The sequence below is a fragment of the Cyanobacterium sp. HL-69 genome (genome assembly GCA_002813895.1).
Classification (GTDB): domain Bacteria; phylum Cyanobacteriota; class Cyanobacteriia; order Cyanobacteriales; family Cyanobacteriaceae; genus Cyanobacterium.
Genome location: CP024912.1, coordinates 1557129 through 1672471 on the forward strand (window position 1 = coordinate 1557129; position 115343 = coordinate 1672471).

Annotated in this window: 96 protein-coding genes, 1 tRNA gene, 1 pseudogene and 1 riboswitch (1 of these 99 only partly in view); of the genes and pseudogenes, 47 read left to right on the plus strand and 51 right to left on the minus strand. The window is 38.0% G+C overall.

Annotation, left to right across the window (positions count from 1 at the left end; all coding sequences use genetic code 11):
- Positions 1–104: 104 nt before the first annotated feature.
- From fabF to AA637_RS07205, 4 genes are all read right to left on the minus strand, one after another.
- On the minus strand, positions 105–1355 hold the full coding sequence (fabF, locus tag AA637_RS07190; RefSeq protein WP_446684484.1) for a beta-ketoacyl-ACP synthase II: 1251 nt from the start codon (positions 1353–1355) through the stop codon (positions 105–107).
- 162 nt (positions 1356–1517) lie between these two features.
- On the minus strand, positions 1518–1766 hold the full coding sequence (gene acpP, locus AA637_RS07195) for an acyl carrier protein (RefSeq protein ID WP_446684485.1): 249 nt from the start codon (positions 1764–1766) through the stop codon (positions 1518–1520).
- A 215-nt stretch (positions 1767–1981) separates the two neighbouring features.
- Positions 1982–2119 (minus strand): photosystem II reaction center protein K, encoded by a 138-nt coding sequence (locus AA637_RS07200; protein WP_069790021.1) that lies wholly within the window; start codon positions 2117–2119, stop codon positions 1982–1984.
- Between the two features lie 82 nt (positions 2120–2201).
- On the minus strand, positions 2202–2723 hold the full coding sequence (locus tag AA637_RS07205; protein WP_446684486.1) for an alpha/beta hydrolase: 522 nt from the start codon (positions 2721–2723) through the stop codon (positions 2202–2204).
- 341 nt (positions 2724–3064) lie between these two features.
- Here AA637_RS07205 and AA637_RS07210 point away from each other — a divergent pair, with 341 nt between their 5' ends.
- The gene (locus AA637_RS07210) at positions 3065–4609 is read left to right on the plus strand and encodes a site-2 protease family protein (RefSeq protein ID WP_446684487.1); all 1545 of its coding nucleotides are present in this window, start codon (positions 3065–3067) and stop codon (positions 4607–4609) included.
- A gap of 205 nt (positions 4610–4814) precedes the next feature.
- Here the strand turns inward: AA637_RS07210 and AA637_RS07215 are convergent, their stop codons facing one another.
- From AA637_RS07215 to rpsF, 6 genes and pseudogenes are all read right to left on the minus strand, one after another.
- Entirely contained in the window at positions 4815–6086 is a 1272-nt protein-coding gene (locus AA637_RS07215; protein WP_446684488.1) for an S-layer homology domain-containing protein, read from the minus strand.
- 146 nt (positions 6087–6232) lie between these two features.
- Complete coding sequence (gene mrdA, locus AA637_RS07220; RefSeq protein ID WP_446684489.1) at positions 6233–8065, minus strand: penicillin-binding protein 2; 1833 nt, start codon at positions 8063–8065, stop codon at positions 6233–6235.
- 281 nt (positions 8066–8346) lie between these two features.
- Positions 8347–9636 (minus strand): bifunctional folylpolyglutamate synthase/dihydrofolate synthase, encoded by a 1290-nt coding sequence (locus AA637_RS07225; RefSeq protein WP_446684490.1) that lies wholly within the window; start codon positions 9634–9636, stop codon positions 8347–8349.
- An 80-nt stretch (positions 9637–9716) separates the two neighbouring features.
- Positions 9717–9790 (minus strand) — tRNA-Pro (locus AA637_RS07230).
- Positions 9791–9838: 48 nt separating this feature from the next.
- Positions 9839–10195 (minus strand): DUF1818 family protein, encoded by a 357-nt coding sequence (locus AA637_RS07235; protein ID WP_446684491.1) that lies wholly within the window; start codon positions 10193–10195, stop codon positions 9839–9841.
- A gap of 170 nt (positions 10196–10365) precedes the next feature.
- A pseudogene (rpsF, locus tag AA637_RS07240) lies at positions 10366–10719 on the minus strand (30S ribosomal protein S6); the annotation flags it as partial.
- Between the two features lie 221 nt (positions 10720–10940).
- On the opposite strand from rpsF, the gene AA637_RS07245 reads away from it, so the two are divergent.
- The 3 genes from AA637_RS07245 to AA637_RS07255 all read left to right on the plus strand — a co-directional run bounded on the left by AA637_RS07245 (position 10941) and on the right by AA637_RS07255 (position 12580).
- Entirely contained in the window at positions 10941–11606 is a 666-nt protein-coding gene (locus tag AA637_RS07245) for an ISAs1 family transposase (RefSeq protein WP_446684492.1), read from the plus strand.
- Positions 11590–11760 carry a hypothetical protein gene (locus tag AA637_RS07250; RefSeq protein WP_446684493.1) on the plus strand — a complete coding sequence of 57 codons (171 nt, stop codon included), beginning with the start codon at positions 11590–11592 and terminating at the stop codon, positions 11758–11760. The genes AA637_RS07245 and AA637_RS07250 overlap by 17 nt, the downstream gene beginning before the upstream one ends.
- Positions 11761–11822: 62 nt before the next feature.
- Positions 11823–12580, plus strand: a protein-coding gene (locus AA637_RS07255; protein ID WP_446684547.1) for an IS5 family transposase whose coding sequence is annotated in 2 segments (ribosomal slippage) — positions 11823–12162 and positions 12162–12580 — 759 coding nt in all. Because the reading frame shifts where the segments join, the coding sequence is not laid out codon by codon here.
- Between the two features lie 667 nt (positions 12581–13247).
- Here the strand turns inward: AA637_RS07255 and AA637_RS07260 are convergent.
- From AA637_RS07260 to AA637_RS07270, 3 genes are all read right to left on the minus strand, one after another.
- Positions 13248–14384, minus strand: a complete 1137-nt coding sequence (locus AA637_RS07260) for a radical SAM protein (RefSeq protein WP_446684494.1) — start codon at positions 14382–14384, stop codon at positions 13248–13250.
- A gap of 96 nt (positions 14385–14480) precedes the next feature.
- Positions 14481–15185: a hypothetical protein gene (locus tag AA637_RS07265; protein WP_446684495.1), complete on the minus strand. Its 705-nt coding sequence runs from the start codon at positions 15183–15185 to the stop codon at positions 14481–14483.
- Positions 15186–15347: 162 nt separating this feature from the next.
- Positions 15348–16334, minus strand: a complete 987-nt coding sequence (locus tag AA637_RS07270) for a glycosyltransferase family 2 protein (protein ID WP_446684496.1) — start codon at positions 16332–16334, stop codon at positions 15348–15350.
- A gap of 94 nt (positions 16335–16428) precedes the next feature.
- Between AA637_RS07270 and AA637_RS07275 the strand changes: the two genes are divergently transcribed.
- Positions 16429–17625, plus strand: coding sequence for a glycosyltransferase family 4 protein (locus tag AA637_RS07275; protein WP_446684497.1), 1197 nt, complete (start codon positions 16429–16431; stop codon positions 17623–17625).
- Positions 17626–17790: 165 nt separating this feature from the next.
- Positions 17791–21033 (plus strand): DNA topoisomerase (ATP-hydrolyzing) subunit B, encoded by a 3243-nt coding sequence (gene gyrB / locus AA637_RS07280; RefSeq protein WP_446684498.1) that lies wholly within the window; start codon positions 17791–17793, stop codon positions 21031–21033.
- A gap of 138 nt (positions 21034–21171) precedes the next feature.
- Here gyrB and AA637_RS07285 read toward each other — a convergent pair whose 3' ends face one another.
- Together AA637_RS07285 and moeB are read right to left on the minus strand one after the other, a co-directional pair.
- Positions 21172–21354 (minus strand): hypothetical protein, encoded by a 183-nt coding sequence (locus tag AA637_RS07285; protein ID WP_446682190.1) that lies wholly within the window; start codon positions 21352–21354, stop codon positions 21172–21174.
- A gap of 148 nt (positions 21355–21502) precedes the next feature.
- Positions 21503–22681 carry a molybdopterin-synthase adenylyltransferase MoeB gene (gene moeB / locus AA637_RS07290; RefSeq protein ID WP_446682191.1) on the minus strand — a complete coding sequence of 393 codons (1179 nt, stop codon included), beginning with the start codon at positions 22679–22681 and terminating at the stop codon, positions 21503–21505.
- Between the two features lie 166 nt (positions 22682–22847).
- On the opposite strand from moeB, the gene AA637_RS07295 reads away from it, so the two are divergent.
- From AA637_RS07295 to AA637_RS07305, 3 genes are read left to right on the plus strand one after another with little or no spacing between them, the layout of a single operon-like run.
- On the plus strand, positions 22848–24005 hold the full coding sequence (locus AA637_RS07295; RefSeq protein WP_446682192.1) for a chromate transporter: 1158 nt from the start codon (positions 22848–22850) through the stop codon (positions 24003–24005).
- Positions 24006–24064: 59 nt separating this feature from the next.
- Positions 24065–24952, plus strand: coding sequence for an ABC transporter permease (locus tag AA637_RS07300; protein WP_446682193.1), 888 nt, complete (start codon positions 24065–24067; stop codon positions 24950–24952).
- 34 nt (positions 24953–24986) lie between these two features.
- Positions 24987–25322 carry a hypothetical protein gene (locus tag AA637_RS07305; protein ID WP_446682194.1) on the plus strand — a complete coding sequence of 112 codons (336 nt, stop codon included), beginning with the start codon at positions 24987–24989 and terminating at the stop codon, positions 25320–25322.
- Positions 25323–25448: 126 nt separating this feature from the next.
- Here AA637_RS07305 and AA637_RS07310 read toward each other — a convergent pair whose 3' ends face one another.
- Complete coding sequence (locus tag AA637_RS07310; protein ID WP_069790004.1) at positions 25449–26534, minus strand: PIN/TRAM domain-containing protein; 1086 nt, start codon at positions 26532–26534, stop codon at positions 25449–25451.
- Between the two features lie 172 nt (positions 26535–26706).
- Between AA637_RS07310 and AA637_RS07315 the strand changes: the two genes are divergently transcribed.
- Both AA637_RS07315 and AA637_RS07320 read left to right on the plus strand, forming a co-directional pair.
- Complete coding sequence (locus AA637_RS07315) at positions 26707–27444, plus strand: DnaJ domain-containing protein (protein ID WP_446682195.1); 738 nt, start codon at positions 26707–26709, stop codon at positions 27442–27444.
- 105 nt (positions 27445–27549) lie between these two features.
- On the plus strand, positions 27550–28311 hold the full coding sequence (locus AA637_RS07320) for a DUF3153 domain-containing protein (RefSeq protein WP_446682196.1): 762 nt from the start codon (positions 27550–27552) through the stop codon (positions 28309–28311).
- On the opposite strand, the gene AA637_RS07325 is transcribed toward AA637_RS07320, so the two are convergent.
- Positions 28304–29686: an AMP-binding protein gene (locus AA637_RS07325; protein WP_446682197.1), complete on the minus strand. Its 1383-nt coding sequence runs from the start codon at positions 29684–29686 to the stop codon at positions 28304–28306. The two genes, AA637_RS07320 and AA637_RS07325, sit on opposite strands and share 8 nt — an antisense overlap.
- 365 nt (positions 29687–30051) lie before the next feature.
- Positions 30052–30618 carry a peptide deformylase gene (gene def / locus AA637_RS07330; RefSeq protein WP_069790001.1) on the minus strand — a complete coding sequence of 189 codons (567 nt, stop codon included), beginning with the start codon at positions 30616–30618 and terminating at the stop codon, positions 30052–30054.
- 57 nt (positions 30619–30675) lie between these two features.
- Between def and AA637_RS07335 the strand changes: the two genes are divergently transcribed.
- Entirely contained in the window at positions 30676–30801 is a 126-nt protein-coding gene (locus tag AA637_RS07335; RefSeq protein ID WP_446682198.1) for a hypothetical protein, read from the plus strand.
- Between the two features lie 13 nt (positions 30802–30814).
- Here the strand turns inward: AA637_RS07335 and AA637_RS07340 are convergent, their stop codons facing one another.
- Complete coding sequence (locus AA637_RS07340) at positions 30815–31681, minus strand: Tab2 family RNA-binding protein (RefSeq protein WP_446682199.1); 867 nt, start codon at positions 31679–31681, stop codon at positions 30815–30817.
- A 399-nt stretch (positions 31682–32080) separates the two neighbouring features.
- Here AA637_RS07340 and AA637_RS07345 point away from each other — a divergent pair, with 399 nt between their 5' ends.
- From AA637_RS07345 to AA637_RS07355, 3 genes are all read left to right on the plus strand, one after another.
- Complete coding sequence (locus tag AA637_RS07345; protein ID WP_446682200.1) at positions 32081–35125, plus strand: peptidase domain-containing ABC transporter; 3045 nt, start codon at positions 32081–32083, stop codon at positions 35123–35125.
- Between the two features lie 70 nt (positions 35126–35195).
- Positions 35196–35693 carry a biotin/lipoyl-binding protein gene (locus AA637_RS07350; protein WP_446682201.1) on the plus strand — a complete coding sequence of 166 codons (498 nt, stop codon included), beginning with the start codon at positions 35196–35198 and terminating at the stop codon, positions 35691–35693.
- 1 nt (position 35694) lies between these two features.
- Positions 35695–36915 (plus strand): HlyD family efflux transporter periplasmic adaptor subunit, encoded by a 1221-nt coding sequence (locus tag AA637_RS07355; RefSeq protein ID WP_446682202.1) that lies wholly within the window; start codon positions 35695–35697, stop codon positions 36913–36915.
- Between the two features lie 34 nt (positions 36916–36949).
- Here AA637_RS07355 and AA637_RS07360 read toward each other — a convergent pair whose 3' ends face one another.
- Positions 36950–39874 (minus strand): UPF0182 family protein, encoded by a 2925-nt coding sequence (locus AA637_RS07360; protein ID WP_446682203.1) that lies wholly within the window; start codon positions 39872–39874, stop codon positions 36950–36952.
- A gap of 216 nt (positions 39875–40090) precedes the next feature.
- Positions 40091–42589 carry a glycogen/starch/alpha-glucan phosphorylase gene (locus AA637_RS07365; RefSeq protein WP_069789996.1) on the minus strand — a complete coding sequence of 833 codons (2499 nt, stop codon included), beginning with the start codon at positions 42587–42589 and terminating at the stop codon, positions 40091–40093.
- Between the two features lie 155 nt (positions 42590–42744).
- On the opposite strand from AA637_RS07365, the gene AA637_RS07370 reads away from it, so the two are divergent.
- Entirely contained in the window at positions 42745–43434 is a 690-nt protein-coding gene (locus tag AA637_RS07370; RefSeq protein WP_446682204.1) for a hypothetical protein, read from the plus strand.
- Positions 43435–43468: 34 nt separating this feature from the next.
- Here AA637_RS07370 and AA637_RS07375 read toward each other — a convergent pair whose 3' ends face one another.
- From AA637_RS07375 to sufR, 3 genes are read right to left on the minus strand one after another with little or no spacing between them, the layout of a single operon-like run.
- Positions 43469–44833 (minus strand): NAD-dependent succinate-semialdehyde dehydrogenase, encoded by a 1365-nt coding sequence (locus AA637_RS07375; RefSeq protein WP_446684548.1) that lies wholly within the window; start codon positions 44831–44833, stop codon positions 43469–43471.
- 60 nt (positions 44834–44893) lie between these two features.
- Positions 44894–45142 carry a hypothetical protein gene (locus AA637_RS07380; RefSeq protein WP_446682205.1) on the minus strand — a complete coding sequence of 83 codons (249 nt, stop codon included), beginning with the start codon at positions 45140–45142 and terminating at the stop codon, positions 44894–44896.
- Between the two features lie 58 nt (positions 45143–45200).
- Positions 45201–45842 carry an iron-sulfur cluster biosynthesis transcriptional regulator SufR gene (sufR, locus tag AA637_RS07385; protein WP_446682206.1) on the minus strand — a complete coding sequence of 214 codons (642 nt, stop codon included), beginning with the start codon at positions 45840–45842 and terminating at the stop codon, positions 45201–45203.
- A gap of 116 nt (positions 45843–45958) precedes the next feature.
- On the opposite strand from sufR, the gene AA637_RS07390 reads away from it, so the two are divergent.
- The 3 genes from AA637_RS07390 (at position 45959) to lepB (ending at position 49305) form a co-directional block, all read left to right on the plus strand.
- The gene (locus tag AA637_RS07390; protein ID WP_446682207.1) at positions 45959–46870 is read left to right on the plus strand and encodes a glycosyltransferase family 2 protein; all 912 of its coding nucleotides are present in this window, start codon (positions 45959–45961) and stop codon (positions 46868–46870) included.
- Between the two features lie 160 nt (positions 46871–47030).
- Positions 47031–48491, plus strand: a complete 1461-nt coding sequence (locus tag AA637_RS07395; RefSeq protein WP_446682208.1) for a hypothetical protein — start codon at positions 47031–47033, stop codon at positions 48489–48491.
- Between the two features lie 202 nt (positions 48492–48693).
- Positions 48694–49305, plus strand: a complete 612-nt coding sequence (gene lepB / locus AA637_RS07400; protein ID WP_446682209.1) for a signal peptidase I — start codon at positions 48694–48696, stop codon at positions 49303–49305.
- 264 nt (positions 49306–49569) lie between these two features.
- Here the strand turns inward: lepB and AA637_RS07405 are convergent, their stop codons facing one another.
- Positions 49570–50712: a hypothetical protein gene (locus tag AA637_RS07405; protein WP_446682210.1), complete on the minus strand. Its 1143-nt coding sequence runs from the start codon at positions 50710–50712 to the stop codon at positions 49570–49572.
- Positions 50713–51010: 298 nt separating this feature from the next.
- On the opposite strand from AA637_RS07405, the gene AA637_RS07410 reads away from it, so the two are divergent.
- Positions 51011–51877 carry a tetratricopeptide repeat protein gene (locus AA637_RS07410; protein WP_446682211.1) on the plus strand — a complete coding sequence of 289 codons (867 nt, stop codon included), beginning with the start codon at positions 51011–51013 and terminating at the stop codon, positions 51875–51877.
- 61 nt (positions 51878–51938) lie between these two features.
- Here the strand turns inward: AA637_RS07410 and nrtS are convergent, their stop codons facing one another.
- Positions 51939–52220 carry a nitrate/nitrite transporter NrtS gene (gene nrtS, locus AA637_RS07415; RefSeq protein WP_446682212.1) on the minus strand — a complete coding sequence of 94 codons (282 nt, stop codon included), beginning with the start codon at positions 52218–52220 and terminating at the stop codon, positions 51939–51941.
- Between the two features lie 29 nt (positions 52221–52249).
- Here nrtS and thrB point away from each other — a divergent pair, with 29 nt between their 5' ends.
- The 3 genes from thrB to AA637_RS07430 all read left to right on the plus strand — a co-directional run bounded on the left by thrB (position 52250) and on the right by AA637_RS07430 (position 54608).
- Positions 52250–53167 (plus strand): homoserine kinase, encoded by a 918-nt coding sequence (gene thrB / locus AA637_RS07420; RefSeq protein WP_446682213.1) that lies wholly within the window; start codon positions 52250–52252, stop codon positions 53165–53167.
- A gap of 80 nt (positions 53168–53247) precedes the next feature.
- Complete coding sequence (locus tag AA637_RS07425; protein WP_446684549.1) at positions 53248–53733, plus strand: acyl-CoA thioesterase; 486 nt, start codon at positions 53248–53250, stop codon at positions 53731–53733.
- Between the two features lie 122 nt (positions 53734–53855).
- Positions 53856–54608 (plus strand): phycobilisome rod-core linker polypeptide, encoded by a 753-nt coding sequence (locus tag AA637_RS07430; RefSeq protein ID WP_069789983.1) that lies wholly within the window; start codon positions 53856–53858, stop codon positions 54606–54608.
- Positions 54609–54668: 60 nt separating this feature from the next.
- Here AA637_RS07430 and AA637_RS07435 read toward each other — a convergent pair whose 3' ends face one another.
- Together AA637_RS07435 and AA637_RS07440 are read right to left on the minus strand one after the other, a co-directional pair.
- Positions 54669–55793, minus strand: a complete 1125-nt coding sequence (locus tag AA637_RS07435; protein WP_446682214.1) for a THUMP domain-containing class I SAM-dependent RNA methyltransferase — start codon at positions 55791–55793, stop codon at positions 54669–54671.
- Positions 55794–55940: 147 nt separating this feature from the next.
- The gene (locus AA637_RS07440; protein ID WP_446682215.1) at positions 55941–57125 is read right to left on the minus strand and encodes an NAD(P)H-quinone oxidoreductase subunit H; all 1185 of its coding nucleotides are present in this window, start codon (positions 57123–57125) and stop codon (positions 55941–55943) included.
- 251 nt (positions 57126–57376) lie between these two features.
- Here AA637_RS07440 and AA637_RS07445 point away from each other — a divergent pair, with 251 nt between their 5' ends.
- Positions 57377–57526: a hypothetical protein gene (locus AA637_RS07445; RefSeq protein ID WP_201150042.1), complete on the plus strand. Its 150-nt coding sequence runs from the start codon at positions 57377–57379 to the stop codon at positions 57524–57526.
- 138 nt (positions 57527–57664) lie between these two features.
- Entirely contained in the window at positions 57665–58387 is a 723-nt protein-coding gene (locus AA637_RS07450; protein WP_446682216.1) for a pyridoxine 5'-phosphate synthase, read from the plus strand.
- A gap of 183 nt (positions 58388–58570) precedes the next feature.
- Here AA637_RS07450 and AA637_RS07455 read toward each other — a convergent pair whose 3' ends face one another.
- The gene (locus AA637_RS07455) at positions 58571–61684 is read right to left on the minus strand and encodes an alpha-mannosidase (RefSeq protein ID WP_446682217.1); all 3114 of its coding nucleotides are present in this window, start codon (positions 61682–61684) and stop codon (positions 58571–58573) included.
- Positions 61685–62072: 388 nt separating this feature from the next.
- Between AA637_RS07455 and AA637_RS07460 the strand changes: the two genes are divergently transcribed.
- Positions 62073–62609: a universal stress protein gene (locus AA637_RS07460; protein WP_446682218.1), complete on the plus strand. Its 537-nt coding sequence runs from the start codon at positions 62073–62075 to the stop codon at positions 62607–62609.
- Positions 62610–62760: 151 nt separating this feature from the next.
- A complete protein-coding gene (locus AA637_RS07465) occupies positions 62761–64011 on the plus strand; it encodes an acetylornithine/succinylornithine family transaminase (RefSeq protein ID WP_446682219.1) in 1251 nt (416 codons plus the stop codon).
- 97 nt (positions 64012–64108) lie between these two features.
- On the opposite strand, the gene AA637_RS07470 is transcribed toward AA637_RS07465, so the two are convergent.
- Positions 64109–66382, minus strand: a complete 2274-nt coding sequence (locus AA637_RS07470; protein ID WP_446682220.1) for a DUF3769 domain-containing protein — start codon at positions 66380–66382, stop codon at positions 64109–64111.
- Between the two features lie 298 nt (positions 66383–66680).
- Here AA637_RS07470 and hemE point away from each other — a divergent pair, with 298 nt between their 5' ends.
- Positions 66681–67718 (plus strand): uroporphyrinogen decarboxylase, encoded by a 1038-nt coding sequence (gene hemE, locus AA637_RS07475; RefSeq protein WP_446682221.1) that lies wholly within the window; start codon positions 66681–66683, stop codon positions 67716–67718.
- A 223-nt stretch (positions 67719–67941) separates the two neighbouring features.
- Here hemE and AA637_RS07480 read toward each other — a convergent pair whose 3' ends face one another.
- Positions 67942–69105: a GuaB3 family IMP dehydrogenase-related protein gene (locus tag AA637_RS07480; protein ID WP_446682222.1), complete on the minus strand. Its 1164-nt coding sequence runs from the start codon at positions 69103–69105 to the stop codon at positions 67942–67944.
- Positions 69106–69346: 241 nt separating this feature from the next.
- Between AA637_RS07480 and petM the strand changes: the two genes are divergently transcribed.
- The 8 genes from petM to AA637_RS07520 all read left to right on the plus strand — a co-directional run bounded on the left by petM (position 69347) and on the right by AA637_RS07520 (position 76062).
- Positions 69347–69457, plus strand: a complete 111-nt coding sequence (gene petM, locus AA637_RS07485; protein WP_069789973.1) for a cytochrome b6-f complex subunit PetM — start codon at positions 69347–69349, stop codon at positions 69455–69457.
- 56 nt (positions 69458–69513) lie between these two features.
- Positions 69514–70431: a thylakoid membrane protein ThyD gene (thyD, locus tag AA637_RS07490; protein ID WP_446682223.1), complete on the plus strand. Its 918-nt coding sequence runs from the start codon at positions 69514–69516 to the stop codon at positions 70429–70431.
- A gap of 224 nt (positions 70432–70655) precedes the next feature.
- Entirely contained in the window at positions 70656–72668 is a 2013-nt protein-coding gene (tkt, locus tag AA637_RS07495; RefSeq protein WP_446682224.1) for a transketolase, read from the plus strand.
- Positions 72669–72772: 104 nt separating this feature from the next.
- Entirely contained in the window at positions 72773–73891 is a 1119-nt protein-coding gene (locus tag AA637_RS07500; protein ID WP_446682225.1) for a glycosyltransferase, read from the plus strand.
- A 324-nt stretch (positions 73892–74215) separates the two neighbouring features.
- Positions 74216–74440, plus strand: a complete 225-nt coding sequence (locus AA637_RS07505; RefSeq protein WP_446682226.1) for a CP12 domain-containing protein — start codon at positions 74216–74218, stop codon at positions 74438–74440.
- Positions 74441–74520: 80 nt separating this feature from the next.
- Positions 74521–75114 carry a DUF3177 family protein gene (locus tag AA637_RS07510; protein ID WP_446682227.1) on the plus strand — a complete coding sequence of 198 codons (594 nt, stop codon included), beginning with the start codon at positions 74521–74523 and terminating at the stop codon, positions 75112–75114.
- 12 nt (positions 75115–75126) lie between these two features.
- The gene (locus AA637_RS07515; protein WP_069789968.1) at positions 75127–75414 is read left to right on the plus strand and encodes a DUF7734 family protein; all 288 of its coding nucleotides are present in this window, start codon (positions 75127–75129) and stop codon (positions 75412–75414) included.
- A gap of 9 nt (positions 75415–75423) precedes the next feature.
- Positions 75424–76062, plus strand: a complete 639-nt coding sequence (locus tag AA637_RS07520) for a HEAT repeat domain-containing protein (RefSeq protein ID WP_446682228.1) — start codon at positions 75424–75426, stop codon at positions 76060–76062.
- Positions 76063–76129: 67 nt separating this feature from the next.
- Here AA637_RS07520 and AA637_RS07525 read toward each other — a convergent pair whose 3' ends face one another.
- Positions 76130–80359 (minus strand): choice-of-anchor I family protein, encoded by a 4230-nt coding sequence (locus AA637_RS07525; RefSeq protein ID WP_446682229.1) that lies wholly within the window; start codon positions 80357–80359, stop codon positions 76130–76132.
- A gap of 424 nt (positions 80360–80783) precedes the next feature.
- On the opposite strand from AA637_RS07525, the gene hisG reads away from it, so the two are divergent.
- The 5 genes from hisG (at position 80784) to AA637_RS07550 (ending at position 88231) form a co-directional block, all read left to right on the plus strand.
- Positions 80784–81416, plus strand: a complete 633-nt coding sequence (hisG, locus tag AA637_RS07530; RefSeq protein ID WP_446682230.1) for an ATP phosphoribosyltransferase — start codon at positions 80784–80786, stop codon at positions 81414–81416.
- Positions 81417–81596: 180 nt separating this feature from the next.
- Positions 81597–83177, plus strand: a complete 1581-nt coding sequence (locus AA637_RS07535) for a glycoside hydrolase family 3 N-terminal domain-containing protein (RefSeq protein ID WP_446682231.1) — start codon at positions 81597–81599, stop codon at positions 83175–83177.
- 149 nt (positions 83178–83326) lie between these two features.
- On the plus strand, positions 83327–83560 hold the full coding sequence (locus AA637_RS07540; RefSeq protein WP_069789964.1) for a DUF4327 family protein: 234 nt from the start codon (positions 83327–83329) through the stop codon (positions 83558–83560).
- A gap of 669 nt (positions 83561–84229) precedes the next feature.
- Entirely contained in the window at positions 84230–87478 is a 3249-nt protein-coding gene (carB, locus tag AA637_RS07545) for a carbamoyl-phosphate synthase large subunit (RefSeq protein ID WP_446682232.1), read from the plus strand.
- Positions 87479–87685: 207 nt separating this feature from the next.
- The gene (locus AA637_RS07550; protein ID WP_446682233.1) at positions 87686–88231 is read left to right on the plus strand and encodes a DUF411 domain-containing protein; all 546 of its coding nucleotides are present in this window, start codon (positions 87686–87688) and stop codon (positions 88229–88231) included.
- Positions 88232–88622: 391 nt separating this feature from the next.
- Here the strand turns inward: AA637_RS07550 and AA637_RS07555 are convergent, their stop codons facing one another.
- The 4 genes from AA637_RS07555 to AA637_RS07570 form a co-directional block, all read right to left on the minus strand.
- Complete coding sequence (locus AA637_RS07555) at positions 88623–89912, minus strand: cytosine deaminase (protein WP_446682234.1); 1290 nt, start codon at positions 89910–89912, stop codon at positions 88623–88625.
- A gap of 346 nt (positions 89913–90258) precedes the next feature.
- Positions 90259–91311 carry an anthranilate phosphoribosyltransferase family protein gene (locus AA637_RS07560; RefSeq protein WP_446682235.1) on the minus strand — a complete coding sequence of 351 codons (1053 nt, stop codon included), beginning with the start codon at positions 91309–91311 and terminating at the stop codon, positions 90259–90261.
- Between the two features lie 58 nt (positions 91312–91369).
- Positions 91370–92521, minus strand: coding sequence for a HEAT repeat domain-containing protein (locus AA637_RS07565; RefSeq protein WP_446682236.1), 1152 nt, complete (start codon positions 92519–92521; stop codon positions 91370–91372).
- A 216-nt stretch (positions 92522–92737) separates the two neighbouring features.
- Positions 92738–92944, minus strand: coding sequence for a glycogen debranching protein (locus AA637_RS07570; protein WP_446682237.1), 207 nt, complete (start codon positions 92942–92944; stop codon positions 92738–92740).
- Between the two features lie 139 nt (positions 92945–93083).
- Between AA637_RS07570 and AA637_RS07575 the strand changes: the two genes are divergently transcribed.
- Complete coding sequence (locus AA637_RS07575; RefSeq protein WP_446684550.1) at positions 93084–94490, plus strand: amidase; 1407 nt, start codon at positions 93084–93086, stop codon at positions 94488–94490.
- Between the two features lie 46 nt (positions 94491–94536).
- Here AA637_RS07575 and AA637_RS07580 read toward each other — a convergent pair whose 3' ends face one another.
- The 4 genes from AA637_RS07580 to AA637_RS07595 form a co-directional block, all read right to left on the minus strand.
- On the minus strand, positions 94537–96294 hold the full coding sequence (locus AA637_RS07580; RefSeq protein WP_446682238.1) for a two-component system response regulator: 1758 nt from the start codon (positions 96292–96294) through the stop codon (positions 94537–94539).
- Positions 96295–96889: 595 nt separating this feature from the next.
- Positions 96890–97486 carry a hypothetical protein gene (locus AA637_RS07585; protein WP_446682239.1) on the minus strand — a complete coding sequence of 199 codons (597 nt, stop codon included), beginning with the start codon at positions 97484–97486 and terminating at the stop codon, positions 96890–96892.
- A 43-nt stretch (positions 97487–97529) separates the two neighbouring features.
- Positions 97530–98405 carry a (2Fe-2S) ferredoxin domain-containing protein gene (locus tag AA637_RS07590; protein WP_446682240.1) on the minus strand — a complete coding sequence of 292 codons (876 nt, stop codon included), beginning with the start codon at positions 98403–98405 and terminating at the stop codon, positions 97530–97532.
- Between the two features lie 9 nt (positions 98406–98414).
- Positions 98415–100502, minus strand: coding sequence for a TonB-dependent receptor plug domain-containing protein (locus AA637_RS07595; RefSeq protein WP_446682241.1), 2088 nt, complete (start codon positions 100500–100502; stop codon positions 98415–98417).
- Positions 100503–100526: 24 nt separating this feature from the next.
- Positions 100527–100673: riboswitch (cobalamin riboswitch) on the minus strand.
- Positions 100674–100816: 143 nt separating this feature from the next.
- On the opposite strand from AA637_RS07595, the gene AA637_RS07600 reads away from it, so the two are divergent.
- The 3 genes from AA637_RS07600 (at position 100817) to AA637_RS07610 (ending at position 105837) form a co-directional block, all read left to right on the plus strand.
- Positions 100817–101464, plus strand: a complete 648-nt coding sequence (locus tag AA637_RS07600; protein ID WP_446682242.1) for a MotA/TolQ/ExbB proton channel family protein — start codon at positions 100817–100819, stop codon at positions 101462–101464.
- Positions 101451–101849 carry an ExbD/TolR family protein gene (locus AA637_RS07605; protein ID WP_446682243.1) on the plus strand — a complete coding sequence of 133 codons (399 nt, stop codon included), beginning with the start codon at positions 101451–101453 and terminating at the stop codon, positions 101847–101849. The genes AA637_RS07600 and AA637_RS07605 overlap by 14 nt, the downstream gene beginning before the upstream one ends.
- A 148-nt stretch (positions 101850–101997) precedes the next feature.
- Complete coding sequence (locus tag AA637_RS07610) at positions 101998–105837, plus strand: type ISP restriction/modification enzyme (RefSeq protein WP_446682244.1); 3840 nt, start codon at positions 101998–102000, stop codon at positions 105835–105837.
- Positions 105838–106067: 230 nt separating this feature from the next.
- On the opposite strand, the gene AA637_RS07615 is transcribed toward AA637_RS07610, so the two are convergent.
- The 3 genes from AA637_RS07615 to AA637_RS07625 all read right to left on the minus strand — a co-directional run bounded on the left by AA637_RS07615 (position 106068) and on the right by AA637_RS07625 (position 108380).
- Positions 106068–106403: a ribulose bisphosphate carboxylase small subunit gene (locus AA637_RS07615; RefSeq protein ID WP_446682245.1), complete on the minus strand. Its 336-nt coding sequence runs from the start codon at positions 106401–106403 to the stop codon at positions 106068–106070.
- A 2-nt stretch (positions 106404–106405) separates the two neighbouring features.
- On the minus strand, positions 106406–106810 hold the full coding sequence (locus AA637_RS07620; protein ID WP_446682246.1) for a chaperonin family protein RbcX: 405 nt from the start codon (positions 106808–106810) through the stop codon (positions 106406–106408).
- A gap of 163 nt (positions 106811–106973) precedes the next feature.
- The gene (locus tag AA637_RS07625; protein ID WP_446682247.1) at positions 106974–108380 is read right to left on the minus strand and encodes a form I ribulose bisphosphate carboxylase large subunit; all 1407 of its coding nucleotides are present in this window, start codon (positions 108378–108380) and stop codon (positions 106974–106976) included.
- A gap of 507 nt (positions 108381–108887) precedes the next feature.
- Here AA637_RS07625 and AA637_RS07630 point away from each other — a divergent pair.
- Complete coding sequence (locus tag AA637_RS07630) at positions 108888–109763, plus strand: MBL fold metallo-hydrolase (RefSeq protein WP_446682248.1); 876 nt, start codon at positions 108888–108890, stop codon at positions 109761–109763.
- On the opposite strand, the gene AA637_RS07635 is transcribed toward AA637_RS07630, so the two are convergent.
- Complete coding sequence (locus AA637_RS07635; RefSeq protein ID WP_446682249.1) at positions 109725–111041, minus strand: mechanosensitive ion channel family protein; 1317 nt, start codon at positions 111039–111041, stop codon at positions 109725–109727. The two genes, AA637_RS07630 and AA637_RS07635, sit on opposite strands and share 39 nt — an antisense overlap.
- A gap of 27 nt (positions 111042–111068) precedes the next feature.
- Here AA637_RS07635 and AA637_RS07640 point away from each other — a divergent pair, with 27 nt between their 5' ends.
- Complete coding sequence (locus AA637_RS07640; RefSeq protein ID WP_446682250.1) at positions 111069–111374, plus strand: hypothetical protein; 306 nt, start codon at positions 111069–111071, stop codon at positions 111372–111374.
- 178 nt (positions 111375–111552) lie between these two features.
- On the opposite strand, the gene AA637_RS07645 is transcribed toward AA637_RS07640, so the two are convergent.
- From AA637_RS07645 to AA637_RS07675, 7 genes are all read right to left on the minus strand, one after another.
- On the minus strand, positions 111553–111981 hold the full coding sequence (locus AA637_RS07645; protein ID WP_446682251.1) for a YggT family protein: 429 nt from the start codon (positions 111979–111981) through the stop codon (positions 111553–111555).
- Positions 111982–112013: 32 nt separating this feature from the next.
- Positions 112014–112166: a lmo0937 family membrane protein gene (locus AA637_RS07650; protein ID WP_141712655.1), complete on the minus strand. Its 153-nt coding sequence runs from the start codon at positions 112164–112166 to the stop codon at positions 112014–112016.
- Positions 112167–112265: 99 nt separating this feature from the next.
- Positions 112266–112745 carry a CsbD family protein gene (locus AA637_RS07655; protein ID WP_446682252.1) on the minus strand — a complete coding sequence of 160 codons (480 nt, stop codon included), beginning with the start codon at positions 112743–112745 and terminating at the stop codon, positions 112266–112268.
- A gap of 304 nt (positions 112746–113049) precedes the next feature.
- Positions 113050–113424, minus strand: a complete 375-nt coding sequence (locus tag AA637_RS07660) for a hypothetical protein (protein WP_446682253.1) — start codon at positions 113422–113424, stop codon at positions 113050–113052.
- Between the two features lie 171 nt (positions 113425–113595).
- Complete coding sequence (locus AA637_RS07665) at positions 113596–113778, minus strand: CsbD family protein (protein ID WP_446682254.1); 183 nt, start codon at positions 113776–113778, stop codon at positions 113596–113598.
- Between the two features lie 318 nt (positions 113779–114096).
- Positions 114097–114993 (minus strand): ABC transporter substrate-binding protein, encoded by an 897-nt coding sequence (locus AA637_RS07670; RefSeq protein WP_446682255.1) that lies wholly within the window; start codon positions 114991–114993, stop codon positions 114097–114099.
- A gap of 122 nt (positions 114994–115115) precedes the next feature.
- A protein-coding gene (locus tag AA637_RS07675) for a TonB-dependent hemoglobin/transferrin/lactoferrin family receptor (protein ID WP_446682256.1) crosses the window boundary here: on the minus strand, positions 115116–115343 show its final stretch. Its footprint extends 2403 nt past the window's final position; 228 of the gene's 2631 nt are visible here — the last part of the coding sequence; its start codon lies beyond the right edge, outside the window — the gene reads right to left on this strand; the stop codon is at positions 115116–115118.

Below are 115343 nucleotides of genomic sequence, written 5' to 3' on the forward strand. Positions count from 1 at the left end.
CTGATAAGTTGCTATGGAAAGGAGAATTAATTATGGACTCTTTTACTATCTATCCTTAATTCATTTTATAGCTTCTAGTTTATTCAGAAAACTCCAATTTGCGTTTATTTGTGCTTACGAAAGGCGAGGGTGACGTTATGACCACCAAAGCCAAAAGAGTTGGATAAAGCTACTTCTACGGGCATTTTACGGCTGGTGTGAGGGGTATAATCTAGGTCACACTCAGGATCTGGGTTGGTAAGGTTGATGGTGGGGGGTACTTGGTTATGGGCGATCGCCATTACTGTTGCCACAGCCTCGATACCACCAGAGCCACCCAAAAGATGCCCTGTCATGGACTTAGTAGAACTAATTACCACGTTACGGGCATTATCTCCAAGGGCATTTTTAATGGCCTTAGTTTCCGTCACATCATTGGCGGGGGTACTGGTACCATGGGCATTAATATAACTAATTTCATCGGGAGAAATTCCGCCATCTTTGAGAGCCAATTCAATAGCTCTTGTGGCTCCTAACCCTTCAGGAACAGGGGCCGTCATGTGGTAAGCATCACAGGTCATGCCATAACCCACTATTTCAGCGTAGATGTTGGCTCCCCTTGCCAGGGCGTGTTCCCGTTCTTCAAGAATCAAAATACCGCAACCTTCCCCCATGACAAAACCACTCCTATCTTTGTCAAAAGGACGACTGGCAGTTTGTGGATCATCATTGCGGGTGGACATAGCTTTTGCCGAGGCAAAACCAGCCATGGCCAAAGGAGTTACGGCTGCTTCTGTGCCGCCACAAATCATTGCCTTGGCATAACCACCACGGACGAGACGAAAAGCATCACCGATGGCATTAGAACCAGCAGCACAGGCCGTTACAGGGCAAGAATTCGGCCCTTTGGCTCCCACTTGGATAGCGGTTAAACCTGCGGCCATATTGGCAATCATGGTGGGAACTAGGAAGGGGGAAACTCGGCCAGGTCCTTTGCTGAGTAGTATTTCCTGTTGATCTTCCATTACCTTTAAACCCCCTACCCCAGTGCCGATGACAATACCTATATCATGGGCATTACTATCGTCAATTACTAATCCAGCATTTTCGAGGGCCATTTTACTGGTAGCTACGGCAAACTGAGAAAATCTTGCCATGCGTTTAGCTTCTTTTTTATCCATGAAACTGAGGGGATCAAATTCTTTCACTTCCCCCGCAATTTTACAGGCATGATCCGTGGTATCAAAGAGGGTAACTAAACCGATACCGTTTCGTGCTTGAATTAACCCCTGCCAATATTCTTCTAGGTTATTGCCAATGGGAGTAATAGCCCCTAATCCGGTGACGACAACTCTTTTTAGTTGTTGATTACTCATAATTTTTTACATATAAAACAAAATTATCCGCTGAGGTGAGCAGAGCTAAAAAAAATAAAATTTTCTTTACAAAGCGCGGAAGTTAAGCTCACAGAAAAAATGTTGTAATTCTGCAACTTAACCTTAACGCTCCTATCTATGGTCGTTGATGGCTAAATGCGATTAAGCAGTTGCTTTGGTTTTGGCTTGGATATGCTCTACGGCAGCACCAACGGTTAAGATTTTCTCGGCTTCTTCGTCGGAAATTTCGATTTCGAATGCTTCTTCTAGGGCCATGACTAATTCTACTACGTCTAAGGAGTCAGCATCTAAGTCGTTGGCGAAGTTGGCTTCGGCGGTTACATCAACAGCATCTACATCTAATTGTTCTACTACGATTTCTTTTACTTTTTCAAATATTTCTGAGTTCATATTTAATATCTATTTTATTATTTTAGTCCGTCTGTTATTTTTTCTTGATAATTTCAAGGTAAAATACAACTGTGACGGGTTAACCGTTTTTTAGTTTACAATTTTTTGGTCAGCAATTCATCATTATCCCTAAAATAAATGATTTATTTTGCTATTTTGTGATTAAAAACATGATGGGGCTTGAAGACTCAAGCCCCTTGTTTTGTTCACGAATTTTATCTGAAACCTACTGCTGCTTGCCATACGAAGGCTAACAATAGAAAGAATAAAGGAATTACAGGTAAAACATCTACTAAGGGCTTAAACATGGCGTAAGCCTCTGGTAGTTGAGCTATTAACATAGTTGCTTCCATTTATAAATTTTCCTTACTAAACAGATTTTTGTATTTAATATTTTATATTATCATCAACGGTAATTTTATCAATGACCTAAACTTAAAAGAACTTAATGGGATTGATTATTTTTGCCATGGTTTGATAGGTTTCTAGGATGCGATCGCCATGAACGTGTACTTCTTCGGTGGGGTAGTTTTCGATTACTTCTATTAAGCTAATGCGATTATCGTTGAGGGCGGAGGTAACAAGGGCCCCTCGCAAAGATTCTCTGTTGGCTCGATTGGATGGGGTGGTTATCACTTCGCCAAGGGGGTTTAAAAGCACTAATCCGATGGGGTTGTTTAGGGTACGAGAGAGGGTGACTGGGTTGACAGGCACTTCTCTACTCAATGCCGAGCGCATTTTTTGGGAGTCTTGCCCTGTAATTCTAAAATAGGCTTGGAGAGATAAAGACTTTTGCCCTGTGCGACTAAATTCTGATAATTCACTCACACGGATGGGCATTCTATAGTTATGATAACGAATTACCACTCGCTCTGCGGCGATCACCCTTGGGATGGGAATAAAGAAGAAGAAGAAGATAAACCCCATGAGCAATGGTCTAAATTTACTAGAAAACATATTTTTTTATCCCTCTGACTAAATTGTTGTTATTAAGACTACAAACCATCTAAAACTTAGACGAAAAATAGCCCCAAAAAGATGCCCCATGAATTACCTAGTAATTTGTGATAAAATCTTAGGAGCTATGACACTGTCCAATAATGGTTATATAAATTAAAACTCAGAGCTTAATTGTTAGCATAGCTTGTCTTTAATACCCCAAAATAAGGATAAAGCCCATGGTCTGATAGTTTAAAGACAGGTTGCCTTGGGAGGTTAAGGGGACTTGTTACCCTAGGAATTTTCAGCAAAAATACAACAGGACTCCATTGCTCACACTTCAAGATAATTTATCCATAATGTTAGATTTACCGGAAAACTTTACTATTTTAGCTATAGGTGCAATCGCCCTTGTTATCCTAATATGGGGGTACAATAGAGGCAAACAATTTGGAGAAATAGGCATCCTCGCCTGGTTACAATCCGTGTCTTTGATGACTCCTTGGCTACTATTTTTTGCTTTCCTCGCCACAGGTATATACATCAACTTTATCGGTATTACATTCCTCCTCGTACTATCCACAGGCCTTTATATCTATCTTGGCAGACAAATCAGAAAAAAAGCCCTAGAGCAAAATATTACCTCCTTTAACTTAAACAAAATCAGTAATACCGTCTTAAAAGCAGAACAAGAAAACTCCGAAAAATCTAACGACGAAAACAAACCCCTAATACCCAAGACAGACTCATCCTTCAGAAATCAAGTTCCAGAGCCGAATTTTACCCCCATCGATGAAGAAGACATAAAAATAATCAAAGGAATATTTAGTATTGAAACCTTTTTTAGCACCGAAACTATTCCCTACCAAGAAGGAGCTATTTTTAAAGGAAATTTACGAACTGAACCCGACATCGCCCACCAAAAACTGAGCGAAAAACTAAAAGAAAAACTAGGGGAAAAGTATCGTTTATTCTTGGTAGAAACCCCAGAAGGTAAACCAGTGGTAATTATTTTACCCAGCACAAATGATCCTAAACCCCTCACCCTAGTACAAAAAAATCTAGCATTGGTGTTACTGGTAGCCACCGCCTTCACCTCCATCGAAGCCATAAGTGTTTTACTAGGTTTTGACTTAATCAATGATTGGAGTCGTTATCCCGAATCCTTACCCCTTACCCTTGGATTGTGGTTAATTATTTTTGTCCATGAAATGGGACATCGGATTATGGCAGAGAAACATGATGTAAAAGTGAGTTTGCCTTTTCTCTTGCCTAATATTCAGATAGGAACTTTTGGGGCAATTACTCGCTTTGAGAGCCTAATTCCCAATCGTACTGTCCTATTTGATGTTGCCTTTGCCGGCCCTGCTTTGGGAGGTACTTTATCCCTTGTGATGATCTTTTTTGGCTTGATCATGTCTGGGGCTAATAATACCCTTGAAATTCCTACCCTCTTTTTTCAGGGTTCAATTTTAGTGGGTGGTTTAGCCAAACTGATTCTTGGCTCTAGTCTTTCTAATTCAACCATTGGTATTCATCCTTTGATGATTTTGGGTTGGTTGGGCTTAGTGATTACTGCCCTCAATTGTTTACCTGCTGGACAATTAGATGGCGGTAGAATTATTCAAGCTATCTATGGTCGCAAAATTGCTAGACGAGCGACTATTTTAACCCTTATTGTTTTAGGTATTGTGAGTTTATTTAACACTGTCAACTCCTTACCTTTTTATTGGGCGCTCGTTATTTTGTTCTTACAAAGAGATTTAGAACGCCCAAACTTGAACGAATTAACTGAACCTGATGACAGTCGGGCTGGTTGGGGTTTGTTGCTCATTTTTATGGCTTTAATTACCCTTATCCCCATTACTCCTAGTTTAGCCATTCGTTTTGGTATTGGTATTTAATACTAAATCCCGTTTCAATAATATACTAATTAGGGCGGGGAACAGATAGTAATTGTTTATTGTCAATTGTTACACGGTGAATAATAGTAAACTCTACTAATCGGATTTGGTATAATTTAAGAGGTGACAAAAAATGGACAAAGAGCATAAAACCCATTGTCCATAGTTTCCTTATTTATGATTTAAAGCCTAATACTTCCCGCACTTAGTTCATGACAAAGTCACTGTTAAAGGTGATATTGAGGTTAGTTTCAGGGCGGATTACTAATAAATCAACTCGGTTTCTGCCCAAAAATTGGGGAATAAGAGTCGCTAAAACCCCCGCTCCTGTGCCGATTAATAGTTCTCCAGTGGTTATGGTGCGATCGCCCGTCACCCCAGAAATAGCCGCAGCCGCAGCAGTACCAAGGGCTGCATTTTTCACCAAATTACCCACATCAGTACCACGAGAAACACTTTCAGTTTCAGTAATGATCTGAGAAGAAGCATCAATATTATATGTAACCGCATTACCATCAAACATTCTGCCATTAGCTAACTGTAAAGTTTGGGCAAAAAATTGAGTACCATTACCGCTAGGACGCAATTCCCCCGTAACCACACTATTACGAGGAATAATCACCTGACCACCACTATTAACAATATCTTCTCGGACAGCTAAAGTAAGAGGTACAGTTTCATTTTGAGTCAAGAGAATTTTTTCTGCTTCATAGGTGACGGGAATTTGGGTACCTGCCGTAATGCGGTTAGTCATGGCCGCAGGTAACTGATTGACAATGTAAGGAGAGCTTAAATTGGCTACTTGCCCTTGGGATGATAAGGCTTGATAAATAAAAGCGGCTACCTCTGCTCGGGTAGCATTGCGGGTAGGGTTCAGTTGTCTGGTATTAGGATAATTTACCACGATGCGATTTTCTGTGGCGGCGGCAATGGGCGATTGGGCAAAGCCAGAAATGGCATTAGAATCATTGAAAAAACTAACTACAGTGGCAGCACTATTCCGTGGAGTATAGTTTAAACCATTGGCCAAAGATACTAATACTTGCTCACGGGGGATATTTTGTTCAGGACGAAACACATTACTAGGATAACCCGATAAAAAGCCCATTTGATAGGCATTATTAATGGCTCCCGTAGCCCAATAGTTACTTGGCACATCACTAAAATTAATACCTCCACGAATGGTATCCTTTGGCAAAGCACTTTGTACCATCGCCGCAAATTGAGCCCTAGTTACAGGAGCTTCGGGGCGAAAAGTTCCATCAGGAAATCCCGCAATGACTCCTCTTTGTACCAATGCACCGATAAACTCAGAAGCCCAATGATTAGGGGATAAATCATTAAACTGAGTCGTGGTTTGGGCCATCACAGGGGCTGGACTTACCAAAGCCGTGGTAACGGGTAATAAAGAAGCGGAACCAAGGGTAAGGCTTAAAAATAAAGCCGTAGTGGTTTTATAAGAATTTAACTTAGACATAATATAAAAAACAGATATTAAAGATTGCTTATCTATTTATTATGGACTAAATTATTAGGGATGAGTTCCCGTAGTTGTTCTGTAATTATTTATAATCACATCCTAGGCACTCTAGGAATAAGACTTACACCCTGATTCCGATTTCTCTAATTAGTTTCATTAGCAAAATAAGCAGATAAAACCCTTTGTACAATGGGGGCCGCCACGGCACCACCACCACCCCCAGAATGTTCCACAAAAGCCACCACCACAATAGAAGGGTTGTCGTCATAGGGAGCATAAGCCCCAAACCACGCATGGGATTTTCCAGGAGGGGCTTCGGCGGTACCGCTTTTTCCCGCCACTGCAATGCCAGGAACAGCAGAACCTCCCCCAGTACCACTGGTAACTACTGCTCGAAGTCCTTGTTTGATGGTACTGATGGTTTCAGGTTTCATTCCTAAAGATTCTCTTTTGGCAAGGTAGGTTTCTGAGTCATTTTCTAAATGGGGGACAATGCGATAACCACCATTAGCTGGTATGGCAAACATCCCCGCCACTTGTAATGGGGTAGCGAGGGTAAAACCTTGCCCAATGGACATATTAAGGGTATCTCCTGCTGTCCAGTCCATGTTAAAGCGACTTTGTTTCCATTCATTATCAGCGATTAAACCAGGGGTTTCTTCTACTAATTCAATACCTGTTTTACTGCCAAAACCAAATTTTCTTGACCACTCGATCAAATTCTCTCCTCCTACCCCATAGCCGATTTGCCCGTAGAAAGTATTACTACTCCAAGCCATGGAACGAATGTAGTTCATGGGGCCAAAACCAGCCCGATTCCATTCCCCTAGGGCCATTCCTGCTCTGCGCAAAAAGGCATAGGTAGGTAATACGGTATTAGGGGGATATTTTCCTGTTTCCATACCCGCGGCCGCGGTAACTACTTTGAAGGTGGAGGCGGGGGGAAAACCGACTATGGAGCGGTTAATGAAAGGGTTTCCTTGTCCTTGTACTTCTTGCCAAATTTCGGGGGTGATGTTATCAGAAAAGATATTGGGATCAAACCCTGGATAACTTACCATGGCTAAAACGCCACCATCACGGGGATCTAGGGCTACTACGGCACCTTTGCGATCGCCAAGGGCTTCCTCTGCAACTTTTTGTAATTCTAAATCGAGGGTGAGTTGTATATCTTGCCCGGCAACGGCTTCTTGTACCCCCACTCGGCGCACAATTTTTCCAGCGCCATCGGTTTCAAGGACAATTCCCCCCCATTGCCCTCTCAATTTGGATTCCAAACCCCTCTCAATACCCATTTTGCCGATGACATCCCCAAGGCGATAACCTTCGTTGCGTCGTTGTTCTAATTCTTCGGCGTTAATTTCTCTGGTATAACCCAAGACGTGGGAAGCAACTCTATTGTTAGGATAATTACGAATTGTCTCGATGCTTAATTCTACTTCCCCCAATATCTCTCTATTTTCTTCGATGGCGGTTATTTGTTGGGGGGTGAGATTACTACCGACTTTTACGAGGGTAGGACTATCGAGGTTTTCTCCTTTTAATTTTTCTTGTAATTCTTCGGGGTTGGTATTTAAAATTTTTGCCAGTTCAATTTTTACTTCTTCCCAGTTGGGTTGTATTTGTATTCTGGGTAATAAATAGGCAGAGTGGGATAAACGAGTGGATGCTAATACCCTCCCTTTGCGATCGAATAAATTACCCCTAACGGGGGCTTGAGGGATAATTCTGGTACGATTAGAGGCAGCTTTTTCCGCAAACTCCTGTCCTTTGATAATCTGAAAATAAGTTAATCGAGATGCAATACCGCCAAAGAGGAACAAAGTAATCAAAATCATGATCATGATGGGTTGATCTTTTTGTCCTACGGTTAGCCACTTTTTCTTTTTCTGTTGAGAAATATTGGAAAGGGTGGTGTAGGGAGTGGTACTAGGGGAATTTTTCTTCCTTTTAGGAATGGGAGGTACTATTTGCATTTTAGGCGGAGCAGTAATTTTTTTCAATGGAAAAAGGGGTTAATGAAGAATTTATTATAGGGTAATAAACTTTTCATTTCTACTAAAGTTTTCGAGGGCAGAAGGTGAATTATTTTTTTGCACGACAATCTTTTTTGCAAGTTTTTTTGAATAATACATTAGAGTTACAAAAATGTGTCCCCATTTCTTGGGCAGGATTATATCTTTGTTTTTAATCTAATTTTCCATTACAAATCGAGGTTAACATATTTTATATTTTCTGGTTTTTGACATTGAAGGTATTATTTCTCTTGGGTTTTACCCAAAAAGTGACCAAGTAAATACAGTGAGCCACAAAGGACGATGGTATTTTCTTCAGGATTAGCCACGATAAGGGCTTGGTCTAGTCCTTTAAATAAGTCTGATTCTATTTTGATTTTATCTAAGTCAGGACAGGTTTGTTGGGCTATATGGGCTAATTCTGTGGGTTCTGCACTACTATGATCGGGTACCGGTACTATGATCAGTTGATCCCCTGATTTTAATAATGTTTTTAGGATTCCTTGATGATCTTTTGTGGATAACATTCCCATTACCCAAGTGGTTTTTTTGTGGAGGGTATCAATATATTTTCTAAGAATTTTGGCTGAGTCAACGTTGTGAGCGCCATCGATGAGCATAGGCTGATTTTGCCATGTAGTCCATTCTAGTCTGCCTTGCCAACGGGTTTTTTTCATCCCTTGGATAATAACTTGGGGATCAATATGCCATCCTTGTTTGATAAGGGTTTGGATCGTGGCGATCGCAATGGCGGAGTTATGAAGTTGTATGTCTCCGTTTAAACTCAAGGGATATTCTATGCCCTGATAGGTAGCCCATGATTCTTGATTTTTGGTTATTCTTTGGGCTGGTTCGATTGATGTGTGGGGGCATTGGAGAGTTTCAATTTTTTCCATCACCACTTCATGGGCTTCGGGGGGAAGTTTACCCACAATGACGGGGCATCCCTGTTTTATTACCCCTGCTTTTTCTGTGGCGATTTTACCGAGGGTATCTCCTAATCTTTGCCAATGTTCCCTACTAATAGATGTAATTATACTGGCTAAGGGGCGATCGCCCACATTAGTAGCATCTAATCTACCACCCAAACCCACCTCCATCACGGCCACATCTACCTGACATTGGGCAAAATAAAGCCAAGCCGCAGCAGTAATCACCTCAAATTGGGTGGGGTATTCCTCGGAGGGAGTATCGGCAGGGCGAAGGGCGATCGTTTTTTTGATATGAGATAGAATTTCAATCAAACTATCATCGGTAATATGTTGATTATTAATACAAATTCGTTCATTCCAACAGATGAGGTGAGGAGAAATGAAACGACCAGTTTTGTAACCAGCTTCCGTCAAAATAGACGATAAATAAGCACATACCGAACCCTTACCGTTCGTACCCGCCACATGGATGAAAGGTACTCTTTCATGGGGATTGCCCAACTCAGCCAAAAGTTTCCTAATTCTCACTAAGCCCAAATTAATGCCAAACCGTTGGAAAGGCTCTAGTAAACCATTAATTTCCCCCTGTCTGTTAGTCATCAATGATATACCCCCATAAAAAAAGAGAGTCCAAAAACTTCCCTAGAAGAATCTGAACTATTTTAGTTTGTTTTTGACTATCGGAGCGGCGGGATTTGAACCCACGACCCCCACTACCCCAAAGTGGTGCGCTACCAAGCTGCGCTACGCCCCGTTTCTCAACAGTATATGATTATAGCGAATAAAACTTATGGTTGTCAAGTCAAAATGATTTCAAAGATTGAGCCGCCTTGATTAACTCTGGAATCGCATGGCTTTGCCAACTACCCTCCGCCCCACGATGTTGATGGAGAATAATTCGTAAACGATAATTATTCACATAACCGTCCGCCCCTAGCCATAACAAAGGGCTTTCCACCTCACAAGAAATAGTTTCCTCCTCCATCAGATGTTCTGCCATACTGTCCATGGTGTCCCTGATTTGGGCAAGAAGACGACAAAAATCTTCCATTTCAGGGGCTGATAATTCCAATGCCCAGTCATCAGCACCAATTAAACCTTTATATATGTCAGGTTTTTCTTGCCAACCGATACGCCAACCTTTTCCTTTTTTTAACACAACTATTATTAATGTTAATTTGAAAAAAACAAGGTGGGCATTGCCCACCCTACGGTTAATTAGGCCTCCACGGGAGTGGCTTCTTCTGGCTCTTCGGTGGTGGTGTTTTCTTCTTTTTCTTCTTCGGTAGCGACTACTTCTTCCGAAGATTCTTCGGTAGCAACTACGGGAGCAGGAGTTTCAACGGTTTCTTCTACTTCAGGAAGTTCGTTTTCCTCAAATTCAATTTCTTTGTCTAGTTTCATGGTTAAGTAACGAATTACTTCTTCACTTAGACGCATATTTCTTTCGAGGGGGGCTACTTGAGATCCATCCCCGGTGAAGTAACTTAAGATATAAAATCCTTCTTGAAATCTTTGAACTTCGTAAGCGAGACGACGTTTGCCCCATACTTCCATGGACACTTTTTGTGCACCTAAGTCTTTGAGAAGATCACGATATTTGTGCATCTGCTGGTTTACTTGCTGTTGGGTTAAGTCAGGACGCAAGATAAACATTAATTCATAGGTGTTGGGTGTAGTCATTTTAAAATTTTTCTCCTTATGGACTATAGTGGCTTCCTTCTTGAGTTTAAGAAGCAAGGTTGTTTTTTTGTTGCCAAACATTTAATTATAACAGTTTTGGAATTAAACCGAAATAAATAATAACTAGATATCAGGGCAAACGCATACTAAAAATTTATGAGAAAGTGATATGGTAAACATCATAGAGGAAATTAATAGCCGTGATTTCTGAGAAATCATACTTGTGGAAACATTTTGAAAATATTGAAGACCCACGAACCAGTTACTTAATTGAACATAAATTAGTTGATATCATAGCATTAACAATTTTAGCCGTTATTTGTGGTGCCGACTCTTGGGTGGAAATTGAAGAATATGGTAAAAGTAAAGTATCTTGGCTAGAAACATTTCTCGAACTGCCCAATGGTATTCCTTCTCATGATACTATTGATCGTTTATTTGCTCGTCTATGTCCAAAGCAATTACAATCAGCTTTCCTAGATTGGATTAATCATATTGCTCAGATAACACAAGGAGAAATAATAGCTATTGATGGTAAAACATTACGGCACTCTTATGATTCAAGTCAAAATAAAAGTGCCATTCATATGGTAAGTGCGTGGGCTAGTAATAATAACTTGGTTTTGGGACAGTTAAAAGTAGAAGATAAATCCAATGAAATTACAGCAATTCCGAAATTATTGGCAGTTTTAGAACTTAATGGTTGTATTGTGACCATTGATGCAATGGGGTGTCAAAAGGACATAGCTAAAAGGATTATCGAGAAAGGGGGAGAGTATATTCTTAGCCTCAAAGGTAATCAAGGTAATTTATTTGAGGATGTAAAACAATTATCTGATTGGGCATGGAAAAATAATTATCAAGAAATCATTGGCGGAAAAATATGAAACCATAGAAAAGAATCATGGTCGAATTGAAAAACGTCGTTACTGGTTGATGAATTCGGTGGCAGATTTCATCGATAGTGAAAAATGGGTGGGGTTAAAAACTATCGGAATAGTGGAATCAGAAAGAAAAATTTTAGGGCGTGTCATCAAATAAAAGAGAATAACAGATAAAATAAGGATGATAGTAATTGTGACAAAAGTGAGGATATGGTAGAGATGCGCAGGTATGGTTTGAGAGACGATCAATGGGAAAAAATTAAAGATTTATTACCGGGTCGATTTGGTACAGTGGGAGTCACCGCCAAAGATAATCGACTTTTTGTCAAAGCGGTATTGTACAGGTATCAAGCTGGTATTCCTTGGCGAGATTTACCTAGTCGATTTGGTGATTTTAGAGTGGTTCATACTCGTTTTAGTCGTTGGAATAAAAAAGGTGTCTGGGAAAAAGTTTTTCAAATTTTGGCAGGAGATAGTGACGATGAATATGCCATGATTGATTCAACCATAGTAAGAGCACACCAGCATAGTGCTGGTGCAAAAGGGGGGATAAAAACGAGGAAGCAATAGGTCGAAGTAAAGGAGGTTTAAGTACAAAAATTCATACTACGGTTGACGCATTAGGTAATCCTACAGGTTTTTTCCTCACCGGAGGACAAAAATGTGATTTGGACGGTGCAGATGTTTTACTAAAAGAAATAAAGGCAGATATTTTGTTAGGGGACAAAGGTTATGATGCGGATGAAAGAGTTCTGGAAAAGCTAAAGAAGCAGGATAAAATAGCGGTTATTACACCAAAAAGAAATAGAAAAGAACAACGAGAATATGATAAGTATTTATATCAAGCAAGACATTTGATTGAGAACTTTTTTGCCCGATTAAAACAATATAGAGCCATAGCCACTAGGTATGATAAACGAAAAATAAATTTTCTTGGTGCTATTTATCTAGCCGCAGTCGTTATATGGCTTAATTGATGACACGCCCTAGATATTTTTAGGGCAAACGTATACTAAAAATTTATGAGAAAGTGATGTGGTAAATATCATTGAGGTAATTAATTGCCCTGAGTTATCAGAAATCATACTTGTAAAATATTTTGAAAATATTGAAGATTTCTGAATCAGCTACTTAATTGAAAATAAATTCTTTGACATCTTCTACACTTAAACTGCTCTTAATTTTCACTGCCAGAACATAATTTTCATTGGTCACTAAAGCATTAATTTCTAAAGTTTTATAATCTAACTTTTTCTTGACTCTTTTGAATAGTTGGTGAATAGGAATACCACGACTAGCAAGGATAGTTTCACAAGTAGGGGCAATCTACCCACAAAACGACCATACTCTTCCCCTAAACCTCATATTTCTTGACTTAATAGTTTAAGTTGTTTATCGGTTTTTTGTGATTATTTTTTTAATAGTTGTTCAGTTTATTTTGAGCTTCTACCAATTTCCCTCACAAGTTCTAAACATCATCAGCACTGGTTGCAGTCATGATTTTATTTTTGACTTAATGATTACTCTTTCTATTTCAATCAATGTTTAAGAGCAATCAAGTAAAACCGACTAATTGCGATCGCCCATAATTCTTCCATGGAGCGCAATGCTATGATAACGAGCGCCCCTGAAGATAATAAAAAATTAACTAGGAATCATTTGATTTTCCAAATCTGAAGAAGAATCAAAATTATTCAACAAAAGTTTGCCAGAATCAGACTGCTCAATTTGATTAATCATAAATTGAATCATCGGTTTAGCAATAGTACATTCTAACTTGCCATTTTCATCATAAACTCGCTCACTAGAAATGGCCTCTGCAATGGGTAACTGATTACAATAACCATAAAAAGAACAACTATGACAGTTTTCCGAACGACTTTGACGAACAGAAATCGTATGCTCATATTCAGCACTTTGTCTAATTTCGGTCAATGATTGACGAAAAATGTTGCCCATCAAACCATCAGCAGAATAGGCATCCCCATGGCTATAGACATCCCCATTGGTATTAACGATATATGCCCATTCTTCCGTTTGAGGATTATAAATAGTTTTTTGCCCCCCCGCTAAATAACGAACTGCTGCTTTAAAATAGTCCCATATAGGTAAAACTTTAATATTAGTAGGTTGAGCAAATTGAGCCTTTGCCACCTCTTGAAGCGCCTTTAAAGTTTGTTCATGACTCACCAAAATGGGTTCAACCCGTGGAGGAGGATTGGTGTGACTAAAAATGGGCAACATTCTATAGCTTATGTGCAAATCATTATAAAACTCATAGGTGGGTAACACATGATTGATATTAGCTCCATGAAGTACCATAATTGCTGCAAAAGGAATATTTCTGTCTATCAGTCTTTGCATATTATCCAAGACTCGATCTTGAGAATCTTTTCCCTTAATATCTATTCTTTGATTGCCAAATACATCAAAGGACATACCCAAACTAATTTCCAACTCCTCTAGTAAATCTAAAGTTGCATCGGAAATCTGTACCAAATTACTTTGCACTCCATTGGTATATTCCAAACCTGCTGAGTCTAAATATTTTTTTTGTATTTCCCGAAAAGCTCGTAAATAACTATGGGGTAACAATAACGCCTCTCCTCCATGTAAAATAAAATTAACTACTCTATTTTCCACAGGTTGTGATTTTAAATAAATTGCTAAATTACGGAAGAAAAAATCTAGTCCCTCTAAAGGCATTCTTTCTTTATTGTCTAATTCTTCGTATTCATAGCAATAATTACAGCGTAAATTGCAAAGTTTACTTAACTTCATTACAAAGTGCATTTTTATTCTCCTAATTCATAAAATGTATTGGAAATAGGAGAAACTCTGATGTTTTCTCCTACTATTTTGTCTTTGCTCTGTTAATTATCTTCCGAAATTATTAGGAGTAGTGGTATTACGAGGCATGGTATTGATTCTTCCAGGTCGAACGGGCGGTTCTACGGGGGTACTAGGATCTACGGGGGTTATAATGCGAGGAGATACTCGATTATTATCAAGTTGAATTCGGTCAAAGCTATCTCTTACTCTGGGGATGCTGGTACCATTTTCAAGACGACGCATTTGATCATCTCCACTGGCATCTCTTTCCCAATTTCCTCCTTCTCTCCAACCAGATTCAGACCAAGGGCCAGCATCAGGGCCTTGCGTCCAAGTACCTCCCTCTGTCCAACTCTGACTAACAAGATCGCAGTTACCAATACATTCTTTGGCTACCTGTCCATTTGTGATAAGTCCTTCTTGAACTGTTAAAATTTCTCCGCTAACAAATCGGTAAAATCCATCTTGTAAGGGTTTACGAATTCCACCATTTTCGATTTGATAGGCTCGGTTTCCTTCTAGTTGGATTAGATTTTCTTTGATTTCTTTGATTTGTAAACTACTAGGGGCGATCGCACCGTTTCTCTCAATCAATTGGCCATTTTGTGCCGATGCTGATTTAACTAAATTTTGGTCTAGTACCTGAAATAGTTGACCAGCCAAGCCACTTTGATGGGCAACGGATAAACCGGCTACAGCCACCAAGGCAAGAACTATATTTTGAGAATTGTTATTTGGGATTTTATCCATAATATATAAAATTTATAAAAAACTGGAAATATCATAACATAAATTAAAATTCTGTTTTTTAAGATAGTTAGTTTATTGTATTATGTAATACTCATTCCGTTAAGTTAAGTTACGATGCAGAATATAATATAAATTATTATATATTTAGTATATTCAAAATAATTAACTATTTGATCTTACTTGTTCAGCATAATCTTTTGGCTTAAGTCTTCTAATCAACTTAAAAAGATCTTGTCTAATAACCAGAGGAAAATATGATAAGACTAACCCTAAATAAACTCTAAGTGAATTATTTTTTTTCGAGATTAACTCTTTAATATATTTTCTTCCTTTGGTAGTTTGTCCTTGTTCAATTAATCTTAAAGCTAAAAATATTGTGGTAGTATTAATTCTGGTTTTACGATAATCTTCTACTATCTTATCATTAAAATTAAATCTGTTTAAATAGTTTAAATAATCTTCTAAATAAACTATAGAACGATCCAAGGTATTTTGTTCCTCATGGAATCTATACTCCATTAGTATTAATGGTAAATAATAACCATTTTTATTATTTAGAGCTAGTCTTACAAAAAGATCATTGTCTTCACAATTTTGAATATTTGGTAATAAAAAATCAACTTCATCTAATATTTTTTTACGAAATAACGTTGCTCCAATTTGAAAAACTTGTTTAATAAACACTTTTTCTAGTAAATCTTTAACTATCCCTTCTTCTAAGTTATTTCGTCCCCATTTTTCAGAGTTTATTTTAGTGATGCTTTCATTTCTTATACTCTTACTATCTATAATCCAATGATCTGTACCTACAAAATCTATTTGATGATTTGTATTTAAAATATTTACTGTTTTTTCTAAAAATTCTGGAGTTAAACCATCATCGTCATCAAGTTTTAAAAAGTATTCTCCCGTAGCTTTTTCAAATCCGGATCTCATATTGTTACTTTTACCTATATTTTTTTTATGTTGAATATAGATAATGCGATTATCCTTAAAATTATCAACTATTTCTGCTGTATTATCTGTTGAGCCATCATCACATATAATTAGTTCAAAATCTGAGTAAGTTTGATTTAAAACACTGTTAACAGAATATTGTAAATAGTCAGATCTATTATAGGTTGGGATACAAACACTAACTCTGGGCATAATTACATTAGGATGATGATTTTATGACTATAATAACCAAAATCTTTTTTTTATTCTTAATTATTAATATAAGGGCGATCGCCCTTAACTTTACATGAAAATTTTAATAATTTCCAACACCTTTCCCTATCCGCCCAGTCGGGGGGGAACCCAAGTCAGAACATTTAATCTAATTAAATATCTTAAGGCAAATCATCGCCTAACCATGGTTACTCAAATCGATGAAGAAGTACAACCATCAGAAATCGAAGCATTAAAAACCTATGTAGATAACCTAATAACCTTTCCTCGCCAACAAAATAACCATCAAGGGGGATTTATCCAACGTTTTGCCAACTTCCTCATCACAGGCACTCCCCCCAGCGTAGTAGCTAATTATAACCACTCGATGCAAGAATGGATTAATAAAGCGGTTGAAAATAAAGAATTTGATGCCATTACCTGCGAACATAGTGTCAATGAAATCTACGTCAACCCCCAATGGCAACAACAACTTAAAACCGTAGTAAATATCCATAGTTCAGTATATCGCACCTGTAAAAATCAACTGGAAACAGGTACCGCAGAAAAACCTAAGCGCGATCGCATTTATCTCCCCTTACTATACCGTTACGAAAAAAAATATTGCCAAAAATTTACCAATCTAGTCGTTACCACCGCCGAAGATGCCCAATCCATCAAGGAAATATCGGGAAAATCAGCCATTACCGTCATTCCCAATGGTGTTGACTTAGATATATTCCCCTTTCGCCCCCAGCCCGTAAATAACCACACGTTAATTATCACAGGGGGAATGGATTACTTTGTTAATATTGATGCTACTTGTTTTTTTACCCGCCAAGTTTTTCCCCTAATTCAAAACCAATATCCAGACGCAACCTTGATGATAGTAGGCTCAAAACCCTCCTTAGAAGTCCAAAGCCTAGCCAAAAAGAAAGGAGTAATCGTAACTGGTAGAGTACCATCCATGGCAGAATATTTACACAAAGCCTCAGTATGTGTTATTCCCATGCGTACAGGATTTGGCATCAAAAATAAAACCCTTGAAGCCATGGCAACAGGTATTCCCATCGTCGCCAGTGATAGGGGATTAGAAGGCTTAACCGTAGATAACCCCCTTTGTGCCTTACGGGCAAATAAAATAGAAGACTATGTAAAACAAATCTGTAAATTGTTCGATAATCGTGATTTAGGTCAAGAAATAGCTTATAATGCTCATAAAATGATTGAAAATGATTATAGTTGGGAAAAATTCGCTATGGATTATGAAAAAATCATTACCAGCCAATAATATTCATCTCAAAGCTCATCAAATCAATTCTACACCCCACCCCAAAAAATCGTTTACAACCCCTTTTAAATCTTGATAGACTATTATGTGTTATAATTTTGGATAAAAATATCATTTAATAAAAAACAAGGCAATCTATAGCCTTAATAAGGGGAACATAATAATATGGCTATCGAAAAACAAACCTCCAACTATGGAGCAGAGCAAATCCAAGTACTGGAGGGGTTAGAACCTGTTAGAAAGCGGCCGGGGATGTATATCGGTACAACAGGGCCAAGGGGTTTGCATCACTTGGTATATGAAGTTGTAGATAACTCCATTGATGAAGCCTTAGCAGGACATTGTAGCCATATTGAAGTAGATATTAATGAAGATGGCTCAGTCAGCGTTATTGATGATGGGCGGGGTATTCCCACCGATGTCCACCCTAGCACCAATCGATCTGCCCTCGAAACCGTAATGACGGTGCTTCACGCAGGGGGAAAATTTGGCGGCGGTGGTTATAAAGTCTCTGGGGGTTTGCACGGGGTAGGTATTTCCGTGGTAAATGCCCTTTCTGAATGGGTAGAGGTGAAGGTATGGCGTAATGGTAGTCTCCACCAACAACGTTATGAAAGAGGGATTCCCATTACCGAATTAGTTGCCCAACCTGATGCGGAGCATTCTACTGGTACATCCATCAGTTTTATGCCCGATGCTCTCATTTTTAGCGAAACCACAGAGTTTAATTACGCCATCCTTTCCAATCGTTTAAGGGAATTGGCTTACCTCAATGCGGGAGTTAAAATTACCTTTGGCGATCGCCGTTTAGAATCTTTAAAAGAAGAAACCTACTGTTATGAAGGGGGTATCAAAGAATACGTCACCTACATGACAAGGGAAAAAGATGTTCTCCATCAAGACATTATCTATGTAGAAGGAGAAAAAAATGGCGTACAAGTAGAAGTAGCCTTCCAGTGGTGTATAGATGCCTATAGCGATACAATCTTAGGCTTTGCCAACAACATCCGCACCGTGGATGGTGGTACTCACCTAGAAGGACTAAAAACCGTACTAACTAGAACTTTAAACAACGTTGCCCGTAAACGTAATAAAATTAAAGAGAATGAACCCAACCTTGCAGGGGAGAACGTCCGAGAAGGTTTAACCGCAGTAATTTCCGTAAAAGTACCCGATCCCGAATTTGAAGGACAAACGAAAACGAAACTCGGTAACTCCGAAGTGCGCGGTATCGTTGATTCCCTCGTAGGGGAAGTATTAAACGAATACTTAGAATTTAATCCCCATGTAGCCGACAGCATCATTGAAAAAGCAGTTCAAGCCTTTAAAGCTGCCGAAGCGGCCCGTCGTGCCAGAGAATTAGTACGCCGTAAATCCGTTTTAGAATCTTCCCCCTTACCCGGAAAACTCGCCGATTGTAGTACAAGAGATCCCTCTGAATCTGAAATTTTCCTCGTGGAAGGCGACAGTGCGGGTGGATGTTTTTCAGGAGATACAGAAATAGCCCTTGTTGATGGTCGAAATATTAGCTTTAAACAATTAGTACAAGAGCAGAAAGAGGGTAAAAAACATTTTTGCTATACCATTCGTAAGGATGGAACCATCGGCGTTGAGAGCATTATCCACCCTCGCATCACAAAAAGAAATACCCAAGTTATCAAAGTAACCCTAGATAATGGTGAGCAGATCGTTTGTACTCCAGATCATCGCTTTATGTTGCGTGATGGTAGCTACAAACAAGCTCAAAATTTAACTCCAGAAGATTCTTTAATGCCTTTGTACCGCAAAATATCTTCAACTCAAGATAAAGCCATCACCATAGATGGTTATGAAATGGTGTGGAATCCTCGTTCTGATTCTTGGTTATTTACCCATTTAGTAGCTGATTGGCATAACCGTTGGCAGGGTGTTTACAAAAAAGAAGATGGGCAACATTGTCATCACATAGATTTCAATAAAAGAAACAATAATCCTACTAACTTAGTTCGTTTAAGTGCTGATGAACATTTAGCGTTACATCGATCGCACTTAGAATATACCTTACACCGTTCCGATGTAAAAGAAAAATGTCGTCAACTCAGACAAAAAGACGAATTCCGTCAGATGATGAGTGCAAGGATGAAACAGGAGGATACTCGTGAAATATTATCCACTAACGCTAAAGCCCTGTGGGAAGATACCGAGTATAAAATTTACATGGCGGAAAAATGGTTAGATTTTTATAACAGTAACCCTGAATACCGTCAGCAAAACGCTCAACAATTATACGAAGCCCAACAAAAATATTGGAGCGACGAAAATAATCGTCAAATTCAAAGTGAGAAAGTAAAAGACTTTTTCAAAAATAATCCTTCTGCCCGTCAAGAATTGTCTGATTTGGCAAAAAAACAGTGGGAAGATCAGGATTTATTAGATTGGAGAAGAGAAGAGACTAAAAAACAGTGGACTCCTGAGTTTAGAGAAAAGCGTCGTCAAGCCTTAGCAAAAACTTACTATAACAAAACCATCTGTGCCCTCAAGCAAATTGAAATAGATTGCGGTTATGTGGATATTGAAGCCTACAATCAATATCGTTTACAAACAAAGGATAAAACCTTATTAAAGTTAGAAACCTTTGGAGAACGTTATTTTCACGGCAATCAAGAGCAAGTTTTGGAAGCCGTTGCTAATTATAATCATCGAGTAGTAAAAATTGAGCCTCTCACAGAATTAATTGATGTTTATGACATAGAAGTACCCCATACTCATAACTTTGCTTTGGCTAGTGGTGTCTTTGTTCATAATAGTGCAAAGCAAGGGCGCGATCGCCGTTTCCAAGCCATCCTACCTCTAAAAGGTAAAATCTTAAACATCGAAAAAACCGATGATGCTAAGATTTACAAAAATAATGAAATTCAATCCCTAATTACTGCATTGGGTTTAGGTATCAAAGGGGATGAATTTGATCCAAGTCAACTCAGGTACCATCATATCGTGATTATGACTGATGCTGACGTAGATGGCGCGCACATCAGAACCCTTTTACTGACTTTCCTTTACCGTTATCAAAGAGAATTGGTAGAGCAGGGATATATCTATATTGCTTGTCCTCCCCTTTATAAACTAGAAAGAGGAAAAAATCATTATTACTGCTATAGCGAAAGGGAATTGCAGGAAAAAATAGCTGAGTTTCCTAGCAATGCTAACTATAGTATCCAAAGATTTAAAGGTTTAGGGGAAATGATGCCCCAACAGTTGTGGGATACCACCATGAATCCTGAAACCCGCATGATGAAAAGGGTTGAAATTGAAGATGCCGCAGAAGCCGATCGCATCTTTACCGTGTTAATGGGTGATAGAGTAGCCCCCCGACGGGAATTTATTGAAACCCACGGGCCACGACTAAATCTAACAGAACTAGACGTATAATCAGATGGTGGGGTTATTCGTAACCCCATAAAAAAAGTGAATATTGACACTGACTATAATTTGTAAGAGATAAAGACTTAAATATTATTTATATAGTTATTTAAGTGAGTTTTGAGACAGTTTCACCAGCTAAAATCCCTATTCTATAAATCTTTTATAATCTGGTAGTGTTTCATCTTCATAAGGAATATCAAAATATTCAGCCATTTCCTTGGGGAAAATTATATTCACTTCGACCGGTTCATCACCAGGAAAATATGATTTTTCGTGCAGAGTTTTATTACGTTTTTTAATGTATATATTTGATATATTAAAAGCCATTTTTGCTTTGAGTGATACAATTCCACTTGAGGTGATTGATATTCACCTTATTTTATTTTTATACCTTTAGCCTACAAATATTTTTATCTAACAGCTTAATTATCGATGGCTTACCGATAAAACCTAACACCTAGAACCTAACACCTAATTAATATTGAGGTACAGAAGAATCAACTTCTTCACTCCAAGCGGCAATACCGCCTTTCACATTAATTCCCTCAATTCCTGCTTCTTTAAGGATATTAAGAGCTTTGGCAGAGCGTCCACCCAATTTACAATGGGCAATCAGGCGTTTATCTCCTACCAACTCCTTAACTTTTGCTACTCCATCACCATCTTCAATATCAGGTAAAGGAATCAAAGTAGCATTAGGAATTTTAGCGATTTGATACTCGTTAGGATTACGCACATCAATTAATACATAATCGTCGGCATCACTATCCAATAACTCTTTTAACTGGGTTACGGTCATCTCCTCCAATGCCCCCTCGCTTTCACTGGCTTGGGCTGCTGCTTGGGGAATACCGCAAAATTGTTCATAGTCAATGAGTTTTTCAATGACGGGGCGCACAGGATTAGGACGTAGTTTCAATTCCCTAAACTTCATGCCCATGGCATCATAGAGTAATAATCTACCGCTGAGGGTTTTGGCAGGATCAACCCTTAAAATAATTTTAATGGCTTCAGTGGCTTGGATTGTACCGATAATACCACATAAAACCCCTAAAACTCCTCCTTCGGCGCAGGAAGGAACCATGCCTGGTGGTGGTGGCTCAGGATATAAGTCACGGTAGTTGGGGCCGCCCTCATAGTTAAATACGGTGGCTTGTCCTTCAAAGCGGAAAATAGAGCCGTAAACGTTGGGTTTATTTAACAATACACAGGCATCGTTAGTGAGGTAACGGGTGGGAAAATTATCTGTACCGTCAATGATTACGTCGTAGGGTTCAAGAATTTTAAGGGCATTTTCTGAGCTAAGGCGGGTTTCATATAAGTCAACCTGACAGGTGGGGTTAATTTCTAAAATACGATTTTTTGCGGATTCAATTTTAGGTTTACCTACCCATGAAGTACCGTGAATTACTTGTCTTTGCAGGTTGGAATGATCGACTACGTCAAAATCTACTATACCAATCCGCCCAATACCAGAAGCGGCTAAATATAATAAAAGAGGTGAACCTAATCCCCCCGTGCCTATACAGAGTACACTCGCTGCTTTGAGACGTTTTTGCCCTTCCAATCCGACTTCGGGCAAAATGATGTGTCGTGCGTAGCGTTCGTACTCATCTTTATTCAGTTCTATAGAGTCTAAATTAGGATTGAGCATTTTTAAATTTAATGTTAGCAGAAATTTTTTCTGTAAGTGATTATTTTAACAAATTTCCAGCTAGGGGGGTGATTGATAATGGACAATGAACAATGAACAATTAATTTAAACTTTAGATAATCTTTGTTGATTAGAATCAGGTTAATGACACAATTACTTTTAGTTGATGAGTTCTACATCTAAGAAGAAAAGCACAGATTTGAAGGAGTTGGCAATAGTTTTTTTTCGTTTAGGGGCGATCGCCTTCGGGGGCCCTGCGGCACATATTGCCATGATGGATGAGGAAATTGTTCAGAAAAGAAAATGGATTACTAGGGAAAGATTATTAGATTTATTAGGGGTTACTAATTTAATCCCCGGCCCTAATTCCACGGAGTTGGCCATTAATATTGGTTTTGATAGGGGCGGTTGGAAAGGTTTGATTGTGGCGGGCTCGGCTTTTATTTTACCTGCCATGGTCATTGTCTGGATTTTGGCTTATATTTATGTGCAGTATCAAGCCCTTCCCCAAGCTCAATGGTTGTTGTATGGTATCAAACCCGTAATTGTGGCGATTATTCTTCAGGCACTCTGGAAGTTAGGCAAGAAAGCCGTTAAAGATAATGTGACTAAGGTGGCGGGAATTTTGGCGGTGGTTGCCTTTTTTTTTAATATCAACGAAATTCTGATTTTATTAATTGTGGGCTTGGGGGTAATGGTTTATAAGGAAAGACATCGTTTTAATGTTCGTAATGCTTGGGTAGCACCAATGACGGTTTCCCCTTTCCTCGCCCAAACCAATGTTAGTGAAAGTGTTACTTCTCCTTCTGGATGGGGGGTGTTTTTATTTTTCCTCAAGGTAGGTTTTTTTTTATATGGTAGTGGTTATGTGTTATTGGCTTTTTTACAAAATCAATTGGTAGAACAAAATCAGTGGCTTACCTCTGAGCAGTTGATAGATGCCATCGCCATTGGGCAATTTACCCCAGGCCCTATTTTAACTACAGCAACTTTTATCGGTTATCTTTTGGCAGGGAATATGGGCGCTGTAGCCGCCACTGTGGGCATTTTCTTACCTAGTTTTCTGGTTGTTTTAATTATTAATCCTTGGGTTGAAAAGTTGAGAAATTCGCCCCTCACTGCTTCTCTCCTTGATGGGGTAAATGTGGCTTCTTTGGGATTGATGGCAGGGGTAACTTATATTTTGGGTACAGAGGCGATCGTTGACTGGATTACTGTTACCATGGCAATAACTGCGACTTTCTTAGTGTTTCGCTATAAATTGAATTCCCTGTGGTTAATTTTGGCAGGGGCGTTAATAGGATTAGTGGTTAATTTACTCTGAGGGTTGGTTGGGCGAGGTAAAATGAGGTTAGAGAAATTATAGTAATTGTTAACAATAAAATGACTCAGACTATAGATAATCAAAAATATCGGGCAATTTTAGCTCCTAATGCCGAAAATATCACTTTTGAGAGTAATGGCTTAAATGATTTTTTGCAGGAAACTTTTGCCCTGACTAAGCGTCTTTTCATTCAGTTACAACGCCGCCCTTCTACCCTCGTGGCGGGGGTTATTCAACCTTTTATGTGGTTAATTTTATTTGGTGCTTTGTTTTATAATGCCCCCCAAAGTTTATTTGGTGATGATTTTAGTTATGGGCAGTTTTTAGCTCCCGGAATTATTGTTTTTACGGCTTTTTCTGGGGCTTTGAATGCTGGTTTGCCTATTATGTTTGATCGAGAATTTGGCTTTTTAAATCGACTATTAGTCGCCCCCCTAGCCTCTCGATTTTCCATTGTGGCTGCTTCGACTATCTATATTATTAGTCTTAGTTTGATTCAGACTGCTGTAATTATTACCGCCAGTGCTTTTATTGGGGCTGGTTTACCTAGCGCTACGGGTTTAAGTGCGATCGCCCTTATCACCTTTTTGATTGTCCTAGGAGTGACAGGATTAAGTCTAGGACTAGCTTTCGCCCTACCCGGACACATCGAACTACTCGCCGTAATATTTGTAATTAATTTACCCCTATTATTTGCAAGTACAGCCCTCGCCCCCATGGCATTCATGGCAAACTGGTTACAAATCATCGCCAGTCTCAACCCCCTAACCTATGCTATCGAACCCATCCGCTATATTTATCAACATGGTGATTGGAATTTGGCTAGTATCGTAATCAGCACCCCTTGGACAGAAATTAACTTCGGCGTTGTACTACTTCTACTATGTGGCTTTGATGCGCTTATTCTTTTGGCAATCAAACCTCTTTTAAGTCGTCGTTTCGCTTAACTTTAAACCTAAATAAAATCAGGAATAATTAATCATGAAAAACAAACTTGTATATACATCCCTTCTCAGTGCTGCTTTAGTAATGGGTTACGGCAATCTAGCCTCCGCCCAAAATGCTAACTCCAATCAAAATGACATCTTCCAATCCAACGAACAAAACTCTCTTTATGGCGACAGCATCAACCCCATGCAGTTGATACACAATGCTAACATGATGAATCGCATGAATGGAGCCGCTTCCCCTGAAGCCACCAATCGAAACATTCAAAATGCGGCTCAAAGTTTTAGGGAAAGACAACTACAAAGAATGAGAGAAATGGAATTACAGAATAATAACTCAGAAGAAATAGAACTAGAAAACGAACTTTAAAAAAATACCCCTCTTTATAGGAGGGGTTTAAAAATAATATTATTGAAACAATTAACAGGTGCTGGAAAAGGCAATTAAATAATCTGGTTTTGGATTTCGATTATTTCAACCCAACACCCTAAAATTTTAATAATGATTAACCGTTGAATTGTTAGTTTTCGCAAAAATCATTCTTCCTGCAGAAGTTTGAAGGGCAGAGGTAACAGTAACCCTTAACTCTTCCCCGACATGATTATTAGCATCCTCCACCACTACCATGGTACCATCATCCAAGTAACCAATTCCCTGACTAGGTTCTTTACCATTTTTCAAGATTTTCAAATCGATGTAATCTCCAGGGAGATAAATGGGGCGAATAGCTTGGGCTAAATCATTAATATTGAGGATGAGAATTTTTTGTAAACTAGCCACCTTACTCAAGTTAAAATCATTGGTGATGAGGGTAGCATTAATATCATGGGCAAGGTGCAATAATTTGGCATCCACTGTGGCTACATCTTCGTACTCTTCGGGATGAATAACGATAATATCGGGGTATCTTTCCTGCATTTGATTAAGAATATCTAAACCCCTGCGCCCCCTAACCCTTTTTTGGTCATTGGTAGCATCAGCTAATTGTTGCAATTCTTGTAAGATAAACTGGGGTACTAAAATTTGTCCTTCAATAAATCCTGTATCCAATAATTGTTGAATACGTCCATCAATAATACAGCTAGTGTCAAGAATTTTGGTAGCAACGGGTTTTAGGGTACCTTCCGCCACTAACATTGATTCAATACTATTGGGGTTAATTAACCTTAAAAAAGTTCTTCCGTGGGTATCAGCGAGGGATACTCCTAATACAGCAAAAGTAACACTACCCAAAATTGCCAACATGGGTTTAAGGAAACTAAACTCGCTAGGAATTGGCAGGAGGAATATGGGGGCTAACATTAAGTTTGCCAACAATAAACCTAGTACCAAACCGATCGCCCTTGTTATAATAACTTCAATAGGGGTTTTCCTGATTCTTTGTTCTAAACGGCGATAAGTAGTTTGAGCAACTAAACCCATAGCCAAGCCAATAATAGAAGAAAAACCAGCGGCTAACCATCGCAGGGCTTGAATATTGGAGACTTGCCCTTGAATGTCACCGGGTAAAACTTGGACTATATCAAAGCCTACTCCCGCAAATGCAAGAACGAATATAGAAATAATAATAGCGTCAATCATAATAAATAAGTTGATCCTTGTTTGGATGCAGATAGTTAATTATATCTTTCAATAACGAGTGCAATTAATAATCATGCTAACTCTTAATCTATTTTAACTTTTCAGAGCGGTTTCCGAAGTTCGGTTATCTTTGGGTATTTGTAATAATGTAGAAAAACAGTAATGCTAATTTATGAATAAATTAGATAAATATTATCAAATACTTAATATACAATCAGGGGCAAGTGTAGAGGAAGTCAAGAAGGCATACCGACAACTGGCGAAAAAATGGCATCCTGACAATTTTAATGATAGTCCTGAAAAAGCAGAATTAGCTGAAAAAAAATTTTTAGAAATTCACGAGGCTTACGAAGTTTTAAAAAAATCAGGTAATTCTCCTAATTTTGACCAACAAAAAACAAAAAATCATGACAATAATTATGTTTTTGTCAGAAGGAATTTGGATACGAAAGAGAAAAAAGCAGAGTTTTATTACGACTTGGGAGTAGAGGAAGCGAAAAATGAGCAATGGGAGGAAGCTATAAGATATTTTACCCATGCTATTAAATTAAATGATAGGTTTGCTAATGCTTATTATTATCGAGGTGCTGTTTTGGATAAATTGGGTTTTGGGTTGAGGGCGCAGTCAGATTGGAATCAAGCTGAATTTTTTAAAAGTTCGCAAAATAACAAAGTTGAATTTAATAACTATAGCGATAATAAAAGAAAAAAAAGTAAGCAAAATATCGGAGTTAATAAATCTTTTCAAAAAAAGGAAGATAATTTTATTAAATGGTTAGGAGTTATTTTTGGGCTTGTTTTGGTCGCTTTTGGACTTGCTATGATTAGGGATACTAGAAATACGGAAAATAATAACCAAAGTTTTTATTACTTTTTGAATGATTATAATATTTCTTTGCTATTTAAATAGTTAAGGTGCGCTGAATAAATCACAAGTTGAGAATGTGAAATTGAAGGTGTAAACTTTAAGGATAGTTGGATTGTACTAAAAAAAGTTTTGATTGGGGATATTTAGATGATGAAGGTTATTTTTCAGAAGTTGGTATTATTTACTTTCTTAATTGTATGTTTGACGGGTTGTGTTCGTTATGATGTGGGGGTTAATTTTTCTCAGGCAAATAGCGGCACTATAATTCAACATATCAAATTAGGCGAACAATTAACCAGTTTTAGTGAATCGGAAGGTAATGCTTGGTTGAATGGTATTCAAAAACAGGCATTAAAGTTACATGGAAAGGTGAAAAGATTATCTCCAGAGGAGTTGGTGGTGACGATTCCTTTTGATAATGGGCAGGATTTAGTAAATAAATTTAATCAGTTTTTTATTTCTGAGGTTGATTCAAAGGTTAATCGCAATTTGACGGAAAAACGGGAAGATAGTCTCTTGGATTTGGAGGCAAATATGGCTATTAAGCAAAGTAATTTAATTTTTGTTGAAAGAAATATTTTAAATTTTTCCGCAAATTTGACTCCTTTGGGAGTGGTTTCTAATCAGGGCCATATTATTATTTCTTCGGGGGATTTGATTAATTTACAGTTGAGTTTTAATTTTCCTTGGGGGGCAAAGTTGATTACTAATGATTTTCCTACTTGGGAAAGGGAAGAAAATAATCAATATAATATTAGTCTCAAGGCGGGGCAAGTTAATGATGTGACGGCTATTTTCTGGGTACCTAATTATATCGGTTTGGGGGCAGGGGCGATCGCCCTTTTCATTTTATTAGGGTTTATTCTCAAATATCCTCAATCTCTCAAAACTATGAAAAAGGTTAGTTAGATTTTTCGCTGATGATTGTGGTGAGGTAACAATAATCGATTTTTCCTTGGGCATTACGGGGAATAGAGTCCATTTCATACCATACTTTCGGTATTTTATAATGGCTAATGTGCGATCGTAATTTATTTTTTATACTATCAATTATATTTTCAGACATAGGAACATATAAAGCACAAATAACTTGTCCCCAATAACTATCTTTTTTACCCAAAATAACTATATCTTTTACTAAACCTGTTTCCCTAATTAATTCCTCTATTTCTGATGGATAAATATTCTCACCGCCCGAAATAATTTTACGGCTATTTCTACCCACAATATGTAAATAATTTTCTTGATCTAAATAACCTAAATCATCGGTTTCAAAGTAACTATAATCTTGAGAATGAGGATAATATCCTTTAAATAAAGATGTACTTTTTATGGTAATTTTACCAGTTTGTTCTTCTTTCTTTTCTATATTAATTTCAGCGTGGGGCAAAACTTTTCCACTACTTTTTTTACCATTTAAAAAATTATCTGGAGACAAAATTGTCACCCCAGAAGCTGTTTCAGTCATACCATAGGTTAAAGCTAGATTGATTTGATAATTGTGGCAAAGATTTTGTAAATCTTGAGGAGTACTATTTCCGCCTACTAAAACTGTTTTAAATGGTATCAACCAATTAGGATTATTTTCTAAAAAAAACTTTAATTGAGTGGGTACAAGGGAAATAAAAAAATCTTGATAATTATTTAATGGAACTTCTTTTTTGAGTAATGAATAATCATAAATTTCTAATGTTCCTTTTGTCATAAAAGTTCTAATAATTTGCATTAAACCACTAACATGATAGAGAGGAAGACAACAAAAAGAATTAATTTTTTCCTCTTGCCAAAATTCATAAAATCCCATGGCAGAATTAGTTAACGTTAACCATGTATGAATTGCAAATTTAACTTTGCCAGATGTTCCCCCTGTGGGAATCATAATTCTTTCTGAAGGGTAGCAATGATTTTCTATATCTTCATTAGTGGTCAAAATATTTCCGTCTTTAACTCTTTTTAATAAAAGTAAAAATTGTTTATGATTATTATGATTATCTGAGTCTGTAAAAACCAAATTAGGTTTTACTATTTGATATACTTGCTCTAGTTCTCTTTTTTGCCAGTGAGGATTTAGCAAAAAAATAGATGATTTAGTTAAAATTGAAGCGAAAAAGACACTAATAAATTTGTTAGGATTATTAGTTGATAAAAATATTACATTATTTGTAGTTTGATTAATCTGTTTAATATAATAGTTTATATCATTTATAACAGAAATATTATTATTGTTATGGTAGCAGTTATTATTAAAATATTTAAGTAGTATTAAAAAGTTTTTTTTATCCACAAAAAAGTACCAAATTAAAGATAACAAATGAAGTTATCAAGTCAATATATAGCCCCCATTTTGCAGGGGTGATTCAAAGTAGGGGTAAGATTTATTTAATCTAAAATACTCACTGTAGAAAAGGCTTAAACCTTTTGGCTAGATCGATTTAATTACACCTACCTACTTAGGTAAATTCTGTAAATTAATTTACCTCTATTTTTACAAAAACATCACAGTCATTAAGTATAATTAGTTGGCTGATGAATAATAAAATGGCTCAATAACTCGTTATTTATGCCTTTGAGTTAAATTAAATTTTAAGTAAGAATGAATCACTCCTGCTATAAAAAAGGGGGATATTTGAGGATTAAAACTCAGACTATTTAGGAAATAGCAATGGATTGCACAGCGTTTATATCTAAACCCTGTTTAGTTAATTCTTGGGTAAGAATAAGGCTATTTTTAATCCTATCAACAAACAAAACTCCTGTAAGATGATCCATTTCATGTTGTATTACTCTTGCCATCCATCCTGAAGCCTTAATTCTCTGTTTTTTCCCGCTCAAATTTTTAAATTCTACTTCGATTTTTGAGGGGCGAGTAACATCGAGGAAGACGTTAGGGATACTTAAACAACCTTCTTCCAAAATACATACATCTTTGCTATATTTTCTGATAACAGGATTAATCATCACTAAAGGAGGATTGTTTTCGTTATCAGGTTGAAGATCAACTACAATCATTTGTTTATTGACTCCCACTTGGGGGGCTGCTAAACCGATACCATTTTCGGCATACATGGTTTGAAGCATTTTTGTCGCCAACTCTTTAACGGATTCGTCAATTTTGGCAATGCGTTTGGCATTTTGTCTGAGGACTTTATCTCCTAGTATATGTAACTTTAACGGTGCATTTACCTTTTCTTTTTCAACAATTAATGTATTGGTCATATTTTACTCTTTAGTAAGTTAACAAATCTCTTTTCTTTGATCATAAAACATTGTTGTATGTCTATTGGGGCGATAGTAGAAATTAGTTACTATATTGGTTTAACCATAATTTTAGTTAATTTTGTCAAGGCGATCGCCCTTAGTCATCAACAAAAAGAGTTGCTTTCGAGATATTATGCTTGATCATTAACCGCTACTATTCTTCCTTTAATAACCAAAAACCTTCAAAAGACTCGGACTCAGGGGAAGATTGGATGGCGAGAAAATGTACACCGTTGGCTTGTTGTTTGGCACTTTCAAATCCTTCCCCTTCAGCAAGGGTTTTTTCGTCGGTAAGATTGGCTAGAATCCAACTATCGCTTACTCCTGTTTCTAGGCAAATACGGGGAAATTGACCTGTTTCTAATCTCAGATAGCCTAATTCTAATCCAGACATCCACGCACCGAGGGGTAAGGCTCTTTTTGAAAAAATTATGAGTCCAGGGATTTTAGTATTTTTCTTGATGTTGGCAAGGGAGAGGGGAAATGCTTCCCCAAATGCGATCGCCCATTCCCTCATATCCTGAAAATCATCACTATTGAGGGAGACTAAAGCCCATTTATCATTGCGATCGCCCTTAACCGCATCAGGTAAACTAATGGCATTACCTTGGGGATATTGTACCGAAGCGGAAACTTTAGGGGCTTGATAACCGTCTTGATAAGGGTAAAAATCAACATCTCTTTCTGCTAACCAACGATTGAGGGCATAGGTATGGCGGGAAGCAAATACAGAAATATTAGCATCATCACAGGCTTTGATGATCATATTATTCATCTGACGGCGGAAAAATCTAATTTTACTGGGAGTTTCCCCCGCTTTTTCGATGGCAGAGGCGATCGCACTTCCCAAAGTGATAGAATTAACCTCACTATTCGAACAAAACTGGGAATAACGAAATATCGAATTATAATCACTATCAATGTCCGTTGGACTTTCGCAAATCAAAATTTCCCAAAGTTTTTTATTATTCTCATCAAAAATTGGACGTGAATAGAAATCTAACTCCCAAATTTTTCCCATGTTAAAGAATGTTGAATCTTAATATAAAATGAACAATATTATCAACCTTGTATCATATCATCCCCACTCCATCGCCATTATTTAACTCTCTAACTTTTTATCAACTGGTAAAACAAGCATTGCTCACCATCTTCGGTTAAAAAGTTAAAAATTGTTGAGAAATACGGCAGTCTATGGAAGTCACCATGGACAATGAGAAGAACTCATATTAAGATACATTACCCGAAAAACTAATGACACATTTCTGAGGAAGAGGTGCTATTTATAATGATCTAACTTATAATTACCCCTAGAAAACTCCAAACTGTCATAGATTGTATATTTATTCAACAAATTAATTTAATCTCGACAATATAACTGGAATATATAAAATTAATTGCTCACAACTATCAGTAAATCATGGTATATACTCTAGGTTCAGTAGAAGAATTTATCGCTACTGTGGCACCCTTTGATCGCCTATCCACCACCGAGATAAAACAACTAGCCCAAGAATTTAATCCCCTCAAATATGAAATGGGGCAAATCATGCTAGTCAAAGACAAGATTCCCCCCTACATTTCTATCATATATGAAGGACAAGCTCGTTACATTGGTTATGATCCTCGTACCAGTTTACCCCTGAGTTTAAAACTCGTTAGTCATGGTAATGTCATCGGTTGGCAAAGTTTACTAAGGGGATTTGCCTGTGAAACGGCGATCGCCTCTACCCCCGTAGTAGCCCTTACCCTATCTCGGGAAAAATTTTTAAATCTCCTTGAGCAAAAACAAAATATCAAGGAATACTACCAAAATACCCCTGGATTAATAGAAATTTTTGACAGCCTCGGCTACCAACTAAGCCACCGTGCCACAGGGGAAGGAAACCTCAAAATGTTGAGCCAAGAGGCCCTCAAAACATCCCAAGTAACCCATCTAAACAAAGGGAAAATTACCAAAATTCCCCCCGCACCCCAAGGACATATTTGGTGCTTTAGTGGCGGTAAAATCAAAGATTTGACCATTGGGGCAAATATCAATCAACAGGAAACCATCGAAGCAGAGACAGAAATTCGCCTTTTATCCCTCGATTTGATGCTAATTGAATCAGCCCATAGTAACAGCACTCCCACTCCCCCTCCTGTTGACAAAAAAGATGATCCTTGGCAGGAACATCAACAACCTCCATCCCCAGAAGAAATCCCCACTGTTACGCCCAAAGTTTTGATGGATGGAGACGGAATACCCCAAGCCGACAATAGCGTTTTACAAGAACAACCCCAAAACCTTTTCCAAGAGCCAAAACAATCCCTAAAAAGTTATCCATACTTTTCCGGCAGAAGTGAAACTGACATTGGCATTGCTTGTTTTAGGATGCTGTGTAAACACTTCAATATTCCCTATAAAGGAGATATTCTCACTCGAGTTATCAAACAACAAGTTGAAAATAGTGGACGGTTATCCCTCGAAGTTTGCGGGGCGATCGGAGAACTTTTAGGGTTAAATAGTCAATTAGTAGAAGTACCAGCAGGAGCATTTGCAAGACTAGAAGCCCCCATCGTTGTCAAACTAGAAGATTCCCTCGTGGTGATTTACTCCACCAGTGATAAAACTATCATCGTGGCAGATCCTACCCTCGGTAGAATCAAGGAAATGAAAACCATCAATTTCTTAGAAAGATGGGGACAAAAAGGCAAAGCTCTACTACTGAAGAAAAATAAAGAAACTGCCCAACAAAAATTTGGCTTAAGTTGGTTTGTACCATCTCTGATTAAATTTAAGTGGATGTTGGTAGAAGTATTTGTCGCCTCCTTCTTCGTCCAACTTTTCGCCCTAGCCAATCCCTTGATGATTCAAGTAATCATCGATAAAGTAATCGTGCAAAATAGCCCCGATACCCTGCAAGTATTGGGTATTTTCCTCGTTGTCTTAGCTGTTTTTGAAGCCATCCTCAGCACCCTGCGGACTTATTCCTTTGTGGACACCACCAACCGCATTGACATGGCACTAGGTTCGGAAATCATTGACCACCTATTAAGGTTACCTCTGAGGTACTTTGAAAAGCGTCCTGTGGGCGAAATTTCCACCCGTATTAACGAGTTAGAGAATATTAGGTCATTTTTAACGGGAACTGCCCTAACAGTGGTACTAGATGCGATTTTCTCCGTTATTTACATTGTGGTGATGCTGATTTATAGTCCCATGCTCACCCTTGTATCCATGGCGATTATCCCTATATTTATCGTTCTTACCATTGTCTTTTCTCCTCTCATTCGTCGTCAGCTGAGAGAAAAAGCTGAGCGTAACGCTGAAACTCAATCTCACCTTGTGGAAGTCATGTCAGGTATTCAAACCGTCAAGGCTCAAAACATCGAGTTGAGATCCCGTTGGGAATGGCAAGAACGTTACGCCAGTTATGTAGGCACAGGGTTTAGGACGGTAATTACTCAAACCCTCGCAGGTTCTGCCAGTAATTTTCTTAATCAACTCTCTCAGTTATTAGTGTTGTGGGTGGGGGCTTATTTAGTATTACAAGGGGAGTTAACCCTAGGACAACTAATTGCTTTCCGTATTATCGCGGGTTATGTAACTTCTCCTATTCTTAGACTGGCTCAGTTATGGCAAAACTTCCAGCAAACTGCTCTATCCTTGGAGCGTTTGGCGGATATTGTGGATCATCCCCAAGAAGGTGAAGAAGATCGGGATAACATTCCCATGCCTGGCATTGAGGGTAATTTGAAATATGAAAATGTATGTTTTCGCTTCAAGCCTAATACTCCTTTACAGCTTAATAATGTCAGTATTGAAATTCCTGCGGGTACTTTTGTTGGTATTGTCGGGGAAAGTGGTGCGGGTAAGAGTACCCTAACTAAGTTGGTGGCAAGGCTTTATGAGCCTGAATCTGGACGAATTATGATCGATGGTTATGATGTTAACCGAGTGGAGTTGTATTCCCTACGGCGTCAAATTGGGGTTGTTCCTCAAGAGAGTCTCTTATTTGAAGGAACAGTTATGGATAATATTGCCCTCACTAATCCTGATGCTACTACCGAGGAAATCATTGAGGCGGCTAAGGTCGCCGTAGCCCATGAGTTCATCATGAATCTTCCTAACGGTTATAATACAAAGGTTGGGGAAAGAGGTGCTTCTTTGTCTGGGGGTCAAAGGCAGAGAATTGCGATCGCCCGTTCTGTCCTCCAAAATCCTCGGATGTTAATATTAGACGAAGCCACCAGCGCCCTTGACTACAATACAGAAGCTCAAGTCTGTCAAAATTTAATTACCGCTTTTGGCGATCGCACCGTTTTATTTATTACCCACCGCTTAGGAACCATTAAAGGTGCTGATACCATCGTAGTAATGGACAAAGGAACCATCGTAGAAGTAGGTACCCACGCAGAATTGATGGAACTACACGCCCGTTACTACTACCTCTATCAACAACAACTTAAAACCGAAGTATAACCAATTCAATTATCAGCCCGACTTTTTCCCCAAAGGCTGATTTACCAATCCACCTTACCTAAAAACAACCATGCAATCCACAGATAATAGAAATTCTGGTCAAGAAAATCTCCTCAAACGAGATGGACAACCTGAAACCCCTCAAACTCAAAAAGACAAAGTAAACCTAGACGCTTCTGGGTTTGAAAAAGGAGTCATCCTAAAACAATCCCCCGTCTGGTCTAGGGCTATGACTTGGACTATAATGGGTGTTACTGTATTTGCAGTATCATGGGCATATTTTGCCAGAATTGAGCAGGTAGTAGCCGCCAGAGGACAACTCAGACCAACCAATGCAGTACAAGAAATTCAAGCCCCCATCAACGGGGTGGTTAGTACCGTCAATGTAGAAGATGGTCAAAGAATCGCCGCAGGGGATGCTCTCCTGATATTTGACTCAGAAGCATCAGAAGCCCAACTCGCATCTCTCTTAACTATCCGAGAATCCCTAGTCAAAGAAAACCGCTTTTATAGAGGCCTCACCAACTCCCGTTTTAGTACCGCCCTCGTGGAAAAAATATGTCATTGATTTGGAATTATCTCCCGAAATTCAGGCCCTCGCCCTTAACCGTGCTTCCATTGTGGAAGAAATACAGTTTTATGAATCCCAAATTGGCACCAGAAACGGTAATAACCTCAGCCCAGATCAAGCCTCCCGTCTGAGTGCCGCCAACAATGAACTGGATTCTCGCTCTCAGGTAGCACAATTGAAAATTAGTCAACTAGAAAGACAAAGAAGTCAAAATAGTAGTCAACTATCCGATGCCCAAAGACAACTAATTAACGATCGCACCGTACTAGAACAAATCAGGAATAGAAATAGAGATGCCATCGCCCGGGCCGAAGAAAGTCTCAAAATTGACGAAGATATTTTGGCTAACTTTGCCCCTCTATCAGAAGAAGGTGCCGTATCTAGGGTACAAACGGATCTACAAAGGCAAAAAGTTCAAGATCGCCAAGCTAGTATCATTCAACAAAGAAGTAACGGCAGAATAGAAGAAGAAAGACAACAACAGCAAGTTCAATCGCGTCTAGCTCAAATTGAACAACTTCAAGAAGAGCAAACAAGGATTAATTTGGAAATTACCCAAGCCCAACAAGAATTGCGTAATACCATGGCGGTTAGTGAAAAAGATGTGCGCGATCGCATGGCAGGAAATAACCAAAGACTATCAGAAATTGATAGCCAACTCAACCGCATCATTATTGATAACGAAAAAAGAATCGCTGAATTAGACAGTCAAATTAGCTCAGCCCAACAAACTATCCGTTACCAAGAACTAAAAGCTCCCGTATCAGGAACGGTATTTGACCTCCAAGCTAGTCCTGGGTTTGTTCCCCGTAGTGGTATCTCGGAACCTTTGTTAAAAATAGTACCCGATCCAGGTCCTGATAATCCCCTCATTGCCGAAGGATACATCACCAACGAAGACATCGGTTTTGTGCAAATCGGACAAGAAGTAGATGTGAGGATTGACACTTTTTCCTACAGTGAATTTGGGGATATAAAAGGTACCGTGGAATTTATCGGCTCTGATGCCCTTCCCCCCGATCAAATTTATAACTTTTATCGTTTCCCCGTCAAAGTAGAATTGGAGGCCCAAGATTTAGTAGTTCGTGGTAATCCTGTGGATTTACAACCAGGAATGTCTGTGAGCTTAAATATTAAAGTTAGAGAAAATAGAAGTGTTCTTAGCTTATTTACTGAATTATTTACCAAAAAAGTCGATAGTCTCAGAGAAGTACGTTAACATTTGCGAGGAGTTAGGTTCAAATAGTTGAAATTTACTCAATGCCCAGCTCCTGAAGAGGTCTGATAATGGTGGACTCGGGGGCTTTCTCTGGGTCAAAAACCCCGTCAATGGCTTCTTGAAGACTGTTAGCCATGACAATCCTGTTATCATAAACCACAATCACCCTAGTAAGGGCTGGAATACTATTTTGATCCGCTTCTAGGTAAACAGGCTCAACATATAACAAAGACTGTTCGATGGGAATTACTAATAAGTTTCCTTGGATAGCTTTCGAGCCTTGGCGATTCCAAAGGGAAATTTGCCCCGAAATTAGAGGATCTTGGTTAATTAAAGCCTCAATTTGATCTGGTCCAAATACTAATTCTTGTTTAGGAAATTGGTATAGTAACAGTTTGCCATAGTTTTTCCCGTCACTACGAGCCGCTAACCAAGCGATGAGGTTAGGACGAGAGACAGGGGTATAGGGATGTAAGAGGATAAACTCTTCTTCATCGGCGATGGGCAACTTCATAATGAGATAATAGGGATTAATGGATAAAGGCTCATCTCCATAAATTTCTTGGGGTACTTGCCATTGATCTTCCCTGTTATAAAATACTTGGGTGTTTTCTACATGATAGGTGAGTAGTCTTTCTGATTGGGTTTTAAATAAATCAATGGGGTAACGAATATGTCTCAAAATATCTGGAGGCATACTGCTCAAAGGTTTAAAAAGTTCGGGAAATACTTTTTTCCAAGAACGAATTAGGGGATCATTTTCTTCGCTGATATAAAAAGTTGTTTTACCATCATAAGCATTGACTAAAACTTTTACTGAATTACGAATGTAGTTAAATTGATTCTCCCCTGGATCTGAGTAGGGATAATAATTAGAAATGGTATAGGCATCCACTAACCAATAGAGATGATTTAAGTCATTGGGTTCTCCATCTGCCACTACAAGATAAGGATCTTGATCGTAATAAAGGAAAGGGGCGATCGCCTTTATCCGTTCATTAATGTTACGACGAAATATAATACGAGTATCAGGGGTAAAATTATCCGTCAACAACATTCGCCAATCCCGCAGATGAACAGCAAAGACCAATTTGCGCCAAACATCAGCAATATTAATTCCCCCCGAACCATCATAGCTAGTATTAAAATTCTCCTCTCCACTGGGAAAATCAAACTCAGGAAACCTTGTATTAGTCATCACATAAGTATTTGCCAACTCCCCAAAATAAATACGAGGGCGCACAATGGGAATACTATCCCGAATAGCAGGAGAAGAAACACTCAACCCCCCCGGATCTAAATCTGAGCCAATATCACTGATAAAATAAAAAGGTAATCCTCCCTGCTGTACCCGATTCACTGGAGACATGGTAAAACCATACCCATGGGTATAAATGAGATGTTTATTAACCCAAGTTTTTGCCTGTTCAGGTACCAATTCATAATCTAACTCTCGGGGAGCCACAATTACCTGAGTATAATTACTATCACCCTCATCATTTTTAATGTTATAACGATCAATATCTGCATCAGGAAAAACATAGTAAGGTCTGATTTGTTGCAATTGACGATTTGCCTGAAGGATGGGGCGAGTATCCCAAAGACGAATATTATCAATGGTTAAGTTATTTTTTTTAATATCTTCTAGGGTAAGAGAGCCTTCGGGATTAAAGGTTTGCACTTCAATTTGATCTAAGTTAAAAGCGGATCTAGTTTGTTTAATGTTACGTTCGATGTAGGGTTCTTCTAGGCTTAATTCATTGGGCTGTACGATGGTATTTTGGAAAACTTCTATAACTCCCAAACCACCACCGTAAAAAACAATATAAAAAATAAAGGGCAAAAGAGAAAAGGATAAACCCTTTTTACGTTGATTCTCTCTTCCATACCCCGTGATGGATTTGATCAATAACCAAATACCAATGGCAGATGCGATCAATCCCGCAATGGTTTCTAGGGGCAAATTAATGATAATGTCGGTATAACCAGCACCATAAACTACTCCTCTGGTAGAGAAAACTAAACCATAGCGGTTTAACCAGTGAATAATGGCAATGGTAAACATTAAACCACTTAAAAGTCCGTATATATGTCGTAATTGTTGACGGGATAAACCCTTAAATCCCCCCTCGCTAAGGCTATTATTACTTATTAAATAAATAATTAAACTAGCACTAATACCATATAAAAACAGTCCTTGTACCCAAATATCTAATATTTGTAAAAAAGGTATTTTAAAAATATAAAAACTAATTTCATGATTAAATAAAGGTTCAGTTTTATCAAAATCAACACTATTAAAAAACCATAAAAATCTAATCCAATAACCAGAAATTATTAAAGCAAAAACTGCACTAATATAAATACCAATAAAATTCAACCAAAATCTTGGTTTAAATAATACTAAAATAGTAGCAGTAAAAACTATTAAAATTTCCCAAATATTTGCTGATATGCCAAGAACTAGGTCAGCTATTCCCCTAAGATGAAAGGGTGATTCTACCCTAGGAGTTACGTTGGGTAAATTAATATTTAGTTGCCAAGCCTCATGGGCTGTTTGAGTATAAAAAATGAGGGCTAGTCCAATACTGACACTGAAAAAAAATAGAAGAAGTAACAGTGATTTTAACTTTAAAGGAGATGACTGAGGCGCAAATTCTTCTAATTTCTTTTTATAATATAGGTGCTGATGATTACTCTGTTTGTAAGCAATAAAGATGTTACTAAAAATAAAAAGTGATGAGATAAAAAAAGTAACTAATCCTAATAATAATTTAGTTTTAAATTGAGTTAAAAAAGTTTGTAAATAACCTAATTCCTCAAACCAAAGAATTTCTACCCCTAAACGACTTAAACCTATGGCCGATAGCCAACCTAACATTATTAAAGATAAAAAGGCAATAATAATTTTATGGTTAAAAACAATTAATTTGACGGGATTTTTATAAACCTGTGTCATAGGGAAAACAATTGACAATGAGCAATGGACAATGGACAATTAATTTATTGATTATCAATTATTTTAAAGACAAAATACAGAATCCCCCCTAAGCTTATTAGCAAAGAGGGAAATTAATCATTGAGAGGGTCAGAAATTACAAATGATTAACTCTGAGTTGTATGGTACAAACCAGAAAACATTAATTTATCATAATTATCCATTTTCAATTCTCAATTATCCTATTTCTATATTAACAGCATCAACATCCCAGATTTCTTTGCAATACTCTCTGATGGTGCGATCGCTAGAAAACTTAGCCATACGGGCGCTATTGAGGATAGACATTTTCGTCCATTTGTCCTGATCTTTATAAGCCTGAGCTACCTTGTCTTGACAATCAGCATAGGCGGCAAAATCAGCCATGAGCATATATTGGTCGTTGTAAAGTAAATAATCAACGATGGGCTTAAATAAATCCTTATTACCATGACTAAAATACCCATCTCGAATACGATTAACCACTTGGGCTAGTTCAGAATTTTCTTCATAATAGTCCATGGGATTATAACCATTTGCCCTATACTCAGATACCTCCTCAGCGGTTAAACCAAACAAGAAGAAATTTTCTGCCCCTGCTTCTTGGCGAATTTCGATGTTTGCCCCGTCCAAAGTACCAATGGTTAAAGAGCCATTCATGGCAAACTTCATATTACCAGTACCAGAGGCTTCTTTTCCTGCGGTGGAAATTTGTTCGGATAAATCAGCGGCAGGATAAATCTTTTGTCCGAGGGATACATTAAAGTTGGCTAAGAATACCACCTTAATTCTGCCCCGTACATCAGGATCTTTATTTACCACATCTGCCACACTGTTAATTAATTTGATGACTAATTTTGCCATAAAGTAACCGGGAGCCGCTTTACCACCAAAGATGAAGGTGCGGGGTACTACTTCTACATCAGGATTTTCTTTGATTTTGTTGTACAGAGCGATGATATTTAGTACCGCTAAATGCTGACGTTTATATTCATGAATACGTTTAACTTGTACGTCAAAGATAGAGTCAACGTTAACTTCGATGCCTTGTTTTTTGAAGATATACTCAGCTAATCTTTGCTTATTAGCTTTTTTGATGGCCTGCCAGCGATCGCAAAATTTCTGATCATCAACATATTTTTCTAACCCTTTCATAATGGTTAAATCTTTTAACCAACCATCACCCACTTTTTCTGTAATTAATTTAGAAAGTTCGGGGTTACTGAGCAAAATCCAACGACGGGGAGTTACACCATTGGTTTTGTTGTAGAATTTTTCGGGCCAGAGGAAAGCAAAGGCACGGAGGGTTTCTTTTTGTAATAACTCGGTATGAAGTGCCGCTACACCATTGATGGCGTGGCTACCCACACAGGCTAGATGTGCCATGCGTACTTTTTGTTCTGAGCCTTCTTCGATGAGGGATACTTGCTCTAATAATTCCTCATTGTCGGGGTACCATGTGCGCACATCTTCGAGGAAACGATGGTTAATTTCAAAGATAATTTCGAGGTGACGGGGTAGAAGTTTTTTGAATAGGCTTACTGACCATTTTTCCAAAGCCTCGGGTAAGAGGGTATGGTTAGTATAGGCGAGGGTTTTTTGGGTGATATACCAAGATTTATCCCAATCCATGGCGTGTTCATCTACCAATAGACGCATTAATTCGGCAACGGCAACGGCGGGGTGAGTGTCGTTGAGTTGGATGGCGACTTTGTCATGGAAATTGTCTAGGCTAGGGTTACGGCTTAGGTGTTGTTTGACCAAGTCTTGGAGGGATGCGGCCACAAAGAAGTATTGTTGAGCTAGTCTCAGTTCTCTTCCTGCGGGGGTGTTATCATTAGGATATAAAACTTTGGAAATGGTTTCGGAGTTAATTTTCTCCTCCACGGCACGGTCATAATTTCCAGCGTTGAAAGCCTCAAAGTTAAACTCTTCACTAGCTTCTGCTTTCCATAGGCGTAGAGGGTTTACGGTATTGGTTTTAAAACCAGGTACGGGGGTATCATGGGGAATTGCCAATACGGTGCGATCGGGTATCCAAGATACTCTACAATTACCTTTAGAGTCGCAGTAGGGCTGGGTATAGCCCCCTAGTTTAACTTCGATGGTTTCGTTGGGTCGAGGAATTTCCCAGGGGTTGCCAAATCTAAGCCAGTTGTCAGGTACTTCTGCTTGCCAACCGTCTCTAATGAGTTGGTGGAAAATACCGAATTCATAGCGAATACCGTAGCCAATGGCGGGTATTTCTAAACTAGCGAGGGAGTCGAGGAAACAAGCGGCTAGTCTGCCTAAGCCACCGTTACCCAAACCTGGATCTGGTTCTTCTTCTAGTAATTCTTCTAAATCTAGGTCTAATTCTTTAACTACTTGCTCTACTTCGTGGTAGATGTCTAGGTTGACGAGATTGTTGCCTAGATGTCTGCCCATGAGAAATTCGGCGGACAGGTAACATACTCTTTTGGTGTTGCTTTCTCTGTAGGTTTCGATGGTTTTGAGAAAACGATGAAGAATTCTATCTCGGATGGTGTAGGCGAGGGCTACGTAATAATCTTGTTTAGATGCTTTATTTTGGTTTACCCCTTGAATATAGAAGAGGTTATCTAAAAACGCCTGTTTGAGCGTTTGTGGACTCATACCAGTGCGATCGTCTTCTACTGTAATATTATTATTGTGTTTAGGGATTGTTGTCTCTACCATAGTATTTTTCTATACTTCTATATTGTTAAGGTTATACGATCTTTTAAGAATATTGCTATTTTTCTGGAAAACCCTGCAATGGTTTCTACTCAAAGGGTTAAAATAGTATTAACTTTTATGAAGTTTATTAATAAAACTGTTTATTTTTGTCGGTGATGCCTTTTTTTAAACCCAAACAACCTATTCTGCAAAGAAAGCCGTTATCTGTGGAGGATGATTATTTTAATGCCATGCGCCCTTGGCGGTTTAATCCTCATCCTTGGCTTCCTCTTTGTGGTGTCTATACTTGCATTGATCAAAGTATGGTGTTGTGGGGGTTGATTTCTGGGTTTATTTTTCTGGTGGCTCAGTTTTGTCCTTTTAGTTGGGTTAATCAGGCGATCGCATGGTCAATTTTAACCATCATGGGTACTGGAATTATGATAGCTCTAACCTATGGTTGGACGGTAGTTGAGCGATTATCATGGCTGTTATATACCTGGGTGGGACTAATGGTTTTTGGTATGGTCATGACGGACTGTGCGATCGCCCTTGGTTGGGGTTGGCTACTCATCCACCTATGCAGTTTATGGTTATTAATAAGCGCCATGGGCTATCTCGTCACAGGCTTTGCCATGCGCTCACGGGCTTTTTTCCTCGCCACAGCTATCCATGGAGTAGCCATATTCTTTTTACCTTACGTTATTGGTTGGCAATTTCTTTTCACTGGTCTAGTGATGATGAGTAACTTATTAATTTTTGCCGAGGGACACTGGGATATGATTTTACCCAATGAAAAGGTTACTTTACTTAAAGAAAAAACTAAAAACCTTAAAATTATTTCTAATTTTATTCTCGATAATTAATTAATTTTTGAATTTTTCCCACCATAAAATTTAGTTATTTTTGCCAAACGGTTTTGATATTGACAAATTCTCGGATGCCTTCAATGCTTAATTCTCTGCCATAACCAGAACGTTTTATACCCCCAAAAGGTAAATGAACATCGGATTTTACTAAGCCATTGATAAATACGCTTCCTGCTTCGATGTCTCTGATGCAACGCTCTATATTTTTCTCATCTTTTGTCCACACACAAGCCCCTAAACCCAAGGAGGTATTGTTGGCAAGAGCGATCGCACTTTGGACATCTTTTACTGTAAAAAGTAAAGCCACAGGACCAAAAAATTCTTCTGTCATGGCGGGGGAATTCTCAGGAATATTCGTCAAAAGGGTGGGAGGGTAAAAATTTCCTTTCCCCTGTAAAGGCTTTCCACCAATCAAGGCTTTTGCCCCCATGGATAGGGTTTTTTGTACTTGATTATTTATTTCCTCTAAAATTGCGGGGGTGGCAAGGGGGCCGATGTCTGTATCCTCCTCCATGGGATCACCTATTTTCAAGGCTTGGAACTTGTCTAACAATAGTTTCTCAAACCTAGGGGCGATCGCCTCTACCACAATAAACCTTTTAGAAGCAATGCAGGATTGACCATTGTTGCGCATTCTCGCATTCACCGCCACCGTGGCAGCTTCCTCTAAATCAGCATCTTCCAGGACGATAAAAGGATCACTTCCCCCTAACTCCAACACGGTTTTTTTCAGCTCTTCCCCCGCCACCGAAGCCACTTTCTGCCCTGCCAACTCACTTCCTGTAAGCGTGACAGCTTTTACCCTAGAATCCCTGATGACCTGCTCTACCTGCCCTGATTCAATTAACAGAGATTGAAATGCCCCCTTGGGAAACCCTGCCCCTTTAAAAATAGTGGCGATCGCTAAGGAACATTGAGGCACATTAGAAGCGTGTTTTAACATGGCTACATTCCCCGTCATTAAGGTAGGAGCAGCAAACCGAAAAACTTGCCAAAAGGGAAAATTCCAAGGCATTACCGCTAAGATAGCCCCCAATGGTTGATAAGTTACATAGCTATGGGAGGCATCGGTTTCTACCATTCTATTTTGTAAAAAATCTGCTCCATGCTCTGCATAATATCGGCATACCAGCGCACACTTGTTCACCTCTGCGATCGCACTTTGAAAAGGTTTTCCCATCTCCAAAGTCATTAACTTTGCCCATTCCGAAGCATCATCTTCGAGGATAGTCGCCGCCTTTAACAATTTATCAGCCCTAGACTCAAAAGAACTTTTGCGATAATTTTCAAAAGTAGAATCCGCTAACTGTAACTTAGTTTCAATTTCCGCCGTAGTCAGGGGAGTAAAAGTTTGGATGATTTCTTCCGTCGTGGGGTTAATGGTAGCGATCATGATACTATACAGTCCTCAAAACTGGTTGGTAGTCCTAATGAAATCTTAGCAAGAAAGCCCCCGTTATTCCCACTTCAGCACAGCTTTTTCTATTCCTTCCTCTCGTCTGACTTTGCTATCTTTTTCCATCCAAGCAATAATTTGTTGTGGGGTTAAATCATTTATCTCTATGTGCAAATCATCGGCAATTACCTTTAATAACCGTAACGAAGAAACAGTTAAACGGGTCAAAAATTTTTCCTGAGAAGTTAGCAAAGCCATTTCCACCGCCATAGATTCTTCTTGGCTTAAATACTGTTGATTGTTAATCATTTAAAACACCTGAATTTATTCCTTTCCCTTCATCTTAAAAGAATCAGGAAACAAATCACTATCCATTCGTTATTAAATAACCACAACGATGTTCCCCATCATAAATCCAGTTAGTCCTTTCTACTTTACAATCAGGAAAAAGAGAAGCGAACATTTCCAACTCATGACCACAAACTTGAGGATAAGATTGAGCAACATCAGAAATCGCACAATTATGCTCACTAAAAAAAAACTTTTCAGACTCAGTATCACTCAAAGAATATAATTCCGCCATATATCCTTCTCGACGACGAATTTCCGCTAATTGTTGAACTCTCTGTTCTATATTTTTACCCTTCATATATTGACGGTACATAGAGGCTTTTTTTTGCCATTGTTTTGCCAAAATTTCGGTAACTTTTTTTTCCCCCACGGTTTCTGCCATGGTATCTAAGAAAGAAACGGCAAAATCACCGTAATTTTGTGGAAAAAGATCTCGCCCTTGCTGACTGAGATAATATGAATGTTGGGGCCGCCCTGATTTGAGGGGCATTATTTCGTAGTCAATCAAGTTTTGACTTTCTAAGTCTTTGAGATGGCGCCGAATGGCTTGGGGGCTGATATCTATGGCTTTGGCTATTTCTTGAGCCGTGGCTTTATTATTTTTTAAGAGATATTGCAAAATACTCTCTTTGCTGGATTGATGCAGGGAAATGTTCATTGTCTCCCTCTGTATTAATTATTTATTTTATTATTACTTGTATAACTTATCATTTATTAAAACAACTCTATTGTTGTTTTATTTTTAGTGTAACAAATTTTTGAGGGTTGATAGCTATGAGTTCTCTTTCTATTAGCGTGGTTATTTGTACTTATAATCGAGAAGCATATTTAAAACTTGCATTGGATAGCCTCTTAAAACAAGATATAAAAGACTATCAAATAGTAGTGGTTGATAATGCTTCCACTGATGGTACAGCCACAATAGTTCAAGAATTATTACAAGATAATCCCCAGTTATCATATGTATATGAGCCACAATTAGGATTATCCGTGGCGAGAAACACTGGTGTAAAATCAACCAATGGCGACATTGTTGCATATTTGGATGATGACGCGATTGCACCTCCCCATTGGCTTAGAACTCTTTTAGAAGTGTATGAAAATGATTCTCAAGTGGTGATCGCCGGGGGTAAAGTCAATCTCATCTTGCCCGAAGGGGTATCACACTTGCCTTCATGGTTATCAGATGACATGGCTATCGCTTTGGGATTTTATGACTTAGGCAATGAAGTTAAGCAAATCAATGATGCTGGTTTAACTCCAAGAGGATTAAACTATTCTTTCCGTAGAAGTTTTTGGGAAGAAGTGGGGGGATTTGATGTAAAGTTTGATCGAGTCGGAAATAATTTATTATCTAACGGTGATCTTGTATTTACAGAAATAGCCATTAAAAATGGTAAAAAAGTGCTCTACATACCCATGGCAGAAGTTGGACATAATGTACAACCAGAAAGGTTAACCAAGAATTGGTTTTTACGTCGTAGCTGGTGGCAGGGAGTGAGCGAATACTATCGAGCGAAGGATAAGAATACTAAAAAATCCAAGCAGTTTTTCAAGGCATCTGAGAGGATTGCTCGAGGGGTTTATAAGAGTATAAAATATTATCAAAATCCTGCCGTACGTTTTGAAAATGTACTTTATGCCTATGGACAATTTGGTTATTTAAAACATTTAATAACTAAGTGAAATTGAATAATATTTGGTTGATTGCATATGGAATGATTAAAAAATAGAAGGATGAAAGACATAGAGTAAGTAATATAAAATCAGTGAAGGATTAATTGCTAATTATTAATTGCTATGATGGTGAAAGTTTTTATTTTCTTTTGGTCATGAACTTTCAAGTATGAAGAAATACCGTTGGTTAGTTGTCGCTATTGCTTTAATTTCGATCTTCTCTCAAATGATTTTTTCTACTCCTGCACTAGGGGCTAATGATGCTTATTGTAGATTTAATCAAAGTGAGGTAAACCTCAAAGCTGAGTTGAGAAATCAGGCTTTTGGCAGCAATAATACTCAGGCCCAAAGAGAATATCAACAGGTTATTCAACGACACTCTCAAATGTTGCGGGATTGTCGTAATAGAAATTGGTTGAAGGAGCAGGGGATTTGGTTGCGGATTTACCCCTGTGATGTGTTGGATGGTTCGGTGGAGAAAGTTTTGGATCAAATTATCAATTTGGGTTACAACACCGTATATTTAGAAGTTTTTTTTGATGGTCGGGTACTATTACCTAAAAATGGTAATAACACTGTTTGGAGAAGTGTCATTGAGCAACCAGGTTATGAAAATAGGGATTTATATGCGGAAACTTTGGGAAAAGGGCGATCGCGCGGGTTAAAGATGTATGCCTGGTTATTTTCTCTCAATTATGGTTATTCTTATAGTATTAGGAGCGATCGCCAAAATGTTTTAGCATTGAATGGTAAGGGAGAAAATAGTATCGGTTATGTAGATGATCTTTCTCAAACCTTTGTAGACCCCTATAATCCAGTGGCTAGGCAAGATTATCAACGTTTGCTTCAAGCCGTATTACAAAGGCGCCCTGATGGAGTTTTATTTGATTATATCCGTTATCCTAGGGGCAGTGGTACTTATTCGGTAGCCTCCAAAGTCAAAGATTTATGGATTTATGGCAATGCTTCCCGTCAAGCACTCTTGGCAAGGGCTGTAAACAATCAGGGTAGGTGGATTTTACAAAAATACATCGATCAGGGTTTTATTAATGGCAATGACATAGAACAAATGCGGCAACTTTTCCCCAATGAAATCATGCCCCTCTGGCAGGGAAGAAATCCAAATTCAGCCAATAATAATAGTTTATCAGCCTTACAGCTTGATTTATGGTATTTTACCGTTGCCCACGCAGCCCAAGGGGTAATCGACTTCCTCAACTTTGCAGTGAATCAGGTACAACAAATGGGTATTCCTTCTGGGGCTGTGTTTTTCCCCGAAGGTAATCAACCCGTAGGAGAAATCGGTTTTGATTCTCGGGTACAACCTTGGGATAATTTTTCTCATCGTTTACCAGAGTTTCATCCCATGTCCTATGCTCTTTGTGGTAATGCCAGTTGTATTACTCAACAGATACAAAGGGTAGTGGATGAGATACCTAATGTCAATAATGTCAAGCCAGTCTTGGCAGGTTTTTGGGGCAGAAGTGAGGGGCAACGTCCTTCCTTGGAAATACAAATGGAAGGCATTAGACGGGCAAATAGAGGTATTACTTCTATTAGTCACTTTGCCTATTCTTGGCTTGAACCTGAGCATACCAGAGAGCGCCGCCGTAGTTGTAATTTCAATTAATTAAAGTCCGCTGAAAAAGTCTTCTACTTAATAAATTTATTGCAAAATACAAAGTATAGATGAGTAGTTTGCTGATAACCTTGGCTTAGTATCATTGACTTTCACTTTTCTAACTACCCATAAAGCATTAATAGATTTTCCCCAAACAAAAAAACTGTAAGTTAAACTAAAAGATGCAATATATTTTCCGTTAATTTTAAATATGAGTGCTCCATCGCCAAAACCAGAAACCAATAAAGCTGTTAAAAAAGAAGAAAATCCTATCATAGAAATAGTCAAGACAGTTGTAATGGCTGGTATTCTATCTTTTGGCATTCGTACTTTTGTCGCAGAAGCTAGATACATTCCCTCTTCTTCTATGGAACCGACTCTACAAATTAATGATAGATTAATTATCGAAAAAATGACCTATCGTTTTCGGCAGCCAGAGAGAGGAGAAATAATTGTTTTTGATGCCACCGAAGCTATTCAGCAGTTGGGTTGGAATGGAGCTTTTATTAAGAGGGTAATTGGCTTACCAGGGGATGAGGTTATGGTGAGAAATGGCGATGTACAAGTTAATGGTCAAATTTTAAAAGAGCCTTATATCAAGAATGCCCCTAAATATGATTTTGGGCCTGTGGTAGTACCTAAAAATAGCTATTTGGTATTGGGAGATAACCGTAATAATAGCTCTGATTCCCATGTTTGGGGCTATGTACCAGATGAAAATATTATTGGGAGAGCTACAGTACGTTTTTGGCCTTTTAATCGTCTGGGGGGTATCGATGAAAATTCTGCCCTTGCGGATACTTTAATCGAATCTCCTCAATAATATTTAGGGTGCGCTGAAAAAGCAAAGTGCGGAGGATGGGTTAGATAGAGGCTATGTTTAAATGTCGATTGATTGTTGTCCTATCTGTAATACCAAATCCGATTTGTAAGGTTTACTATTATCCACCGTGTAACAATTGATAATAAACAATTATTATCTTTTGTCTGTTCCCCGTTCCCTGTTCTCCACCCTAATTAGTATATTATTGAAACAAGATTTAGTATGATTTTGTACTTTTGACTGAATTTTTGGCAATTAATGATTTTAATGGTCATTATTTTCTTGTGATGCACCACAATTGATGCAGTAGGACAGGTGTTTATAGGTTAAATTGCCGCAGTTATGACATTCTTGGTATTGATAATATCCACAATGGGGACAATAAAGACTGTCGGGGGGCAACTTTCTGGCACATCGCAGACATTTTGAGTTTTGAATTCTTTTACTCGCTTGATTTTTGGTGTTGAAGATTAATTTTTGACTTAATTTAATCAGAGCAAAGGTTATTAAGGGAATTATAAAGATGTAAAGGTAGGCTAAAACAAATAGTAGTCCAGTAAACAGTACGGCGACTATATCCGCAAAAACCGATAGTAGGGCGCCAACTTGTAAAAATTGGAATATCTTGACGATTAAAGGGATGGAAAAAATAACTAATAAATGCCATGTGATTAGGGCTAGTTGTCCATTTCCGTCTTTGTCTGCTTTGATATGTAACCAAGTGGCGATCGCAATTAGAGGAGCTAAAAATAAAACCTGGAAGATAATTTGAATACTAGGATACCAAAAGGAAGCTCTCTCAAAACTGTTTTCTACATTAGTAAACTCGTCATCAGAATTAAGTAAATTTAAGAATTGCTCAACGGGAGTTAAAACCAAAATTTCTTCCTTAAGGGTGTTTATCTCCCCATTAAGAGTTTGTATTCTGGCATTATTTTCGTCTAAGGTTTCTTTGGCTTCCCTTGCCCGTAACTCATTGATAGATAACTCCCCTGGTTGCCCTGCAATTTCTTCTAATAAACTAGAATCATATTGTTCTCTGATTCTTACATTTTCCGCTTGAATGGTAGAGATAGTATTTTCTTTGTTATTAATGGTTTCTACTCTAGTTTTAAATTCGGGTATTTGTAACTCATCAAAAGATGAAGCATAACCATAGCACATCGGTGAAACACTTCCCAAATGTCCATCTTCTAAGTTTTGATAATTTTCTCGCAGAGTCCAATCCGCATTGTATAGGTAACTATGGACAGTCCCCGTAAAAAAAGCATAATCTTTATTTTCACTGGTATCATTGCGATAATCTCGCCACGGAGAATAACAAGGATGGCTGTTAGAAGGGCTAATATACCAGTTACCAATATCGTCTAAACCGATAAAAACATTACTAAGGATAAATAAATCCATAATAATAATCAGAATTAAACTTACTTTATTGATCGGCTCATCATCAATTTTTCTGGATTTTCTAAAAAAAAATCTAACAAATCTTTTTAACTTTTGCCACATATATTTATACTTTATTAGTTATTTTTGTTGTTTTTTATTATTGGTATATATTTTGTTTCATTAGACTGAATTAAGTTTGATTTAAGGAATCTGTCCATATTTATGTTGTGATATATGTCAAGAATATATCTATTATCATTATTTGCTTGTTACAATTGAGGCGATATATTATTTTAGTTCGCAAAATTTAACAATAGTGTTATATCGTAATTGGTTATTGTCTGTTTTAGTGCTTTTAGGAGTAACTTTTAACCCTGGGAGGGTAAAGGCTCAAGCTGTGATTCCCTATAGTCCAGATGTAGATTCTGAGGTCCTTGCCCCCTATGGCTCTCAGTTGTTACAGGATGCGGTGCAATTGATTCGTTTTCAGGAGTATGATTTGGCTTTGTCGAGGGCAAAGTTAGCGGCTCGTTTAGTACCTAATCAGTATGAAACTTGGTTTATTTTGGGTACTTTACACCTTCAACAAGGACATTCTCAGGCTGGAGTTGATGCTTTTGTGAAAGCGAGGGAGTTGGCACCTGATGAGGCAGAGGTTTTGTTTGCTTTGGGTAATTCTTATTTTCAGCTAGGTGATTATGAATCCGCTGTTACTACCCTTCAGGATGGTTTAGCCCTTGACAGTGGTAATACTCAAGTATTTTTTGATCTTGGTAATTCCTATTTACAGTTACAACAATTTCCTGATGCGATCGCATCTTATCAAAAATCTTTCGAGCTTGATGAAGAATTTTGGCCAGCGAAGAATAATATTGGCTTAGCAGAATATGAAACAGGAAATAAGGACAGGGCGATCGCCCTTTGGCGTGATACCCTTGCCATAGATGAATCTCAGGCCGAGCCTACCCTTGCCATTGCCGTGGCTTTGTATAATCAAGGACAACAAGGGGAAGCCATTCGTATGGTCACTCAAGCCTTAAGATTAGATGGAAAATACGGTAATCTTGACTATTTAATTATGAATTTATGGGGTGAAAATCTCATGGCTGATACTAAAGTGTTTTTTGCAAATCCCACGGTGAAAAGGATAGTAGAAAACAATTTAGTACCTTTAGAAGAATAAGCTAAAAAATTATTTTCCTAAAGCTTTAAATCTTAAACGACTATCTGTTATAAATTAATGCTTAGCGATTAATGGTTAACTCCTCAACATGAGAGACAATTTCTTTCTCTGACTTATTGTTTTTAGCTACAGACCATTGACCATGGATACTAACAAAATAAGGAACAGAGTAACTTAAAATTCCGCTCAACCACCGTTGGGGGGTCATTTTTCTTTGGGTTAAGGCCGTACCGTGATTAATTAGAAAAATAATAGTACCAACAAATAGAGCCACTTTAAAACCCTTTTTCGCATATTTGGGGGTAACTAAATATTGCCCATAACTGGTTAAACTATTATTCATCGTTAAAGAAAAAAATTATATTTTTATAGATGGCTAAAAGTAATTCTATGGTAATTAGAGTCCCTGCAACCACTGCAAATATTGGTCCGGGGTTTGATTGTTTGGGGGCGGCCTTAAGTCTTTATAACGAATTTGAATTTACCCGAAGCTCTAACGGTACTTCCTTCAGGGTTTCTGGCATGGAAGGAGAAAAAATTAGTCTTGGGGAAGATAATTTGTTATACCAATCTTTTGTCAAGGTTTACGAACATATTGGGGAAGAAATTCCCCCTGTAAATATCAATATAAAAGTGGGTGTGCCCCTAGCCAGAGGTTTGGGTAGTTCTGCCACTGCCATTGTGGGGGGATTATTAGGGGCTAATTATTTTGCTCAAAAGCCTTTATCTTCTTCGGAGTTAATGAACTTGGCGATCGCCATTGAAGGTCATCCTGATAATGTAATTCCAGCATTTATGGGAAACTGTATCCTTTCGGTGGGTAATGGAGATAGTTGGCATTTTGTACCTATCCCAGTTAATAATGACATTGTCTTTGTGTTGGGCATTCCCGATTTTGAGTTATCTACGGAAGAAGCGAGGGGGGTTTTACCCAAAAGTTTAAGTTATGGGGATGCGGTATTTAATATTGGTCATTTAGGTTTACTTTTGAGGGGTTTGGAAACGGGTAATGGTGCATGGTTATCTGAAGCCCTACAGGATAAATTACACCAGCCCTATCGCCGTAGTTTGATAAAGGGTTATGGTGAAGTAGAACAGGCGGTATTAAGCCATGGTGGTTATGGTATGGTGATTAGTGGGGCAGGACCTACATTATTGGCTTTGTGTCCCCAGAATGAAGATCAGGGGGTGGCTGAAGCCATGGAAAAGGCTTGGTTACAAGTTGGGATAACAGCTAAAGTGCGATCGCTCTTAATTGACACAAAAGGAGCGGAAGTAATTGACAATTGATAATGAATAATTAAGAATTGTTCATAGTTAATACTATTGCCCATTGCCTGTTGCCTATTCCCCATCAAAACCAAATCGATATGACACAAGAAAATAATCCCCAATTACCACCTACCACAGATATTGAGGTTGATCACAGTTTGAGGGCGACCATCGAAAAATGGTTTCAATATCCCATCACCGTCCATCCTCACCACACCGACTATGCAGGAATAGTATGGCACGGCAACTACATCCCCTGGCTAGAAGAAGCCAGAATTGAATATTTGCGTAGCATTGGCATCGAATACGCCGATTTAGTCAGTGCTGGTTGTGAATTACCCGTGGTGGAAATTAATCTTCGCTATCATCAACCCCTAAAAATGGGAGAAAGTGCGATCGTCAAAACCCGTGTCAACGAAATCCAAAAAGTGAGAATGCACTGGGATTATGAAATAGTTTCCTTCTCCTCTCAGAATCTTTACCTTTCAGGTAGAGTGACCCTCGTGGGCATAGATACCCAAAAAGGCAAGGTTTTGAGGCAACTCCCCCCCATATTACAACAAGCCTTAGTCAAGATGTCATGACCATTTTTCTGGGATTGAGTGTAACAATTCTTTACGTTTATTCAGTTCCGTAGCCCTTGTCGATTATGCTATTGATTGAAGAAAAAATATTTTAAAATACAAAAAATACGGAGGTAAAATCCTTGACTCTTCCTCTTCTTAATTACACTCCCAGCTCTCAGAATTCTCGTGTAGAAGGATTCGAGGTTGGCGGAGATGAGCAACCAAAAATCTATAATGCGGAAAACTTACTTTTCGCATCCGACATGGACAACCTCATTGAGGCTGCCTATCGTCAAATTTTCTTTCATGCGTTCAAATCTGACCGTGAAGTCGCCCTAGAATCTCAACTACGTAATCGCCAAATCACCGTTCGTGATTTCATTCGTGGCTTATTATTATCAGAAACTTTTAGAAACAGTTTTTACGAAAAAAATAGTAACTATCGCTTTGTAGAGCATTGCGTACAAAAGGTTTTAGGTCGTGATGTCTTTAACGAAAGAGAAAAAATTGCTTGGTCTATCGTCATTGCCACAAAAGGTTACAAAGGATTCATCGATGAGTTATTAAACTCCGATGAATATCTTGAAAGTTTTGGTTATGACATCGTACCTTATCAACGTCGTCGTAACTTACCTTCCCGTGAACTAGGCGAAAGACCTTTCAACATCAAATCTCCTCGTTACAACGAGTATCACCGCAATCAGCTTGGTTTCCCTCAAGTTATTTGGCAAAATCAAGTTCGTCGTTTTACTCCCCAAGAAAAACAAGTCAAAGCAGGAGATCCCTCTGGTTATCTCAATCTAGCTCGTAGCATCGGTAGTAAGCCTACTCCTGCTCCCCGTGTATCGGCTATGAATATCAGCTTAGACAGAGTTCCTTATCGTAAATCATAAGGTGATCTGCCCTCGATTAAAATGACAAGCAATGGGGTTTTTGCCCCGTTGCCTTTTTTTTTAATAAAGCTCGTACTTTAACAGAGTACAAGGAATTCCCCCGTTATCCACAGGAATCCGTTGAGAAGTCCTTAGACCAATTTTCTTAGTTAGTTCTTTATTACCACTGAGAATGTAACCAGTCCATCCCTTAAATCTTTGCTTGAGAACATCCCCCAACAATTTATAAAGGGGAAATAACTGCTCTGTTTCTGACAGTCTTTTACCATAGGGAGGATTACAAATGAGGACACCATGATCCGCAGGGGCTTCCACATCAATCAACCTTTGATGATAAAACTTCACCTTATCGGCAAATCCACAGGCACGAGCATTACTTCTGGCTTGGATAATCACATCTTCCTCTGCATCACTGCCCGTGATTATGGGCATAGTATCTTTTTCACTAGCCTCTGCCTCCGCAAACACTTTCTCCCATAAATCAGGGTCAAAACCTGCCCATTTTTGGAAAGCAAAATCCTTTCGATATAATCCTGGAGCAATGTTCAGAGCCATTAAAGTAGCCTCGATAGGTAAAGTACCAGAGCCACAAAGAGGATCTACTAAAGGTAAATCAGGAGTCCAATCGGTCATATATAACAAAGCCGCTGCCAAGGTTTCCTTAAGGGGCGCTCGTCCCATGGCGGGGCGATAACCTCGACGATGGAGGCTTTCTCCAGAACTATCCAAGCTCAGGGTACATTTATTATGACGGATATGGGCATTGATAATCACGTCTGGATTTTCTGTATCCACATCAGATCTTATGCCGTACTTTTCTTGTTGTTGATCAACGATCGCACTTTTAACCTGTAAAGCGGTAAAATGACTATGATTAAGACGAGGAGTTTTTCCCGTACAATGAACCGCCAAGGTTTGAGAAGGATTAAGATAAGGTGACCAATCAAAACTGTTTACACTCTCATAAAGTTCGTCCGAGTCATAACTAGGAACAGTTTCCAAAGTTAATAAAACCCTAAATATGGTCCTACTCCATAAATTTACCCGATAAAGTAATTCTGTATCTCCCTTAAAATGAACCCCCGTAAAATCTGTTTCAACATTTGTCCCCCCCAAATTAATAATCTCTTGGGAAGCAATATCTTCTAAACCTCTGCCTACAGTGGCAAAATATTGATAGGTCATTAATAATTATTTTTTTTTACTCTGTCTGCTAATTATCTTAATCTGCAAACAACACCTCTTCACAAATCAACCTGATAACCTCAAATTTTAGCCATAAAAAAAGGATGCTCCGAAAAGCACCCTTCCATATAGATTCCAAAAATCAGATTAACGATCCACAGATCCCATAATTACATCAATACTACCGAGAATTGCCATAACATCAGCAACCTTAACCCCCTTTAGTAAATGAGGAAGAATCTGTAAATTATTAAAATCAGGAGCTCTAATTTTCCAACGCCAAGGGAACACATCATTATTACCCACAATAAAAATGCCCAACTCACCCTTGCCACTTTCCATGCGAACATAATGCTCACCTTCAGGAATTTTGAACGTCGGGGCTACCTTTTTCGCAATATACTGATACTCAAAATCATTCCACTCAGATTTTTTGCCCTCAGCCATTCTTTTAGCTTCCAAATTTTCGTAAGGACCACCGGGTAAACCTTCGAGGGCTTGACGAATAATCTTAATAGACTCACGCATTTCCCGAATGCGAATCAAATATCGAGAAAAACAATCCCCAGCAGTTTCCCACTGAACATCCCAATCAAAATCATCATAACATTCGTAGTGGTCAACCTTTCTAAGATCCCACTTTACCCCAGAACCACGCAACATAGGGCCAGATAAACCCCAGTTAATAGCCTGTTCACGGGTAATAGTACCAATACCCTCAACCCTTTTACGGAAAATAGGATTATTAGTAATTAACTTTTCGTACTCATCAACCTTGGGTAAGAAATAGTCACAAAAATCTTCACACTTATCTACCCAACCATAGGGTAAATCAACTGCTACCCCACCAATGCGGAAATAGTTATTGTTAATTAAGCGCATTCCTGAAGCCGACTCCCATAAATCATAGATCATTTCCCGTTCACGGAAAATATAGAAAAAAGGAGTTTGGGCGCCCACATCTGCCAAGAAAGGGCCAAGCCAGAGAAGATGATTAGCGATGCGATTAAGCTCAAGCATAATTACCCTAATATATTGAGCCCTTTTCGGAACATCAATATCTGCCAACTTTTCAGGAGCATTAACCGTAATAGCCTCATTAAACATTCCTGCTGCATAATCCCAACGGCTAACGTAGGGGACGTACATTACATTAGTACGGCTTTCCGCAATCTTTTCCATACCTCGGTGTAAATAACCGATGACTGGCTCACAATCGACTACGTCTTCACCATCGAGGGTAAGAATTAACCTTAACACCCCGTGCATGGAGGGGTGATGGGGTCCCATGTTTAATACCATGGGTTCTGTTCTAGTTTCAATTTTAGGCATATAGCAAATTTATATTTTGTTAATATTTCAACCTGTGAAACAATTTAGTGGAGAAATTTGACAATGATTTAGTCTCTAATCTCTATTATTAATTATTATTCTTATATTTTATAGGTTATTCGCCTTTTGTTTCCCATGGGGTTAGGTAAATACATCTTTACTTTTCTTAATAAATAACATAACATATAAATCTAAGTTACAATCAGTTACTTAACTTTAATAAAATCAACAATAATAAACTTTTCATAATTATGGCTACTCAATCTCAATCTAAAGACTCTAAAATAGAACAGTTACAAAGAGCCTACAACGCTGACCAACAAGTAAAATACATTCACCTAGAAGCCGAAATAGACTTATTGTTACATCAAGTTCAAGCCCAACAAAATAAAATCAAATAGTTCAGAGACTAGCCAAATTTATTATTTGTTAGGAAATTTAACTGTTAATGGTTGACCGTTAAATTTCCCTTTTATCAAAAAAAGTATTTCGGACATAAAATTTTTTCACAAGTCTAACAAAAGGAGTAGTAAATAAAATTGTTAACCCTTGGTGTAAATATTGACCACGTGGCGACCATTCGCCAAGCTAGACGTACCATAGAACCTGATCCCATTGGGGCCGCCGTGTTAGCCGAATTAGCAGGGGCTGATGGCATTACAGCGCACCTTAGAGAAGATAGACGACACATTCAAGATCGAGATATTAAGCTACTAAGGCAAACAGTACGCACCCATTTAAACTTAGAAATGGCTCCCACAGAAGAGATGATCAATATTGCCCTAGATATTAAACCTGATTATGTCACTCTTGTACCCGAAAAAAGAGAAGAAGTAACCACGGAAGGAGGTATTGATATTGTTAATAATTTAAGTCGTTTTACTGATGTAGTTGAGAGGTTACAGGGTGCTGGTATTCCTGTAAGTTGGTTTATTGATGCTGATGAGGCTCAAATAGAGGCATCTTTCAAAACTAAAGCTTTGTTTATTGAGTTGCACACAGGAAAATATGCTGATGCTCCAAATAAGGACATTGAGAGGAAGGAGTTGGAAGCCCTGAAGGTGGGTACAAAACAAGCCCTTGATTTAGGTTTGAGGGTGAATGCTGGTCATGGTTTAACTTATTGGAATGTTTACCCTGTGGCTTGTATTGAGGGCATGGAGGAGTTAAATATTGGTCATAGTATTATTAGCCGTGCTGTTTTAGTTGGTTTGGAAAGGGCTGTAAGGGAGATGAAGTTGGCTATGAGGGGAGAACTTTAATTGATTAGGTTTAGTGAATTGGATTAAATGTTTTAAGCCGTGTATTTGGTTAGGTTACACGGTTTGAATATAAGTATCGGAAAATAGATGTAACTGTAGCCCCTAGCAATATTTTTTAATTACGTTCAAAAAGTGCAAAAGTCTCTATTAATGATAAGTTACTTTATGTTTTGCTCTACAAAACTAAACATTTTCCTTTGATTCTGAGATAATAACATAAGTAGCAATTTCGCAAGGTTTAATAGATTTGCAATCAATGTCATTGAGGGCATTTTCTAAAATATTGACTTTTTTGTGAACTCTTAAATTTAAAGTGTTTTTTAAGAGAAAATTAGCAGGTTTATTCTCTGCTTCATAACAACGTATAATAATTTGATTATGGTCATCATAACTTTGTTTTAAGGCTGTCAAAATTAAATTATTTGAACCTAAATTTAAAAACTCTTGGGCTGAGGGTAATATATCAGCATTATGCTCATTTTCATCCAAAACTATTACTTGTAAAGGTACATTTAACTCATAGCCTTTATGAACAGTTTTTGCATCTTGCCAACTATCTTGATGGGGATAGATAGCATAGGTAAAGTTATGTATCATCATATCAGAAGTAGGGTCAGGCCATTTAGGACTACGCAACAAACTTAGTCGAATTTGATTTGCTTTAAAATCATGACCGTATTTACAATTGTTTAGTAAACTTACTCCATATTTATTATTGCTTAAGTCAACCCAATGATGGGCGCAAATTTCCCATTTTGCTTTTTCTAATGTAGTTTTTGGTGTGGTAGGATATTCCATCACTGCACAGGGAGTTTCATAATAAGCTTTGGGGCTAGTAAAGTTTAGGGGAAAGTTAACTTTTAAGAGAGTGTATTCTTCCTGCCAATCGATGGTATTTTCGATATAAATAATAGGGCTATTACAGTTTAAAATATATTTCTGTATGAAGGTTGATTTTTTATATTTTTTAACTATTTTTACGGTTTGTCTTAATTTTCCATTTTCTAGCCACTGAATCTCTATTAATTTAGGATTGTTTAGGGGATATTTTTCATAATTAGGGTCAATGTTCCAAGCATCCCAATATTGTCCTTTATCTTGAAATAGTTGTAATTCATTCCCTTGACCATTAATTATTTCTTTGCCTATGTTGTAATCATAAATGCTGATTAAGTTTCCTGTTTTAGGATCAATTTTTGCTTTTATAAATTCATTTTGTAAAATAAATTCTCTTTCTAATTTTAAAGGTTTTAATTTATCTATTTCTTGGGCAGGAGTTAATATTAATTGAGTATAGCCAACGCCATAAATATTATTAACAAAAACTAATAGCTTATTCTCTTCAGAAATTTGAGTTTCTAATATATTACCCTGACAGTCTTTTACTTGATACTGTTTTCCATCAACATCTATCTCCACTATTTCTGAGCGTTTCCAATTTAAGCTATTGAAAATTATTACTCTTTTTGCTCCTTTTGGTAACTCTTTTTCTGTATTATCAATATTAAGGGCGATCGCCCTTAGGCAATCTTGTAAAATTAATTCTCCTTGTTCTATTACCTCCTGCCAAAGTTGATTTGCTTCTTTAAAAACCGGAGTAATAGAAGTGCCTGGAAGAATATCATGAAATTGATTTAATAGTACTTTTTGCCATAGAGTATCAATGTTAGACTGTATTTTATTAACTTTTTTAAAACACATCTGATAGTTATGATTTAAAATATTAATAATTGTAGAGAATAACTCAGCCTGAAAAAGTAACTTCTCACAATATCTATTAAAATATTTTTGATCTCCATGGGTAGTATAACAACCCCGATGTAACTCTAAATAAATATCTTCATCCCATATGGGAATATTACCTTTTAATTTATCCTTAATTTTATCTAAATAATTTTCCGCCTTAGCAAAATTTACCTGCGGGAAAAAAGGAGAATCATCATAACGTTTTACTACTTCTAACATATCACGGGTAGGCCCTCCCCCATGGTCACCAACTCCTGGTAACCAAAAAATATCCTGTAACCCTGTTTGCTTTTCCCAATCCACACTATAGTCACTCATCACCACAGGATTAGTATTCATTACCCCCGCCACATTTGGAGGAGACATGGCCGTAAAAATCCTACTCCCATCAGGAGACTGCCACCAAAAACAACCATGGGGAAACTTATTAGTGTCATTCCAGTGTAGTTTTCCTGTTACGAAATAATCAATTTGTCCCAAACTCAAAATTTGAGGCAATTGAGCAGGAAAACCAAAACTATCAGGCAACCATGCCACCCGATTATATTTTACAAACTTTTCTTGGAAATATTTTTGCCCATATAATACTTGTCTAATTAATGATTCTCCACTAATTAAATTTACCTCTGGCTCTACCCACATTCCTCCTAATATTTCCCAAGTATTATTTTTTACTTTTGCTTGAATTTGAGCAAATAAAGGTTTATTATGATTTTCTATCCATTGATATAGGTATGCAGTGGTATGTCCAAATGTTAATGAAGGACTATCTTTTTGTAAATTTAAAACTGAGTTAAAAGTTCGTTGGGCAACGGTATAAGTTTCATCCATTGTCCATAACCAAGCCATATCTAAATGGGCATGACCTAATAAATAAAAGTTTCTATTTTTGATGTATGCAGATAAAGGTAAAAGTTTATTTCTCAACTCAATTAGTGACTGATTAAATAAGTTTTGTTTATTAACATTATTCCAGTTAATTAGTTGAATAGCATTCTCTAATTTAATGTTATCTTCGGGGTAAAAGTTATCAATATATTGAGATAAAACGGTAAGTTCGTTAGCCACAAAACTAGGGTCAATGGTGTTGTTGTACTCACTTTCATAAAGACATCGAGAAGACATTAATCCTCCGATGTCATGATTCGGACTAACTAATTTTAGACTAATGATAAACTCTTCATTTGGTTGACTATTATTAGTAATTAAAACTCGACTGGAGGAGTCGAATAAATCTCCTTCACAGACTAATTTATTATTAATATATATCTCTGCTGATTCTGCCCACCATGTTAATCCAATTCGTAATGAGAGGTTATCAAGAGGATAGTTATTTAGATGATCTGGAATGGTTATTTTTTGAGCAAACCAACGAATTTTATTACCTTTTTCCCAAACTAAATATTTTTTTTCATTGGCGATCGCCCTTTGCCAATTACTATCGATGGCTAAGGGGGGAGTTGATAATTTTTCATCTAAAAAATACCAGTGGTTTTGTATGTCTAGTTCAGTTAAAGATTTAAGTTTATTTATAGTTTCTTTTAATAACATTTAGAAGATATATATATTGACATAGATAACTTTATATTACTAATATAATACCTTTATTTTCAGCAAAATACTATGAAAAAACTCACTTACAGTATTTAAAAAAAGTTAGGATATATAGGAAATAGATTATAAAGACTAGTTATTCAAAATTTTTATAATATCTTAATTATTTATAATGGAACATCTTTATATTACTTTGATTGTTAATCATAGATTGACCATAGTTAGAAGTCTTTTGGTTACAAGTTATTGAGAAAATATTCAGCATCAATGATTAAACATTGTTGTATGTAAGAAGAAAGTTAATTTTTTTATCATAAACCGTAAAAAAATAAGTAGTGATGTCAAACTATATATAGGGAAAAAAATATAAAAAAGGTACAAAATCATGGATAAAAAATTAGATAGTGAAAATAAAAAAAATAATAGTTTATCCCTAGGCTTTCATAAGATTATTGTAAGTTTAGACTACCCCGAAACTAATAAAGAAGTTTATCAACAAGCCCTAGAGATAGCAAAAAACAATCATAGCCAATTGATGCTGTGCCATTGTTTGCACGAAAATTTGTCTCATAACACTGATTTATTAATGCCCTCTGTGGTGGGTAGTGGAATGTACACCTCAGAAGTGTGGGATGTCGAGCAAGAAATGCTAGAAGATAGCAGAAAGAAAGTGAATGAATGGTTAGAATCGCTACAAGCTGAAGCCTATCAAGCAGATGTCAAATGCGAATTTATGTGTCTGACTGGTAGTATTGCTCTCGAAATCTGTGAATTAGCAAAGGATTGGGAAGCGGATTTAATAGTTACTGGGCGCCGTGGTTTAAAAGGTTTAGGAGAGGCTTTACTAGGTAGTGTCAGCAACTATGTTGTCCATAATGCTCCCTGTGCTGTTTTAGTAATACAACATGGGATAAAAAATTAATCATGAATAATTTTAGTTTGGCACGGTTGTTAAATTGTCTTCAATTCCTTACCATTGGCAGTCGAATAAAAGTTAATGTGACACAATAAAAGTTAATTATTAATATTTAAACAGTAAAAAAGTCTTTAAGAAAATTTAAGGAGTTTAATTTGTGAGCACGGCAACTTTAACATCTAGCTTTGACGTAACGGAAAGAGACACTTTTGATAAATACGTAATGAACACCTATGGGCGTTTTCCTGTAACTATCGAAAAAGGAGAAGGCTGTAAGTTGTGGGATACGGAAGGAAAAGAATATCTTGATTTTGTAGCAGGAATTGCGACTTGTACCCTTGGCCATGGACATCCTGCTTTAATTGAAGCGGTTACTGAGCAAATCAAAAAACTTCATCATGTTTCTAATCTTTACTATATTCCTGAACAGGGAGCATTAGCAAAAAAGATTGTAGAAAATTCCTGTGCGGATAAGGTTTTCTTTTGTAATTCTGGGGCAGAAGCCAATGAGGCGGCAATTAAATTAGTAAGAAAATATGCCCATACGGTATTAGAATTTTTAGAAGAGCCTGTAATTTTAACGGCGAAGTCTAGTTTTCATGGACGGACTTTGGCGACTGTCACGGCAACGGGACAACCCAAGTATCAAAAGCACTTCCAGCCTTTAGTTCCAGGGTTTGAATATGTAAACTATAATGATATTCGTGCGGTAGAGGAAGCTATTACTGATATTGATGAGGGCGATCGCCGTGTAGCTGCTATCATGATAGAACCTTTACAAGGGGAAGGCGGTGTGCGCCCTGGGGATTTGGACTACTTCCTCAGACTCAGAAAAATATGCGATGATACGGGCATTCTTCTGGTGTTTGATGAGGTGCAAGTGGGAGTAGGACGCACAGGAAAAATGTGGGGCTACGAAAATCTGGGGGTTGAGCCTGATATTTTCACCAGTGCTAAAGGATTGGCTGGGGGTATCCCCATCGGGGCAATGATGTGTAAAGCTAGTTGTGATGTTTTTGAACCTAGCAACCATGCTAGTACCTTCGGCGGGAATCCCTTCGTTTGTGCGGCGGCTCTCAAGGTGCTAGAAACTGTCGAGAGTGGGGGTATTTTACAAAATGTTCAGGCCCGTGGAGAACAACTTAGAACCCGCTTAAGGGCGATTGCAACTGCCTATCCTCAAATATTTGAAGAAGTGAGAGGTTGGGGTTTAATTAACGGTATTGAAATCAAAGCCGATGCCGATTTAACCTCCATTGAAGTAGTTAAAAAAGCCATGGAAAAAGGTTTATTGCTAGCCCCCGCAGGGCCTAAAGTAATTCGTTTTGTACCTCCTTTAATCATTTCCAGTGAAGAAATTGACCAAGGGGCTGATATTTTAGAACAAACCCTGAAGGATTTAGTCTAGTTGCATAGGGGCGTTTGATGGAACGTCCCCCCAATCTCTTTATTAAGGATTAAGTTGTAAACTTTGACAATTATTCATCCTCAATTATCCATTAAATCTAATCCCTACCATCAAAAGATGTAGTATCTCCTGACCAGTTGAAGTTACTAATGCGGAAATTTACTGAACCAATTTCCAAGACAGGGTTATAGCGTAAAAGAATACCATAGGCACGACGACTATATTCAAGAATATAATCGGTGCTAATGGCCTCATCGGTGTCGAGGTTAATAAAGGTTTGAAAACCAGCCCTCACAGGCCCATATACTTGTTGATTCAAGCCCACGGATAACACACGGGTATCAGCAAAACGATCAAAAAGAAATGGGGAGTTACTGTTGGCTAAACCTTGGCTATAAGTAACATTAAAACCAGTATAATCAAAGGTTTTGCGGGAAAAGTTCCCAAATTGTCCTTGTAATCCCACACTGGCAGTTAATGAGCCTTGGGTATCTCCGTTACTGTAATAGTTACCGATGGCGGTTAAACCGTTGGTGACTGCCACAAAAGGGGTTAGGGGTGCAGGAGTATATTTCAATCCCTCGTTGGGGGTTGGAGGCAAGGCTTCACCTCTCCAAAGAAAGATATTACCATTAATTAAGGCGGCGGCTTGGGCGCGGGTAAGGTTAGTTTCATTATCAGTGCGATCGCCATTACCCAACAATTCAACCCTATCCGTATCCGCCGTAATATTTTGCAGTGAACCTTGATAAACTAAACCATAACCACTATTTCCCAAGGGAATGTTAGGAGAAGTAATAATCGCCCCAATACTTCTTTCCACCGTCTGAAAACCTAAAGAGCCGTTAAATAACCTTTCTCTGCTGGTAAACTCCCCCGTTAAACGATAGGGGTTCGCCAAATCACCAATTTTATGGTTAAGGCTGATATTAGCCCGAAGACGATCATTAAAATTCTCCAAATCTAATCCCGTTAGGTGGGTAGTAGAAATTAACTCTGTGCGCTCACTGAAAGTAGCATCCAACTTTACCACCAACCCATAACTAGAAGGATTGGTCAAACCTCCATTATCTTCGGGATTAGGGATATTAGTATCTTCAATGGAATCAGGAAATAAAGCCCGTTGCACCAAAAATTGAGGAGTAATACTTAGAACAATATCATTCTCATCATAAATATTAAAATCTCTTTCAATAAATAAACCCCCCAAATCCTCTCCATCAAAACCCACCGAGAAAAAGAAAGGACGACGACGACGAGAGCTAAAAGTAAACTGGCTAAAAAACAGAGGTAAAGAAAGAGTTTGATCTAAAACCACCCTAGCATTATCAGCACTCAAGTCATCCCGAAAAGGACTAATATTAGTTAACCTCGCTTCACTAGCCCTCACCTCCAAATCAGGGGGGGAAAAAGGGTCATTGGTTACTCTTATATTAAAGGCTTTCCAATCCCGACCATCAAAATCAACTCTTTCGGCCTCAAATCTGAGTCGAGTAATAGTTTCATCTTCTTCGGTAACGGGAATACCCAATCGACTTTGTAAGGCTTCCAAGTCTTGCTCACTACCCAAAAGAAGGTTTAGAGAGCCACTAGATTGTACTTGGGTAATAGGTTGATTTGCTCTGATTTGCCCAGAAAAAGGTAAAGAAGGTTGAACAATGGATGTATCTCCTATACTGACATCCTCATCAAGGGTGGGTTGAAAAATTGTTCCCCGAGCATTTTGGATGGTACCTTCATTTTGCACAAAAAAGTACTCGAAGCGATCGCCCCTTAAAAGTTGTTCTCCCCTGACAAGGGATACATCCCCTTGCGCCACAGCAATTCTCGTATCAAGATTAACGGAAACTTGATCAGCACTCAAAACCCCATTAGCAAAGCGAATCACCACATTTCCCCTTGCCGTCACAACATTATCTTGATCGGAAAATTCCTGTTCATCGGCGACAATTTCCACCACATTAGCTAAATCATCACTGATAATAGTCGGATTCTCGTCATCAGTTTCTTGGGCTACCTGAAAAGAATCAGAGTTTTTATTAAAATCAAACTGATATTGTTCTCCTCCCCTTTCCGTGGCAACTAATCGCACCGTCTCATCATCGATAGTCAGAACCGTTGGAGAATTAGTATTTGTGGTTTGTGCCACTGTCCATGAAGATGATTCCGAAATGGGTAAGTTTTGAAAAGGTAAATGACCTAAATCATATTCTAAATCTTGGGAAAGTAGAGGAATTTTCTGATTATTTTCCGTAATGTCCATGGTTTCTTCGACCACAGGAGTATTCTTGTTAATGGTTGTCAACTCCTCTTGAAAATCAACATTAGCAGGGGAAAAGGCAACGAGGGAGCTAGTAAAAATCGGAATCATCTTGGTTAATTTTCCACTAATTTTTTTTGAGAGTGAGCCATTGTTATTCAACAATATTTAATACTTTTAGCCCAAAATTTCAAGTCATAAAAAACTATGCTAAATCATTAATTGACATTTTTAATCAATTCTTTGTACTATTCTCTGTTGCCCATAACCCATTTCTTTTTGTAACAGAGCAATAATATCCCTCCTCGTCAGGTTTTCCGCAAATAATCTTAACATTTCTTGGAGAAAAAATAGGTCTAATGATAAGCTGAGTGTTGCACTAAAATTTGAGATAAAAAATATATATCTAATGAGCGATTTACCTCTTTTATTAAGGGTTGCAAGGGGAGAAAATGGCGATCGCCCTCCCGTGTGGATGATGCGTCAAGCGGGACGTTATATGAAAGTATATAGAGATTTAAGAGATAAATATCCCAATTTTCGGGAACGCTCAGAAAATCCAGATCTTGCCATCGAAATCTCCCTACAACCTTGGAGAGCATTTCAACCTGACGGAGTGATCATGTTTTCCGACATCCTTACACCGTTACCCGGTATGGGTATCCCCTTCGACATCATCGAAAGCAAAGGGCCTATCATCGATCCTCCCATCCGTAGTTTAGAACAAATCGAGAATCTACGCCCCCTAGATCCCGAAGAATCATTACCCTTTATAAAAACTATTTTAAAAACCCTTCGCTCCGAAGTGGGCAACAAATCCACCGTACTAGGTTTTGTAGGCTCTCCTTGGACTTTAGCCGCCTATGCCATTGAAGGTAAAAGCTCTAAAAATTACTCCATCATCAAGAGTATGGCGTTTTCAGAGCCTGAAATATTACATAAATTACTTGGTAAAATAGCCGATGCGATCGCCGTTTATGTGCGCTATCAAATCGACTGCGGAGCGCAAGTAGTCCAACTATTCGACTCCTGGGCAGGACAACTCAGCCCCCAAGACTATCAAATTTTTGCCCTACCCTATCAACAAAGAGTAGTAAGACAAGTAAAAGAAACCCACCCCGACACTCCCCTAATTCTCTATATCAGCGGTAGTGCTGGAGTCCTAGAAAAAATGGGTCAATCAGGAGTAGATATTGTCAGCGTTGATTGGACAGTCGATATGGCCCAAGCCAGAGCCAGACTAGGACAAGACATGAAAGTGCAAGGTAATATGGATCCAGGCACCCTATTCGGTTCCCCCGAATTTATCAAAGCTAGAGTCCATGACACCGTCAAACAAGCAGGAAACCAAGGACATATCATGAACTTAGGTCATGGTGTCTTAGTCGGTACTCCAGAAGACCATGTTAGAGTTTTCTTTGAAACTGCCAAAAGTATCCGCTACTAATAAAAAAACATAAGTTTCCTTCTCCCCTTTCAAGGGGAGATGCCGAAGGCAGAGGGGTAGAATTGGGTAAAAAAAGCCCCTCTCCCGAAAGAGAAGGGTTACTATAAAAATTATTTATATGGATTAAGGTGCGCTGGATAAATCAAAACAATTAGGGGATATTGAAAACACCCAAAAAGCACCATTATCAACTATTCATTCTCAATTATCAATTCCCGTTAAACTACTTACCCATCCCTAACTGTTGAGCCTTTTGATATACCTTACCTTCAGTCAACAGAGAAGGAGCAATAACCACCTCAACCTGTTGCATTTCCTTGATGTCCTTAGCTCCCAAAGTACCCATACTGGTTTTAAGAGCGCCCAGTAAATTGTGAGTACCATCATCTAGTTTTGCAGGACCAGTTAAAATTTCCTCAATAGTACCAGTAGTACCTACATTAATACGAGTACCACGGGGCAACACAGGGCTAGGAGTTGCCATACCCCAGTGGAACCCACGTCCAGGAGCCTCAGCACTACGAGCAATGGGAGAACCAATCATCACCGCATCCGCACCACAGGCGATACATTTACAAATATCTCCCCCAGTGATGATACCACCATCAGCAATGATAGATACATATTTACCAGTTTCTCTGTGGAAATCATCCCTAGCCGCCGCACAATCAGCCACTGCTGTCGCTTGGGGAATACCTACCCCTAAAACACCACGGGAAGTACAAGCAGCCCCAGGTCCAATACCGACCAAGACTCCAGCAGCCCCTGCTTTCATCAAATTCATAGCCACCTCGTAGGTAACACAGTTTCCGAGGAATACGGGCATGGGCATTTTTTCACAAAAATCAGCTAAATCTAAAGGATCAATAGATTCAGGGGAAAGGTGTGCAGTGGATACTACCGTGGCTTGAATAAAGACAACATCTGCCCCCGCTTCAGCTACCGCATCGCCATAATTAGCCGCCCCTGCAGGAGTTAAACTAACTGCCGCAATGCCCCCTTTTTCTTTGATTTCGCTAATTCTTTTTTTGATCAACTCAGGTTTTACAGGCTCACTATATAATTCTTGCATTAAGCCCACAAACTCAGACTTACCCACAGAGGCAATACGGTCTAAAATAGGGTTAGGATCTTCGTAACGGGTTTGAATGCCTTCAAGATTAAGCACTCCCATAGATCCTAATTCGGAGAGTAACACTGCCATTTTTACGTCAACTACACCATCCATGGCACTGGCAATAATGGGAATTTCTCTTTCAATGCCCCCTAATTCTACTTTTGTATCTGCTAATATAGGGTCTAGGGTTCTCATCCCCGGTACTAAGGCGATTTCATCTATACCGTAAGCTCGACGAGCTGTTTTTCCACGACCAATTGCGATTTCCACTTTAATATTTATATTTTCTGCTATAAGTTATTTGCTTAGATTATCAAATTTTGACATCTTTAGGCAAGATAGGAATAATGGACGATGAGGAGTTATTAATTTTGTTGTGTTGAGTGATCAATATCATTGGTTTTTTTGTGAGTTTAGCGATTACTATGGAGCTTTAATTTTCCTAGGGTAAAGGGTTAGGATATAATTGTTGAGATAAATAAGTTAATAATTAATCAGGAGATATTAGATCATGACTGCTGAAAGTATGTTGTTTGGTGGGGCAATTCTTTGTTTTAGTGTTGTATTAGTAGGTTTGGCTTGGGGCTTTTTGCTTTTAAAAATTACTGGAGAAGCTGAATAATATTAGGCTTGGTTGGGTGTTAGGTTATTTTTGCTTATATAAAATAAAAAGTTTTTATGAAAATTGCTATTACCGGCGCCACGGGATTTGTGGGCAAAGAGTTGGTTAAAAAACTGGCGGTAAATCACCAAATTGTTGTTCTAACCCGTAATGTTGATAAGGCAAGATCGGTTTTTCCTAGCAACTTACAATCTAATTTGGAATATGTCAGTTATACCCCCAAACAGTCTGGAGATTGGCAAAAACAACTTGATGGTTGTGATGGGGTGGTTAATTTGGCAGGGGCTCCCATCGCTGAAAGATGGAATCCTAGTTATAAACAAGAAATTTTTGATAGTCGTCAGCTAGGTACGAGAAATATTGTTGAGGGTATCGAATCTTGTGAGCAAAAACCTTCTTTTCTTATTAATGCTTCGGCGATAGGTTTTTATGGTACTAGCGAAACGGATACCTACACTGAAATTAGTCCTGCGGGGGATGATTTTTTGGCGAAGGTATGTGTGGCATGGGAGGAGGAAGCCCAGAAGGTGAAGGAAGCGGATGTGCGTTTAGTTATCTTTCGTCTTGGTATTGTTTTGGGAGATGGCGGCGCTTTGGCTAAAATGATTCCTCCTTTTAAAATTTTTGCAGGGGGCCCCATTGGAGAAGGAAAACAGTGGTTTTCTTGGGTTCATATCGATGATTTGGTTAATTTATTGGTAAAGGCGATCGCCGATAGTAGTATCGAAGGAACTTTTAATGCTACTGCTCCTTATCCTGTGACGATGACTCAATTGTGCAGTACTTTAGGGGAGGTGATGAATCGTCCCTCATGGTTGCCTGTTCCTGGTTTTGCCCTCGAATTACTATTGGGAGACGGAGCGAAAGTGGTATTGGAAGGACAAAAGGTATTACCAGAAAAAACCATGGAGACAATGGGCTATAACTTCCAATATGCTGATCTCAAACCTGCTCTAAAGGACATTGTTGATTAATCAATAATTATCAAAAAATAACAAGTTACGGATATTAAGTGACAGAACAAAAATGGGGAAATCATTGCCTATCAATCATTCCCCGTTCTTTCCCTTCGGGAAAACATCTTTTCGACAACTGTATATAATTGTTGTGGCGAAAACTTGCGATCTCTGCTAAACAATGAGAAGATAAACGGTAAATTCTCTAACAATTTTTATTAAATCTAGTAAAAAAAATAATTATGGTGGTTGCAACCCAATCTATTCAAGAACTTTGCGTTAACGCAATTCGTTTTCTCTCCATTGATGGGGTAGAAAAAGCAAAATCTGGACACCCCGGTTTACCTATGGGAGCCGCTCCTATGGCTTTTGTGCTATGGGATCAATTCATGAAGTTTAACCCTAAAAATCCTCAATGGATTAACCGCGATCGCTTCGTACTTTCTGCGGGTCATGGCTCTATGCTTCAATATTCTTTGTTGCACCTATACGGTTATGATAGCGTAACTATCGAAGATATTAAACAATTTCGTCAGTGGAAATCCAGAACTCCTGGACACCCTGAAAACTTCGTAACTGCAGGGATTGAAGTTACTACAGGCCCTTTGGGTCAAGGTATTGCCAATGGTGTTGGTTTAGCCCTTGCTGAAGCTCATTTGGCTGCTAAATACAACAAACCCGACTGTACTCTCATTGACCATTACACCTATGTAATCATGGGTGATGGTTGTAATATGGAAGGTATTTCTGGGGAAGCGGCCTCTATCGCTGGTCACTGGGGCTTAGGTAAACTCATCGCTTTATATGATGATAACCACATCTCCATTGATGGTTCTACCGACATCGCTTTCACCGAAGATGTTTCCAAGCGTTTTGAGGCTTACGGTTGGCATGTTCTCCATGTGGAAAATGGTAATAGTGATTTAGATGCGATCGCAAAGGCGATCGAAGAAGCAAAATCTGTCACCGACAAACCTACTATGATCAAAGTAACCACCACCATCGGTTATGGTTCTCCCAAAAAAGCCAATACCGCAGGGGTACACGGTGCCGCTTTAGGTGGTGATGAAGTAGATGCAACCCGTAAAAACCTCGGTTGGAATTACGAACCTTTTGTCGTTCCCCAAGATGCTTATGATCATTTCAAAAAAGCTGGAGAAAAAGGTGCTGATTTAGAAGCCCAGTGGAATGAAACCCTCGCTACCTACAAATCAAAATACCCCACCGAAGCCAAGGAATTTGAAACCATCACCTCGGGTAAACTTCCCGAAAATTGGGCAGATTGTCTTCCTACCTACACCCCCGAAGATAAAGCCTTGGCTAGTCGTAAACACTCTGAAATTTGTTTAAATGCTATTTCTGAAGTATTACCTCAGTTAGTAGGTGGTTCTGCGGATTTAACTCACTCCAACTTAACTCAATTAAAAATCTCTGGTGATTTCCAAAAAGGTGCTTACGAAAATCGTAACATCCACTTTGGAGTTAGGGAACACGCCATGGGTGCCATCTGTAACGGTATTGCCCTTCACAACACAGGTTTAATTCCTTACGGTGCTACTTTCTTGGTATTCACTGACTACATGAGAAACTCCATCCGTCTTTCTGCCCTTTCCGAAGCACAGGCTATCTGGGTAATGACTCACGATTCTATCGCTTTGGGTGAAGATGGTCCTACTCACCAGCCCGTTGAACACGTTGCCTCTTTACGTTTAATCCCTGATTTAATGGTATTCCGTCCTGCAGATGGTAACGAAACTTCTGGGGCGTACAAAGTGGCGATCGAAACCAAGAAAACCCCTTCCCTCATGGCCTTAACCCGTCAAGGTTTACCTAACCTCGCAGGTTCTTCCATCGAAGGAGTAGCCAAAGGCGGTTATGTGGTAGCCTGTGGTTTCCCCCCCGAAGAATTAGATTTAATCCTCATCGGTACTGGTAGCGAAGTTTCTCTTTGTGTGGATGCCGCCGAGAAACTAAAATCAGAAGGCTTGAAAGTTCGTGTGGTTTCCATGCCTTGTGTAGAACTATTCGACAAACAAAGCGACGAGTACAAAGAATCTGTATTACCCAAAGCCATCAGAAAACGTATTTCCGTTGAAGCTGGTACTACTTTTGGTTGGGAACGTTTTGTAGGTGATGAAGGATTATGTATCGGTGTCAACACCTATGGTGCATCTGCTCCTGGTGGAGTTGTCATGGAAAAATTTGGTTTCACTGTTGATAATGTTGTTGCTAAAGCTAAATCTATCCTTGGTTAATTTCTGTTAACTGATTAATTTTTTAAGTCACTAAGGGCAAAATTGACTATGATAAGTTAAAAGCCTTTAGTGACTTTTTTGCTGATATAAAATATTACTTAATAATGGTAGATAAAAAAAAGATTGCAGTTTACGCTCCTTACTTTGCAGGGGGCGGAGCAGAAGCAGTAGAACTAGGAATAGTAGATGCTTTACAATATGATTATGAAGTAACTATATTCACTTTTGTAGATGTAAATATTAATAAGTTAAATCAATTTTATAGCACTAATATTATTCAGAATAATATAAAAATAAATTATATCTTATCCTATCCTTTAGCTAAATTTCTTAGTTATTTATCATCAAATAATAATTTTTTTAGATCTTTGATACTGTATTCTGTCATTGCAAAAATGAAGTATGAAAAAAATAACTATGATCTTCTATTTTCAGGATACAATGCGGTTGACTTAGGAAAAAAAGGAATTCAATATTTACATTGGGTTAAGGTAGTTGAAGATCAAAATAAATTTTTGTCTAAAATATTTAGATTTTCCAAACAACAAATAAAAGAAAATATTTCTATTACCAATTCTAATTTTACTGCCGATGCAGTAAAAGAAGTATACGGCTTAGATTCAACGGTTATTTATCCTTGCGTTATGCTCGAAGACTCACAGATTCCTTGGGAAGAAAAAGAAAATGCATTTATTTGTAGTGGGCGTTTAGTAATGGAAAAAGCACCTCATCGAGCCTTAAATATGCTTAAAGAAGTAAGACAAAAAGGTTTTAATATCAAGTTATATTTGACTGGGGGAACAAGCAGTGTTTATAAAAGCAAATATTATCGTTTTTTAAAGAAAGTAGTGAAAGAAAATAGTGATTGGGTAACTTTATATGAGAATTTAAGTTATCAGGAATATACTCAAGTTTTGAATAAGTGTAAGTATGGTATTCATTTTAAATTTGAACCTTTTGGTATCTCGGTGGCAGAAATGATGAAAGCGGGAGCAATTCCTTTTGTTAAAAGCAGAGGAGGACAAATGGAAATTGTAGGATTAGAGAATACGGAGTTATTTTTTGAGAAGGAGAAAGATGGTGTGAAAAAAATTATTAATGTCCTTAAAAGTCAGGAAAAAAAAGATAGATTAAGGAGTATATTGGACGGTCGAAAAAATTTATTTTCACAGGAAAAGTTTTATCGAGATATTAAAAATTTTGTAGATAGTTTTTTCGTTTAACCAACAATCTTGAGAATGAGGATGTGATAATACGGACTATCATAAATTATACGGACTATCATAAATTACCTGAATAAAGTTTTTGAAATGCTATTTTATCAATGGCATTATTGCTGTATTTGCGATAAACCTAAGTAAGTAGGCATAATTAAATCGATTTAGGCAAGGGGTTTAAACCCTTTATTTATAAAAGTCTTAACAGCCTAAAATACTATCTTTGATTCTTTCTAGGAGTGTGTCACCGTAGTAGAATTATCCCTATAACAAAGATCTTAATTCTGTTATAAGCTATAAAGGTATAAGAAAATCATAAGGTATTAAACTATGAGCAACATACAAGATCAAATTCAAGAAGAATTAAAACAGGCTAGGGAAGTATGTAGCACTGAAGGTGCAACCTCTGGTGACTGTGCCGCTGCTTGGGATGCAGTAGAGGAGCTACAAGCTGAGGCTTCCCACCAACAACAGGGAGACAAAAAGAAAAATTCTTTAGAGCAATATTGTGAAGATAACCCTGATGCGGCTGAGTGTCGTATCTATGACGACTAATCGGTCAATTTATTGTTTAATAAAAGCTAGGGGTGGGGTTATCCCACCTCTTTTTGTGGTGAATATTAAAATTTTTTATTATGGAAGATACCTTATTAAGGGCTTTGGTTTGGACTAATTACAAGTTATTTTTGGTTTTCTGTTTATTTTTTCCTCTTTGTCTTTCTATTTGGGGCTTATTCTCTAATATTGCTTCGATTCAAAGGTTATTGTTGATTTTTTGGCGAGTTGCTAGTTTATTGGCGATCGCCATTTATTTATTTATTCCTGTATGGCAACTGGGTTATTTAGCTTGGTTTGTGGGTCATATTTTGATTGTAATTAGTCTTTGGTTTTGGGTGGATATTAATGACGAAATTCGAGATTTACCCAAAAGCCCTTTGCGTTTGCTGCTCACTTCATGGCGCTGGGCAACTTCTATTTATGGTACCCTAGGGGCGATTGCCTTTGCACCTTTTTTACGATGTACTTTTTCCGAAGATGCGGCGGTGGAGAAGGTTTGCCGTGCATGGTTAGAAGCGCCATGGCATTATAAAAGTTGGTTTCATCCCAATGCTACCACAGGATTTCTTGGCTTTTTGGGAATATCTGGTTTGATTATCTACACCATTTACTTACTTTACTTCCTCGCTTTTCGTTTAATTAAACAAGGTAGAATTGCCATTGAGCAATAAAAACAATGGATAATGAATAATTTACTCTTAAACATTGAAGAATATACCAAGGAAAACCCCCATTTTGTGATCATAATCAGAGCCGAAGAAAATGGAGAAAACCTTGAAATTATGACCTTTAGGGGTTTTTCTAGTTGTCTGACAGGAGCCACAGAATATGACCCAGATTTGCCTGTGTTATCATCCTCTGGGTTAATTTCATCTATTGATCTACTCCAAGCCCCTTACAACCCCATAAGTCCCCAATATATTGAACAAAATTTGACCCCTGCACAATTTGAAGCAAACTTTTTGTCCTAAAAATTGACCATGACAGAAACTATTACCCCTATCAACGATTTAATCAAAGCTGTAGAAAAGGCGGATTCGTCCTCCTCATTATTTTTAGCGGTTAGTAATTTGGCTAAAGTGCGATCGCCCCTAGCCATTCCTACTCTCATCGAAGTTTTAGCATTTAATAACCCCGGTGCTGCCGTAGCTGCCACAGAAGGATTAATCGCCCTAGGGGAAACCGCCATAACCTCCCTTCTCGAAAACGTTGACGATTACAACTATGGGGCAAGGGCATGGGCTATCAGAGTATTTGCAGGCATTGGCGATCCTCGTGGGCTAGACTTGTTACTAAAAGCCGCCAGTAGTGACTTTTCCCTCAGTGTTAGAAGAGCGGCCACCAAAGGCCTAGGAAGTATCACATGGGACAAAATGACCTCCGAAAACCTATCCCAAGCCCAACAAAGAGTATTAGATACCCTCCTCATTACGGCCCAAGATGGTGAATGGGTAGTACGTTATGCCACCGTGGTTTCCCTGACTAATCTTTATGTTGCCATGGATAATCAAGGGATGAAGAATACCATCCGACAAACCTTAATCAATCTTCAGGATGATGAAGAAATAGCCATCAAAACCCGCTCAAAATTGGCCCTAAAAACCCTCGCAGAAAAATAATAAAAAACCCCTCACCATGGGGAGAGGGGCTAATAACTAAAAGTAAATAAGATTAATTTTTGATTGATTAAACAACAGGAGCAAACCTAACCACTGCATCATTAAAGTCGAAATCACTTACTCCTAAATTACCTGGCAAATCTTCAAATCCAAAGATATTATTACCCAAACTACGGATGTGAGCAGAATTATCAGGATTAGCACCTAGATAACTAAAGTAAGCGACAATATCAGTGTCAAAGTTTTCCAGAGTTGCACCCACATTTGAAGGATTAAGCTCTAGAAAAGCATTGATACCATCTCGAATACTACCCTCATCAGGAATTAAATTACCCGCATTGGTAATGATGAAAGGAGCATAAATTCTTCCCCCTTGTAGTAAAGCATCACCAAAGGCATCAGCGTTGGTATTTTTATTGGGATCTCCATCTGCCCCTAATTCAAGATTAAAGTTATTAACCGCATTAGAAACAGCAGTAAAGGCATAACCTTCATCACCCGGATTTAATAAATCAGTGGTAGAGCCGTTATTGTTAGAATCGAAAGTATCGAAAATAGATCCATTGACATTTTGTACTTGATATAAGCCAATAATGTTATGGAAACTGGCATCGGTGCGATTTAAGATATTATCCTCTACTCTGACAGTGACATTTTGAGGGTTTTGAGATAGATTAATGACGATACCTTCTCCGTTGCCAACTTCTTGCACGGTAAAACTAACGTTATCATCTACATTATTATTGTCCCCTTGGTTGTTATTACCCCCTCCGCCTCCGCCAGAGCCAGAATTATTTATCAAGGAATCGTTACGGAAATTGAGGTTTTGGATACGAGTATCTTCTTCAATAGGAGTGTCAGCTTGATTAAAAGCTCGATCTGCATCGGGATGAAATTCTGCTAAATATTCTGCTAATGCATCTTGCTCTCCGCCAATAGGTAGGTCAGAATTATTAGGTAAATTATCCACCGTTAAACTATCTAGGGTGACAACATTTTCAAAATAGAAAGCGGGATAGCCATCACCTCCAGTGGCTAAGAAATCCAAAATTGCCATTTTATAGGTACTATTGGGATCAACTACTAATTCACCATTAATAACGATCGCCTCTTGAGTACCATCTTCACGGTTTAAGACGAGGTTTCGGATTCTTTCCCCTGCTACTGCTACCCCAGTGGCATCGCCGTTATCATCACGGGTAAACTCGATGGGTGTATTATCAGGGTCAAAACTAAAGCTAAAACCACCAATTTGCCCGAATTGCCCGGGGGTTGCACCTTCTGCCCATTGTGCCACAAAATGCTCTGCTAAATCTCTGATACCTTGGGCTGAAATATCGGCAACGGAGAGTTTATTATCAAAACGTAAGGAATTTTCAATATCTAATACCGAAATATCTCCTTCTTCTTTGCCTACGGCAGGATTAGCTTGGGGAGGTAATTGCACTAATTCATTTGTGCCACCATCAATGAAAGATACCCCTATTTGATCTCGGATACCGCCACCATTTTTAACGGAAATATCGATGTCAAAGCCATATTGTTCGGCATACCAGAGGTTAGCATCAGCGGTTAAGTTACCTAAATTGGTTTCTTCCGTGCGCACACTAGAACGAAAACCGTTAAGCCATACTTCTGAATTACCAAAAATAATGCCATCTTTGCCATTAATGAAGTTACCTACGTTATCGACAACGGCTACTAAGTCTGGATTAGCAACTGCTTTTACTTGCTCAAAAGTAGTAATATCTTCTTCATACAGACGATCAACCCCTGCAATATCCGTGGCGAAAGTACCGCTATCATCACCAATTTCAATAATTTGACCTTCAGAATCAAAATCGATGATTAATTGCCCTAAATAACGATAATTCGCCCCTGTATTAATTAAGTAAACATCATTACCATCCGCATCTTGGAATACTTGGGGATAAGGTTGTAATAATTCGGGAGCTACTTGAGTTTCATCTTCACGCAAAATATCGTCATCATTGGCCATGACACGATTAGAACCACCGCCCATGATAATATCAACGTCAGTGAGTTTAGTGGCCAAAGCCTGTTCAATCTCAAACTGTTGTAAGTGAGTCATCAAGACTATTTTATTGATGCCTTGATTTACTAATTCATCCACAAAGGGTTGAATATTATTTGCCAAATTTTGGGCGTTAACTTCAATATCTCGACTGGTGGGATTAGTTAACATGGTGATACCACCGATATTGGCAATTTGAGGAAGATAAGGCACGACCGCCCCAATAACCCCCACTTCTTCACCATTAACATCAATTACCACACTTTCAGTTAGACTATTGGGTTGAGGTGCTTGACCAGATTCTACTACTAAATCTTTCAAATCAGAGCTATCGGTGGAATAGTCTAGGTTGGTAGCTAAGTAGGGGAACAATGCTCCCTCATAACCCGTTTCAGGATCAATACCGACTCCATCAATGAAAAAGTCAGGGGCGATCGCATTATAGAAAGCACTAGGTCCCGCGTCAAATTCATGATTACCAACAGCAGCCGCATCCCAACCTAAGGCATTTTGAACTAAGATGTCTGCAATGCCTTGTTGTCCATAAATGTTTGAACTAGCATTAAAGAAGGGGCCAGCGATAAATAAGTCACCAGAAGTGAGTTTCAAGGTATTTTCATAACGGGCATCTAAGGCATTCATTACGGCTGAAAAACCGATGGCATCTTGTAATGCTGGAATACCAGCTTCTTGATCCGAAGCATGAAGGATTTGTAAACTGAAGGGTTTTGGTTCTATTTCATAAACGCTAGTGGAGCCACTCACTTCGTTGGAAACCACCAATAAAGGAACACCATTGGGGCTATCATCAGCACTGATAAAAACTAAACCCTCTGGTCCTAAATCCCCTGCTGCTGGATTGGAAGAACCATCTTCCAATTGAGCATCTACGGTAAAATCACGGTTGTTGATATATTGAACAAACTGAGCATCAGTGGGATCACTAATATCATATACCATAATACCGCCTACCCTTTCTAGGCCAATGAAGGCATAGGGAGTGCCGTTTATTTCTCCAATTGTTACTCCTTCCGGTTCTGGCCCTTTGTCATCGGAACGAGCATCAAAGGAATCATTATCATCGTTGTTACTGTTGAAGTATTCGGGGATTTCTTGGGCAACGATATTTTCAAATTCACTACCGCTATCAAATACTAGGTTCCCAGATTCATCCCAGATGGAAAAAGAACGTGCACCGTAAGCATATATTTCTTCATAAATCCCATCACCATCAGCATCCCCTAGGGTAGTGGTAATGTTTAAACGTCCTAATTGACTATTTTCTTGTAACTGTGCAGCGTTAGGGAAGACTGTGGGATCAAGGTTTAAATCTCCTACCCTTGCTTCTTCACTGAAGTTATCATAATCTCTGGCATCCCCTTCGTTGGCGGTGACAATGTAGTTCATGCCGTCAACGGTGTAAGAGGCGATCGCATCGGGCTGAAACATTCCTTTCACTGGCCAGTTACGAATATTGATGGCATCATCACGGTTACTAGCATCTAGCTCATTACCCGTTAAACTATGATCTTTAAACCCAAGGGGAATTATATTAGTAACGGTACTAGAAGCAATATCCACCACCGCTAAAGCGTTGTTTTCCTGTAAAGCCACATAAGCGGTGGTAGAATCCGCAGAAATGGTAATATATTCGGGTTCTAAATCTTGAGAAACTGTGGCATTAGGTCCAAAAATTCTTACCCCTTGACTAATTAATTGATCTTTTTGATCATCAAAGGCATTGAAATCAGCAGTGGTAACGGTGGCGTTAGCTATCCCATTACTGATGTCAATGATACTGATTGAACCCTCTGGATCGATAGACGCTTCTGTATTGTAGTCATTGGGTTCTCCTTCATTGGCTACTAATATTTTAGTTCCATCGGGGGTAAAAGTGACCATGTCAGGTAATGCTCCAACCCCAAAACTGGCGATAGGATTAATAGCGGAACTAAAATCACTGTTAGAGTTAAATAAAATTATACTGCCAGGATCAGTTTTAACATTGGCTTCAAGGGCGATCGCAACGATACCATTGTTGATGGCGACACTGTTAATAACACCACCCAAGTTGCTTCCCACAATTTCCCCAATTTTCGTAGGCTGTGTAGGATCGCTTAAATCCAAAACATCCACCGAAGCTGATTGAGCATTCACTACAAACAACCTTTGGGTTGTAGGGTCATAAGCAGGAATTTCTGCTGCGCTTTCATCAAAAAGACCCGTATTATAGGTACTGATGCGATTAAGATTTATAGTCATCGTGATTTATAGATTAATTGTAGTCTCAAAATACTGGCTCAGTATTATCTGTACTGTCTAACAAAGTACCCTGAAAAGTACTCTGAAAGGTTTAACGAATAATTAAATTTTGAATAAGAGATGATTAAGAAGAAAGGTGTTGGTGAATTAAGGTATGATTTTTAGTTTAGTTTGGCAATAGGGAATGGGCAATGGGCAATAGGCAATGGTCATAATAGTATAGTTTTAATACTAGACATTTACTGTAATTCAATAGTGTTTCATACTCAAAATCAGCAATGCCGAACAATAAATAATCCAACCATTATTATCCTAACTCCCTTACCCCTCATCTCCCCTACTCCCCATCACCATCAAATAACCCATTGTGTGATGACAGATTTTAGTTAATAATTGGTTGAGTCACCATTGCAAAAGTAAATCCATGTTAACGATCGCACTTCCTAAAGGCGCATTACTAAAAGACAGTATCGAACTATGTCAAAAGGCAGGGCTAGATTTCAGCCTATTTCTATCATCTAGTAACCGTCAACTGCAAATCGAAGATCCCACGGGAGTAGCCAAAGCCTTATTGGTCAGGGCGCAAGATGTTCCCGTATATGTAGAATATGGTCAAGCCCATCTCGGTATTGCAGGTTATGATGTCCTGAAGGAGAAAAAAGCGAACATTGCTCACCTAGCGGATTTAGGATTTGGCTATTGTCGGATGTCTGTGGCAGTGCCAAAGGATAGCCCCTATCGTAAATCAGTTGATATACCAGCCCATGGCATCGTCGCTTCAAAGTTCGTTAACTGTGCAAAAGAGCATTTTAGAGCCTTGGATTTACCTGTGGAAATTGTACCTTTATATGGCTCGGTAGAATTAGGCCCCATTACGGGAATGTCAGAGGCGATTGTCGATTTAGTCTCTACGGGCAAAACTTTACGGGAAAATGGTTTGGTAGAAATCGATGTCCTTTTTGAAAGTAGTGCCTATCTGGTTGCGAATCCCCTTCTCTATCGTCTCAACCGTGATAGTATTGGTGATTTTGTCAAACAAATGACGGCAAGTAAATAATTAACATCCATTATAAGGATATGAGCCCCCCTAACCCCCCTTAATAAGGGGGGAATTAAATTCAAATTTTTTTTAGTTTTCGTAAGGCAAACAAACCCTTTATTGACAAAAAAAGTTTCCCAACATTGGAGAATTTAGGGGGCAAAACACGTACACATCTCCCCAAAACCATAACATTCCATGAAAAACCTATCCTTAAAAGAAAAAATAGGACAATTAATAGTTGTACGCACCACAGGCTATTTATTTGATCATCAAATTCGCTATCCTGCATGGGAAGCCAACCAGCAACAATTGCAGACATGGTTATCTGAATATAACATTGGTGGGGTCATTCTTTTGGGGGGAAGTTGTGCAGAAATTGCTCAACGCACTAAACAGTTAAATCAATGGGCAAAAACACCTTTATTGGTAGCTGCAGACATCGAGGAAGGAGTGGGACAAAGATTTACGGGTGCTTCTTGGTTTCCCCCTCCCATGGCATTGGCACAAATTGCTCAGGATGATTTGGAGTTAGCCAAAAAGTATGCTGAGGAAATGGGTAAAATTACCGCCAAAGAAGCTCTTTGTATTGGGGTTAATTGGATTTTTGCCCCTGTAGTGGATGTGAATAATAACCCTGATAATCCTGTTATCAATGTTCGGGCTTTTGGGGATAATCCAGAGGTGGTAAAGGAGTTAAGTTCGGCTTTTATTCGGGGTACTCAATCATACCCTATCCTCAATGGGGCGAAACATTTTCCTGGTCATGGGGATACTTCTACAGATTCCCATTTGGATTTACCTGTAATTAATCATTCTCAGGCAAGGTTAGAGAAAATAGAGTTAGTACCTTTTCAAGGGGCGATCGCCCTTAACGTTGATGCTATTATGACAGCACATTTGTTAGTTAGTGCCTATGATAATCAAAATCCTGCCACTCTTTCTCACCGTATCTTGACGGAGGAATTAAGACATAATATGGGTTTTGAAGGTTTAATTGTCACCGATGCCCTCATCATGGGAGGAGTGGCGAAATATGCACCCCCTGAAAAAATTGCAGTCAAAGCGCTACAGGCAGGGGCAGATATTTTATTAATGCCAGAAAATCCCGTAGTAGCCATTCACTCTATCATCGAGGCGGTGGAAAAGGGCGAAATCAGCGAACATCGCATTGATGAAAGTTTACAAAGGGTATCCAAAGCTAAGGAAAAATTATTTAAGTCTCAAGAGTCTTTTTCTTTCGTTGATATTAGTACTAACGACTCTCAACAGGTAATAAATGAAATTTTAGTCAAAAGTAACCAGACAAGTGTGTTAAAACCTATTGTAGGGTTAGATAAAGGCATAAATTTAGTAGTAGTAAATAACCTTTTAAACTGTGATTTCTTGGATCGGCAAAGTCCCTCTATCACCATTCCTGACAGCTTCGGTTATCATGCCCAAGTATTTGACCAATGTAACCTCTATATTTGGGAAAATCAACTAATTACTGAGCCTTTTATTCTCCAAGTTTTTGTCCGTGGTAATCCTTTTCGTGGTACTGCTGGACTAAGTGCGATCGCCCTTAAAGCCTATGAACAAATCCTCGAAAATCATCACCTACAGGGAATAATGGTTTATGGTAGTCCTTATGTCCTAGATTGGTTTAAAAATCAGATTCCAACACCCATACCATGGGGCTTTTCCTATGGACAAATGGCGATCGCACAACGAACCATTTGTAACAAAATGTTTCAATTATCAACAAACCTTGACATCACTAAAGGAAACTTTCTGTAACATAAATTACAAAAAACCTATATCTACAAAGACATCCATAGAAAATCTTAAGATAATGTAATAAATTATACAGAAGGACTTTATTTCTGATTTTCATAAGTTAGACTATAGTGAAGAGTAGATAAAATCAATCAACGAGGAAAAAGCAGATGAAAACCCTAGAAAAAACTGCCACCAGATATTCCATCGACATGATCAAAGACGAAGTAAGACAGTTAGTAGAAAAAGGCACTGTCAGTCGTCATCAGCCCATTTATATCCTTTGTCAATACATTCCTGCCAGAGAGTGGGTGTGTGTAGAATGTGAACTTGAGAAATGTGATTATTTATTGAGAGACCAAATCGGTGATTTAGTTTCCTCAGAACAATGGGACAATGACTAAAATTAGTTAGTTTTATTTAGCTCTTAATTTACTCATTGATAAAACTTTATAAGTTTTTTTATAAACTACTTAGATAAGAACAATTTTGCAAAAACGATTGCTAAAGACCCAGGTTGAGGCGATATATTTGTCGGTAATTCAAGTCAAAATGGTTTAAAAACAATTAAGTAAAATTTTGATATATAAAGAATCATTTTGGCTCATCCAATTAACCTTTTACCTTTATCTTTGTTCCAAAGCATATATCTGTAAAGACAAGCGATATTAAACTTTCAAGTTATTGTAGATAGTTATTAAAACTTAAATATAGTTAATGACAACCATAATTGAGGAAAACAAATTTAGCGTAATAAATTAGTTGTTTGTCCAAAAAAAGTAATTAATAAAAGTTTTGTAATTGACACAAATAAGAATTAATTTTTAAAGAAAAAAGAAACTTCCACATATCATTTTGATGTCCGAAAAGCTCAAAAATAACCCTTCATTTTTTGTCTTTTGATGATCTTCAACTATCTCAATATCTATTTTTTTTAGCAAAACCGCCCCTCAATTGCCATATCTCGACAATATTGTCATTGAATAGAAACAAACTAAAAGAACAATAAACAACGATAGGCATTAAAATATGTGAGACTAATATAAATTAGAGAGTTAAGGCGGTAAAGATATATGCCACGTCGTGAAGATATAAACAAAATTCTTATTTTAGGTTCTGGCCCTATCATAATTGGACAAGCCTGTGAATTTGACTATTCAGGAACACAAGCCTGTAAAGCCCTAAGAGAAGAGGGTTATGAGGTTGTGTTGGTCAATTCCAACCCTGCAACCATTATGACTGATCCTGATACGGCTGAACGCACTTATATTGAACCTATTACCCCAGAAATTGTTGAAAAAGTAATCGCCAAAGAGCGCCCCGATGCTTTACTGCCCACCATGGGGGGGCAAACTGCTCTTAATACTGCGGTTTCTTTGGCAGAGTCAGGAGTTTTAAATAAATACGGTGTGGAATTGATTGGGGCAAAACTACCTGCTATTAAAATGGCGGAGGATAGAGAATTATTTAAGGATGCCATGGCAAGGATAGGAGTGCCTGTATGTCCTTCGGGTATTGCTAGTAGTTGGGAAGACGCGAAGGCGGTAGCCGAAGAAATTGGCTCTTATCCTCTAATTATTCGTCCTGCTTTTACCATGGGAGGTACTGGGGGCGGTATCGCTTACAACCAAGAGGAATTTGAGGAGATGGCGAAGTTTGGTATTGATGCTTCTCCTATGTCGCAGATTTTGATTGAAAAGTCTTTGATTGGCTGGAAGGAATATGAGTTGGAAGTGATGCGAGATATGGCGGATAATGTGGTTATTATCTGTTCCATTGAAAATATTGATCCTATGGGGGTACATACGGGGGATTCTATTACTGTTGCTCCTGCTCAAACTTTGACGGATAAGGAATATCAACGCCTCAGGGACTATGCGAAGGCGATTATTCGGGAGATTGGGGTAGAAACGGGGGGTTCAAATATTCAATTTTCCACTAATCCTGTCAATGGAGAGGTGATTGTTATTGAGATGAATCCTCGGGTTTCTCGCTCTTCTGCTTTGGCTTCTAAGGCTACGGGCTTCCCCATTGCGAAGTTTGCGGCTAAGTTGGCGGTGGGTTATTCTTTGGATGAGATTTCTAATGATATTACTAAGAAAACCCCTGCTTCTTTTGAGCCTACCATTGATTATGTGGTTACGAAAATTCCTCGTTTTGCTTTTGAAAAATTCCCTGGCTCATCTTCTACTCTTACTACTCAGATGAAGTCTGTGGGGGAAGCTATGGCTATCGGGCGTACTTTTAATGAATCTTTCCAAAAGGCGTTGAGATCCCTTGAAATTGGTCGTTTTGGCTTTGGGTGCGATCGCCATGAAACCTTGCCCACTCTCTCTCAAATTAGCTCTCAATTACGTACTCCTAAACCTGAGCGCATTTTTAGCGTTTACCATGCCCTTAAATTGGGGATGAGTGTGGAGGAAATTTACGGATTAAGTGCGATCGATCCTTGGTTTTTGGATAAAATGCAAGAGATTGTAGAGATCGAGAAATTTATGAAGCGTACTCCCCTTAAACAAATGACGAAGGAGGAGATGTTAGAAATTAAAAAACAAGGTTTTAGCGATCATCAAATCGCCTTTGCTACCAAAACCACCGAAGATGAAGTGAGAATTTATCGTAAATCATTGGGTGTATTACCTGTTTACAAATTGGTAGATACTTGCGCCGCCGAATTTGAAGCCTTTACCCCTTACTATTACTCCACCTACGAATCAGGGGAAAGCGAAAATAACGTCACCCAAAATAAAAAGGTAATGATTTTGGGCGGTGGTCCCAACCGTATTGGACAGGGAATAGAATTTGACTACTGTTGTTGTCATGCTTCCTTCTCCCTCCAAGATGCAGGTTTTGAGACTATTATGGTCAATTCCAACCCCGAAACCGTATCCACCGACTACGATACGAGCGATCGCCTTTACTTTGAACCCCTCACCAAAGAAGATGTTTTAAATATCATCGAATCGGAAAATCCTGATGGGGTAATTATTCAATTTGGCGGACAAACCCCCCTCAAATTAGCCATGCCCCTGAAAAATTATCTTGCAGACGCTAATTGCCCCGTCAAAACCAAAATTTGGGGTACATCCCCCGACTCCATCGACACCGCCGAAGACAGGGAAAAATTTGAAGCCATCCTCGATGACTTAGGCATCAAACAACCCCCCAACGGTATTGCTCGGAGTTTTGAAGAAGCCCTTATCATTGCCGAGAAAATAACCTATCCCGTGGTGGTACGTCCTTCCTACGTTCTTGGGGGTCGTGGTATGCGTGTAGTTTATAATGTGACTGAGCTAGAACAGTATATGAAATATGCCGTACACATTGAACCTGAACATCCCATTTTAATTGATAAATTCCTGCAAAACGCCATCGAAGTAGATGTGGATGCTATATGTGATCATACTGGGCAAGTGGTCATCGGCGGTATTATGGAACATATCGAAGAAGCAGGGGTACACTCTGGAGACTCTGCCTGTTCTATTCCTTATACTACCCTGAGCGATAAAATTGTCGATGTTCTCCGAGATTGGACAGTAAAATTAGCTCAATCATTAAAAGTGGTGGGCTTGATGAACATTCAATATGCAGTGCAGGGAGAAACAGCCTATATCCTCGAAGCCAATCCCCGTGCCTCCCGTACCGTGCCTTATGTCTCCAAAGCCACTGGGCGCCCCCTCGCCAAAGTTGCATCCTTGGTAATGTCGGGCAAAACCCTAAAAGAGTTGAACGCCACCGAGGAAATTATCCCCCGTCATGTAGCCGTAAAAGAGGCGGTATTACCCTTTAACAAATTCGTGGGGGCTGATACTCTCCTAGGACCTGAAATGCGTAGTACAGGGGAAGTAATGGGTATAGATAGCGATTTTGGTAAGGCGTTTGCAAAAGCGGAAATCGGTGCAGGGGTTACTATTCATACTTCTGGTACGGTATTTATTTCCATGAGTGACAGGGATAAAGAGGCGATCGTACCTGTGGCGAAGGATTTAGTAGCTTTAGGGTTCAAACTTGTGGCAACCTCTGGCACTCGTAAAGCTCTTATGGACAATGGGGTGGAGGATGTAGAGTTAGTGTTAAAACTCCACGAAGGTCGTCCCCACGTCATTGATTGCATTAAGAATAATCAGATTCAATTTATTATTAATACTCCCAGTGCTGAAGAAGAATCTCTCTATGATGGACGCAAAATTCGCCGTTCAGCCCTAGATTATAGATTGCCTATCATCACTACCATTGCAGGGGCAAGGGCTACAGTAGAAGCCATACGCTCTTTACAGTCCGAACCTTTACAGGTTAAGGCTCTTCAAGATTACTTTATTTAATTTAACGGGTGGGTATATTACCCACCTTTTTTTATTATTTAAAACATTGTTACTGCTGCCCATTCTTTAAGAAACTAAGCATAATTCAATGGATTTAAACCCTTTGTTCAGAACAGTTTTCGTACAATAAGAGCGATAACTGATTTTACCAACCTACTTATTCCTCCGCTAAATTAAGAATAAAGATAAATAATTCTAATAACAAAAATGAAACTATTTCAAAATCTAGCTATTATTTCTATCGTTACAATTATTGCTGCTGTTGGATTTCGCCTCAACAGTTCGACTTACGCCGAGGGAAATCAAAATAATCAAGAAAATCAAGTCATAACAGCCAGTGTTTGGGAAACATCCAATGTTAATTATGAGGGAATTAATGAAATTACAGTGTATCGTAGTCCATCCTGCGGTTGTTGTGGACAATGGATTTCTCACATTGAGAAACATGGGTTTGAAGTCAAAGACATAAAAACCGATGATATGGAGACTATTAAACGTCAAAATAATTTACCTTCAGAGTTAGCATCTTGTCATACGGCTATTATTGACGGTTATGTGATGGAAGGACATATTCCAGCGGATGATATTAAACGTTTTTTGAGCCAAAAATCCACCATGAAAGGATTAGCTGTGCCAAATATGCCTATTGGTAGTCCAGGTATGGAATCTAACAATATCAAGCAACCTTTTGCTGTTTTAAGTTTTAATAATCAAGGAGATATTGCAGTTTTTAATGAATATGAAAACTATTAATAGAGTAAATAAAATTACAAAAATAGGTTTACATATTCTTCCGACAAGTAAGGCGGATAATGTATTTTAAGATATTAAACCAAATCATACTAAACCCCGTTTAAATAATGTACTAATTATGGCGGAGAACAGGGAATAGGGAACGGGGAACACTTTATAATTGTGGATTAATAAGCGAATCCTCTCCATTTCAAATTGATGAATAGGTACATTATCTAATAAGGATTTGGTATTATTTATTTATTGTTTTAAAATAAAAGATAAATGTAAAAGATAAATGAAAATTTTAAAAAAATTGTAGTATATATAATCCCTTAATTATCAATTGTTATGAAATTAATTAATAGTAAGAAAAAATGGAAAGTGATAAAAGAGAAATAAGTTGTAGTTATTATTTTTCACCGTTAATAAATTTATCTAATTCTTCATAGTCGGGGAGTTGAGCATCTACTATTTTACCATCTCTGATTAAAGTGCGATCGCACTGATTTCGTGACAACAATTCACTAAAATAACGACCTTTAAAAACAATTAAATCTGCGGTACTTCCCACGCTTATTATGCCTAGGTGGGGCAATTTGATCATTTTTGCTGGAGTTTTAGTAACAGAGGCGATCCAGTCGCTGTAGGGGGTGTCTAGGTGAGCAATGCGCACAGACTGGGTAAATACCTCTAGCATATCATGATCTCCAAAACCAAAAAAGGGATCTCGACAATTATCACTGGCAAAAGCCACGTTTATTCCTGCGTTTTTCAACTCTTTTGCCCTTGTTACTCCGCGCCAAAAGGGGGTAGTTTCTTCCTGTCTATCTTGCAAATACAGGTTACACATGGGTAAACTAACGATGCTGATATTTGCTTGTTTTACTAATTCAATGGTTTTTTTGACTACTTCGGGGGGTTGCACTGCTAAGCTACAACAATGACCACAGATAATGTTACCTTGATAGTTCATTTTAATGGCAGTCTTTGCTATTTTTTGTAAACAAATTGAATCTATCTCATTATTTTCATCGGCATGAAAATCTAAGTCTAAATTACGCTCAATGGCAAGTTTAAATACGGTTTCTATTTGTTTATCTACATCTTTATTCATATAGGCAACTCCCCCCAAAATACCTTCTTTTTCTGCCATTTTATCGGCTAATTTTGCTCCGTCAGGGGTAAGAAAATAATCTAAACTAACGAGTGATACTGCTTGAATAGTCAGTTTATTTTGCCATTCTTTTTGTAGTTGTTTCCAGATTTCTACACTCATAAAAGAGTCATAGCTATAACAGTCTAAATGGGTTCTAAGGGCGATCGCACCGTGGACATAACTACACTTTAAACCAAAGTTCATTCTCTCATAAACTTCTTCTGGGTTCCAAAATTTAGCATCATTTCTAGCCATTTTTAAAGCCGTTTCAAAATCCCCTTTTAAGTTAGGAGAACGTTGATAAATATGTCCTTTATCTAAGTGAGTATGAATATCGATAAAGCAGGGTAAAACAATCCCTTTTTTCAAATCTTTTCCCTGTGTATTATCATTAGCAGGAATAATTTGCTTTATTTTTTCTCCCTCAATTTCAATGTCACAAAGAACCAGATTTTCTCTAGTCTTTTGCTCAAATTTTATAGTTGAATTTTCAATCAGATCTAAGGGAATATGAGCATTCTTTAGCCAATATTTATTATTCATTATCTAATATTTTTTATTATTAATAGTATAATTATACCAAATCCTATTTAGATAGTATATTTATTTACTTGAAATCATTGAGATTGATGATAGTTATTAGTCTACTTTTAATGTAGGATTTGGTATTACTTCAGTTTATCGGTACTATAGCGTTTTTATAAGTATGAGGTACATTTATTATTCTCAAGTCCCCCTTATTAAGGGGTATTTAGGGGGATCGTTTTGTACCCCGTAATCATGATAATTGCTATATATTATCTTTTAAAATTCTAACTTGAATTTTCTACTTATTAAGGCGGATAGGGGGGATCAAATTATTTACATTTTTAGAAAATAGATACTATATTTAATTACTTAAAACCGCTTTTATTTCTTCTAATTTAGTCAATAATTTATCAGTTTTTAGGACATCATTAACAGTGTCTATTGCTTCCTTCAAAGAAGGCGAATATCCGCAACGCCAAAGATAAAAGCCACCATTTAAAACAACCCCTTCCGACAAAGTAGATTGTTGCCCTTGTAAAAGTTTATGTAACTGTTGATAATAACTATCATAGTCCTCTAATTCGATGTCATGACGAGTCAAATCGAATTCTTCAGGATGAATTTTTAAATACTCATAACCCTCTTCTTTATCAGAACTATTAATACATACAATGGTGGTTTGTGCTAACTTTAAATCGGGGCTACCTTCTAAACCTTTGATGAGGGTAAACTGTTTTACTCCCCTAAGATGTAGGGCTTCTCGGATCATTTTTTCGGTGGGAGGATGAACAAAACCAGCTATTAAATGACTGTTACCTGTGTAGGGTTGCCAGATTAATTCTAGGGTGGCAAGGGGGGGGCGTTTACCGATTTCTTCTCTATATTGAACCAATTTATTTGCTAGGGGGAAATGTTGAGGTAAATAGAGGAAAGAAAAGTTAGTTTTTGCTAATAAACTTTGAGCTTTTTCTATGGTTAATTTACTTAAATTTACGCCTAAATTTTGCCAAATTTCAATAAGAGGTAATCCATATTTGGTGGGCATGGTTTTCCCTCCGTGCATTAATACGGGGATGTTATGACAAGCCAAAATTAGGGCGGTGATAGGAGAAATGGGGGCTGTGCGCGATCGCCCATCGTAGGGAATTCCGAGTATAGTTAAGGGATAAGAGGTATTGGGGATAGTATCTAATGTTGCCCCCAATTCGCTGTAGGCATCTAGCATTCCAGCCAATTCAATACCTGTGGGGCGTTTAATACGTTGGGCAATGAGAAAAGCACCGATTTGGGCGGGGGTAGCTACCCCTGTCAACATCATTGTGGCGGCTTGGTGGGCTTCTTCTCTGGTTAAATCTTTATGGGTATGCGCCCCACTACCAACTTTTTTTAATAATTCTCTGAATTCTGCGCTCATTATGATGGATTTTCATTTAAGTTAGGGCTTGTCTATGGATTAAGACAATAAAGTTATTTTAATCTATGGTGGGAGTTTTATTTATGTTGTGAAAGGCTGATTGGGCATAAATTTTACTTTTTTCTCCCCCTGTATTGATAATGCTTATTAAAATGTCAAGGGATTCTTGAGCGTTGATTTGTTGCCATGTATAACAGAGATTTTGAATGATTTGATCTGATTTTTTTGCTAACTCATGGTTACGATAAAATTTTAGAGAGATTTTAGCAATGGTTTCTTTTATTTTTGGTTTGTTTATTCTGCCTAAAATGGCTATTATTTCACAACAAATTTCTTCTGATACTAAATATAATGCTTTTTCAAGGGCATGAATACTATGGCTGGTTTCTTGCCAAGCCAAGGATTTTGTGATGGTATGTTGTAGGGGAATGGGGGTATGTGGTTTGATGAGGGTGGAAAAAAGAATGTCAGTGGCTAATGTATGGGGTATATGACTTAGGCAGATGGCGGCTTGTTGACAAACAGTCAAGTCAACGTCATCGAGGAAGGGGGTAATGAGGGTTGCTAATTGTTGAGGGGAATAATATTTAGTTTTTCGGACTAATCCTATTAATGCTTCTTTTCTGATGACAGAATTGTAGTCTTTGAGGGCGTTTTCTAAAATGGGGATAATGCCAGAGTCATCAAAGTTGCTTAAAGAGGCGATCGCACTTTGTCTTATGTCAACATTATCATCATCAGCCACAGAAAGCAAGGGTTTAATAACTAAACGATGGGGAATTTGGGCTAGGGCTTTGGTAGCGCAAAGACGATATGAAGGAGAATCCAGTAGGGCAGTCAAGATAGAAATAGCCCTTTCCCCTTGACTAGCTAAAATCTGAGCGCCAACACTGATTAAATCTTCATCTTCCGTGGTGTTTAATAATTCACTGATGATTAAAACAGTATCAGGGTTATCTAACTGACTAATAATTTTTAGGGCAAACCAACGATATTCACTATCTCTATTTTCGTCCAGAATTACCCCTTTTAATGGTTCAATGACTACTTCACCGTATTTTACCAGAACCTTGGCGATCGCCCATCGTTCTTCAAAACTACCATTTTCCAAAGTTTTAAGGGCAGAATGCAAGGAAAAAGACTCAAGATTGTTTAAAGGGAGATTGCTCTGTTGAGATAAATACATTATATTCTCAGTTTGTTGTACCATTTATTAACTACCATAGTCTAAGAAAATTCATTAACCTGATTTAGTCATTCACAATACATTTTTATTTTTGCCATGCAATAAACGCATCAAGTCAAATCATTATATGCATAAAAAGTGTAAAAAAATAAACTTTCTTTGACAAAACTCACCTAACCACAGCAACAAATAGAAACAAAAAAAAGAATGGGGAGAAAATATAACCCCCAAACCATAATATTAACTCAACTTAAGAGCATTAACGGGAACATCATCCCAACTGTTAACAGTACGCAAAACAGCCTTCCAGCCTTGCTTTTGTTGATCATCCGTCAACTTTTCTTGCCAATCACGATGACAATCATCCGCTGCTTCCTTATTCATTCCAGCAATACAGGCTTGAACAATTCCACAACCGTCAATTTGTTCATTTACCCAAATAGTCATAACTCAAACCTCTATATTTTTACTCTATACCTAATATTCTAAATGCCAACTCAAACCTAGAATCACTGCTTAATGTTTTGTAAATCTTTCACCATAGCAAAGTCAATGTTACCGTATAAAAAAACAAGACTGATTTATGATGGACAAAAACAATCTCCCTTTTACCAGCGCCCACAAGTTAGAAAAACTAATCCGTAAAAAAGAAATATCACCCCTCGAATTAACGGAATTATACTTGCAACGTATTGATGATATGGATGCCCAATGGGGTAGCTTCGCCCATGTTGCCCACGATAGCGCCATCAAAGATGCCCATGTGAAAACAGAAATTTTAGGCAACACCAAAGACACCCAAGAATTACCTACCTTTTTCGGGATTCCCACCGCCATCAAAGATTTATACTCCGTAAAAGGAATGCCCACCGCCTATGGTAACGGTTTTATAAAAGATAATATTGCCGATTTTGACAGTGGTATTGTCACCAAAATTAAAGAAGCAGGGATGATTATTTTAGGCAAAACAGCCACCTCAGAATTAGGCTCATTACCCTACATTGAGTCTCCTAGTGTCCCCCCTTGTCGCAACCCTTACAACCCCAAATACACCGCAGGAGGCTCTAGTGGAGGGGCAGCAGCAGCCGTAGCAGGGGGCTTAATTCCTGTAGTACATGGGTCAGACGGTGGTGGTTCAGTGCGTGGTCCTGCTTTTTGTTGTGGTTTGGTGGGTTTAAAGCCTTCTCGGGGCAGAATTTCTAGCGCCCCTGTGGGAGATTATTTAGCAGGAATGGCAACCCAAGGTTGTTTGAGTCGTAGCGTCATGGATTCGGCTATGTTACTAGATATTTTATCGGGTTATGTGATGGGAGATCCCTATTGGTTAGACAATCCCTCCGAAGGTTTTGCTTCTTTGGTTACAAAAAATCCACCTTCTCTCAAAATTGCTTTTGCTACGGAGATATTACCTTTTGGGAAGGCTGATGATTGTTTACAAAAACAGGTAAAGGATGCGGTAGATATTTTTGCCGATATGGGACATAAATTAACGGAAGGTTGTCCAGATTTTTCTAGTATCGTTGAGCCTTTCAAAGTCATTTGGCAAGGAAGTATGGTACAGGGCGATTTCCCTGATGCCATTCTTAGCCCCATGAATCTTTGGCTAAGGAAAACCGCCCCTAGTTTGAGAGAGTATTTAAATGCTGTCCATCAAATACAGGTGATTTCCCGTCAAATAGTGGCTTTTTTTGCTGATTTTGATGTGTTGATTTTACCTACTTATCTTCAACCGCCTATTAAAGTCGGCGAGTGGGCGAGTCTATCATCTGAAGTTACTTTAGATCATATCATTAATTGGATTGCACCTTGTCCACCCTTTAATGCTACGGGACAACCGGCGATCGCCCTTCCCACAGGATTTACAGACTCAGGCTTACCCATCGGCATCCAAATTGTCGGCAAACCTAAAGATGAAACAACTATTCTTCAATTAGCCTATCAACTAGAGCAAATTAAACAATGGCAAAAACATCGTCCTTCTAGCATAGACTAGCATTGAATAATCGGTGTGATCTGACACTTCCCCATGAAAAGAAACTCTAATGGTTTCTAAGACTAATTAAATCAATTAGTTGGTCAAAAGCAATGGGACGACTAAATAAATAACCCTGAAAAATATCACAATCATTATTAGCTAAAAAGTTTAATTCTCCGGGGGTTTCTACCCCTTCTGCCACTACTTTTAAATTTAATTGGTGTGCCATTTGAATCAAACATCTAACAATACTGGCATTTTTATAATTGCCATCAATATTTTTTATAAAATCTCTATCAATCTTTAAAGTATCAAAATTAAAATGTTGTAAATAACCAAGAGAAGAATAGCCTTTCCCAAAGTCATCGATCGCAATTTTTAATCCAGCAGATTTAAGTTTGTTTAATTTTTTTACTGCCAAAGAAGGATTTTTGATTAATAAACTTTCCGTTAATTCTATTTCTAAAAACTGAGGGTTAAAATAGTGATCAGCTAATATTTTAAATATTTTTTGTTCTAGTAGATTATCATTAAATTGACGGGGAGAAAAATTTACAGAAACCTGCATTTGTTGACCACATCTTTTTTCCAAAAGTTTAAAATCTTCACAGGCTTTATTTAACACCCATTCCCCAATACTATCAATTAAACCAATTTGTTCGGCAATGGGAATAAAAACAGCAGGGGAAATGTTATTATGTCCTGGATCATTCCATCGTAAAAGAGCTTCAATACCGATTATTTTGTTAGTTTTAAGGTTTACTTTTGGTTGATAAAAAACTTCAAATTCTTCATTGGCTAAAGCATCATGTAATTTTGTTTCTATGGCTACTTCATTTTTATTATTAGTATGAAATGCGGGAGAATAGACTTCGTATTGATTTAATCCTACAGTTTTATTCTCAGTAACAACAGCTTTCGCATTATTTAATAACTCATTAATTGTGTCTCCCTGAATAGGATAAAAACTGATACCAATATTAAAATCAATATAAATTTTTTGTTTTTTATAAATCAGAGGAGGAGTAATGTTTTTTAATAAATCTTCTGCTAAATCAATGGCACTTTGACGATGTCTAATAGGTTCAGTAATTAAACAAAATTCATAGTGTTCTAATTTTGCAATGATTATGTCATCTCCTAGATTCGCTTTTAACCTTTTGACCACTGCTTTAAATAAGGAATTAGAAACATCAATACCTAATTCATCTCGAATTAAATTAAAACGGCTAAAGTCAAGATAAAAAATAGGAATTAAAGATGGTATTGTTTCTTCGTTATTGTCGGCACTTGCATTTATTTGTTGATAAAAAACTTCTAAAATGGCGTTGAAGTTTTCTACTAAGGATAGCTGATTTGGTAATTGAGTTAAACTATCGTACTTACTAACAGCGTTTAACTTTTCTTGTTGTTTTAATAACTGTAATTCTTTATCAACAATTTGTTGATGTTTATTGAGGGCTATACTAATGTTGCTTTCTAAAACTTCTATTTTGTAAGGTTTGGCAATGAATCCATAGGGGGAAGTTTTGACGGCTCTTTTAATGGTATTTTGATCTGTATAAGCGGTAAGGTAGATGATTGGAATGGAATTGGAAGTTTTTTTGGCTATTTCTTCTGCAAGGATAATGCCATCATCATTTTTTATTTTAATGTCCATCAGAACTAAGTCTGGCTTACTTTTATAAATACCGTGTAGGGCATCTTTTCTATTGTCGGCTAATCCTACTACTCTATAACCTATGGTTTCTAAGTCTAATTTTAGGCTTTCTGCCGCGATCGCCTCGTCTTCTACTATAAATATAGTAATGGGATTAGTCATAATATTTTTTTGTAAAGAGAGAGGTTAATGATTTTTTATTTTATCTTGAATTCCTCGATTTTAATCAAGTAAAATTTTCACCTTCGTAAGGATGTGTTTAACTCACTTTGAAGGAAACGTATAAATAATAAACTATTTTTACTTACTCTTGATTATAGTTGATGGAAAAGATTAATTACTATGATAAGTGCAATAAACTCCATTTAATTTAAGTATGGTTGATTACCGAAATTTTGAATTATTGGTCTTACAATAATACTTAATAATTGGGAGATAAAAGATTTAAATATTTTTTTCAAATAAAACCCATAATTTTTTTGACTATGGTATTTATTTTGCAAATAATTGTCGTTAAGGCACTTTTTTCATATTAAAAGTTTACGCTAACTAATAATATTTTGCAATAAAAATAGAAGGGTTTAAATTAGATAGAGGGGAGATAAAGAAAAATTATTAAATTTTTAACGATGTTGGAGTGATTGGGCGTTAAAAGTAATGATTACGACATGAACCGAAACTCAATTACTTTTTGTTCTTTTTGATTTCTCGGTGCAGATAAGATTTTACAAGGGGTTAAAACCCCTTGCCTCGTCAATTATTTCATTTTCCCTTTGGGGCTAAATTTAAGTTTTTGAACGATTAAAAGGTTATGTAATGCCACTAATCCGACAGTCCATAAAGCATTAACATAAAATACCTGCCAAAGTACAGATACATTAAAACCGTGTAAATCTCCTAACACCACTCCCCCTAGCCAAATCATGGCTTGATAGGCGATGAAACCGATGACCAAGGTTAAACCGATAGCAGAGATATATTGACGGAAGTTTTTGCTTTGTCTGTCAAATTGAAACAAACCGAAGGCAGCGGCAAGTAGTCCGCCCAATAAGATGACAACACCCCAAGCGAAGGTACTAAAATCGAGAGGATAATCTCTCATGGTAAAGCCAATTACTTGGTTTACAAACCACATTAATAAGATGGTGGTAATGGCTTTTGATTTTGATAAATTAGTAGATGCGATCGCACCGAAACCCACTAAAGGTAAGGCACAGGTAAACACCACATTACTAAAACTACCCAAAGCAAGGAGAGCAAAAAACCAAGTACGGCTATTATTCACCGTCATTTGACAACTTGCCCAATTAATCTTGTCTGAATCATTGGGAAATCTGGAAACTGAAATAGTCATGGAAATACCTCATTAAATAAAATTTGTAACGGTAACCAAATCCCTAAGAAGGAATAGGGGGATAAAGATGATCAGTAATTTTTTCACCTCCGACAATATGCTTGTGAACAATATCTTTTGCCACCTCTGGTGTCACCCTTGTGTACCAAGTTTTATCCCCAGAGTAGAAAACCACAGGCCCCATTTTGCAAACCTCCAAACAACCCGAACTTTTTACCTTAATATCAAGCCCTGCTTTTTCCACTTCCCCTTGCAAAGCATCAAAAATCGGTTGCCAATCGTAAAAAGGATTACAACGCCCCGAGCGACACACAGATAAATAGGGCTTTTTGAGAGGATTACAATCGTAGGGAATAGGTTTTTTACCCAAAACATAAATCTCCCGTAACTCTTCATAAAGACTGAGTTTTGTTAAATTAGGCTTATGCTCAGGCAATAAATTCTCGTCTTCATCCACAAAAGGATTAGGCAGAAAAATATTCATCATCCTTTCCCCTGCCCCATTCCAAAACTGAATACCCCAACTACGGGGCTGGTTTTTTTCATTAAAACGACGATAAAAAGAAGCTCTACTAACTACCCTCTGCTGTCGTAACGATAAGGGCGTTTTCTCATCCGGGCCTCCCCCATGTTCTTCTAAACAAAGGTGTAAGTGCCAAGCATCGGTTACCACCGTCAGATAACCATCATAGATAACACACACCTTGGGAGGTTTAGTTAATTCTAATTCTAAGACACTACCTTCTACCACATGACCCACTTGGGTTTCTTGCCAATGTTCTTGAAACAAGGTGTATAGTAAACAACCGAGGGTATCCACATCACAGGGAATATCTTCATATTCCATCAAGCCCCCTGTAACGAGATTTTCTGTAGTTAACTTATTTAGAGATTTAACCCAAGGATTAAATTCGCCCATAATTGACTCCTAAAATGTTGCATTCACCCCGACTCGGAAATTTCTACCGAGAGCGGGAAAACCGGGGAATTGTTCATATTGTTTATCAAATATATTATCTATTCCCCCTGTTAAGTTAACATTATCAGAGAGAGGAATGCGGGTTTTAAAATCTACGGTGGTGTATCCTGGCAAAGAATCGGTATTGGAGTTATTGATAAAGTAACCGCCCAAACTTTTGAGAATCAGAGCAAGATAAATGTCTTTTTCGTAAGCAATACCAAGGTTAAAACTATTTGCCCCCCTGAAGCCTAGCTCATTTCCTTCGATGGAGGGGTTAACATCTTCTATGATGCGAGGATCATTTAAAGTATAGTTGGCAAAAGCAAAAAAGTTGGGGGCAACCTGAACATTTAGGTCAGCTTCTATGCCTGTGCTTTTGATTTCACCGATATTGGTGTAGGTGCTAGGGTTGCCAAACTCGAAGTTAATGAGGTTATCAATGCGATTACTAAAAAAGGTTAATCTTAATAGCCCGATGTCTCCCAATTGTTGATCGACACCAATATCAAAACTATTGCCCCTTTCGGGTTTTAGCTCAGGATTCCCGACAATATTAAATGCTCCTAAACCTTCTAGGTTAACAATTTGGGGAGATCTAAAACTTCTACCATAGTTTGCCCTGACGGTGGTGGTGGGGGTAATGTGGTATCTTGCCCCGATGCTAGGGGAGGTAAAAGAGCCATTTACAAGGCTATTAAAGTCTTGTCGGAGTCCTAGATTAAGGTTAAATTCGGGGCTAAAATCGACGTTATAACTGGCAAAAAGGGCTTGTTGGCTAATGCTACCGTCATAGTTGAGGGTGGTGATGCCACTGTTGCTACTAAAGGTGTTGTTTTCTGCTTGGGTGTTACGAAAATCGTAGCCGTAGGTAATGTTTTGGTTGGGGGTTAGTTGCCAGTTGTGTTGAACTTGTAACCCTAATGCTCGGCGGTTAATGTCATCTCTCCCAGCAGAAAAACCATCGGGGTTCTCAAATTTGTAGTCGAGAAAATCTCCAAAAATTCTGGTGGTAAGGAGGGAGTCGTCTCCTTCTCCTAGTTTTGATTCTAGGGTTAAATCAAGGAAGAGTTCGTCGGTATTTTGTCGGGCGAGGGGAGTAAGGTTGTTGAAAGGGGCTTCGGGTACAGCGATTCCCCCTGCGACTCCAAATTCTTTGTTGAGGTAAAGGGCGCTGAAGGTGAGCTTGTTGCGATCGCCCAGATTTCCTGCTAATTTCAAATTGAAGTTATTGTAAAGTACATCGGCGTTTTCTCTTTGGGATTCAAGCCCGATGCGATCGATACGGAAGGGGAAGTTATTATCAGATTGGGTTCTGGTGTATCCCACCGCCCAACTAACACCATTCGTTTCCCCACGACTCTGAATGGCTTGTTCATTTAAACCAAAACTACCCACATTAGCCCTGACAGTTACTTGAGGAGTTTCCCCCGCACCGCTACGGGTAACAATGTTGATAACACCTCCAAGGGCATCAGAGCCATAAAGGGTAGAGCCGCCTCCTGGTAAGAGTTCGATTCTTTCAATGTTATCGGTGGTGAAGCTAGATAAATCAAAACCCCCAAAACGACCAACATCATTAATGGGTCTGCCATCGAGTAATATCAATACTTGAGAGGTACTAGCACCCCGAATAATTTGGGTACTTTGCGCCCCTAATTGCCCTCCTGTGGTGCCATCACTCAGAACCCCAGGCAAGTATTTTAGGGCTTCTTGCACTGTCCTAGCCCCCTGAGCCTCTATCTGTTGCCTATCGATGACATATACGGGGCGACTAGAATCCCTGACGGTGGCTTCCCTTCTGAAGGGGGCAAACACTGGTTGATTAAGGATTTTATCGGTTATGATAATAAAAATTTCCTGTTCTTCTTCGGGAGTTAGATTATTTTCTACCTCTTGCTCTTCTTCTGACTGAGTTAAACTATTTTCTATTTGTGGCTCTTCTTCGGGTTGAGCGGACAAGGGAACACCATTATCAAACAGGACAGTTGCCACTAATAAAGGCAATGCCCAAACTAGACTTTTGCTTTGCAAAAGCCACCAATATTTATTCTTCATCCATACCTCGCAGATGATATTTGATTATGTAGATTTATTTTGGTGGGCATCCTGACTCAAAGACTTGATATGTCTTATTTACAGTTGCGGGACAGTGCTGGATTTTCACCAATCTTTCCCCGTTACCTCTAATGGCTGACCCCCATTAGAACCAAAAGTTTATGTGATAGCCTACTAATGTATCGCACCAGGTGGCTTTTGTCAAACTGAGCTCCATCAATTTTATTGCTAAAGATTATACATAACTTTACTATTTTGTTATATTATATTTTTGAGTTTAATTAATAACTATTTGCAATTAGTGTGGTGATTAAATGTTTTTTGATGATTTGTTGAGTATGGGAGGGGTGGTCGCCATTCCCTTATTGATTTTTTCTTTGATTACGGTGGCTTTGATGGTGGAGCGGTTCTGGTTTTGGACTAGAATTAAGTCAAGAGAGAAGCCTTTGATTCGAGAGGTTTTGAAAATTTATCGTTCTGATTGTGTAACGGCGATCGCCCGTTTGCGCAAAAATATAGATCTACCTATGGCGAGAATCTTTCTGGAGGCTTTAGAATTAGAAGGGGCCGATTCCACAGAGTTTCGCCTTGCCCTAGAAACCGCAACCCAAGCGGAATTACCTTTATTAAAAAGATTTAATACTTTCTTTCAAACCGTTATCACCGTTGCCCCCTTATTAGGATTATTAGGTACTATCTTGGGTTTAATCGAATCCTTTGCATCCCTTGATTTGGGTAATGCAGGAGGGACAAATACCGCAGGGGTGACAGGGGGGATTAGTGAAGCGCTTGTGTCCACCGTAATGGGGTTGGTAGTGGCGATCGCAACTTTGATATTTGCCAATGTTTTTCGTTCTTTTTATCTACGCCAAATTGCTTTGATACAGGAATATGGTGGACAGTTAGAGCTTTTGTATCGTCGTTTATATGAAAAAGGAAATAAGTCTTATGCGAATACCTGAAGAAAATGATGTGCAGGGAGAAATTAATATTGTGCCGATGATTGACGCTATTTTCTCTATTTTGGCGTTTTTCATCATCTCCAGTTTATCCCTGATTCGCTCCCAAGGATTACCAGTAAATCTGCCTTCTGCCCAAACTTCTCAACCAAATCAGCAGGAGGAAATCAATATCACCATCCAAGAAGACGGTAGCACTTTCCTTGATGGACAACCTATTTTAGTGGATGATGTGCGATCGCAAGTTAGTAATTTAATGGGAGAAAATCAACAAGCCATGGTAATTATCAATGCTGATGAAAAAGTATCCCACGGGGTTGTGGTATCAGTAATGGATCAACTTAGACAGGTACAAGGAGCTACCTTGGCGATCGCCACTAAAGATTAATAATACTTATTAGGCTTTTTCTTGCTAACTCAAATTCCCCGTAAATGTTGAAAGTAAAAGGTATTTAGTTTATTTAAAAAACTTATTCAATTTTAGGGTGGCTTTATTCTAAACTTAAAAAAATGTTCCCTTTAAAGCCTATCAGCCTATGTCTCGCATTCTCATTAACCAATACCGCAAAGAATTGGAAAATAGAAAACGTTATGGAGGCAGTACCAATGAAGGCTCCATTCGTTATGCTTTCGCCACTTTATTAAATGGTTATTGTCGTCCGAGGGATTTTATTCTGGTAGAAGAATTAACCATTGCATCTCGTCTGCAAACAAAAATTCGCCTAGATGGCATCGTCAAAGACGCACTCAGACTTGATTGGGGATACTGGGAAGCCAAGGACGAAAAAGATAGCCTTGATGCAGAAATTGAAGCGAAATTCAAAAAAGGTTATCCCACGGACAATATTTTGTTTGAGGATACCAAAAACGCCATCCTAATCCAAAACGATAACGAATCCATGCGGATTCCTATGGATGATGACGATGCTTTGGATGAGTTAATTAATAAATTTTTAGACTATGAAAGGGCAGAAGTAAAAGATTTTCGCAGTGCGATCGCCACTTTTAGCCAAGATTTACCCACCATAATCGATACTCTTAGGAATTTGATCGATGCTCAAGATCCCCCTATCATATCCCCCTCTCCTACGGGAGAAGGTTTAGATGTGAGGGCAAAAAATCAAAAATTCATAGAAGCGAGAAATAAATTTCTCAAAGTCTGTCAAGAGTCCATCAACCCTGACATCTCCATTGATGACATTCGAGAGATGATTATTCAACACATTTTGACAGAAGATATATTCACCAATATTTTTAGTGATGCTCAATTTCACCAAGAAAATAACATCGCTAAACAACTGAATGAAGTTATCAAAACTTTCTTTACAGGCAGTGTTAAAAGAAATACATTTAAAACGATTCAAAGTTATTATAACGCCATTATTCGCACCGCCTCAAGCATCGTTAATCACCAAGAAAAACAAAAGTTTTTAAAAGTAGTTTATGAGAATTTTTATAAAGCCTATAATCCTAAAGAAGCTGATAGATTAGGAATTGTTTATACCCCCAATGAAATCGTTAAATTCATGGTACAAAGTACCGATTATTTATTAGAAAAACACTTTAACAAAACCCTAGGGGATAAAGGAGTAGAAATATTAGATCCCTGTACTGGTACGGGTACATTTATCACAGAAATATTAGATTATTTATTAACTAGAGATGTTGAACATAAATATCAGCATGAGATTCATTGTAATGAGATGTCAATTTTGCCCTATTACATTGCGAATCTGAATATTGAATATACCCATCAGCAAAAAATGGGGGAATATTTAGAGTTTCAGAATATCTGTTTAATGGATACTTTGGATAATAGTAATTTTGCAGGGAAACAATTTGATTTGTTTGCCATGAATCAAGAAAATACGGGCAGAATTAAGCGACAAAATGAAACGGATATTTCAGTAATTATTGGCAATCCTCCTTATAATGCCAAACAGGAAAATTTTAATGATAATAATGCGAATCGTAAGTATGAAACTATCGATAAAAGAATTAAAAATACTTACATAAAGGAAGGTACAGCCCAAAATCAAATCGTTGTTTATGATATGTACACTCGTTTTATTCGCTGGGCTACGGATAGATTAGCGGATGAGGGGATTGTTGCTTTTATCTCTAATTCTTCTTTTATTGATGCTAGGGCATTCGATGGTTTAAGAAAGTGTTTGGAGGATGAATTTGATTATATTTATATCATTGATTTAGGAGGAAATGTTAGAGCAATTTCTGGTAAAGATGGCATTTTTATTTCTGAGAAACATACCATTTTCGGTACTGCTGCTATGACTGGTATTGCAATTTATTTTTTAATTAAAGATACAAGTGCGGTTAGTAAAAGATTATATTATAGTCATCCTTTTCACATTCATGAATTGAGAGAGAATAAGTTAAATTATCTTAATACAAATCCTTTTAAGGATATTCCTTTTGAAAGTATAAAACCTGATAAAAAACATAATTGGATAAATCAAACGGATAATGATTTTGATGATTTAATTGCTTTAATTGATAAGGATGTGAAGGCAGGTAAAATTAAAACGGTTAGAAATGAAACAACAGGAAAGTTAGAAAATCAAGTTTGTGATGAGGCAATTTTTCAACTGTTTTCTAGGGGTGTTGCAACCCAAAGAGATGAATGGGTTTATGATATTAATAAAAATAATTTAGAAGCAAAAGTTAAATTTTTAATTAAGACTTATCAGGCAACTTTAAAAGATAGTAATTATCAAGATAAAAATAAAATAAAATGGGATGCTGACTTAACTAGCTATTTAAAAAGAGGAATAAAAAAAGACTTTAATAGTAAACAAATTATTAAAAGTAATTATCGTCCTTTTTATACTCAATATTTTTATTTTGATAAGCATTTTAACGGTAGGACTTATCAATGGTTTAATATTTATAATACAGACAATTTAGATAACAAATATATTTCTATACTCACATTAGGGGCTACAAAATCTTTTCATTGCTTAGTAAGTAATAAATTAATTGATTTACATTTAACGGGTGATAGTCAATGTTTATCATTATATAGATACGAAGAAGGAGAGAGGATAGAAAATATAACCGATTGGGCTTTGGATTTGTTCAGGGAATATTATCAACCCTCACCCCCCCAGCCCCCCTCTCCCAAAGGCGAGGGGGGAGAAACTTCCCCATCTTCATCTTCATTCCCCTCTCCTGCGGGGGAAAGTTTAGAGGTGAGGGCAGATTCTCCTGCGGGAGAAAGTTTAGATGTGAAGGCAAATTCTCTTACGAAAGAAGATTTATCGGAAATAGTTGGTGCAAAGCGTGAAATTCCACGAGAGTTATTAGAAAAAGCAAGGCAGTTACGGGCTAAACAAACCCCAACGGAAGTTATTTTGTGGGAATGTTTGCGGGGAAATCGGTTATTTAATTTCAAATTTCGCCGTCAGCATAATATAGGTTCATTTATTGTGGACTTTTATTGTCATTCAGCAAAATTAGTAATAGAAGTTGATGGTAAAATTCATGAAAAGTCAGAACAAAAAGACAAGGATAAAAATAGAGATGAATGGTTAAAAAGTCAAGGCTTAAAAGTATTAAGAATTACTAACGAAATGGTAATCAATAACTTAGAAGAAACTCTAAATATAATCACTCAAAACTTATTCCCCTCTCCTGCGGGAGAGGGGTTAGGGGTGAGGGTAAATTCTCCTGTGGGAGAAAGTTTAGACGTGAGGGAAGATTCTCCTGTGGGAGAGGAGTTAGGGGTGAGGGCAGATTCCCCTACGGGAGAAGGCTTAGACGTGAGGGCAAATTCTCCTGTGGGAGAAAGGGCGCTGGATAGGCAACAACGAATTATTAATAAAGAAGACATTTTTAATTATGTTTATGGAGTTTTACATAACCCCGAATATCGTCAAAAATATGAACTAAATTTAAAGAGAGAATTTCCAAGAATTCCATTATATGAAGACTTTTGGCAGTGGGCGATTTGGGGTAAGAAACTGATGGATTTACACTTAAACTATGAAACAATCAAACCCTATGAATTAAGAAGGATTGATTTACCCTCACCCCCCCAACCCCCCTCTCCCAAAGGCGAAGGGGGAGTAAAAGTAAAATTGAAAGCGGATAAAGTCAAACATAAAATTACTCTTGATGAGATTACCACTTTAGAAAATATTCCTCCTGTGGCATGGGAATATAAATTGGGCAATCGTAGCGCCTTGGAGTGGATTTTAGATCAATACAAGGAGAAAAAACCGAGGGATAAAACCGTCGCTGAAAAGTTTAACAATTATCGTTTTGCTGACTACAAGGAGGAGGTAGTTGATTTGTTGATGAGGGTAACTACGGTAAGTATAGAAACGATGAAAATCATTGATGAAATGAATCTGTAAATTTTAACAAGGGGCTTATACCAAATCCGATTTGTAAAATTTACTATCATCCACCTTGCCACAGTTGACAATAAACAATTATTATCTTTTTTCTGTTGCCTGTTCCCCGTTCCCTGTTCCCCACCCTAATTAGTATATTATTGGAACAGGATTTAGTATTAAACCCCTTGCCTGAAACTAGAAAACCCTCCAAAAAGGAGGGCTTAACACTGAGTTTATGAACTATAAACCTAGAAACGAGTGGTGTTAGGTTTGTGAACGATGAAACTCATGGTTTGACACTGTTTGAGGTTGTCGAAACCGATAACTCTGATGTAGGAGTCAGAATACTGACCTTTACATTCACGAACTTCGTTTAATACTTCTTGGGGAGAAACAGCATTGAATAAAGGTAGTTTCCAAAGAGTCCAGTGGTGGTCGTTGGGTAAAGGATCTTTTTCAAATTCGATGGCGGGAATAAATCCTTGATCGAGTAAGTATTGAACTTGTTTAACGATTTGTTGATCGGTTAGGGGGGGTAAGTAAGAGAGAGTTTCGTAACGACGCTCTTTTGGTAAAGTTTGCATTTTTATTGTTCCTTGTTTTCTGATTGATTTGATTCGGTATCTATTTGTGTTTCATCCAACGATGAAGACTGAGTTTGAGTCAAACGTTCTAAGAGATAGCGACGATGTTCTATGTTAGATTGCTCTATGTTTGTCTTGACCATTTCTGGTAAAAACTCCACCGTTTGTTCCGCAATTTCTTTTCTTACTGTCAAGATTCGTAAAACTAATTCTTTATTTTCTTTCACCAAAGCCCTAAGGTAATTTTCACTATCCTGAATGGGGTGATGATGGGAAAATTCCCTTAACCAAATTGCCAAAGCTGGATTTGTTTCGGTCAGTTGTTCAATGATTAGCTTTACGGCTTGATAGGTAAGATAGCCTTGCAAAACTTTTGCTGTCTCTTTTACCGCTTGTTTGTAACACATAAATTTTAGTGGGCGATCGCCCCTTGGGTGAATCAGAAGATCGGTAATAAATTTCGTTTGTTATATCAATTACTTAATTATTCCTATTATGCTCAGAATTATTGTTCATTGATTACTGTTTCCATTTATTTTCCGTAAATCCTGAATCCCCAGCAACTAAAATTTAGAGGGTGTCAACGGTGTCAAACTCGAACTTGATCTCTTTCCAAAGTTCACAAGCCGCAGCAAGTTCAGGACTCCAACGACAAGCTTCACGGATTACGTCATTACCTTCACGGGCAAGAGAACGACCCTCGTTACGAGCTTGTACACAGGCTTCTAAAGCTACACGGTTAGCGGTTGCACCAGGTGCGTTACCCCAAGGGTGTCCTAGAGTACCACCACCGAACTGTAAACAAGAGTCGTCACCGAAGATTTCTACAAGTGCGGGCATATGCCATACGTGGATACCACCAGAAGCCACAGGCATTACACCAGGTAAGGAAGCGTAGTCTTGGGTAAAGAATACACCACGAGAACGATCTTCTTCTACGTAGTCTTCACGCATTAAGTCAACGAAACCTAGGGTTACAGCGCGATCGCCCTCTAGTTTACCTACAACAGTACCAGAGTGTAAGTGGTCACCACCAGATAGACGGAGACACTTAGCTAAAACACGGAAGTGAATACCATGGTTTTTCTGACGGTCAACTACTGCGTGCATAGCGCGGTGAATGTGTAGTAAGATTCCGTTATCACGACACCATTTAGCAAGGGTGGTGTTAGCAGTGAAACCACCAGTGAAGAAATCGTGCATGATGATAGGAGTACCGATTTCTTTAGCGAATTCAGCACGTTTCATCATTTCCTCGCAAGTACCAGCGGTAACGTTGAGGTAGTGACCTTTCATTTCATTGGTTTCAGCTTGAGCTTTTACGATCGCCTCTTGAACGAATAAGAAACGATCTCTCCAACGCATGAAGGGCTGAGAGTTGATGTTTTCGTCATCTTTGGTGAAGTCTAAACCACCACGGAGACATTCATAAACTGCACGACCATAGTTTTTAGCAGATAAACCTAATTTAGGCTTAATGGTACAACCCAATAAAGGACGACCATATTTATTTAACAAGTCACGCTCTACGGTGATACCGTGGGGAGGTCCTTGGTAAGTTTTGATTAAAGCAACGGGGAAACGGATGTCTTCTAAACGTAAAGCACGAAGAGCTTTGAATCCGAATACGTTACCGACTAAGGAGGTTAATACGTTAGTGATAGAACCTTCTTCAAATAGATCTAAAGGATAAGCAACAAATACGAAATATTGGTTATCTTCACCAGGTACAGGCTCAACGTTGTAACAACGACCTTTATAACGATCCAAGTCGGTTAGACCATCAGTCCATACGGTGGTCCAAGTACCAGTAGAAGATTCAGCCGCTACCGCCGCCGCACATTCTTCGGGGGGAACTCCTGGTTGGGGAGTCATTCTAAAACAGGCTAATAAATCGGTATCTTTAGGGGTGTAATCAGGGGTGTAGTAGGTTAAACGATAATCCTGAACACCAGCTTTAAATCCAGCTTGTGCCATTAGTGGCATCCTCCAAATATATAAATTTTCTTTATAGCTTTATTGTTAACAACCTCTATAAATAGAAGTCAGTTGTTAGGCTTTTGCTTTTCGAGTTTCAATCTTATCATGAAGGGGGATCATCTTCTTTCAGAAAACATTTTTTTTTCCATTAATATTTATTCTGATTTTTATTAATTTAACTAATCTTATTTTTTCCCTTGATCACTGTTTCATAGGCATTAATACTCTTTTTCCTACAATTCCTTGATTCTAAAACATTATTTTCTACATATTTCTTTACACTTTTTCCTAAATTCATTTACCTGTTATTGTAATGATTAGATTTACTTATAGTAGGTGAAGCTCAAAATTACATTTTCTGGTCAAGACAGGGAATGGGGAACAGGGAACGGGCAATGGTTAGACTATTTTTCATAATTTATTATGCCAGAGGGGATTTGCCCATGAATATGACACCGAATTTGGGTGAGTTAAACTGGAATAGTAGCACTCAAGGCTAAAATTATGGCATCTTTAACAGAAAAACGAGAGGAAAATATTTCGGGTAATTTTTATGTAGATAGCAGTTGCATTGATTGTGATACTTGTCGTTGGATGGCGCAATCAACTTTTTCGAGGGTGGGAAAACAGTCGGCCGTATCCCATCAACCTTCTAATTTGGAGGAAGAAATAAAAGCCCTACAAGCGTTGTTGTCTTGCCCTACAAATTCCATTGGTACGATACAACCTCCTGAAAACATTAATCAGGTACAGAATACCTTTCCTATTTTGGTAGATGAAAATGTCTATCATTGTGGTTATCATTCCCCCAAATCTTTTGCCGCAGCTTCCTATTTTATCCAACGGGAGGAGGGTAATATTTTGGTTGATTCCCCTCGCTTTAATGCTCCTTTGGTGAAAACACTAGAGGAGATGGGGGGAGTAAGATATATGTATCTTACTCATAAAGATGATATTGCTGATCATCAGAAGTTTCATGAACATTTTAAGTGCGATCGCATCTTACACCGTGACGAAATCAGCGATAAAACCAAGAATATTGAAATTCCCCTTGACATAAACGAACCACTACAGTTTGCGGAGGATATTATCATTATTCCTGTACCCGGGCATACCAAAGGACATACCGTCATGTTATACAAAAACAAATTTTTCTTTACAGGGGATCATCTAGCGTGGTCAGATAAACTAAATACACTGATAGCCTTTAAAAATCATTGCTGGTATTCTTGGGAAAAATTGGTAAAATCCACCGAAAAACTAACTGAATATTCCTTTTCTTGGGTATTACCCGGCCATGGTAGAAGACACTATGGCTCACCTGCCGATATGAAAAACGAATTAAGAAGTTGTATCCGTTGGATGCAAACCACCTTGTAACAAAGAAGGGTTATCCAAAGTAATGACATAACTATTGGTGGGAGTTTTAATATTTTCTTTTTCCAAGACTTCCTTAATGCCCTGACATACATCCGAGGTTACTTTTAAAAAAGATTGACGACGGGAATTAACCCAAAACAAAACTTCAATATTAACGGTACTAGGAATCAATTCTGTTACTAAAATCATTATTTCGCGCTCTGACTCTACCCCCTCGGTGTTAACCACTGTTGCCCGAATGATTTGTTTTACAAAACTTAAGTCTGAATCGTACTCAATGCCTAACATGAGACTACTACGGCGAAAAGGAGAAGCGGTAATATTGACAATGCTACTTTGAAACACTTGTTGATTAGGAATATAAACTAACCGTCCATCATAGGTTTGTAGTGTGATAGCCCTTAACTGAATTTGAATGATAGTTCCTTCATAATCGGTGATGATTACTTGATCATTTATCCGAAAAGGACGGGCCGCCAGTAATATAACCCCAGAAATGTAGTTACCCAAAACATCCTTGAGACTAAAACCAATGGCGACACTGGTTAAGCCCAAAGTGCCGAGTAACAATCCAAAATCTAGACCTAAAATTCCTAAACTGATTACACTGCCGACTATCCAAACTCCTCCATAACACAAGCGACTTATTAATATGTCTGTACTGCGATCGCCCTCAGTCTTTTCAGCCCATAAATAAGCAAGATTTTTAACTGCGATCGCCACCAACCAAGTAAAAACAACTACGATAAAAGCTCCCATAAAAGAAGGCAAATTATCAATAGTATCCTGAAGCAAATTTTGAATAGTAACATCCAATCTTTGAGCCACATCCACCATAAAACTAGGCTGACTCAAACTATCATCTAAATCCTGCGCCCATAACTGAGCCAACTCCTTCACCGAAACATTAAAATCAAGGGCATCCTGACTTGTCACAGTCATCAAAACTCGATTATTAACCTGCAATAGAGCACTACTACCCCCATCAATTAAAGCAATTTGCACAGAATTAAATGAATCCGACTGACTCACCAAACTAGCAATACGACGATTTATAGTTCTCGCCCTTTCCTTTGCAGTTATATCAACCAAACCCCCCACCTGAAATATCGGCTTTCCACGCACCATCACATCGGCAAAAAAAACATTTTCCTCCAAACTCTCCACTGACGAATCCTGCGCCTTTAGTTGCCCAGATACGTCAGACCATTGAGGGTAAAAAAATGTACTAAAATAAGTGAAACAAAAAAGCGTCAATACATAATATTTTTTCATCATCAAAACCCCATTGAAAGCAGATATAAAATGTCAAAAAAAATTCATATCGCCATTTCCACAGACAACCTCACAGAAAGCATCAAAGACTATAATAAACGTTTATCCGCTTCACCCATCATAATTGTGGAGAATCAATATGCCCTCTGGGAAACAGAAACTGTAAACTTTTCTGTCAGAGTGGATAAAAATGTTCCTTCTGGTAGCCTAAGACATCTGGGGTGGCAAGATTCCACCGCCGAAAAATTCAGTGAAGAAAAAGATGTTAATGGAATTACTTGGGAGAGATTTAATCGACAAAACCAATTAGACGAAATAAATCAACTAATTAATTAGGAATGGGGTAATTAGGGCAGGGAACAGGGAATAGTTTTTTTGACTTTAATTAGTTAGTGTAGTATCTAGGGTTTAAATACATATTTCATCAAAAATGTCGGCTATTTATCCTAACCCCACTACAAAGTCAAGATAAATGCCGACAAGTACATTAATTTCCTATCAAACGGTTACTTTTTCAACGCCGAGCATAGATATATTTAACTAAACTCACCCCAAGCCAACCTAAAAGAGCATAAACGACAATGGCCATTAATACATTGAGATCAAAAATGTTTCCTTCACCGATAGGATTTGTGCTATCCTCAGCGGCAAGGCTCGTAAATAACGTAGAAAAGGGTGCAACAAAAACATCAGAAATACCGTAAATAAATTGAGTAAACTGATTTTCAGTATTCGCACCCATCAAACGAAGAAAGAATCGTAAACTCAGTAATATTTGCAAAAATCCAATTAGGATATAAATACTCCTGAGAATCCAAGCATAAGAAGAATCCCGTTGTCTTGTTCTTAATGTTCTTTCCTCTTTTCGCAATAAAAAGGCTTCTTCCTCGTGTCGAAGTTCTTGTTGTCGATCAAGATTACTTTCTGATGGATCTTTATTCATTGTTTTCTATCACTCATTTAATGTTTTTGGAATTAAACTCTGCGACCGACCATTAAATTGTAAACAATACCAATAAGAGCTAAAACGAGAAGGATATGAATTAAACCTCCCCCAATGTTAATAGAGAATCCTAACAACCATAAAATTATTAAAACCCCTACTCCTGTCCATACTATATTCGGCATTTTTTTCCTCTCAAAAATTTTATAGTGATTTTTTCATAAAACGAAAAACAGACTTGACTAAATTGTTTAAATTGTCATTGCCCATTTCTCTAAAAAGGTTTAGTTACCTTTTATATCTTCGATCGCATTGCGAACTTGACTTTCTACTTGCTTGACATTGCCCATTAACTTATCTTTTGGGTCTCTTGTGGTATTACCCACAGCTTCTTGAGCCTTACCTTCGAGATTTTTAGTTACAGCTTTTGAGCGACCTTTTAACTTCATACTGTCTTTCATGTCTTCTTTTTTGTTCATCGCTCGACTTTCTACCTGCTTGGCATTACCCATTAATTGATCTTTGGGATCACCTGTTATGTTACCGAGTGCCTCTTGGGCTTTACCCTCGATGTCCTTGGCGAGAGCTTCTGAACGTTTACCCCAACCCCATGCAATTTGATTTGTGGGGGGATTTATGGATGAATTTCCTAGTTGCGCAGCGTAGCTATCATCCATAGCACCAAAAGCGGTGACTGTTGAAATAACGAAAAACAAAGTAATTGTTATTAACAATAACTTACGAATTTGTTGAAATAAAATCATATTATTCTCCAAAAAAATTGAATTGTTATTGATTAAATTATTTTTATTAAAAATCTAGTTAAGCCAAAATTCATATAAGTTTACAGATGTTGAAATTGCTTGGTGTCTAGCAATGACAAAATATCGTTATCATTACGTGAATCCTATTAACTATCAAAAATTCAGAGTAAATCTGTGTGAGTTTGGTTGAAAATGCTTTAAATAATGATCCATTAGAAATTATCAATCAATTTACACTTAAAGACTATTTATCAACTTCACTAAAAGGGATTAAAGTGCGATCGCACTTACTTGTGGCAAAAGTTTAATTAGAAAGCATCGCATCACGAGCTTCAGCTTTTATATCTTTTGTTGATTGACGCTCTTCTTTTTGAATCTGTCCTTTATTGGGTTTGTAGCTAGGATTTTGAATAGCATTACTGATACTGTCTTGAGTTTCGCTGTCTAGCTTCTGAGACTCTTCCATCTGAATCTCCGTTTTTCCCTCAAGATTTTTATCACCAGTTTCTATATCTTCATCTCCCCACGCTATCTGATTACTTAAAGGACTTATAGAGGACATTGGCTTTGTTGACGCAAAACTATTTCCACCCATAAAACCAAAAGCTGTAACCATGGAAATAAGTAACACTAAACTAATAGTGATAAAAGATTTATAAATTGGTCTTAATAAAATCATATACCCTCCGCAAAAATGAATATGTTTCGTACTTAATACCTAGGTTAATTTTTTATAAACTATTAACTAAAATGAGGGACTTTTAAACAAGTGATCAATAAATAATACTAACTATTTATCTTGATACCATCCCCCATAAAACTACCCTAAAAAACTATGATGTTATGACAATTAATCCATCGCTTTTTTTGTCTCATCCTTAACATCTTCAGTGGTATGTTTAATCTTTGCTTCCACTTGCTTGGCTTTTCCCTCAGCTTCATTTTTAGCTGAACCTGTAGCATTACCGTAGGTTTCTTGGATTTTACCTTCGATATTTTTAGCTGTTGCTTTGATTTTATTTTTCGAACCCATAATTTTATGCTCTTATTTTTGAAACAACATTAGGTAAACAATTTTTACTTTTGATTTTAAAATTAAGGTACTACATTTTTATTTTCGCCAGAAGTCATACTTGACTTTTAGCCAAATTATTAAAAGCAATTAAAATTAAAATTTATCAAGAATCAAATCATTCAAACCTAAGCCGAGAATAACATTATTTTTTCAAAACTAATGTACGATTTTGTACTTAGCAAAAAAGTATAAAGATTAATAGTCATTCTCTATGTACCTTGTAGAGATTGTTAAGAAAATAAGTAGTTGAAAAAATCAATCTTTGAACATTTGAACCTAATCTTTTGTCAAAGCAGATAATTTATTAACGGTTTCCTCCACCTTGCCAGTATTGCCAGGATTCACCAACCCATAGTAATCAAAAACATGAACATTATCCTCCTTCACTGCCCGTAAATTGCCCCAGAAAGACTCTGTCTTCATTTGTTCTTCTATACCCTGTTGCCCAGGATCTACTAAAATGATAATCTCTGGATCAGTTTCCAAAATTTTCTCAGGAGATAAAGTTACATAACCTCCAAATTGTGAGCTACCTTGTAAATCTGCCACCACATTATTAAATTGAAACTGATTTAATAAATCTCCAGCCCAACTATTTTTATTGGGGGCGAGAATGGGTTGACGACTTACCAAAACCACCACGGAAGTATCAGAGTTTACCTGTGCAGGTATCCAGTTTTGGTAACTATCCACAAGAGATTGAGCATCTTCCCCTATGATAGAGGCTATATTTTGGGTTAGTGTTGTCAAAGATTCTAAATTATCCACGTTGGTAGAAATGGTTTTGATGCCTACTTCTTCGAGTTTTGCTAAGGTTTGATCACTAAAACCCTCTGCACCAATCACCAAATCTGGCTCAAGGGCGACAATTTTTTCTAAATCTGGGGGTGTATTTCCTTCACTGACGGTGGGATAATCAGCAAATCTGGGGTCATTTCTGGTTAGGCTACTACCTGGAATTCCTACTAATTTTTCGGGGTTTAGTTGATAAATAATATCTGCACTCAAGGAGGTTAATGCAATAATTCTCTGGGGTTGATTAACTGTTTCTAATTCGGTATTGATACTTTCTTGTTGATTCTCTTGTAAGGCAATATTATCGGAATTATTACAGGCGGTAATGGTTATTAAGAAAAAAGATAACAATATTGAATTAATAGATTTAATATTCATATTTTTAAAGTGTTTGAATAGATGGATTTGAGCACAAATTATTAACAAGGGGCTTAAGCCCCTTGCCTCACAAAGCCTTTTTGTTAGAATAAAAGCCGATTAAGATGCAAGATAACACTCCATTAAAAACGTAGTCTAAAGTTAATTCCGGCATTAAATCCTGGAGGGGCAAACCTTTCTAAATTCGCATTATCAACGGTAGTGCCACGCACATCTGACCAGACAAAATATTTTTGGTCAAATAAGTTAAATAAACCAATATTTAAAGAGGCATTTTTGGAAAAATTATAGTAGCCAATTAAGTCTAGTAAAAAGTAACCATCGGGAAGGAATAAATTATCTCCATCAGC

Coding starts and splice junctions, on each gene's coding strand:
- fabF (WP_446684484.1), bottom strand. CDS start 1,355: ATGAGTAATCAACAACTAAAAAGAGTTGTCGTCACCGGATTAGGGGCT.
- acpP (WP_446684485.1), bottom strand. CDS start 1,766: ATGAACTCAGAAATATTTGAAAAAGTAAAAGAAATCGTAGTAGAACAA.
- AA637_RS07200 (WP_069790021.1), bottom strand. CDS start 2,119: ATGGAAGCAACTATGTTAATAGCTCAACTACCAGAGGCTTACGCCATG.
- AA637_RS07205 (WP_446684486.1), bottom strand. CDS start 2,723: ATGTTTTCTAGTAAATTTAGACCATTGCTCATGGGGTTTATCTTCTTC.
- AA637_RS07210 (WP_446684487.1), top strand. CDS start 3,065: ATGTTAGATTTACCGGAAAACTTTACTATTTTAGCTATAGGTGCAATC.
- AA637_RS07215 (WP_446684488.1), bottom strand. CDS start 6,086: ATGTCTAAGTTAAATTCTTATAAAACCACTACGGCTTTATTTTTAAGC.
- mrdA (WP_446684489.1), bottom strand. CDS start 8,065: ATGCAAATAGTACCTCCCATTCCTAAAAGGAAGAAAAATTCCCCTAGT.
- AA637_RS07225 (WP_446684490.1), bottom strand. CDS start 9,636: ATGACTAACAGACAGGGGGAAATTAATGGTTTACTAGAGCCTTTCCAA.
- AA637_RS07260 (WP_446684494.1), bottom strand. CDS start 14,384: ATGAAGTTAAGTAAACTTTGCAATTTACGCTGTAATTATTGCTATGAA.
- AA637_RS07265 (WP_446684495.1), bottom strand. CDS start 15,185: ATGGATAAAATCCCAAATAACAATTCTCAAAATATAGTTCTTGCCTTG.
- AA637_RS07270 (WP_446684496.1), bottom strand. CDS start 16,334: ATGCCCAGAGTTAGTGTTTGTATCCCAACCTATAATAGATCTGACTAT.
- AA637_RS07275 (WP_446684497.1), top strand. CDS start 16,429: ATGAAAATTTTAATAATTTCCAACACCTTTCCCTATCCGCCCAGTCGG.
- gyrB (WP_446684498.1), top strand. CDS start 17,791: ATGGCTATCGAAAAACAAACCTCCAACTATGGAGCAGAGCAAATCCAA.
- AA637_RS07285 (WP_446682190.1), bottom strand. CDS start 21,354: ATGGCTTTTAATATATCAAATATATACATTAAAAAACGTAATAAAACT.
- moeB (WP_446682191.1), bottom strand. CDS start 22,681: ATGCTCAATCCTAATTTAGACTCTATAGAACTGAATAAAGATGAGTAC.
- AA637_RS07295 (WP_446682192.1), top strand. CDS start 22,848: ATGAGTTCTACATCTAAGAAGAAAAGCACAGATTTGAAGGAGTTGGCA.
- AA637_RS07300 (WP_446682193.1), top strand. CDS start 24,065: ATGACTCAGACTATAGATAATCAAAAATATCGGGCAATTTTAGCTCCT.
- AA637_RS07305 (WP_446682194.1), top strand. CDS start 24,987: ATGAAAAACAAACTTGTATATACATCCCTTCTCAGTGCTGCTTTAGTA.
- AA637_RS07310 (WP_069790004.1), bottom strand. CDS start 26,534: ATGATTGACGCTATTATTATTTCTATATTCGTTCTTGCATTTGCGGGA.
- AA637_RS07315 (WP_446682195.1), top strand. CDS start 26,707: ATGAATAAATTAGATAAATATTATCAAATACTTAATATACAATCAGGG.
- AA637_RS07320 (WP_446682196.1), top strand. CDS start 27,550: ATGATGAAGGTTATTTTTCAGAAGTTGGTATTATTTACTTTCTTAATT.
- def (WP_069790001.1), bottom strand. CDS start 30,618: ATGACCAATACATTAATTGTTGAAAAAGAAAAGGTAAATGCACCGTTA.
- AA637_RS07335 (WP_446682198.1), top strand. CDS start 30,676: ATGTCTATTGGGGCGATAGTAGAAATTAGTTACTATATTGGTTTAACC.
- AA637_RS07340 (WP_446682199.1), bottom strand. CDS start 31,681: ATGGGAAAAATTTGGGAGTTAGATTTCTATTCACGTCCAATTTTTGAT.
- AA637_RS07345 (WP_446682200.1), top strand. CDS start 32,081: ATGGTATATACTCTAGGTTCAGTAGAAGAATTTATCGCTACTGTGGCA.
- AA637_RS07350 (WP_446682201.1), top strand. CDS start 35,196: ATGCAATCCACAGATAATAGAAATTCTGGTCAAGAAAATCTCCTCAAA.
- AA637_RS07360 (WP_446682203.1), bottom strand. CDS start 39,874: ATGACACAGGTTTATAAAAATCCCGTCAAATTAATTGTTTTTAACCAT.
- AA637_RS07365 (WP_069789996.1), bottom strand. CDS start 42,589: ATGGTAGAGACAACAATCCCTAAACACAATAATAATATTACAGTAGAA.
- AA637_RS07370 (WP_446682204.1), top strand. CDS start 42,745: ATGCCTTTTTTTAAACCCAAACAACCTATTCTGCAAAGAAAGCCGTTA.
- AA637_RS07380 (WP_446682205.1), bottom strand. CDS start 45,142: ATGATTAACAATCAACAGTATTTAAGCCAAGAAGAATCTATGGCGGTG.
- sufR (WP_446682206.1), bottom strand. CDS start 45,842: ATGAACATTTCCCTGCATCAATCCAGCAAAGAGAGTATTTTGCAATAT.
- AA637_RS07390 (WP_446682207.1), top strand. CDS start 45,959: ATGAGTTCTCTTTCTATTAGCGTGGTTATTTGTACTTATAATCGAGAA.
- AA637_RS07395 (WP_446682208.1), top strand. CDS start 47,031: ATGAAGAAATACCGTTGGTTAGTTGTCGCTATTGCTTTAATTTCGATC.
- lepB (WP_446682209.1), top strand. CDS start 48,694: ATGAGTGCTCCATCGCCAAAACCAGAAACCAATAAAGCTGTTAAAAAA.
- AA637_RS07405 (WP_446682210.1), bottom strand. CDS start 50,712: ATGGATTTATTTATCCTTAGTAATGTTTTTATCGGTTTAGACGATATT.
- nrtS (WP_446682212.1), bottom strand. CDS start 52,220: ATGAATAATAGTTTAACCAGTTATGGGCAATATTTAGTTACCCCCAAA.
- thrB (WP_446682213.1), top strand. CDS start 52,250: ATGGCTAAAAGTAATTCTATGGTAATTAGAGTCCCTGCAACCACTGCA.
- AA637_RS07425 (WP_446684549.1), top strand. CDS start 53,248: ATGACACAAGAAAATAATCCCCAATTACCACCTACCACAGATATTGAG.
- AA637_RS07435 (WP_446682214.1), bottom strand. CDS start 55,793: ATGACCTATCAATATTTTGCCACTGTAGGCAGAGGTTTAGAAGATATT.
- AA637_RS07440 (WP_446682215.1), bottom strand. CDS start 57,125: ATGCCTAAAATTGAAACTAGAACAGAACCCATGGTATTAAACATGGGA.
- AA637_RS07445 (WP_201150042.1), top strand. CDS start 57,377: ATGGCTACTCAATCTCAATCTAAAGACTCTAAAATAGAACAGTTACAA.
- AA637_RS07455 (WP_446682217.1), bottom strand. CDS start 61,684: ATGTTATTAAAAGAAACTATAAATAAACTTAAATCTTTAACTGAACTA.
- AA637_RS07460 (WP_446682218.1), top strand. CDS start 62,073: ATGGATAAAAAATTAGATAGTGAAAATAAAAAAAATAATAGTTTATCC.
- AA637_RS07470 (WP_446682220.1), bottom strand. CDS start 66,382: ATGATTCCGATTTTTACTAGCTCCCTCGTTGCCTTTTCCCCTGCTAAT.
- hemE (WP_446682221.1), top strand. CDS start 66,681: ATGAGCGATTTACCTCTTTTATTAAGGGTTGCAAGGGGAGAAAATGGC.
- petM (WP_069789973.1), top strand. CDS start 69,347: ATGACTGCTGAAAGTATGTTGTTTGGTGGGGCAATTCTTTGTTTTAGT.
- thyD (WP_446682223.1), top strand. CDS start 69,514: ATGAAAATTGCTATTACCGGCGCCACGGGATTTGTGGGCAAAGAGTTG.
- tkt (WP_446682224.1), top strand. CDS start 70,656: ATGGTGGTTGCAACCCAATCTATTCAAGAACTTTGCGTTAACGCAATT.
- AA637_RS07500 (WP_446682225.1), top strand. CDS start 72,773: ATGGTAGATAAAAAAAAGATTGCAGTTTACGCTCCTTACTTTGCAGGG.
- AA637_RS07505 (WP_446682226.1), top strand. CDS start 74,216: ATGAGCAACATACAAGATCAAATTCAAGAAGAATTAAAACAGGCTAGG.
- AA637_RS07510 (WP_446682227.1), top strand. CDS start 74,521: ATGGAAGATACCTTATTAAGGGCTTTGGTTTGGACTAATTACAAGTTA.
- AA637_RS07515 (WP_069789968.1), top strand. CDS start 75,127: ATGAATAATTTACTCTTAAACATTGAAGAATATACCAAGGAAAACCCC.
- AA637_RS07520 (WP_446682228.1), top strand. CDS start 75,424: ATGACAGAAACTATTACCCCTATCAACGATTTAATCAAAGCTGTAGAA.
- AA637_RS07525 (WP_446682229.1), bottom strand. CDS start 80,359: ATGACTATAAATCTTAATCGCATCAGTACCTATAATACGGGTCTTTTT.
- hisG (WP_446682230.1), top strand. CDS start 80,784: ATGTTAACGATCGCACTTCCTAAAGGCGCATTACTAAAAGACAGTATC.
- AA637_RS07535 (WP_446682231.1), top strand. CDS start 81,597: ATGAAAAACCTATCCTTAAAAGAAAAAATAGGACAATTAATAGTTGTA.
- AA637_RS07540 (WP_069789964.1), top strand. CDS start 83,327: ATGAAAACCCTAGAAAAAACTGCCACCAGATATTCCATCGACATGATC.
- carB (WP_446682232.1), top strand. CDS start 84,230: ATGCCACGTCGTGAAGATATAAACAAAATTCTTATTTTAGGTTCTGGC.
- AA637_RS07550 (WP_446682233.1), top strand. CDS start 87,686: ATGAAACTATTTCAAAATCTAGCTATTATTTCTATCGTTACAATTATT.
- AA637_RS07555 (WP_446682234.1), bottom strand. CDS start 89,912: ATGAATAATAAATATTGGCTAAAGAATGCTCATATTCCCTTAGATCTG.
- AA637_RS07560 (WP_446682235.1), bottom strand. CDS start 91,311: ATGAGCGCAGAATTCAGAGAATTATTAAAAAAAGTTGGTAGTGGGGCG.
- AA637_RS07565 (WP_446682236.1), bottom strand. CDS start 92,521: ATGGTACAACAAACTGAGAATATAATGTATTTATCTCAACAGAGCAAT.
- AA637_RS07570 (WP_446682237.1), bottom strand. CDS start 92,944: ATGACTATTTGGGTAAATGAACAAATTGACGGTTGTGGAATTGTTCAA.
- AA637_RS07575 (WP_446684550.1), top strand. CDS start 93,084: ATGGACAAAAACAATCTCCCTTTTACCAGCGCCCACAAGTTAGAAAAA.
- AA637_RS07580 (WP_446682238.1), bottom strand. CDS start 96,294: ATGACTAATCCCATTACTATATTTATAGTAGAAGACGAGGCGATCGCG.
- AA637_RS07585 (WP_446682239.1), bottom strand. CDS start 97,486: ATGACTATTTCAGTTTCCAGATTTCCCAATGATTCAGACAAGATTAAT.
- AA637_RS07590 (WP_446682240.1), bottom strand. CDS start 98,405: ATGGGCGAATTTAATCCTTGGGTTAAATCTCTAAATAAGTTAACTACA.
- AA637_RS07595 (WP_446682241.1), bottom strand. CDS start 100,502: ATGAAGAATAAATATTGGTGGCTTTTGCAAAGCAAAAGTCTAGTTTGG.
- AA637_RS07600 (WP_446682242.1), top strand. CDS start 100,817: ATGTTTTTTGATGATTTGTTGAGTATGGGAGGGGTGGTCGCCATTCCC.
- AA637_RS07605 (WP_446682243.1), top strand. CDS start 101,451: ATGCGAATACCTGAAGAAAATGATGTGCAGGGAGAAATTAATATTGTG.
- AA637_RS07610 (WP_446682244.1), top strand. CDS start 101,998: ATGTCTCGCATTCTCATTAACCAATACCGCAAAGAATTGGAAAATAGA.
- AA637_RS07615 (WP_446682245.1), bottom strand. CDS start 106,403: ATGCAAACTTTACCAAAAGAGCGTCGTTACGAAACTCTCTCTTACTTA.
- AA637_RS07620 (WP_446682246.1), bottom strand. CDS start 106,810: ATGTGTTACAAACAAGCGGTAAAAGAGACAGCAAAAGTTTTGCAAGGC.
- AA637_RS07625 (WP_446682247.1), bottom strand. CDS start 108,380: ATGGCACAAGCTGGATTTAAAGCTGGTGTTCAGGATTATCGTTTAACC.
- AA637_RS07630 (WP_446682248.1), top strand. CDS start 108,888: ATGGCATCTTTAACAGAAAAACGAGAGGAAAATATTTCGGGTAATTTT.
- AA637_RS07635 (WP_446682249.1), bottom strand. CDS start 111,041: ATGATGAAAAAATATTATGTATTGACGCTTTTTTGTTTCACTTATTTT.
- AA637_RS07640 (WP_446682250.1), top strand. CDS start 111,069: ATGTCAAAAAAAATTCATATCGCCATTTCCACAGACAACCTCACAGAA.
- AA637_RS07645 (WP_446682251.1), bottom strand. CDS start 111,981: ATGAATAAAGATCCATCAGAAAGTAATCTTGATCGACAACAAGAACTT.
- AA637_RS07650 (WP_141712655.1), bottom strand. CDS start 112,166: ATGCCGAATATAGTATGGACAGGAGTAGGGGTTTTAATAATTTTATGG.
- AA637_RS07655 (WP_446682252.1), bottom strand. CDS start 112,745: ATGATTTTATTTCAACAAATTCGTAAGTTATTGTTAATAACAATTACT.
- AA637_RS07660 (WP_446682253.1), bottom strand. CDS start 113,424: ATGATTTTATTAAGACCAATTTATAAATCTTTTATCACTATTAGTTTA.
- AA637_RS07665 (WP_446682254.1), bottom strand. CDS start 113,778: ATGGGTTCGAAAAATAAAATCAAAGCAACAGCTAAAAATATCGAAGGT.
- AA637_RS07670 (WP_446682255.1), bottom strand. CDS start 114,993: ATGAATATTAAATCTATTAATTCAATATTGTTATCTTTTTTCTTAATA.